General features: G+C 60.4%; 102 protein-coding genes, 6 pseudogenes and 1 riboswitch (1 of these 109 running past the window's edge). Of the genes and pseudogenes, 74 read left to right on the plus strand and 34 right to left on the minus strand.

Features of this window, described 5'->3' with window-relative positions; translation table 11 throughout:
• From ASD36_RS12730 to ASD36_RS12735, 4 genes and pseudogenes are all read left to right on the plus strand, one after another.
• The coding region (locus ASD36_RS12730; RefSeq protein WP_156393849.1) for an ABC transporter permease subunit at nt 1-301 on the plus strand (301 nt) is incomplete at its 5' end.
• Nucleotides 302-403: 102 nt separating this feature from the next.
• On the plus strand, nt 404-757 hold a 354-nt coding region (locus tag ASD36_RS31165), incomplete at its 3' end, for an ABC transporter ATP-binding protein (protein WP_156393852.1).
• A gap of 1 nt (nt 758) precedes the next feature.
• A pseudogene (locus ASD36_RS31410) lies at nt 759-1,004 on the plus strand (ATP-binding cassette domain-containing protein); the annotation flags it as partial.
• A gap of 1 nt (nt 1,005) precedes the next feature.
• Nucleotides 1,006-1,604: pseudogene (locus ASD36_RS12735) on the plus strand (ABC transporter ATP-binding protein); the annotation flags it as partial.
• Nucleotides 1,605-1,818: 214 nt separating this feature from the next.
• On the opposite strand, the gene ASD36_RS12740 reads toward ASD36_RS12735, so the two are convergent.
• Both ASD36_RS12740 and ASD36_RS12745 read right to left on the minus strand, forming a co-directional pair.
• Nucleotides 1,819-3,144 (minus strand): adenylosuccinate lyase family protein, encoded by a 1,326-nt coding sequence (locus tag ASD36_RS12740; RefSeq protein ID WP_060509069.1) that lies wholly within the window; start codon nt 3,142-3,144, stop codon nt 1,819-1,821.
• Between the two features lie 63 nt (nt 3,145-3,207).
• The gene (locus tag ASD36_RS12745) at nt 3,208-4,143 is read right to left on the minus strand and encodes a tripartite tricarboxylate transporter substrate binding protein (protein WP_244489817.1); all 936 of its coding nucleotides are present in this window, start codon (nt 4,141-4,143) and stop codon (nt 3,208-3,210) included.
• Nucleotides 4,144-4,326: 183 nt separating this feature from the next.
• On the opposite strand from ASD36_RS12745, the gene ASD36_RS12750 reads away from it, so the two are divergent.
• The 4 genes from ASD36_RS12750 to ASD36_RS12765 all read left to right on the plus strand — a co-directional run bounded on the left by ASD36_RS12750 (nt 4,327) and on the right by ASD36_RS12765 (nt 8,767).
• Entirely contained in the window at nt 4,327-5,439 is a 1,113-nt protein-coding gene (locus ASD36_RS12750) for a GntR family transcriptional regulator (RefSeq protein WP_112834747.1), read from the plus strand.
• 31 nt (nt 5,440-5,470) lie between these two features.
• Nucleotides 5,471-5,929 carry a tripartite tricarboxylate transporter TctB family protein gene (locus ASD36_RS12755; RefSeq protein WP_060509075.1) on the plus strand — a complete coding sequence of 153 codons (459 nt, stop codon included), beginning with the start codon at nt 5,471-5,473 and terminating at the stop codon, nt 5,927-5,929.
• 11 nt (nt 5,930-5,940) lie between these two features.
• The gene (locus ASD36_RS12760) at nt 5,941-7,443 is read left to right on the plus strand and encodes a tripartite tricarboxylate transporter permease (protein ID WP_060509077.1); all 1,503 of its coding nucleotides are present in this window, start codon (nt 5,941-5,943) and stop codon (nt 7,441-7,443) included.
• Between the two features lie 217 nt (nt 7,444-7,660).
• On the plus strand, nt 7,661-8,767 hold the full coding sequence (locus ASD36_RS12765; RefSeq protein ID WP_060509307.1) for an HPP family protein: 1,107 nt from the start codon (nt 7,661-7,663) through the stop codon (nt 8,765-8,767).
• 56 nt (nt 8,768-8,823) lie between these two features.
• Here the strand turns inward: ASD36_RS12765 and ASD36_RS12770 are convergent, their stop codons facing one another.
• The 4 genes from ASD36_RS12770 to ASD36_RS12785 form a co-directional block, all read right to left on the minus strand.
• Nucleotides 8,824-9,621, minus strand: a complete 798-nt coding sequence (locus ASD36_RS12770) for an inositol monophosphatase family protein (RefSeq protein WP_060509079.1) — start codon at nt 9,619-9,621, stop codon at nt 8,824-8,826.
• Nucleotides 9,622-9,652: 31 nt separating this feature from the next.
• The gene (locus ASD36_RS12775; RefSeq protein WP_060509081.1) at nt 9,653-10,714 is read right to left on the minus strand and encodes an ABC transporter ATP-binding protein; all 1,062 of its coding nucleotides are present in this window, start codon (nt 10,712-10,714) and stop codon (nt 9,653-9,655) included.
• Nucleotides 10,711-12,942: an iron ABC transporter permease gene (locus ASD36_RS12780; RefSeq protein WP_060509083.1), complete on the minus strand. Its 2,232-nt coding sequence runs from the start codon at nt 12,940-12,942 to the stop codon at nt 10,711-10,713. Before ASD36_RS12780 ends, ASD36_RS12775 begins: the two co-directional genes overlap by 4 nt.
• A 150-nt stretch (nt 12,943-13,092) precedes the next feature.
• Nucleotides 13,093-14,124 carry an ABC transporter substrate-binding protein gene (locus ASD36_RS12785; RefSeq protein ID WP_060509085.1) on the minus strand — a complete coding sequence of 344 codons (1,032 nt, stop codon included), beginning with the start codon at nt 14,122-14,124 and terminating at the stop codon, nt 13,093-13,095.
• Nucleotides 14,125-14,308: 184 nt separating this feature from the next.
• Between ASD36_RS12785 and ASD36_RS12790 the strand changes: the two genes are divergently transcribed.
• Nucleotides 14,309-15,313, plus strand: a complete 1,005-nt coding sequence (locus ASD36_RS12790) for a substrate-binding domain-containing protein (RefSeq protein WP_060509087.1) — start codon at nt 14,309-14,311, stop codon at nt 15,311-15,313.
• A gap of 5 nt (nt 15,314-15,318) precedes the next feature.
• On the plus strand, nt 15,319-15,891 hold the full coding sequence (locus ASD36_RS12795; RefSeq protein ID WP_060509089.1) for an NUDIX hydrolase: 573 nt from the start codon (nt 15,319-15,321) through the stop codon (nt 15,889-15,891).
• 34 nt (nt 15,892-15,925) lie between these two features.
• Here ASD36_RS12795 and ASD36_RS12800 read toward each other — a convergent pair whose 3' ends face one another.
• On the minus strand, nt 15,926-16,105 hold the full coding sequence (locus ASD36_RS12800; protein ID WP_060509091.1) for a hypothetical protein: 180 nt from the start codon (nt 16,103-16,105) through the stop codon (nt 15,926-15,928).
• 295 nt (nt 16,106-16,400) lie between these two features.
• Here ASD36_RS12800 and ASD36_RS30010 point away from each other — a divergent pair, with 295 nt between their 5' ends.
• The 10 genes from ASD36_RS30010 (at nt 16,401) to ASD36_RS12845 (ending at nt 28,546) form a co-directional block, all read left to right on the plus strand.
• A complete protein-coding gene (locus ASD36_RS30010; RefSeq protein WP_082512336.1) occupies nt 16,401-16,547 on the plus strand; it encodes a DUF1127 domain-containing protein in 147 nt (48 codons plus the stop codon).
• Nucleotides 16,548-16,745: 198 nt separating this feature from the next.
• Entirely contained in the window at nt 16,746-19,670 is a 2,925-nt protein-coding gene (locus ASD36_RS12805) for an aminotransferase (protein ID WP_060509093.1), read from the plus strand.
• A gap of 85 nt (nt 19,671-19,755) precedes the next feature.
• Nucleotides 19,756-21,429, plus strand: coding sequence for an amidohydrolase (locus ASD36_RS12810; protein WP_060509095.1), 1,674 nt, complete (start codon nt 19,756-19,758; stop codon nt 21,427-21,429).
• Nucleotides 21,430-21,540: 111 nt separating this feature from the next.
• Nucleotides 21,541-22,641, plus strand: coding sequence for an ABC transporter ATP-binding protein (locus ASD36_RS12815; RefSeq protein WP_060509097.1), 1,101 nt, complete (start codon nt 21,541-21,543; stop codon nt 22,639-22,641).
• A 1-nt stretch (nt 22,642) separates the two neighbouring features.
• Complete coding sequence (locus ASD36_RS12820) at nt 22,643-23,563, plus strand: ABC transporter permease (RefSeq protein WP_060506893.1); 921 nt, start codon at nt 22,643-22,645, stop codon at nt 23,561-23,563.
• Nucleotides 23,556-24,356, plus strand: a complete 801-nt coding sequence (locus ASD36_RS12825; RefSeq protein WP_060506892.1) for an ABC transporter permease — start codon at nt 23,556-23,558, stop codon at nt 24,354-24,356. Before ASD36_RS12820 ends, ASD36_RS12825 begins: the two co-directional genes overlap by 8 nt.
• Before the next feature lie 24 nt (nt 24,357-24,380).
• Nucleotides 24,381-25,415, plus strand: coding sequence for an extracellular solute-binding protein (locus ASD36_RS12830; protein WP_060509098.1), 1,035 nt, complete (start codon nt 24,381-24,383; stop codon nt 25,413-25,415).
• A 67-nt stretch (nt 25,416-25,482) separates the two neighbouring features.
• On the plus strand, nt 25,483-26,514 hold the full coding sequence (locus tag ASD36_RS12835; RefSeq protein ID WP_060509100.1) for a histone deacetylase family protein: 1,032 nt from the start codon (nt 25,483-25,485) through the stop codon (nt 26,512-26,514).
• 2 nt (nt 26,515-26,516) lie between these two features.
• A complete protein-coding gene (aguB, locus tag ASD36_RS12840) occupies nt 26,517-27,401 on the plus strand; it encodes an N-carbamoylputrescine amidase (protein WP_060509102.1) in 885 nt (294 codons plus the stop codon).
• Complete coding sequence (locus tag ASD36_RS12845) at nt 27,398-28,546, plus strand: serine hydrolase (RefSeq protein ID WP_060509105.1); 1,149 nt, start codon at nt 27,398-27,400, stop codon at nt 28,544-28,546. Before aguB ends, ASD36_RS12845 begins: the two co-directional genes overlap by 4 nt.
• Here ASD36_RS12845 and ASD36_RS12850 read toward each other — a convergent pair.
• From ASD36_RS12850 to ASD36_RS12870, 5 genes are all read right to left on the minus strand, one after another.
• On the minus strand, nt 28,543-29,229 hold the full coding sequence (locus tag ASD36_RS12850) for a DUF2161 family putative PD-(D/E)XK-type phosphodiesterase (RefSeq protein WP_060509106.1): 687 nt from the start codon (nt 29,227-29,229) through the stop codon (nt 28,543-28,545). The genes ASD36_RS12845 and ASD36_RS12850 overlap by 4 nt on opposite strands.
• 95 nt (nt 29,230-29,324) lie before the next feature.
• Nucleotides 29,325-29,798 (minus strand): GreA/GreB family elongation factor, encoded by a 474-nt coding sequence (locus ASD36_RS12855; protein WP_060509108.1) that lies wholly within the window; start codon nt 29,796-29,798, stop codon nt 29,325-29,327.
• Nucleotides 29,799-29,886: 88 nt separating this feature from the next.
• On the minus strand, nt 29,887-30,321 hold the full coding sequence (locus ASD36_RS12860) for a low affinity iron permease family protein (protein ID WP_060509110.1): 435 nt from the start codon (nt 30,319-30,321) through the stop codon (nt 29,887-29,889).
• Nucleotides 30,322-30,444: 123 nt separating this feature from the next.
• Nucleotides 30,445-31,446, minus strand: coding sequence for a pyridoxamine 5'-phosphate oxidase family protein (locus tag ASD36_RS12865; protein ID WP_060509112.1), 1,002 nt, complete (start codon nt 31,444-31,446; stop codon nt 30,445-30,447).
• Nucleotides 31,447-31,500: 54 nt separating this feature from the next.
• Nucleotides 31,501-32,118, minus strand: a complete 618-nt coding sequence (locus ASD36_RS12870) for a glutathione S-transferase (protein ID WP_060509114.1) — start codon at nt 32,116-32,118, stop codon at nt 31,501-31,503.
• 121 nt (nt 32,119-32,239) lie between these two features.
• On the opposite strand from ASD36_RS12870, the gene ASD36_RS12875 reads away from it, so the two are divergent.
• From ASD36_RS12875 to ASD36_RS12890, 4 genes are all read left to right on the plus strand, one after another.
• Entirely contained in the window at nt 32,240-33,160 is a 921-nt protein-coding gene (locus tag ASD36_RS12875) for a LysR family transcriptional regulator (RefSeq protein WP_060509309.1), read from the plus strand.
• Nucleotides 33,161-33,245: 85 nt separating this feature from the next.
• Nucleotides 33,246-33,848: a TetR family transcriptional regulator gene (locus ASD36_RS12880; RefSeq protein ID WP_060506881.1), complete on the plus strand. Its 603-nt coding sequence runs from the start codon at nt 33,246-33,248 to the stop codon at nt 33,846-33,848.
• Nucleotides 33,849-33,901: 53 nt separating this feature from the next.
• Nucleotides 33,902-35,041 carry an efflux RND transporter periplasmic adaptor subunit gene (locus tag ASD36_RS12885; protein WP_060509310.1) on the plus strand — a complete coding sequence of 380 codons (1,140 nt, stop codon included), beginning with the start codon at nt 33,902-33,904 and terminating at the stop codon, nt 35,039-35,041.
• 30 nt (nt 35,042-35,071) lie between these two features.
• A complete protein-coding gene (locus ASD36_RS12890; protein WP_060509116.1) occupies nt 35,072-38,212 on the plus strand; it encodes an efflux RND transporter permease subunit in 3,141 nt (1,046 codons plus the stop codon).
• Between the two features lie 439 nt (nt 38,213-38,651).
• Here the strand turns inward: ASD36_RS12890 and ASD36_RS12895 are convergent, their stop codons facing one another.
• Together ASD36_RS12895 and ASD36_RS12900 are read right to left on the minus strand one after the other, a co-directional pair.
• A complete protein-coding gene (locus ASD36_RS12895) occupies nt 38,652-39,662 on the minus strand; it encodes an amino acid ABC transporter substrate-binding protein (protein ID WP_060509118.1) in 1,011 nt (336 codons plus the stop codon).
• A 102-nt stretch (nt 39,663-39,764) separates the two neighbouring features.
• The gene (locus ASD36_RS12900; protein WP_060509120.1) at nt 39,765-42,818 is read right to left on the minus strand and encodes an aminotransferase class III-fold pyridoxal phosphate-dependent enzyme; all 3,054 of its coding nucleotides are present in this window, start codon (nt 42,816-42,818) and stop codon (nt 39,765-39,767) included.
• 128 nt (nt 42,819-42,946) lie between these two features.
• Between ASD36_RS12900 and ASD36_RS12905 the strand changes: the two genes are divergently transcribed.
• From ASD36_RS12905 to ASD36_RS12915, 3 genes are all read left to right on the plus strand, one after another.
• Nucleotides 42,947-43,381 (plus strand): Lrp/AsnC family transcriptional regulator, encoded by a 435-nt coding sequence (locus ASD36_RS12905; RefSeq protein WP_060509122.1) that lies wholly within the window; start codon nt 42,947-42,949, stop codon nt 43,379-43,381.
• A gap of 394 nt (nt 43,382-43,775) precedes the next feature.
• The gene (locus ASD36_RS12910; protein ID WP_060509311.1) at nt 43,776-45,068 is read left to right on the plus strand and encodes an NCS2 family permease; all 1,293 of its coding nucleotides are present in this window, start codon (nt 43,776-43,778) and stop codon (nt 45,066-45,068) included.
• 271 nt (nt 45,069-45,339) lie between these two features.
• Nucleotides 45,340-45,759 carry a GNAT family N-acetyltransferase gene (locus ASD36_RS12915; protein WP_060509124.1) on the plus strand — a complete coding sequence of 140 codons (420 nt, stop codon included), beginning with the start codon at nt 45,340-45,342 and terminating at the stop codon, nt 45,757-45,759.
• A 142-nt stretch (nt 45,760-45,901) separates the two neighbouring features.
• Here the strand turns inward: ASD36_RS12915 and ASD36_RS12920 are convergent, their stop codons facing one another.
• The 3 genes from ASD36_RS12920 to puuE all read right to left on the minus strand — a co-directional run bounded on the left by ASD36_RS12920 (nt 45,902) and on the right by puuE (nt 48,329).
• Nucleotides 45,902-46,270 (minus strand): YciI family protein, encoded by a 369-nt coding sequence (locus ASD36_RS12920; protein ID WP_060509126.1) that lies wholly within the window; start codon nt 46,268-46,270, stop codon nt 45,902-45,904.
• A gap of 144 nt (nt 46,271-46,414) precedes the next feature.
• Nucleotides 46,415-46,900 carry an ureidoglycolate lyase gene (locus ASD36_RS12925; RefSeq protein WP_060509312.1) on the minus strand — a complete coding sequence of 162 codons (486 nt, stop codon included), beginning with the start codon at nt 46,898-46,900 and terminating at the stop codon, nt 46,415-46,417.
• A gap of 10 nt (nt 46,901-46,910) precedes the next feature.
• Nucleotides 46,911-48,329 carry an allantoinase PuuE gene (puuE, locus tag ASD36_RS12930; protein WP_060509128.1) on the minus strand — a complete coding sequence of 473 codons (1,419 nt, stop codon included), beginning with the start codon at nt 48,327-48,329 and terminating at the stop codon, nt 46,911-46,913.
• Nucleotides 48,330-48,494: 165 nt separating this feature from the next.
• Here puuE and uraH point away from each other — a divergent pair, with 165 nt between their 5' ends.
• From uraH to xdhC, 4 genes are read left to right on the plus strand one after another with little or no spacing between them, the layout of a single operon-like run.
• A complete protein-coding gene (gene uraH, locus ASD36_RS12935) occupies nt 48,495-48,854 on the plus strand; it encodes a hydroxyisourate hydrolase (protein ID WP_060509130.1) in 360 nt (119 codons plus the stop codon).
• Between the two features lie 3 nt (nt 48,855-48,857).
• Nucleotides 48,858-50,333, plus strand: coding sequence for a xanthine dehydrogenase small subunit (gene xdhA / locus ASD36_RS12940; RefSeq protein WP_060509131.1), 1,476 nt, complete (start codon nt 48,858-48,860; stop codon nt 50,331-50,333).
• A 10-nt stretch (nt 50,334-50,343) separates the two neighbouring features.
• Complete coding sequence (xdhB, locus tag ASD36_RS12945) at nt 50,344-52,680, plus strand: xanthine dehydrogenase molybdopterin binding subunit (protein WP_060509133.1); 2,337 nt, start codon at nt 50,344-50,346, stop codon at nt 52,678-52,680.
• A 6-nt stretch (nt 52,681-52,686) separates the two neighbouring features.
• Complete coding sequence (gene xdhC, locus ASD36_RS12950; protein ID WP_060509313.1) at nt 52,687-53,550, plus strand: xanthine dehydrogenase accessory protein XdhC; 864 nt, start codon at nt 52,687-52,689, stop codon at nt 53,548-53,550.
• A gap of 4 nt (nt 53,551-53,554) precedes the next feature.
• Here the strand turns inward: xdhC and ASD36_RS12955 are convergent, their stop codons facing one another.
• Nucleotides 53,555-54,469 carry a LysR family transcriptional regulator gene (locus tag ASD36_RS12955; protein WP_060506869.1) on the minus strand — a complete coding sequence of 305 codons (915 nt, stop codon included), beginning with the start codon at nt 54,467-54,469 and terminating at the stop codon, nt 53,555-53,557.
• 135 nt (nt 54,470-54,604) lie between these two features.
• Here ASD36_RS12955 and ASD36_RS12960 point away from each other — a divergent pair, with 135 nt between their 5' ends.
• From ASD36_RS12960 to ASD36_RS12980, 5 genes are all read left to right on the plus strand, one after another.
• Nucleotides 54,605-55,840, plus strand: a complete 1,236-nt coding sequence (locus ASD36_RS12960) for a urate hydroxylase PuuD (protein WP_060509136.1) — start codon at nt 54,605-54,607, stop codon at nt 55,838-55,840.
• A complete protein-coding gene (gene guaD, locus ASD36_RS12965; protein WP_060509138.1) occupies nt 55,837-57,171 on the plus strand; it encodes a guanine deaminase in 1,335 nt (444 codons plus the stop codon). Before ASD36_RS12960 ends, guaD begins: the two co-directional genes overlap by 4 nt.
• A 921-nt stretch (nt 57,172-58,092) precedes the next feature.
• Nucleotides 58,093-59,112, plus strand: a complete 1,020-nt coding sequence (locus ASD36_RS12970) for a GH25 family lysozyme (RefSeq protein WP_060509140.1) — start codon at nt 58,093-58,095, stop codon at nt 59,110-59,112.
• A 203-nt stretch (nt 59,113-59,315) separates the two neighbouring features.
• Nucleotides 59,316-60,470 (plus strand): calcium:proton antiporter, encoded by a 1,155-nt coding sequence (locus ASD36_RS12975; RefSeq protein WP_060509141.1) that lies wholly within the window; start codon nt 59,316-59,318, stop codon nt 60,468-60,470.
• Nucleotides 60,471-60,718: 248 nt separating this feature from the next.
• Nucleotides 60,719-61,465 (plus strand): F0F1 ATP synthase subunit A, encoded by a 747-nt coding sequence (locus ASD36_RS12980; protein ID WP_060509143.1) that lies wholly within the window; start codon nt 60,719-60,721, stop codon nt 61,463-61,465.
• A gap of 43 nt (nt 61,466-61,508) precedes the next feature.
• Here ASD36_RS12980 and ASD36_RS12985 read toward each other — a convergent pair whose 3' ends face one another.
• A complete protein-coding gene (locus ASD36_RS12985) occupies nt 61,509-62,360 on the minus strand; it encodes an IclR family transcriptional regulator (protein ID WP_060509146.1) in 852 nt (283 codons plus the stop codon).
• Between the two features lie 382 nt (nt 62,361-62,742).
• Here ASD36_RS12985 and gcl point away from each other — a divergent pair, with 382 nt between their 5' ends.
• The 5 genes from gcl (at nt 62,743) to ASD36_RS13015 (ending at nt 68,194) form a co-directional block, all read left to right on the plus strand.
• Complete coding sequence (gene gcl / locus ASD36_RS12995; protein ID WP_060509314.1) at nt 62,743-64,527, plus strand: glyoxylate carboligase; 1,785 nt, start codon at nt 62,743-62,745, stop codon at nt 64,525-64,527.
• A gap of 22 nt (nt 64,528-64,549) precedes the next feature.
• A complete protein-coding gene (hyi, locus tag ASD36_RS13000; protein ID WP_060509150.1) occupies nt 64,550-65,365 on the plus strand; it encodes a hydroxypyruvate isomerase in 816 nt (271 codons plus the stop codon).
• 5 nt (nt 65,366-65,370) lie between these two features.
• Entirely contained in the window at nt 65,371-66,255 is an 885-nt protein-coding gene (locus ASD36_RS13005; RefSeq protein WP_060509151.1) for a 2-hydroxy-3-oxopropionate reductase, read from the plus strand.
• Nucleotides 66,256-66,318: 63 nt separating this feature from the next.
• Complete coding sequence (locus ASD36_RS13010) at nt 66,319-67,587, plus strand: glycerate kinase (RefSeq protein WP_060509153.1); 1,269 nt, start codon at nt 66,319-66,321, stop codon at nt 67,585-67,587.
• Nucleotides 67,588-67,732: 145 nt separating this feature from the next.
• Complete coding sequence (locus ASD36_RS13015; protein WP_060509155.1) at nt 67,733-68,194, plus strand: DUF4174 domain-containing protein; 462 nt, start codon at nt 67,733-67,735, stop codon at nt 68,192-68,194.
• Here the strand turns inward: ASD36_RS13015 and ASD36_RS13020 are convergent.
• Entirely contained in the window at nt 68,166-69,380 is a 1,215-nt protein-coding gene (locus tag ASD36_RS13020; RefSeq protein ID WP_060509157.1) for a TIGR03862 family flavoprotein, read from the minus strand. The genes ASD36_RS13015 and ASD36_RS13020 overlap by 29 nt on opposite strands.
• 384 nt (nt 69,381-69,764) lie before the next feature.
• Here ASD36_RS13020 and ASD36_RS13025 point away from each other — a divergent pair, with 384 nt between their 5' ends.
• The 17 genes from ASD36_RS13025 to ASD36_RS13105 all read left to right on the plus strand — a co-directional run bounded on the left by ASD36_RS13025 (nt 69,765) and on the right by ASD36_RS13105 (nt 87,599).
• Entirely contained in the window at nt 69,765-70,928 is a 1,164-nt protein-coding gene (locus tag ASD36_RS13025) for an isovaleryl-CoA dehydrogenase (RefSeq protein WP_060509159.1), read from the plus strand.
• Nucleotides 70,929-70,965: 37 nt separating this feature from the next.
• Complete coding sequence (locus tag ASD36_RS13030; RefSeq protein ID WP_060509161.1) at nt 70,966-72,573, plus strand: carboxyl transferase domain-containing protein; 1,608 nt, start codon at nt 70,966-70,968, stop codon at nt 72,571-72,573.
• A gap of 11 nt (nt 72,574-72,584) precedes the next feature.
• Nucleotides 72,585-72,968, plus strand: a complete 384-nt coding sequence (locus tag ASD36_RS13035) for a RidA family protein (protein WP_060509162.1) — start codon at nt 72,585-72,587, stop codon at nt 72,966-72,968.
• 14 nt (nt 72,969-72,982) lie between these two features.
• Complete coding sequence (locus ASD36_RS13040; protein WP_060509164.1) at nt 72,983-74,968, plus strand: acetyl/propionyl/methylcrotonyl-CoA carboxylase subunit alpha; 1,986 nt, start codon at nt 72,983-72,985, stop codon at nt 74,966-74,968.
• Complete coding sequence (locus ASD36_RS13045) at nt 74,968-75,849, plus strand: hydroxymethylglutaryl-CoA lyase (protein ID WP_060509166.1); 882 nt, start codon at nt 74,968-74,970, stop codon at nt 75,847-75,849. Before ASD36_RS13040 ends, ASD36_RS13045 begins: the two co-directional genes overlap by 1 nt.
• Nucleotides 75,846-76,637 (plus strand): crotonase/enoyl-CoA hydratase family protein, encoded by a 792-nt coding sequence (locus ASD36_RS13050; protein ID WP_060509168.1) that lies wholly within the window; start codon nt 75,846-75,848, stop codon nt 76,635-76,637. The genes ASD36_RS13045 and ASD36_RS13050 overlap by 4 nt, the downstream gene beginning before the upstream one ends.
• Nucleotides 76,638-76,724: 87 nt before the next feature.
• On the plus strand, nt 76,725-77,096 hold the full coding sequence (locus ASD36_RS13055; RefSeq protein WP_060506851.1) for an antitoxin Xre/MbcA/ParS toxin-binding domain-containing protein: 372 nt from the start codon (nt 76,725-76,727) through the stop codon (nt 77,094-77,096).
• The gene (locus ASD36_RS13060; protein WP_060509170.1) at nt 77,089-77,604 is read left to right on the plus strand and encodes an RES domain-containing protein; all 516 of its coding nucleotides are present in this window, start codon (nt 77,089-77,091) and stop codon (nt 77,602-77,604) included. Before ASD36_RS13055 ends, ASD36_RS13060 begins: the two co-directional genes overlap by 8 nt.
• Nucleotides 77,605-77,759: 155 nt before the next feature.
• A complete protein-coding gene (locus ASD36_RS13065) occupies nt 77,760-78,683 on the plus strand; it encodes a fatty acid desaturase (RefSeq protein ID WP_060509172.1) in 924 nt (307 codons plus the stop codon).
• 135 nt (nt 78,684-78,818) lie between these two features.
• The gene (locus ASD36_RS13070; protein WP_060509174.1) at nt 78,819-79,628 is read left to right on the plus strand and encodes a PhnD/SsuA/transferrin family substrate-binding protein; all 810 of its coding nucleotides are present in this window, start codon (nt 78,819-78,821) and stop codon (nt 79,626-79,628) included.
• Nucleotides 79,629-79,847: 219 nt separating this feature from the next.
• Nucleotides 79,848-81,062, plus strand: coding sequence for an ROK family transcriptional regulator (locus ASD36_RS13075; protein ID WP_060509176.1), 1,215 nt, complete (start codon nt 79,848-79,850; stop codon nt 81,060-81,062).
• Entirely contained in the window at nt 81,059-82,318 is a 1,260-nt protein-coding gene (locus ASD36_RS13080) for a M20/M25/M40 family metallo-hydrolase (RefSeq protein WP_060509178.1), read from the plus strand. Before ASD36_RS13075 ends, ASD36_RS13080 begins: the two co-directional genes overlap by 4 nt.
• A gap of 41 nt (nt 82,319-82,359) precedes the next feature.
• Complete coding sequence (locus ASD36_RS13085; RefSeq protein ID WP_060509181.1) at nt 82,360-83,415, plus strand: substrate-binding domain-containing protein; 1,056 nt, start codon at nt 82,360-82,362, stop codon at nt 83,413-83,415.
• A 62-nt stretch (nt 83,416-83,477) separates the two neighbouring features.
• Nucleotides 83,478-84,545, plus strand: a complete 1,068-nt coding sequence (locus ASD36_RS13090) for a substrate-binding domain-containing protein (RefSeq protein ID WP_060509183.1) — start codon at nt 83,478-83,480, stop codon at nt 84,543-84,545.
• Between the two features lie 114 nt (nt 84,546-84,659).
• Nucleotides 84,660-85,637, plus strand: coding sequence for an ABC transporter permease (locus tag ASD36_RS13095; RefSeq protein WP_060509184.1), 978 nt, complete (start codon nt 84,660-84,662; stop codon nt 85,635-85,637).
• Between the two features lie 14 nt (nt 85,638-85,651).
• A complete protein-coding gene (locus tag ASD36_RS13100) occupies nt 85,652-86,851 on the plus strand; it encodes an alanine racemase (RefSeq protein WP_060509187.1) in 1,200 nt (399 codons plus the stop codon).
• Between the two features lie 4 nt (nt 86,852-86,855).
• Nucleotides 86,856-87,599 carry an ATP-binding cassette domain-containing protein gene (locus ASD36_RS13105; RefSeq protein ID WP_060509189.1) on the plus strand — a complete coding sequence of 248 codons (744 nt, stop codon included), beginning with the start codon at nt 86,856-86,858 and terminating at the stop codon, nt 87,597-87,599.
• Nucleotides 87,600-87,608: 9 nt separating this feature from the next.
• Here ASD36_RS13105 and ASD36_RS13110 read toward each other — a convergent pair whose 3' ends face one another.
• A complete protein-coding gene (locus ASD36_RS13110; RefSeq protein ID WP_244489818.1) occupies nt 87,609-88,295 on the minus strand; it encodes a TetR/AcrR family transcriptional regulator in 687 nt (228 codons plus the stop codon).
• Between the two features lie 205 nt (nt 88,296-88,500).
• On the opposite strand from ASD36_RS13110, the gene ASD36_RS13115 reads away from it, so the two are divergent.
• The 8 genes and pseudogenes from ASD36_RS13115 to ASD36_RS30615 form a co-directional block, all read left to right on the plus strand.
• Entirely contained in the window at nt 88,501-89,700 is a 1,200-nt protein-coding gene (locus ASD36_RS13115; protein WP_060509192.1) for a multidrug effflux MFS transporter, read from the plus strand.
• A gap of 169 nt (nt 89,701-89,869) precedes the next feature.
• A riboswitch (cobalamin riboswitch) is annotated at nt 89,870-90,094 on the plus strand.
• Nucleotides 90,095-90,357: 263 nt separating this feature from the next.
• A complete protein-coding gene (nrdH, locus tag ASD36_RS13120; protein ID WP_060509194.1) occupies nt 90,358-90,579 on the plus strand; it encodes a glutaredoxin-like protein NrdH in 222 nt (73 codons plus the stop codon).
• A 17-nt stretch (nt 90,580-90,596) separates the two neighbouring features.
• Nucleotides 90,597-91,004, plus strand: coding sequence for a class Ib ribonucleoside-diphosphate reductase assembly flavoprotein NrdI (nrdI, locus tag ASD36_RS13125; protein ID WP_060509196.1), 408 nt, complete (start codon nt 90,597-90,599; stop codon nt 91,002-91,004).
• Entirely contained in the window at nt 90,983-93,190 is a 2,208-nt protein-coding gene (nrdE, locus tag ASD36_RS13130; protein WP_060509198.1) for a class 1b ribonucleoside-diphosphate reductase subunit alpha, read from the plus strand. The genes nrdI and nrdE overlap by 22 nt, the downstream gene beginning before the upstream one ends.
• Before the next feature lie 175 nt (nt 93,191-93,365).
• A complete protein-coding gene (nrdF, locus tag ASD36_RS13135; RefSeq protein WP_060509201.1) occupies nt 93,366-94,340 on the plus strand; it encodes a class 1b ribonucleoside-diphosphate reductase subunit beta in 975 nt (324 codons plus the stop codon).
• Between the two features lie 671 nt (nt 94,341-95,011).
• Complete coding sequence (locus tag ASD36_RS13145) at nt 95,012-96,772, plus strand: hypothetical protein (protein ID WP_060509205.1); 1,761 nt, start codon at nt 95,012-95,014, stop codon at nt 96,770-96,772.
• 190 nt (nt 96,773-96,962) lie between these two features.
• Entirely contained in the window at nt 96,963-99,551 is a 2,589-nt protein-coding gene (locus ASD36_RS13150; RefSeq protein WP_060509207.1) for an SH3 domain-containing protein, read from the plus strand.
• Between the two features lie 223 nt (nt 99,552-99,774).
• Nucleotides 99,775-99,935: pseudogene (locus ASD36_RS30615) on the plus strand (oxidoreductase); the annotation flags it as partial.
• Nucleotides 99,936-99,991: 56 nt separating this feature from the next.
• Here the strand turns inward: ASD36_RS30615 and ASD36_RS13155 are convergent.
• The 4 genes and pseudogenes from ASD36_RS13155 to ASD36_RS31415 form a co-directional block, all read right to left on the minus strand.
• Nucleotides 99,992-100,288 (minus strand): hypothetical protein, encoded by a 297-nt coding sequence (locus tag ASD36_RS13155; RefSeq protein ID WP_060509209.1) that lies wholly within the window; start codon nt 100,286-100,288, stop codon nt 99,992-99,994.
• A pseudogene (locus ASD36_RS13160) lies at nt 100,288-100,425 on the minus strand (transposase domain-containing protein); the annotation flags it as partial. The pseudogene ASD36_RS13160 and the gene ASD36_RS13155, both read right to left, overlap by 1 nt.
• A 66-nt stretch (nt 100,426-100,491) precedes the next feature.
• Nucleotides 100,492-101,205: pseudogene (locus tag ASD36_RS13165) on the minus strand (IS256 family transposase); the annotation flags it as partial.
• Nucleotides 101,206-101,289: 84 nt separating this feature from the next.
• On the minus strand, nt 101,290-101,670 hold the full coding sequence (locus tag ASD36_RS31415; protein ID WP_347360127.1) for a group II intron maturase-specific domain-containing protein: 381 nt from the start codon (nt 101,668-101,670) through the stop codon (nt 101,290-101,292).
• Nucleotides 101,671-101,917: 247 nt separating this feature from the next.
• Between ASD36_RS31415 and ASD36_RS31685 the strand changes: the two genes are divergently transcribed.
• Nucleotides 101,918-102,412, plus strand: coding sequence for an isochorismatase family protein (locus ASD36_RS31685; RefSeq protein ID WP_112834719.1), 495 nt, complete (start codon nt 101,918-101,920; stop codon nt 102,410-102,412).
• A gap of 144 nt (nt 102,413-102,556) precedes the next feature.
• Here ASD36_RS31685 and ASD36_RS13180 read toward each other — a convergent pair whose 3' ends face one another.
• The 4 genes from ASD36_RS13180 to ASD36_RS13195 are packed head-to-tail and all read right to left on the minus strand — an operon-like array spanning nt 102,557 to nt 104,488.
• Nucleotides 102,557-102,994, minus strand: a complete 438-nt coding sequence (locus ASD36_RS13180) for a nucleoside deaminase (RefSeq protein ID WP_244489819.1) — start codon at nt 102,992-102,994, stop codon at nt 102,557-102,559.
• Between the two features lie 46 nt (nt 102,995-103,040).
• Complete coding sequence (locus ASD36_RS13185; RefSeq protein ID WP_060509212.1) at nt 103,041-103,415, minus strand: multidrug efflux SMR transporter; 375 nt, start codon at nt 103,413-103,415, stop codon at nt 103,041-103,043.
• Nucleotides 103,416-103,469: 54 nt separating this feature from the next.
• Nucleotides 103,470-103,790 carry an SMR family transporter gene (locus ASD36_RS13190; RefSeq protein ID WP_060509214.1) on the minus strand — a complete coding sequence of 107 codons (321 nt, stop codon included), beginning with the start codon at nt 103,788-103,790 and terminating at the stop codon, nt 103,470-103,472.
• A gap of 29 nt (nt 103,791-103,819) precedes the next feature.
• Nucleotides 103,820-104,488 carry a DsbA family oxidoreductase gene (locus ASD36_RS13195; RefSeq protein WP_244489820.1) on the minus strand — a complete coding sequence of 223 codons (669 nt, stop codon included), beginning with the start codon at nt 104,486-104,488 and terminating at the stop codon, nt 103,820-103,822.
• Between the two features lie 138 nt (nt 104,489-104,626).
• Here ASD36_RS13195 and ASD36_RS13200 point away from each other — a divergent pair, with 138 nt between their 5' ends.
• The 5 genes from ASD36_RS13200 (at nt 104,627) to ASD36_RS13220 (ending at nt 107,900) form a co-directional block, all read left to right on the plus strand.
• On the plus strand, nt 104,627-105,550 hold the full coding sequence (locus ASD36_RS13200; protein ID WP_060509216.1) for a LysR substrate-binding domain-containing protein: 924 nt from the start codon (nt 104,627-104,629) through the stop codon (nt 105,548-105,550).
• Nucleotides 105,551-105,889: 339 nt separating this feature from the next.
• Complete coding sequence (locus ASD36_RS13205; protein ID WP_060509218.1) at nt 105,890-106,486, plus strand: TetR/AcrR family transcriptional regulator; 597 nt, start codon at nt 105,890-105,892, stop codon at nt 106,484-106,486.
• A complete protein-coding gene (locus ASD36_RS13210; RefSeq protein WP_060509220.1) occupies nt 106,470-106,850 on the plus strand; it encodes a RidA family protein in 381 nt (126 codons plus the stop codon). The genes ASD36_RS13205 and ASD36_RS13210 overlap by 17 nt, the downstream gene beginning before the upstream one ends.
• Nucleotides 106,851-106,978: 128 nt before the next feature.
• A complete protein-coding gene (locus tag ASD36_RS13215) occupies nt 106,979-107,287 on the plus strand; it encodes an EthD family reductase (RefSeq protein ID WP_060509222.1) in 309 nt (102 codons plus the stop codon).
• A 166-nt stretch (nt 107,288-107,453) separates the two neighbouring features.
• Nucleotides 107,454-107,900: a DUF1579 family protein gene (locus ASD36_RS13220; RefSeq protein ID WP_060509224.1), complete on the plus strand. Its 447-nt coding sequence runs from the start codon at nt 107,454-107,456 to the stop codon at nt 107,898-107,900.
• 392 nt (nt 107,901-108,292) lie between these two features.
• Here the strand turns inward: ASD36_RS13220 and ASD36_RS13230 are convergent, their stop codons facing one another.
• Nucleotides 108,293-108,859: a TetR/AcrR family transcriptional regulator gene (locus ASD36_RS13230; protein WP_060509228.1), complete on the minus strand. Its 567-nt coding sequence runs from the start codon at nt 108,857-108,859 to the stop codon at nt 108,293-108,295.
• A gap of 88 nt (nt 108,860-108,947) precedes the next feature.
• Here ASD36_RS13230 and ASD36_RS13235 point away from each other — a divergent pair, with 88 nt between their 5' ends.
• A complete protein-coding gene (locus tag ASD36_RS13235) occupies nt 108,948-109,817 on the plus strand; it encodes an NAD(P)-binding domain-containing protein (RefSeq protein WP_060509230.1) in 870 nt (289 codons plus the stop codon).
• A 120-nt stretch (nt 109,818-109,937) separates the two neighbouring features.
• A pseudogene (locus tag ASD36_RS30020) lies at nt 109,938-110,564 on the plus strand (aminoglycoside 3'-phosphotransferase); the annotation flags it as partial.
• Between the two features lie 166 nt (nt 110,565-110,730).
• Here ASD36_RS30020 and ASD36_RS13240 read toward each other — a convergent pair.
• From ASD36_RS13240 to phnD, 4 genes are all read right to left on the minus strand, one after another.
• Complete coding sequence (locus tag ASD36_RS13240) at nt 110,731-111,873, minus strand: ABC transporter substrate-binding protein (protein ID WP_060509232.1); 1,143 nt, start codon at nt 111,871-111,873, stop codon at nt 110,731-110,733.
• Nucleotides 111,874-111,909: 36 nt separating this feature from the next.
• Nucleotides 111,910-113,010, minus strand: coding sequence for an ABC transporter ATP-binding protein (locus ASD36_RS13245; RefSeq protein ID WP_060509235.1), 1,101 nt, complete (start codon nt 113,008-113,010; stop codon nt 111,910-111,912).
• Entirely contained in the window at nt 113,010-114,776 is a 1,767-nt protein-coding gene (locus ASD36_RS13250) for an iron ABC transporter permease (RefSeq protein WP_244489828.1), read from the minus strand. The genes ASD36_RS13245 and ASD36_RS13250 overlap by 1 nt, the downstream gene beginning before the upstream one ends.
• A gap of 126 nt (nt 114,777-114,902) precedes the next feature.
• Nucleotides 114,903-115,343: the final stretch of a phosphate/phosphite/phosphonate ABC transporter substrate-binding protein gene (gene phnD / locus ASD36_RS13255; protein ID WP_060509239.1), read on the minus strand. It continues 522 nt past the right edge of the window; 441 of the gene's 963 nt are visible here — the last part of the coding sequence; its start codon lies beyond the right edge, outside the window; its stop codon occupies nt 114,903-114,905.

Below are 115,343 nucleotides of genomic sequence, written 5' to 3' on the forward strand. Positions count from 1 at the left end.
CGGGGCGTCGCTGTGGGGCGAGATCTGGTACGTGCTGACGCCGATGGCGGTGCCGGGCATTGCCTCGACCATGCTGCTCAACATCATCCTCGCCTGGAATGAAGCGTTCTGGACGATCCGGTTGACCACCACCAATGCAGCGCCGTTGACCGCCTTCATCGCCTCCTTCTCCTCACCGCAGGGCCTGTTCTGGGCAAAGCTGTCGGCTGCCTCGACGCTGGCGATCGCGCCGATCCTGATCATGGGCTGGTTCAGCCAGAAACAACTTGTCCGCGGCCTGACTTTTGGCGCCGTGAAGTAACGCACAGAAAAGACTTGGGAGGCACGCATGGGCAATATCACTCTGAAAAAGGTCAACAAGAGCTTTGTGAAGTAACGCACAGAAAAGACTTGGGAGGCACGCATGGGCAATATCACTCTGAAAAAGGTCAACAAGAGCTTTGGCGCGACGCAGGTCATTCCAGGTATCGACCTGACGATCAACGAGGGCGAGTTCGTCGTCTTCGTCGGCCCCTCGGGCTGCGGGAAATCGACGCTGCTGCGGCTGATCGCCGGCCTTGAAGATACCACGTCCGGCACGATCGAGATCGATGGCCGTGATGTGACCGGTGCAGCCCCTGCCAAGCGGGGGCTTGCCATGGTGTTCCAGTCCTACGCGCTCTATCCGCACATGACGGTGCGCAACAATATCGCCTTTCCCTTGAAGATGGCGAAGATGGATCAAGGGGCGATCGACAAGAAGGTGACGGAGGCGGCCNCTCTATCCGCACATGACGGTGCGCAACAATATCGCCTTTCCCTTGAAGATGGCGAAGATGGATCAAGGGGCGATCGACAAGAAGGTGACGGAGGCGGCCCGMGTCCTCAAYCTCACCAACTATCTCGACCGGCGCCCCGGCCAGCTGTCCGGCGGCCAGCGCCAGCGCGTCGCCATCGGCCGGGCCATCGTGCGCGAGCCCTCGGCCTTCCTGTTCGACGAACCGCTGTCCAATCTCGATGCCGCCNCCGGCGGCCAGCGCCAGCGCGTCGCCATCGGCCGGGCCATCGTGCGCGAGCCCTCGGCCTTCCTGTTCGACGAACCGCTGTCCAATCTCGATGCCGCCTTGCGTGGCACGATGCGGCTGGAAATCAGCGAATTGCATCATCAGTTGAAGACGACGATGATCTACGTCACCCACGATCAGGTCGAAGCCATGACCATGGCCGACAAGATCGTCGTCCTGAGCGCCGGCAATATCGAGCAGGTCGGTTCGCCGCTTGACCTCTATCACCGGCCCGACAACATCTTCGTTGCCGGCTTCATCGGCTCGCCACGCATGAACTTTGCCACGGGTGAATTTGCCAAGCCGCACGACGCCCATACGATCGGCGTTCGTCCGGAACATCTCAAGCTCTCGACCAAGACCGGCACCTGGCGCGGTACCGTCGGTGTCGCCGAACATCTCGGATCGGATACGTTCCTGCACATCCACGTCGATGGCATCGGCCTCGTCACGGCCCGCGTCGGCGGCGATTTCGCCGTCAAACACGGCGACAAGGTCTTCCTGACGCCCGAAGACGGCCGGGTGCACAAATTCAACGACAAGGGACTGGCAATTCGATGAAACGGCTTCAGGATAAAAGCGCGCTGGCGACGAATGCCCCCTGCGGTTAGCTCAACCGTTGCTGCGGGTTCGTATCCTCAAGGTTAGACACGTTGATTCAAAGTGCCGAAACCGCTGAAATTCCGCAGTGGCCACGCTCGTCCAGTATGTTCTGCGCCAGTTTGCTGATCGCAAACCCACTCAACCGAGACTTTTGTAACAGTTGCCTGCGGTATCAGCCCTGTTTCGCCAGGAGATCAACAAGCGTACCCGACGCTCCCGTGTATCCGCCGACGTCCAACGTCACCATGTCGCGGCCCCGCATCTCGGGGTGATCGGCGATGGCCCGGGTGAACGGTAGGTTCTCCATGACGGATCGCTGGGCGGCCTCATATAACAGATGATGGGCATGATGGCGTCCGATTTGGTCTGAAAGCTGCATCATCGCGGCTTCCGACACGATGAGGCCGTTTGTGATCCCGGCATTCTTGCGCATCACGTCGACGTGGACATCAAGTCCGGTGACCAGCCTGTCAAGGGTGGCTGCGATCGAAGCGCCGAGGATTCCGACTTCGGGGATCGCCACATCGCTGACGTTTGATGCGGAAGAGTCGCCCTCGTCCATCCGCACCATCGAGCCGATCACGAGGGGGAGACGAACCGACATCATTCGGCAGAGGCTGATGAGCATGAGAGCGGTCGAGGGGTTTCGCTTCTGGGCCATGGTCGAGCTACCGACCTTTCCCATGTGAAAAGCCTCCTCGATCTCGCCGATCTCGGTACGCTGCATGAACACGACATCCTGCGCGATCTTTTCCGCTGTTCCAGCGAGGAGGGCGAGGGCGCAGACATAGTCGCTGACACGATCGTAAGACGATCGCATCGGCAAAATCGCGGGCTCCAAGTCGAGAATGGCCGCCATTTCCGCCTCCACGGCCGGCCCTTTTTCACCCATGGCCGCGAATGTGCCAATGGCACCGCCAAGACAGGCGACAAATGATGACCTCAGCCGATCCTGCAGGCGCTGCCGATCGCGGCGGATCTCTTCCAGCCAGCCAGTCACTTTGAAGCCGAATGTCATGGGCAAAGCGTGCTGGCCGTGGGTGCGGCCCGCCTGCAACGTGTCACGGTGTTGCGTCGCCAGAGATGCCAGGTCACTTTCAACACGGGCGAGGCTGGCGTCGATCAGGGCGTGCGTTTTCTTCATCTGCAGGGACGCGCCCGTATCGAAGATGTTCTGTGTGGTCGCGCCCCAATGGATATATCCGGCAGCCGGCTCGCCGCTGAACTCTTCGAGTTGACGCAAAACGGGAACAAACGGATGCTGGGCGTGGGAAATCTCCCGGCTGAGACGCTCCGTGTCGAACCTCTCGTGGCGGCACGCCGCTTTAATGACCGGCGCGACCTCAATGGGAATGACGCCCAAACTCGCTTGTGCTTCGGCCAGGGCTGCTTCGACATCCAGCCAGGCCTGCAGGGTCTGGACGTCACTCCAGATTTCCTTTGCTTCAGTGCTGAACCAATAGCGAGTGATGAAGGAGTCGAACATTCCTACGGTCATGACATATCCGTCTTTTTGGCTGTGATGGGGTGGCGCTCCGAGCATGTCGGAGCGCCAATAGCGTCACTCGATCGAGATCGCCGAATCCTTGACGATCTGTTGGTAGATATCGGCTTCCTTCTCGATGAACCCGGTGAATTCACCCATCGGCAATGGGGCTGCCACGAAACCTCCGTCTGCAAGACGCTTCTTGACGTCTTCATTTTCGAGTGAGGCGGCGATTGCATCACTGATCTCTTTCGCGGCAGTCGCGTCGGTACCGGCCTTGACGAACAGGCCTTGCCAGAGGGGCAGCGCTAAGCCTTCGAAGCCTTCGATTTCCGTCAGGGCTGGGACATCCGGCAGGGCCGCAGAACGTGCGGAACTGGTGACGGCGAGAATCCGGACTTTCCCTTCTTTCACGAATGGAAGCGCGGTGGATGTTGTGAACACAGCTGAATTCAAAAGCCCGGCAAGGATATCGTTGGAAACTTGAGCGCCACCCCGGTAGGGCGCGTGAAGCAACTTCACGCCTGCACGGTGGCTGACCATCTCACCGACGAAGTGTTGCGCCGTGCCAATGCCTGGCGTTCCGTACGTGACGGATTCCGGATTCTCCTTAGCTGCGGCGATGAGATCCGCCAGCGTTTTATACGGTGATTCTGCAGGAACGGCGATCGACATCGACGTCAAGGCCGTACGGCCGACGGGCAATGTGGCTTCTTTCCAATCAATGCCGACCGACTTGTTGAGCATCGGAACCGCGACGGTATCATGTCCGCCGTAATAGAGCGTCGAGCCGTCCGCCTTGCCGTTAACGAGCTTCTGCAGGGCAATCATGCCACTTCCACCGGTGGCGTTTTCGACAATAACGGATCGCCCAAGCTGCTTAGACAGCTCTGACGCGACCACACGGGCCGCGTAGTCGGCGCTGCCGCCTGCGGAATATCCAACCAAAAGGGTCATTGGGCCCGAACTTTGAGCTGATGCGCACATTGGCATGGCGACAAGCGCGGCCACGGTGGCCATGGCTGTGATGAAGCGACGACGGAACATGTACTGCCTCCCTGGCGTTTGACAATACAATTTGTATTGCCTCTAATTCCTCGGTGCGCTATGTACATCATGCGAAAAAGCACCTCAAGCGGTGAGACGGAATTATTTTCTTGCCATATTGTATTATATTGTATTAGGGATCGCGTCATGGGAGAGACCGCCAAGCTTCAGTCATATTTGAGATCCGTCGCCATGTCGGCGGAGGAGGGTGACCGTCTGCCAACGGTCCGGCAGTTGATGCGCGATTTTTCGCTTAGTCAGCAGGTCGTCCAGCGTGCCGTGAACGATCTGAAGGCCGAAGGTCTGATCGATGCCCATGTCGGCCGTGGGACCTTCTTTACAAAAAAAAGCAGGAACGCTGAACTTGCCGCAGCTCAGCCGGCCGCACCCGGCAATCAGCGCAGCAGCACGCAGCGCAGCGTGATCATGCTTCGCCGGTCCTCCGGCAATCTTCGGGGTAGGGTGGTGCTTGAATCCCTCCAGCGTCGCCTCAACGACGCGGGGCACGTGACGCTCGAAGTTGGATATTCTGATCCAGAGCACGCCAAGCAGGTGCTTCACACGCTTCCCCGGTTCGATGCCTGCATTGTTCAGAATTCCTTCGACATCATGCCCGTCGATATGATCACGGCCATCCGTCGCAAGACCGACACGATCATTGTCGACGGGGCCTGGCTGGTTGGCACGGACATTGACGCCGTAGGTTTTGAATGGGGCCAGTCGGTTGAAGCCGCCGTAAATCGTTTGGTGTCGTCGGGTCATGATCGCATCCACTACATCACCACTGCTAGTTTTTTCCTTGCAAACGAGATGGGCTTGCATCGTTGGCGCAACCTCCGCGACAGCGCCGAACTGGCGGCTGTGATGCAGCCGGAGATCAAGATCGCAAAGCTCCCTGCCAGAGACTACGAGGAGGCAGCCATTGCTGCCCTCGTGGCAGCGGTTGCCGAAGGGCCTGAAGTCAAGGCCCCGGCCGTCGTGATCTGGGGTGTGGAGGATGGAGCCCGCTTCAAGAGGCTTCTTGAGCAAGAAGGGCTGTCGATCCCCTCCGATATCTCCGTGATCCTGCTGGGACGCACCGATCTCGATCCGGAGTCCGGAGGGTTCTTCCACATGGTCGGCTACACCGCCGCCGATCAGGTCGAAGGCGTTTACACGCGCCTCACCGAACGATGGCAGGACGCCAAAGAACCCTATGGGTTACGATTGCTGCCGATGAAAGAGCGGCCTGGATTATCCGTGGGCGAGCATCGCCCGTAGCAGTAACTTTCTGGAAATTGAGGAGTTAGGAATGATCCGCGTACGAGGAGAAAAGGATCTCGGGATAGGCGCAATCTATCTTGCGTTGGGACTGGCCGGTTTTATCGTTGCCCGTGACTACAGTTTTGGCACGGCCGGCCGCATGGGGCCGGGCTATTTCCCGACCGTCATCTCCTCACTGCTGATGTGCTTTGGCGTGGTTACGACGGCAAAAGGCATGCTTCGCGACGGGGAGCCAATTGGTAAGATCAACTGGAAGGGGCTGACGCTTGTCACCTTGTCCGTCTGCGCCTTCGGGTTTTCGCTGGAAACGGCCGGTTTGATCGCCGCACTGACGGTCTTGATTTTGATCTCGGCAGCGGCCAGCGAGCGGTTCCGGTTCGAGATTCGCGCGACGATAGGCCTCTTGGCGCTTGTCATTTTCTGCGTGGCTGTTTTCGTTGAGGGGCTGGGGCTTCCCATGCCGATCCTCGGCGATTGGTTCAAATAGGGCCTGAAAGAATGGATATCTTCGCAAACCTCTGGCTCGGACTTTCGATCGCCGGTACCTTCTACAATCTCTTCTATTGCCTCGTCGGCGTGTTCCTGGGAACCGCAATCGGCGTTCTGCCGGGCTTGGGTCCTGTGGCGACCATCGCAATGTTGCTGCCCATCACGTTCGGCCTTCCTCCCGAATCGTCTCTCATCATGCTCGCTGGTATCTACTATGGCGCCCAGTATGGAGGCTCGACCACGGCAATTCTGGTAAACTTGCCCGGCGAACCGTCATCGGTGGTGACGGCTCTGGACGGTTACCAAATGGCCCGTCAGGGCCACGCAGGCCGTGCACTGTCGACGGCCGCCATCGGGTCCTTCATCGCCGGTACGATTTCCACGATCCTGATTGCCGTTTTCGCCCCGGCGCTTGCCGCTGTAGCCTTGCAGTTCGGCCCGGCCGAATATTTCTCGCTGATAGTCCTTGGTCTAATCGCATCGATCGTCATGGCATCGGGCCAGCTTCTGCACGCTCTTGGCATGATCCTCGTTGGCCTGTTGCTCGGCATGGTCGGAACAGATGTCAACTCTGCCGTTCCGCGCTACACGTTCGGCATGACGTCGGTCGCCGATGGCTTGAACTTCGTCGTCATTGCCATGGGCGTGTTCGGTCTGGGCGAAATCATCGCCAATCTGGAAGATGAGGCCGACCGTTCAGTGATGACGAAGAAAGTTACGGGGCTCATGCCGACCAAGGAGGACTGGAAACGCATCGTCGCCCCCATCCTTCGCGGAACAGCCTTGGGATCTCTGCTTGGCATCCTTCCGGGAGGTGGTGCTGCGCTCGCCTCGTTTGGCTCCTATGCACTCGAAAAGAAAATGTCGAAGCATCCGGAGCAATTCGGGAAAGGAGCGATTGAAGGCGTTGCCGGTCCGGAATCTGCCAACAACGCAGGTGCCCAGACGTCCTTTATCCCGATGCTCACCCTTGGCCTGCCGTCGAATGCGGTCATGGCCTTGATGATCGGTGCCATGATCATCCAGGGAATCCAGCCCGGCCCCTCGGTGATGACTGACCAGCCGGAGCTCTTCTGGGGGCTGATTGCCTCGATGTGGATCGGAAATCTCATGCTGCTGGTGCTGAACCTGCCTCTGATCGGACTGTGGGTTCGGATGATCGCCATCCCGTACCATTTCCTTTTTCCGATCATCATCGTCTTTTGCGCGATCGGGGTCTTCAGCGTCAACAACAACGTGTTCGACGTCTACGCCATGGCTGCCTTCGGTGTGGCCGGCTACATCTTCCGGCGGCTCGATGCGGAGCCGGCGCCGATGTTGCTGGCATTCATCCTCGGCCCGATGATGGAGGAGTTTCTCCGCCGGGCCCTGCTTTTTTCCAAGGGCGACCTGACCGTCCTTGTGACCCGGCCAGTCAGTGCGGCGTTGCTATTGGTGGCGACAATTCTGCTGGCGCTCGTCCTCCTGCCGACGATCCGCCGGGGGCGTAAGATCGCGTTCCAGGAAGAGTAAGATAGAGTCAGCGCCTCCACCAGAGGTAGAGGTTTGTAACGCCACGCTTGAACCACGCAGCGAATTGGGACGGCCGGGAGACCGGCCGTCCATCCGGTTCAAAAGGGCTGTTGCCGTTTGGCCGTTGCGCTTTGTGCATGATTTTTCTATAGCCGGGACAGGGGATGACGCGCGCGCCGGCATCCCGATCCCGTCTTTCGGCGTGCCCGGTTTCCCGATGTCCCACCCTCAAAAGCCAAAACCGGACGGCCGTTTTCGAATGTTCGTACCTATCCTGGCCGGTGCCACCTTGCGCGAGCGGCTCATTGCCTGTGTCGGCGCGCTGATCGGTATCGGCTTGACCGGTCTGATCAGCAGTTATCTGCTCGGGCAGGGACCACACCTGCCGTTGATCGTGGCGCCGATGGGCGCTTCGGCCGTCCTGTTGTTTGCCGTGCCGGCCAGTCCGTTGGCGCAGCCATGGTCGATCATCGGCGGCAATACGATTTCGGCACTGGTGGGCATCCTGACTGCCTCGGTGATTCATGATCCCGTGATTGCTTCCGGTGTCGGCGTATCGCTCGCCATCGCCGCGATGTCATTGACACGCTGCCTTCATCCACCTGGTGGGGCAGCAGCGCTGACCGCCGTCCTTGGCGGGCCGGTTGTTGCCGGTTGGGGGCTGTTGTTTCCGTTCGTGCCGGTTGGCCTGAATTCCTGCATTCTGGTGGCGCTGGGCTTGCTGTTTCACAAGCTTGGCCGGCGCAACTACCCGCATGTTGCAGCTATCGCGGCGGTCAATACGCACCAGACCGCAGACTTGCCCGCATCGCTGCGTATCGGTTTCCGCGAGGAAGATCTCGACGCAGCTCTTGCCGCGTTCGACGAAACCTTTGACATCGACCGGGGCGATCTCAGCCGTCTGCTGCAGCAGGTCGAGCTTCAGGCTACCATCCGCGCGCATGGTGATATCAGTTGTGCCGATATCATGTCGCGCGACGTCATTTCGATTGACGCTCAGGCCAACCCCGCCGAAGCACGTGATCTTCTCTTGAAGCACAATATCCGGACGCTGCCGGTGAAGGACGAAAACGGCCGTCTGGCGGGGACGGTTGGTTTGCGGGAACTCTCAAGAGGAGATGATCACGTCGGCAATATCCTGTCGAAAGCTGCGACCGCATCGGAAAATGATCTGGCATTTTCATTGTTGCCGATCCTGACCGACGGGCATGCTCACGCCGTCATCGTGATTGACAGCGAGCATCGCATCGTCGGCCTGATCTCCCAGACCGATCTTTTGAGCGCGGCAGCACGCGCCTTACCGGCCAGCCGCGCCACGATTTGAGGTCTGGCTCTGATCGCAAGGGCGGCGCCGGGTGATGCCAGCCCTTAGGTCCGTTTTCAAAGACCGGCGATTTTCATCAGATCTTCGCGTGCGCCGGGAGCCGTCGCCAGTACGGGCGAGCCCTTGGTCAGCTGTTCTCCTTCAACAGGGAAGGGATGATACCAACCGCCGGCTTCCTTGACGAGGCAATAGCCGGCCAGGCAATCCCAGGCATGCATGTAGGGCTCGTAGTATCCAACCAGCCGCCCAGCCGCGACATAGGCGAGCATCAGCGCACCAGAACCGTTGCGGATGAAGTTGCCGCCGGCCGTCAGAAGATCCTCGACCATTTTGGCGACAAAGGCCGGTGTCACGTAGTTGTTGGCGCCGATGCCGGTGACGGCGTTGCGGATGGTTCGGGACGGGTCAAGGGTCAGCACCCGTCCATTGAGCGTCGCGCCCTTGCCGGCGGCCCCGGCATAGAGTTCATCGTGGCAGGGCGCGTAGATGACGCCGATCACCGGTTCGTTGTTATGCAAAACGGCGATCGAGACGCACCAGTTCGGCATGCCGTTGACGAAAGGGCTGGTGCCGTCGATCGGATCGACCACCCAGGTATAGCCGGAATCGCCACGGGCAAGACCGTATTCCTCACCCAGAAATCCGTCGTTCGAATGGACTTCCGCGACGCGAGCGCGAATGAGGTTCTCCACCTCGCGATCGGCAATGGAAACAACGTCCTGCGGGTCGCGCTTGGTTTCAATCACCAGCGTTTCGCGTCTGTTGTAATAGTCGAGCGCGACGGCGCCTGCTTCCTTGGCGATGGCCTGTGCCAGGGCAAAACGGACGTCGAGCCCGGAGATCTGCGATGTCATGAAGTTGGTCCTTTTGCGATATGCTTGCGGCTCAGCCGTTGATGATGGCGATGCCGCGTCCCTTGAAACCGATGGCGACCTCGGTTGCCGGCGCAAGTGCGCGCTCGACGGCCGGATCGACAACGAAAAGTCTGCCTGTGCTCGTCTCTACCTCGTATTCGACATGGTCGCCAAGATAGGCAGCATGGGTGATCTGGCCCGGATAGGCGGCCTCGGATGCCGGCTCCAGGGTGATTGAATTCGGCCGCACGGCAAGCTTTGCCGGTCCCGGTTTCGCGTTGCGGCTTGGAACCCGATGTTCCAGTCCGGCGATGCGGATCGTCGCGTCAGCGCCATCCACACTGATGACGTCGCAGGCAACCACATTGGCCTCGCCCATGAAGTCGGCAATGAAGGCCGAAGCCGGTGCCTCGTAGAGATCGCGAGGCGAACCTTCCTGTGCAATCACGCCGTCCTTCATGATGACGATGCGGTCGGAGACGGCCAGCGCCTCGTCCTGGTCATGGGTGACGTAAACTGCGGTAAAGCCGAGGCGCTGCTGCAATTCGCGAATTTCGGTGCGCACCTGACGGCGTAGCCGGGCGTCGAGATTGGACAGCGGTTCGTCGAGCAAAAGCACCTGCGGTTCCAGCACAAGCGCGCGGGCAACGGCGACGCGCTGTTGCTGGCCGCCGGACAGTTCGGCCGGAAGCCGCCCTCCCATGCCGGCGAGGCCGACGAGCTTCAGGCCTTCTTCTGCTTTCTCGCGCGCTTCTTTCTTCTTCAGCCCGGAGGACTCCAGGCCATAGGCGACATTGTCGAGCGAACTCATATGCGGAAACAGCGCATAGGACTGGAACACCATCGAGACATCGCGCTCATTGGCCGGCAACATGGTTACATCCTTGCCGCCGATCAGGATCTTGCCGGCGCTCGGATGCTCAAGCCCGGCCAGCATGCGCAGCGTCGTGGTCTTGCCGCAGCCCGACGGGCCAAGCAGCGTCACCAACTGGCCGGGCTCGATGGTCAGGGACAGGTCGTGGATCGCGGTAAAGGCGCCAAACTGCTTCTTGATGTTCTGAAAGACGACCGAGCCGGAGCGGGGAGTGATCATGCGGTTTTCTCCTGACCGAGGGTGAGGGAAGGGGTTGTGGTAACGCCGGCGACGCGATTTTCGCGCCGCAACCGGCGTTCACCGACGAGAAGCTGGAAGCCGGCGATGACGACGATCATCACCACGATCAGCATCGAGGAATAGGCGATCGCTACGCCATACTCGCCGTTTTCGACGAGGCCGACGATATAGGAGGTTGCCATGTTGTATTCGGCGCTGACGAGGAAGATGACGGCGCTGATCGAGGTGATGGCCCGCACGAAGGAATAGACCAATGCCGCGGTGATCGCCGGGCGTAGCAGCGGCAGGATGACCTTGCGGATCGTCCGGAAGCTGGTGGCGCGCAGGGTCAGCGATGCCTCGTCGAGGCTCTTGTCGAGCTGGCTCATTGCCGCCACGCCGCCGCGCACGCCGACTGGCATGTTGCGGAAGACGAAGCAGGCAATCAGGATCAGTGCCGTGCCGGTCATTTCCAGCGGCGGCAGGTTGAAGGCCATGATGTAGCTGATGCCGATGACCGTGCCGGGGATGGCAAAGCTCATCATCAGGGCGAATTCGAAGACGTTGCGGCCGGCGAACCTCTGGCGGACGATAAGGTAGGCCGTCAGCAGGCCGACAGCGGCGGTCAGAGGTGCCGAAATCAGCGCGATCTCGATCGTCGTCCAGAACGAATTCCAGGCCACGCCGGTCCAGGCCAACGCGCCATCGCGCATTTCGACGGAGAAGGCGCGGGCGTAGTGGTCAAGCGTCAACGAGTTGTCCAGACCCCAGGTCTTCACGAAGCCGCCGAACAGGATCATGCCATAGATGACGATGGTGAAGATCATCCACGGGATGACCATGGCGTGCACGGCAATGGAGACCGGGCGCGGCAGGGCGATGTGCGCACCACTGTCGCCCTTGCCGGTGACGGTGGCGAAGTTCTTGCCCGACAGCCAATAGCGCTGCGCAAGAAACGCCGTCAGTGTGAAGCAGAGCAGGATGATCGCAAGGACTGCGGCGCGGGACGGATCGTTCTGCGAACCGACGACGGCAAAGAAGATTTCCGTCGACAGCACGCCATGGCTACCGCCGAGCACCAGCGGATTGCCGAAATCGGCCATGCTCTCGATGAAGCCGATCAGGAAGGCGTTGGCGATGCCCGGTTTCATCAAGGGCAGCGACACGCGCCAGAATGTACGCCAGCGGTCGGCGCGAAGCGTTTGCGATGCTTCTTCCATTGACGGGCTGACGCCTTCGACGACGCCGATGAGCACGAGGAAGGAAATGGGCGTAAACGACAGGACCTGGGCGATCCAGATACCGGTGAGGCCATAGAGCCAGCGGCCGGGCTCGATGCCGAACAGGCTGGACATCCACTCGGTGATGACACCGGCGCGGCCGAACAGCAGCGTCAGCGCAAGACCGATGACGAAGGGCGGGGTGATGATCGGCAGGACCGTCAGGAGCCGCAGGCCCTTCTTGAAGGGAAAGCGCGTGCGGGTGGCGACCAGCGCAAAGGCAAGACCCATGATGGTCGAGCCGCCGGCTGTCATCAGGGCCAGCCACAGAGTACGCCACGCGACGCCGCAGCGTTCGCCACCGACCACGCAGCCGAGGCTCCAGATCGAATTGTCCTGAATGTTGCGGGTAAAGCCGTCCGGATTGAACGATCCATCGAAATCCTGGAAGGCGCCGACCAGCATGCTTCCGACGGGGTAGAACACGAAGATCGCAACGAGGAAAACCAGCATGGCGATGGAGGCGACAACGAAGGCATCGCCCTTCATGACGCCGCGTTCTGCAAGGCCGAAGGAGAAAATGAGCACGAAGGCGACGGCCGAGAGTACGGCGCCGGCTCCCATCGAAGGCTGTCCGTCGGCAAGCGCGCCGAACAACGTTTCGCTGATCGTCCAGGTCCAGCCGGAAAAGCCGATCGCCAGCCCCTGAAGCGTCAGGAAAAGAACGCCGGCGGCACCGGCTGCAGCAAGGACCGCGCCTCGCTGCATCGGATCGCGCAGGAACCGCGCGGCGGCGGCAGTGGCCATGATCAGTGCCGGAATGGTCAGCCACCAGCGGCCGTACTCAAGAATCTGCAGGATGCCGGGTGCGACGGAAGCCTCGGACGGGAAACCGGAGAACCAGCCAAGCCCGAGAAAGCCGCCCTCGATCCTGTACCATGGAACGAGAATGAACGCGGCGATCCCCAATGCGAGGACGATATCCAGTCTGCGGTTGCGATGGTCCATGACGATCCCCGCGCCTTTTCATGATGTCAAATGTGGAGTGATGAGTGGCCGGAGACCGCACCGCAATCTGTGGAGGGTCAGTGCGGTCCCCGGACCTGGAGAAACCTTGGGTCAGGCCGCAGCAACAGCCACGGCCCGGCCGGTTCTCTCTTAGTTGGCGTTGGCGCTGATCTCGCGATCCCAGCGCTCAAGCAGTTCCTTGCGCTTGGCCGGATCGCCATAGGTCTTGAAGTCGTAGTCGATCAGCTTGATGTCCTCGAAGCGTGGCGCTTCCTTCGGGATTTCGGCCGTCTTGTTGGACGGCAATTGGAAGGACTTCGCATCCTTCATGCGCGACTGCACATCCGGCTGGAGCGCCCAATCATACCATGTCTTGGCATTGTCGAGGTTTTTCGCGCCCTTGACGATCGACATCGAGCCGATCTCGTAACCGGTACCTTCGCACGGAGCGACCGACTTGACCGGAAAACCTTCAGCCGTCTGGGCAACGGCGTCATGCATGAAGACGATGCCGATCGCCGTTTCACCGCGCGCTGCAGCCTTCACCGGGGCAGAACCCGATTTGGTGTATTGCGAGATGTTGGCGTTGAGCTTCTTCAGGTAGTCGTAGGCTTGGTCTTCGCCCATGATCTGGACGAGCGAGGCCAGCGCCGTATAGGCAGTGCCGGACGAATTCGGGTTGGCGATCTGGATTTCACCCTTGAAGGCAGGGTCGAGAAGGTCGGCCCAGCACTTCGGTTCCTTGAAGCCCTTGGTCTTGAAAATCTCGGTATTGTAGCCCCAGCCGAGCGCACCGGCATAGACGCCGACCGTCTTGTAGCCTGAGCTTTCCGCCTGCTTCTTGGCCCAATCCTGCAACTGGTCGAGCATCGGCGACTTGTATTCCTGCGTCAGGTTTTCAGATGCTGCCTGCAGGTGCGGATCGCCTGTGCCGGCCCACCAGATATCGGTCTTCGGGTTGCGCGCTTCGGCACGGATCTTGGCGTAGGTTTCGCCGGATGACAGGCGCACCATGTTGACCTTGATGTCGCTGTGCGCCTTCTCGAAGTCACCCTTCATCTGCTCGCAGATGACCACGTCGGCCGAGCAGATCAGGTTGAGGTCGCCGGCCGCCTGGGCCGAAAAAGCGGACAGTGTCGTTCCGGCAGCCAATGCAGCGACGGCAATATATCGTGAACCCATGAAACTTCCTCCTGTTGAAACAGCGCCTCCACGCCGATCGCTTTTGCAAGCGTGTGCAAATGCTGCATGAGATGAAAACAGCTGTCAAACAAAATCTTCATAAAACTGTCACATTTCGATCAATCGAATGCTTGCACGCAATTGCAAAATTGTGCAGATTATCCATCAAGGGTGGAGTGCGCCGGTGTCGCAGAAATTATTCGTCAGTGCTCAGGAAGTGGCGGAAAAAGCAGGCGTTTCGCGCTCTGCGGTTTCCCGCACGTTTACATCCGGCGCCAGCGTTTCGCCGAAAACGCGGCAAAAGGTCCTCGATGCCGCTGACGCGCTCGGCTACCATGTCAACCATCTTGCCCGCGGCCTGATGCGCAACGAAAGCGGTATCGTCTGCCTGATCGTCTCGGAGATCGGCACGCCCTATCGGTCGGCGCTGTTGCGCGCACTGACGCAGCAGTTGCAGAATTCCGGCAAGGTCGCGATGCTGATCAACACCGACCGGTCGGATGGCAGCGCCGATCTGGCGCTCCGCCAGGCTATCCGCTACCGGGCCGACGCATCGATCATCCTGTCCGGCCTGCCGGACAAGTCGATCACCGATCTCTGTCTGAAGAACGGCCAGCGGCTGGTGCTGATCAATCGTGATGACGACAGGGAAGGCCCGCTGAAAATCAATCTCGATGATGCGGATGCGGCGGCGCGTATCGCCACGGCATTCGTGCGGGCCGGTTGCAGCAAACTGGCCTTTGCCAATTCGCAGGCGGGCACCCCGAGCCTGATGGCCCGTGAGCACGGCTTCGTCGCCGCTGCCAAGGCTATGGGTCTCGATGTGATGGTCGAGCGGTTTGGTCATACCGGGTACGAAAGCGGCCGGGCTGTCGCCCAGCAGCTTCTGACCCGCAAGGAGCGCCCGGACGCGGTGTTCTGTGCCACGGACCTGCTCGCCTGCGGCTTCATGGATGCCGCACGGCACCAGTTTTCAATGTCCGTGCCGGATCAGATCTGCGTGGCGGGTTTTGATGATATCGAACAGGCGTCCTGGTCATCCTATGGGCTGACCACATTCGCGCAGCCAGTGGATATGACGGCGCGCGAGGCCGTGTCCTGGCTGGTATCGGAGACGGCGGAATCCGAGAACCATACGGTGCGCCTGCATGCCGATCTGGTGTGGCGAACCTCCATCCGGGGCGGTTGAGTCCCATGGGCAGTGCGCTGAAAAAAACATCGAAAAAATCGGCGACATTTCTATCTGAACTGGCGCCTTTTACCGGCACGCTGTTCAATGAGAGAATGCGCGAGCAGTTTGCCGCCCTTTGCTACCGTATCGGCGGAGACGGCGGCATGTTCGAGGTGCTGTTGGTGACCAGCCGCGAAAGCGGCCGCTGGATTATTCCGAAGGGCTGGCCGATGGCCGGCAAGAAGCCGCACGAGGTTGCTGCGATCGAAGCCTTCGAAGAGGCCGGCGTGCGCGGCAAGGCGAAGAAAAAGCCGTTCGGATATTTCACCTATCTGAAAATGTTCGACAATGGCCAACGCGCGCCCTGCTGTGTTCAGGTCCATCTGCTCGATGTCAGCGAAAGCTGTGATGTGTTTCGCGAGAAGGGTCAGCGGCTCAGCGAATGGGTGTCCTGTGTCGAGGCGGCCCGGCGTGTTCGCGAGCCGGAGTTGAAAGGGCTTTTGCTATCGATGCAACGGGCTGTCACCGTAAAGCCATCCCGAATACGCGCTAAGTCTCAATTAATCCGCGGTATTCACTCTCCCGATCACGCATGACCGCGATGAATTCAGTGAATGCTTGCAACTGCGCCTAGCCAAACCGCTCCATGGCGAAATCCGCGGGGGCAACGTTATAGGCAGGCGTGGCATTAGGGTTCAGGCGGCTGGTTTTCGATAGTGCCACGCTGCTGTTGTTGACCATTGTCAGGGTCAATAACAGAGCGGCGCCCAGAACGAACCCAAATGCAAGATAGGAAAATTTTGCGAGCATGTTAGAGACTCCTGTTTGCTCAGCGATTGCAATGCTGCACGGTGAGAAAAGTTCCTGCCAGGAATGCAAAAAACAATCTTACGCCTTTTCCCGCGTTCTTCGAAGTGGGCATGTGCAATTTCCTGCAAGCGGCCTGCCGTTTAACGCGGATCTGGACCATGCGGCCAGCGCATGGGTGGCCTGAGGATTTGGCGCTGTTCCTCCATAATCGGGAGGCTTATATACAGGTCATCAAAACGACAACGGCGCCAGTGAATGGCTGCCGGGCTCGGAAAGCCCTAGAAAGGGGATCATCATGAACGTAGCACGCTCTTTCAACAATTGGCGCAAGTACCGTCAGACGGTCACCGAACTGGGCCGTATGACCTCCCGCGAACTGCGCGATCTCGGCATTGACCGTGCCGACATCGAAAGCATCGCCCGCGCCTCGGTTGCTCGCTAATACCTGACATACCGCCTCCAGCGAAGTTTACAAAAACGCCCGTTGCCTTGCAGCGGGCGTTTTTACGTTTGACGTTATCGACGAAGGGATGGTGGGCCGCGCTCATCTGAAAGTTGACAAACGGCGCTCCGATTTGTCATTCGCGTTCACACATGGTTGTGCCAATCTGCCTGCAATCTGATTCCGGGGGGCAAGAGATTGGAACATGCTTTCTTGCGGCGGGCGGCATTGTCGCGGCCCGATGTGAATGTCGAGGATGCCGCGAGCCTTTTTGCCGTGCACTATGGTCTGTCGGGACCGATCGCCGAACTCGGCAGCCAGCAGGACCGCAATTATTGCGTTGACGCGGCAAGCGGCCGTTTCGTCCTGAAAATCTGCCGTGCCGACTATGCGACTATCGAGCTTGAAGCGCAGAACGCCGCATTGCGCCATATCGCCGGCAAGGCCGCCGCGCCCCGCGTGCCGAAAGTGTTTGCCGCCGGCAATGGCGCCGACATCGTGTTCGTCACGGTGCGCGGTGAGGATTATCAGATCCGCCTGCTCGACTATATCGAGGGCCAGCCCCTGACGCGGCGCAAACATCTGCCGGGGGTGACGGTTGCGGCGCTCGGCGCGCTGGGCGGCCGGTTGGCGCTGGCACTTGCCGATTTTACGCATCCGGGCCTGTCGCGGGATTTGCAGTGGGATCTGCGAAACGCCGAACCTGCCGTCAACCATCTCCTGTCAGCGGTGAAGGATGTGGAGCGCAGGCAGCGTATCAGCCGGGCGATGGATGCAGCCATGCGCCGGCTTGACGGCCTGAAGTCTGAATTGAGGCAGCAGGCGATCCACCATGACGTCACTGACGATAATGTCGTCTGCCTGCCCAATGATAGTGGCCAGTTAATGCCGGATGGCGTGATCGACTTCGGCGATGTCATCAATGGCTGGATTGCCGCAGATCTCGCGGTCACTTGTGCCTCACTTTTGCATCATGCTGATGGTGACCCCTTCATGATCCTGCCTGCGATCAAGGCGTTCCACGATGTCTTCCCGCTCAACCAAGCGGAACTGCGCGCGCTTTGGCCCTTGATCGTCGCACGCGCCGCCGTTCTGGTGGCAAGCAGCGAGCAGCAACTCGCGCTCGACCCGGACAATGGCTATGTCAGCGGCAATATCGACCATGAACGTCAGATATTCGAGGTCGCTGTTTCTGTGCCTTCAGCCCTCATGGAAATCGCCATCCTGCAAGCTGTCGGCCAAATGGGTGATCGGGGCGCTGCAATCGGCGGCGAGCGGCTATTGCCGGAGCTCGACTTATCTAAAATCGCAGTGATCGCACTGGATACGCAAAGCGATCTGCTCGATGGCGTTGCGTGGCCGCAGCCAGGGCTCGAGAACCAGCTGCTTTCGGCAGCGTCTCGGGACAATGCTTTTGTCTCGACCCGTTACGGCGAATACCGACTGACCCAGACCGTGCTGCGTTCACCGCAGCCTGCGCAAACATACGCTTTGCATGTCGATCTGCTTTTGCCCGCAGGCACCAGCATCTCTGCGCCTTTCGGCGGCATTCTGAAATCCATCGATGATGGACTGATACTGCTGGGGCGGGATGCCGCGTTGCATGTGAGTGGCATCAAAGCCGTGCCAGGCCCGGACGATTTCATCCATCCTGGCCAGCCGCTTGGCCTTGTCGCCGGAACATCCGGTGAAAACGGAGTGCTGCGCGTCCAGCTCTGCTGCGAAAAGGATATCGTGCCACCGCCATTCGTCTCGCCCGTTCAGGCTGCGGCATGGACGGTTCTATGCCCATCACCGGCAAAGCTCCTCGGATTCGACTGTGACGCGCCAGCGCCCCAGAGTGCATCGCTGCTAACCCGCCGCCAGAGCCATTTTGCCAGGCCGCAGAAGAATTATTACGAGACGCCGCCGCAGATCGAACGCGGCTTGCGTGAACATATGGTCGATGTCGAGGGGCGTGCCTATCTCGACATGGTCAACAATGTCAGCATTCTTGGCCACGGCCATCCCCGTCTCGCCGATGCCGTGCACCGGCAGTGGCAGCGGCTGAATACCAATTCCCGGTTCCACTACGCCGCCGTCGCGGAATTTTCCGAACGGCTGGCCGATCTTGCGCCGCAGGGGCTCGATACGGTGTTCCTGGTCAATAGCGGCTCGGAGGCCAACGACCTGGCGCTCCGGCTCGCTTGGGCCGCCAGCGGCGCGCGCAATATGCTGTGCCTGCTGGAAGGCTATCACGGTTGGTCGGTTGCCAGCGATGCGGTCTCCACCTCGATTGCGGACAATCCGCAGGCGCTGACCACCCGGCCGGACTGGGTGCACCCGGTGATGTCGCCCAATACCTATCGCGGCCCGTTTCGCGGGGACGGATCGACCGCCGCCTATATCGACGCCGTCATGCCGGCGCTGGAAAAACTGGACCGGGACAGCAAGGGGCTGGCCGGGTTCATCTGCGAATGCGTCTATGGCAATGCCGGCGGCATTCCCCTCCCTCCAGGTTATCTCACGGAGATCTACGCGATGGTCCGGGCGCGCGGCGGTGTCTGTATCGCCGATGAAGTCCAGGTCGGTTACGGCCGTCTCGGTCATCACTTCTGGGGTTTTGAAGAGCAGGGCGTGATCCCCGATATCATCACCGTCGCCAAGGGCATGGGCAACGGCCACCCGCTCGGCGCCGTCATCACCACCAGAGCGATCGCCGATGCGCTGGAGAAGGAGGGCTACTTCTTCTCGTCGGCCGGCGGCAGTCCGGTCAGCTCCGTCGTCGGCATGACGGTGCTGGATATCATGCGCGATGAGAAGCTGCAGGAGAACGCCCGCGTCGTCGGTGATCACCTGAAACGCCGTCTGCAGGCGCTGGAGCAGCGGTTTCCGATTGTCGGCGCCGTGCACGGCATGGGCCTCTATCTCGGGCTGGAATTCGTGCGTGACCGCGAAACGCTGTCGCCCGCGACCGGCGAAACAGCCGCGATCTGCGACCGGCTGCTGCAACTCGGCGTCATCATGCAGCCGACCGGCGATCATCTCAACGTCTTGAAGATCAAGCCGCCGCTTTGCCTGTCGCGCGAGAGTGCCGATTTCTTCGCCGACATGCTGGAGCGTGTGCTGTCGGACGGATGGTGAGGAAATATTCCTACCCCTGTTGAATTGCGTGGCCGGATCGGCTTAGCTCGCGGCACATTCTTTGTGGCAAGCAGTGAGTAGCATCATGACGCAGACCGCCGATATCATCATCCTCAATGCTCGTGTTCTGACGCTGGATGAGGATAGGCCGCGCGCCGAAGCGGTGGCGTTGGCCGCCGGCCATATCCTGGCCGTTGGCACAGAAGCGCAGATGGAGCCGTTTCGAGGCGCTGCCACACAGGTGATCGATGCCGCAGGCGGCACGGTGCTACCGGGTTTCTCCGAAAATCATATGCACCTGTTTTCAGGCGCTGCCGAGCTCGATCATCTTCAGCTTGCCGGCGTGAGCGGACTGGCGGCGCTGACCGAAGCCGTGCGGGCTTATGCTGCGACGCGCAGTGAAGAAAAGGTATTGTTCGCGCAAGGCACCGACTACACGATCCTTGGCGACGCGGAACGGCTGACGCGCCATCATCTCGATGCGATCCTTGCACACCAGCCGCTGGTTCTGTTTGCGCCCGATCATCACACCGCTTGGGCCAATACAAGGGCGCTCGAACTGGTTGATATGCTGCATGGAGCCGAACTGGGGCCGGGCAATGAAGTGGTCGTAGGCGCAGATGGCCTCGCGACCGGGGAACTGCGCGAGATGGAGGCGTTCAGTCCGTTGCAGGCGGCAGGCGGATTTGATCGCTATCGCCTCGGCCTGTCGACCGGCGGCGAGCCCGATCCCTATCCGAACGAGGCGGAATGGGCGCAGGATATTGCCGTGATGCGGCGCGGTCTCGACTATTGCTCCCGGCACGGTATTACCACTATCCAGAACATGGACGGCAATCTCTACCAGCTGCAGCTGCTGGCGGCGATCGAGAAGCAGGACGGCAGCCTGCCGTGCCGGGTGATCATCCCCTTCCATTTCAAGAATTTCATGTCGCTCGACATGCTCGAAAAGGCCTCTGAGCTGGCCCGGCGCTTCAACAGCGACTGGCTGTCATCCGGCGTGGTCAAGGTGTTCTATGACGGCGTTCTCGATAGCTGGACTGCGGTGATGGTGGAGCCTTACGCCGACAAGCCGGGCGATTGCGGTGAGGGTCTCTTTACGCCTGAAACGTTCCGGGAGGTTGCTGTCGAAGCGGATCGGCGTGGACTGCAGATCGCCGTTCACGCGATCGGCGATGGCGCGGTGCGGGCGGTGCTCGACGGCTACGAGGCCGCGCGCGCGCGGAATGGCACCCGTGACAGCCGCCACCGGATCGAGCATATTGAAGTGGTGCATCCCGACGACATCGCCCGGTTTGCCGAGCTCGGTGTCATCGCCTCGATGCAGCCGCCGCATCCGCCGGGCTGCGCCGGCGTGCCGCTGGAACCCACCGTATCACGGATCGGCCGGGATCGCTGGCCGCTCAGCTATGCCTGGCGCACGCTCAAGGATGCCGGGGCGCATATCTGCTTTGCCTCCGACTGGCCGGTATCGCCGATCGATCCGATCATCGGGATCGAGGCGGCCGTCACGCGGGAACGCTGGGCAGAGAGTGATCCGGATCAATCCTTCTCGCTGATGGAAGCGCTCAATGCCTATTGTGTCGAAGGCGCCTACGCGGAGTTCAAAGAAGATCGCAAGGGCAGGATTAAGGAAGGGTATCTTGCCGATATCGTCGTGTTGAACGGCGATATCGAGGCTGTGGCTCCCAGCGAGTTGCAGATGATTAAGCCCACCACCACAATTTGCGGCGGACGGATCAGTTTCTCGACCCGGTAATATTTTGATCAAAATATTAAGAATCCAGTTGTCAACGCGAAGCCGCTGTGGTCACCTAGCGCAAAGCCGAAAAGGCGGGAACAGCTTCATGCAACGGGTAGTGGGCCGCATATGGCGGAATTGAACGCGGTCGAAATCCGCCAGGTTTCTAAGATATTCGGCTTTGGCGAGTTTGCGTTCGCCGCCGTCGACAACACATCGGTATCGATCCGCCAGAACGAGTTCTTCACGCTTCTGGGACCTTCCGGTTGCGGCAAGACCACGCTGCTGCGGCTGATTGCCGGGTTCGAATATCCGACATCCGGCGAAATCCTGTTAAACGGCGAGAACATCGCCGCCATGCCGCCGTTCAAGCGGCCGATCAATACGGTTTTCCAAAGCTATGCCCTGTTTCCGCATATGACGGTGGCGGAAAATATCGGCTTCGGCCTCACCATGCTCGGTAAACCGAAGCAGGAAATTAAGAGCCGCGTCGATGCCATGCTGAAGCTGGTGCGCATGGAAGCGCTTGCCGGCCGCCGCACGAGCCAGATTTCCGGTGGCCAGCAGCAGCGTGTTGCACTCGCGCGTGCCCTTGCGCCCCAGCCGAAGGTTCTGCTGCTCGACGAGCCGCTGTCGGCGCTCGATTACAAGCTGCGCAAGGACATGCAGATCGAGTTGAAGCGGCTGCAGGCGGAAACCGGCATCACCTTCATTTTCGTCACCCATGACCAGGAAGAAGCGCTGACCATGTCGGATCGCATCGCCGTGATGTCGTCGGGCAAGATCCTGCAGGTCGGCAATCCGAGAGAGATTTATGATGCGCCGGCGGATCGCTTCGTTGCCGACTTCATCGGCGAGACCAATTTTTTGAAAGGCCGGATTGGCTCGGTCGTGAACGGCGTTGCGGATGTCGACACTTCGGTCGCTGGCCGCATTTCGGCAACGGTGCCACAGGATTTCCATGCCGAGGGCGAAGTGACCGTGGTTCTACGGCCGGAGCATGCAACGCTCTGCCCGCCCGATCAGCCGGCCGCGTGCCAGATGAGCGGCACGCTTGAAAATGTCGTCTATTTCGGCACGGATACGCACTACCACGTCCGCCTATCCGACGGCGAGACGGTGTTTACGCTGCGAGAGCAGAACAAGCCCCTGCAGGCCGCCCGGTTTTCCGCAGGTGACAGGGTTGGCATCGCGCTTGAAGCCAACGCTGCCAGGGTCTTGAGGAACTGAGATGACAGACGCAGCGGGGACGATCGAGGCAGAGCAAAGCAAGGACATCCGCAAGCGGTGGCTGCTTTCACTTCCCGCCCTCCTGATCATCCTGCTGGCCGCAACCGGCCCGCTCCTGATCGTTCTCCTTTATTCGTTCCTGGCACCCGGCCCCTATGGCGACGTGCAATGGGCCCCGTCGCTCGAAGGCTGGATCGGCGTCTTCCTCGAGAAGGACATCTTCGACGAGACGTTGTCGCTTGCGAGCGCCCATATCTCGATCTTCATGCGCTCCGTTGGCTTGTCGCTCGTCACCACCATCCTGACCTTGCTGGTCGGTTTTCCGACGGCCTATTTCATTGCCACGCGCCCCGAAAAGACCCGCGAACTGTGGCTCTTCCTGATCACCATCCCGTTCTGGACCAATCTTCTCATTCGTACCTTCGCCATCCTCGAAGTCATCCGCAACGAGGGACTGATCAACGGCCTGCTGATAAAAACCGGCCTGATTGCAAAGCCGATCCAGATGCTGTTCACCGACGGCGCGATCCTGACCGGCATGGTCTATGTCTATTTGCCGCTGATGGTGCTGCCACTCTATGCCAGCATGGAAAAACTGGATTTCCGCCTGGTCGAGGCAGGCTATGATCTCTACGCGACCCCGTTCCGCGTGCTGCGGAAAATCATCATCCCGCTGGTCAAGCCCGGCATCATCGCCGGCTCCATCCTGGTCTTCATCCCCGCCCTCGGTGCCTATGTCACGCCCAGCATTCTGGGCGGCGGCAAGAACATGATGCTCGGAAACCTGATCGAGCTGCAGTTCGGCCAGGGCCGCAACTGGCCGCTCGGATCGGCGCTGTCGATCACGCTGATGCTGATCGTCATGGTGGCGCTGCTGGTCTATGTCCGCAATGCCGGATCGCAAGGGAGCCGTCATGGCTAGGGCATTCTCCATCCGCCGTCAGCGCGGTTTTACCGCAATTGCCGTGGCCTGCTTCTTTGCACTCTATCTTCCGATCGGTGTTCTGGTTTTCTATTCGTTCAACGCGGGCGAATCCCTTGCCTCCTTCGATGGGATTTCGCTGCGCTGGTTCGCCAAGGCGTTCCAGAACCAGCAGGTGATCGACGCGTCCATCCGGTCGCTACAGATCGCCTCGGTTGCGGCGGTCGTTGCAACGATCGCGGCCACCATGGCGGCGCTGGCGACGACGCGCACGGAGCCCTATCGCGGCCTGACCCTGAAATATGCCTTCATCAACCAGCCGCTGATGATCCCTGAAATCGTCACGGCGGTTGCGCTTCTGATCTTCTTTGCCCGCATCAAGATCTGGACCGGATATTCCGGCCTCGGCTACCTGATTGCCGCCCATACGGCGTTCTGCATTCCGTTTGCCTATCTGCCGATCCGGGCGCGGCTGGAGAATATGGATCTGACGCTGGAGAAGGCCGCGGCCGATCTCTATGCAACGCCATGGAACGCCTTCCGCTACGTCACCCTGCCATTGCTTTGGCCGGGCATCCTTGCCGGCTTCATGCTGGCCTTCGTGATTTCGCTGGATGATGTGGTCATTACCGAATTCGTCAAATCGGCCGGCCAGGATACGCTTCCGACCTACATGCTCGGCCAGATCCGCCGCTCGATTACGCCGGAAATGAACGCGATCTCGACGCTGTTCCTGCTCCTGTCGATCGGTGTCGTCACCGTCTTCTTCATCGTCAATAGAAAACGTGTCTAACAAGAGGGAAAAGGGAACAGCATCATGAAACGGATCACCACGATCATGGCCGCAACGGCCGCGCTTTTCGCCACGACAGGCCTTGCCCGGGCAGAAGGTGAACTCAACATCTACAACTGGGGCAACTATACCAGCCCCGAGATGATCAAGAAATTCGAAGACCAGTACAAGGTCAAGGTAACGATCACCGACTATGATTCCAACGACACGGCGCTCGCCAAGGTCCGCCAGGGTGGCTCCGGCTTCGACATGGTCGTGCCGTCGCAGAACTATATTCCGATCTGGATTTCGGAGGGTCTTTTCCTCGAGACCGACCCGGGCAAAATGGAGAATTTCAGCCACGTTGCCAAGGAATGGCAGAATCCCGAGTTCGATCCGGGCCGCAAATATACCGTTCCGTGGGCGATGGGCATCGTCGGTACCGTCGTCAACACCGACGTCTACAAGGGTGACATCAACACCTGGGGCATCATCTTCAACACGCCGGACGAGCTGAAGGGCAAGGTCAACGTCGTTCCGGAAATGACCGACGTCATCGACGCGGCCGTGCTCTATAACGGCGGCAAGAAGTGCACGGGCGATCTCGCCATCCTCAAGAAGGTTCGTGACACGCTTGTCGCCGCCAAGCCGAACTGGGTAGCGATGGAATACGGCACGATCCAGAAGATGGGATCGGGCGATTTTGCCGCCTCCAGCGACTGGAACGGTTCTGCCTTCCGTCAGCGTCTGGCGAACCCTGCGATCAAATTCGGCTATCCGAAGGAAGGCTACGTCAACTGGAGCGACAATCTCGCTGTTCTCAAAGATGCCAAGAACGTCGAAAATGCCAAGCTCTTCCAGAATTTCATGATGGATCCGGCCAATGCCGGCATGAATTCCGGCTTCCATCGTTATGCGAATGGTATCGCCGGCTCGGGCGAATTCATGCCGGCTGACATGAAGGGCGCACCTGAAATCGACATCCCGGCCGAGTTTGCCTCGGTCGGCGTCCCTTCGCAGACCTGCCCGCCGGAAGTTCAGGAGCTCTACACCAAGATCTGGACCGAGCTGCAGAAGTAACCCGTTCCAACCGCACCCCGCTGGTCGCAGTGGGGTGCGTTTTCATTTCCTGACGCTGGATGTTTCCATGAAAACCGTCTTCTCGCCCCGCCATCTCGGCCATGCCAACCAGCTTGAACTGGTGGCTGGTGCCATCGTTCCCGGTTTTGAACTGACTTCGCGCGCCGAGTACGTCTCGGGGCGGATCAAGACAGTCGGGCTGGGGCCGATCCTGCCGCCGCAGGAGCACGACCTGACGACGGCTGCGCGCATCCATCGCAAGGATTATCTCGATTTCCTGCCGACGATCTGGGATCGCTGGACGGCGGAAGGACGCACCGGCACTGCGCTTCCCTTCACCTGGCCGACACGCGGCCTGCGTGGCGACGTGCCGCCGGAATTCATCGACGGGCTGCTGGGCTATTATTCCTTCGATGCCGGCTGCGGCATCGTCGAAGGCTCGTGGGACGCCATCAAATCCTCGCATGACGTGGCGCTGACGGCGGCTGGCCTTGTCCAGGACGGCGAACGCTCTGCCTTCGCGCTCTGCCGCCCGCCCGGCCATCACGCCGGCGCCGGCTTCATGGGCGGTTATTGCTATATCAACAACGCTGCGGTGGCGGCGCAATCGTTTCGCGACAACGGTGCCAAGCGCGTCTCGATCCTCGATGTCGATTATCACCATGGCAACGGCACACAGGAAATCTTCTATTCCCGCTCCGACGTGCAGGTGATCAATCTGCATGCCGATCCGAAGCAGGAATATCCCTATTTCCTAGGCCATGCCGATGAACGTGGAAAAGGCGAGGGCGAGGGCTACAATCTCAACTACCCCATGCGTTTCGGTACGGATTGGGACCGCTGGTGCCAGGCGCTGGAAGATGCCTGCGCCAAGCTGGTTGCCTACAATCCGGACGTCGTGGTGATCTCGCTCGGTGTCGATACATTCGAGAAGGACCCAATCAGCCAGTTCAAGCTGAAGACCGAGGATTTTCCGAAGATCGGCGAGCGGATCGCCCGGCTGAACCTGCCGACATTGTTCGTCATGGAAGGCGGCTATGCCGTCGCCGAAATCGGTGTCAACGCTGTCAGCGTGCTGACCGGCTTCGAGGGCAATTGATCGTGACATCAAATCCGGTTGTGACCCTGGGCGTCGTCCAGTTCGCCTGCACGGATGATCTTGCGGAAAATCTCGCCACCGCCACCCGGCTGATCCGGCAGGCGGAGAGCGTTGGCGCCAATATCGTGCTGGTCCAGGAGCTGTTTGAAGGCCTGTATTTCTGCCAGACGCAGGATCCCGTTCATTTTGCCCGGGCGCATCCGCTGGCCTGCCATCCGGTCATTGCGCCGATGCTGGCTTTGGCGCGCGAACTTGGCATCGTCTTGCCGGTGTCCTTCTTCGAGAAGAAAAACCAGGCCTTCTACAACAGCGTCGCCATGATCGATGCCAGCGGTGACATCCTCGGAATCTACCGGAAATCCCATATCCCCGACGGTCCGGGCTATAGCGAAAAATTCTATTTCCGTCCGGGCGATACCGGTTTCAAGGTCTGGCCGACGCGTTTCGGTGTGATCGGCGTCGGCATCTGCTGGGACCAGTGGTTTCCGGAAGCTGCTCGTGCAATGGCGCTGATGGGCGCCGAACTCATCCTTTATCCGACCGCCATCGGTTCGGAACCGGCGCGGCCCGATCTCGATACGATGGAACACTGGCGCATGGTGATGCGCGGCCACGCGGCTGCCAACATGATGCCGGTCGCCGCCGCCAACCGCATCGGCGCGGAAACGATTAGCGGCCAGTCGCAATCTTATTACGGCTCATCATTCATCGCCGGTCCCGACGGCCAGCTAGCTGCGAGCGCCGGGCGTGATGGTGAAGAGGTGCTGATCGCCCGTTTCGACCGGCAGCAGCTTGCCGATAATCGCGCAGCCTGGGGCATTTTCCGTGATCGCCGCCCGGAACTTTACGGCGTGCTGGCGACCGCCGATGGAGGAGACAGGACATGACGGAGTTCAGACGCTCGGACGTCAGGCTTAGCAACTGGCGGACAGCCCCCTTTTCAAAATGGGCCTTCCAGAATGTCAGCGAGGTCGTTCCTTCGGCCGTCATCAGGGCCAAGGGCCCGGGCGAAAACGGGGCTTGCCTTGATCTCGCCGCTTTCGAAGATCTGCAGGTCGCGGCAGCCGATGGCACGCCGCAATCGCTCAAGGCGTTTTTGACCGCGAGCGAGACCGACGAATTTTTGGTGATGCGCGACGGACGGATCATTGCCGAATGGTCGGCGGATCATTCCAGCCCCTCCCGTCCGCACATCATCTTTTCCGTGTCGAAATCCCTGACGGCGCTGCTTGCCGGGATTCTGGCAGGCAAGGGGTTGCTCTCCTTCGAAAAGCTGGTGATTGACTATGTCCCCGAAGTCGCCGGGTCAGCCTATGCGGATGCGACGGTGCAGCAATTGTTCGACATGGAGATCAGCGTCGATTTTGTCGAGGACTATCTCGATACATCCGGCGGGTTCGACCGTTACCGGCGGGCGACCGGTTGGAACCCCGACCGTCCAGAGAGCCCCGCACCTGATTTGCTGGGTTTCATCTGCAGCATCGGCAAGGGTGGCTGGCAACATGGCGAAAAGCATGCCTATCGCTCCCCCGATACCGACCTTGCCGGCATCGTGCTGGAACGGGCCGCGAATGGCCGGCTGGCGGACCTGCTGAGCGAGCACCTGTGGCAGCCGATGGGTGCCGGTTCGAATGCGATGATCACGGTTGATCGCGCCGGCACGGCGCGTGCCGCGGGCGGCATGTCGGCAACGGCGCGGGATCTTGCCTTGACTGGCGAACTTGTCTGCCAGAAAGGTGCTGGCCTGCTCCCGGCGGCATTCGTTGACGATCTATGGACCGGTGGCAGCCGGGATGCGTGGAAGAATGGCGATCAGGCAAGCCTGTTTCCGGGCGGTAGTTACCGCAACTACTGGTACGAGACCGGACAGGGCGAGCTTGCCGCCATCGGCATTCACGGCCAGTGGATCTGGGTCGATCCGGCAACCGCGACCGTGATTGTTAAATTGTCGTCGCAGACATTGCCTGTCGACGCTGAACTGGACCAGGCCATCGTTTCGATGCTGCGTACGGTTTCCCGCGCAATGCTCTAAATTGCCGCGGTTGCTGCGTCTTCGTTAGTCGCCGCAGCAACCGGCCAGCGGATCAGTGCTTCAGCCCCGGTGGCCGTCAGGCCATAGACGCCGTGGTCGATGCGCTCGAACCAGCCATAGACATTGCCGCGCAGGATCGTTGCTGCCGAGGGGGTGATTGCCTTCAGGTCCCTTGGCCGCAAAGGGCCGGCTTGGAGCGCTGCGGCGCAGGCCAGCGCCTGTTGCCGGTAGGCCGTCATGATCGGCGAGCGGGTGCTGCCGCCAAGGGCCGGGTCGCCCTTGCGCTTCTTGTGTTCGGTGACAAGGCGGGATCGTTTGCGGGGATTCTTGCGCGGCATCAGCGCCTGCGGGCTGACGATAACATCGACCGTGCCGTTGTCGGCAACGCTGAGCATGCCGAATCCAAGCCGCCGGCAGAGATTGCGGTAGCGGCCATCGCTTTCGCGGCCCTTGCCCTTGGCCGAGACACGCGCTGCGATCCACACTTCATCACTGGCCGCAGCCCTGTCTACGGCCTGCAGCATCAGTTCCAGATTGAAGCTCAGCTTGAGTTCGCAGATGACCACCACCGGCGGCTCGTCCGGGCTCAATCCTACTAGGTCACACCCGGCGATCTCGCCTTTGACGCTGTAGCCAGCGGCTTCGAGAAAGCCCTTGATCGGCAGATAGAGCGCGGTCTCCAAATCATGTCCTCACATCATCCTCTGCACGGTCTTGCCGTGATTTGTCGGCGAGATCAATGAAATGATGGTCATGTGCAGGGCTGGCGCTGCCGGGTCTAGTTCATTCCGGCAACGGAAAGAACGACGATCTCCTCTTCGCGGTCCGCCACTGCGAACTCCACCGTGTCGCCCGGTGCGGCATCTTCGAGTGCGCGGGCAAGTGGCGATGTCCATGCGATTGCCCCGGCTGATGGATCCGCCTCGTCCTCTCCGACAATGCGGATATCTTTGACCGCCCCACCGCGCCCGATGGAGACATGCGTTCCAAACTTAACCGTTCCCGGCTCGGAGAGGGGCTCCATGACCTCCATGCTGGCCCGGCGCGCCTCCCAATAGCGCAGATCGCGCTTGAGGGCAGCGCGTAACTCGCTGTCGCTGGTTGCCGCTGTCTGCTGCATAAGCGCCGCAACCATCTGTTCGATCTGCCGGGCACCGTTGGGCGTGACGAGGTTGCGAGCCGTGCTGATGGATCGTTCTGGAACGGGCGGCGGCGGGGCGTCGTCGATTTCCTTGGTGAATGCGCGGCTCATCGGTATCTCCTCCATACCAACATATACCACGCTTTTCGCGCTCATTTATGCCCCAACTGCCGGGTGCGCATTCGAAATGGCAAACCGATCACACTTTCTTCTTCAGCTTCGTATGCCGGTCCCGGATAATATGGTCGACCTTTCCGGCAAGCGCATGGTCCGGATCACTTTCGGCCGCTTGCCTTAAAAGCTCGGTCAAACGCCTGAGTTCTTTCTCGTCGAGATGTTCGATGCCCATGAAACGGTTTTCGGCTTCGCTGGTGAGAATCAGTTCGTCGAGCTTTGCCTGAACGGCCTTGCCGTCGCGGTTCTGCGAATTTTGCAGCACAAAAACCATCAGGAAGGTGATGATCGTCGTGCCCGTGTTGACCACCAGCTGCCAGGTTTCCGAGAAGCCGAACAGCGGGCCGGTGACCGCCCAGATAACGATACCCGCCACGGCAATCACGAAGGTTGCGGGTTTGCCGGTCAGTTGTGCGACCCCGCCGGAAAATCTTGAAAAGAGACTGGGTTTTTCGGACATGGTTTCCTCCATAAGGTCGCGCCACGTCCTAAAGTCCCGGCAGCAACGGAAGTTCCTGCCGGGTTGCACACGCCAGCGAAAATCAGCGGATTCGCCCGGGAAACGGTGTTCCGCGCCGGTGCGTCACACTGCCGAATTGCTCAAACGGCTTTCAGCCTCCTCCCAGCTGCCGGTCATCCGCAAGCTCGGTGATTGGCTTTCGTCATGGGAGGCCCAGCGCAGCGGCAGCGCGTCCGGCCGCCGGCTGATGCGGCGCGGCGTAAAGCGCCATAGGCGCTCGGCACCCTCGAATGCCGCAATTTCGGGCGAATCCACAATGACATGAGCATCGCCGGACAGCTGCAACAAATCGCCGGTCTCGAAATCAGCGAAAACCAGACCAGCCTTTCCATTGGCGAGGATATTGCCGAGTGTGTTGAAGAACAGGTTGCCGGCAAAATCCGGGATGGTCAGTACGCCGTCGCTGCCAACCCGGACAAAGCCGGGCTTTCCGCCACGGTGCGAGACATCCGCCTGCCGCTCACCGTTTTCAAACGCCGCATAGGTCGCGACGAAAAACGTGTCGGCTGCCGCAATCATCTGCCGGGCGCCGGCGTCGAACGCATTCAATACGATGGGCTTGACGGCAGAGCTTTGCGCAGGATCGCGAACGAAGCGGTAGTCACGCAGCTGAATGTATTTCGGACAGTTGCCATAGGACTGGTCGACGTCCACATCGAACCCAAGCGGCCCGGACCGGTGGATGATTCCGTTCAGCCGGTTGCGGCGGCGGGTGTGCAGTTCGATACCGAGCATGCCGATCGCTGCCCCGTCATCCATTCCGGTGTTCGCCGGATCGTCGTGCTCACGGTCCAGGCGGACGTTCAGTGTGTACGGGTCTGGGCTTTGCAGAAAGCCCGGATTGGCCGCCCGTATTGTCGCCCACACATCTCCTTCGCTATCCACCGTGCCGAGCACGATGAACGGCAGTTGCGGATAGAAGGCGCGGTGCTGGTCGATCAGATGATCGCGCAGCACCCGCCGGCCGAGCTCTTCCATACGCTCGCCAACACCTGCCTGATCTTGCAGCACCCGTTCGCCCGCATGCCAGGGTGACGGCTGATCTGTCGTGTGAAGAGCGAACATCTGTTGATCCTTTGATATCTGGCCGGTAAACCGCCGGGAAATCCGGAGGCCTGTTCAGGCAGCCTCCGGAATACCGATTGCGGTCTTCTGGAAGGCAACAAAGCCAGGAAGCGCTTCTATGCGCCTTAGCCAAGCATTGACGTTGGCGTAGGCGCCCCGATCGACATTGCCCTCCGGCGCGCGGTCGATGTAGCTGTAAAGCGCGACATCGGCGATAGTCGGATGACCGCCAGCAATCCATTGGCGGCCCTCAAGAGCGGCCTCGATGCGCTGCAGGATGACGTGGGCGCGTGCAATGACCTCGTCGGCATTGAAGGGGGCACCGAAGACGGTGACAAGCCGTGCGGCACCGGGGCCATAGGCAATTTCGCCAGCGGCTACCGACAGCCAGCGTTGCACGGAGGCAGCCCTTGCCGGATCTTCCGGCAACCAGTTCTTCGCTCCGTTCTTCTTGGCGAGATAGACAAGGATGGCATTGGAATCGGGGATGATAGTACCTTCATCGTCCAGCACCGGCAGTTGTCCGAACGGATTGAGTTTGAGGAAGTCCGGAGCCTTGTGGGCACGGGCAGCAAGATCGACTTCGACCAGCTCCACATCAAGCCCAAGCAGCGAGAGGAACAGCCGGGCGCGATGCGCGTGGCCGGACAAAGGGTGATAGTAAAGTTTCATCGTTGCTCTCCAAGTGGCGTTGATCGCCCCGGAGCAAGATGGTTATTTCCTCACAGCAACAGAAGTACGATAAAAGACAAGATATCATTCCAGTTTGTGGAATAATCAGGCGGAGATGGCAGTGGACAGACTTCAATCCATGCGGGTTCTGGTAAAGGTTGCCGATACGGGCAGCTTCGCGCAGGCTGCGCGTGTGCTCAACATGAGCCCTCCGGCCGTCACCCGGGCCATTGCCTATCTCGAAGACCTGACGGGTGCGCGGCTCTTTCTGCGCTCAACGCGATCGGTGAAGCTGACCGCGCCCGGCAGCCGCTATGTCGAGGATTGCCGCCGTATCCTTGCCGATATCGATGAGGCCGAAGCTTCGGCTGGGGGCTCGCATGCGACGCCCTCCGGCCTGCTGACGGTCACGGCACCTGTCCTCTTCGGCCAAATCTATGTCATGCCAGTCATGACATCGTTTCTGACCCTGCATCCGGCCGTCAACGGACGCGCCCTTCTGCTCGACCGCGTCGTCAATCTGTTGGAAGAGGGCATTGATGTTGCATTACGCATCGGGCAATTGCCGGATTCAGGATACCACGCCATCAAGGTCGGCAGCGTGCGGCGGGTCGTCTGCGGCGCTCCGTCTTATTTTAAGGATCACCCGGTGCCACAGGTTCCCGCCGACCTCGCGGGGCACACCATCATCGCCAATACCGGTTCGTCCGCGCCGCAGGACTGGCGTTTCGTGGACGGGGAAAAGAGCCGCGTGACGCTGCGTCCGCGATTGTTCTGCAACACCGTGGATGCCTCGATCTCTGCCGCGCTCAGCGGTTGGGGCCTGACCAGCGCGCTGTCCTATCAGGTGGCATCGGCGGTGAGTGACAGAAGGCTCAATATAGTGCTGGCCGACTATGAGGAACCGCCTATTCCCATCCATGTGATGCACGCTGAGGGCCGCCACATCTCGGCCAAGACGCGGGCTTTCGTGGACTTTCTGGTCGCACACTTAAGGGATAATCGGAACCTGCAAGCGGCGGCGTCTTTGATGGAGAGTTAAAGCGCTGCAGTTGACAGTGGCCACATTTCGAATTACGACTGACGAAAATCTAAATTCATCATTCGTAATTCGAAAGTGTTTCATTATGGACGGCAACACGGATAGTCCGGATATTGCGCGGCAGGAAAATATAACGCGGATTCTGGAGGCGGCGGAACGGCTGTTTAGGCACTATGGCTACGCCAAGACCAACGTCGCCGATATTGCGCGCGATCTCGGCATGTCGCCGGCCAACATCTATCGCTTCTTTGCCTCGAAAACCGAAATCCATCAGGCGATCTGCGGCCGCATGCTCGCTGGTAGTTATCAGCAAGCCTATGAAATCTCGCAATTGCCGATCAGCGCGGCGGACCGTCTGCGCCGCTACCTGTATGCCGAGTATCAGCTGATCGTCACCGCGATGCTCGATCATGAAAAGGTGCACGAGATGGTCGTCGTCGCCATTGAGCGAGACTGGCACGTGATCGAAAAACACATCGACCGTATGCACGAACTGCTGGAAGAGATCATCCGCCAGGGTATCGCCGCCGGCGAATTTGCCGAACAGGATCCTGCGGTTGCCGCCCGGTCCTTCGGGGCCGCCACGGTGGTCATGTGCCATCCGCAAATGGTGGCGCAATGTCTCTCCAAGCCAAACCGGGCGACGCCCGACGAAATTACCGAATTTGCAATTAATGCCTTGAGATGAACGCGGCCGCCAAGGCCCGCTCCCACGCTTCATTTTTGATCAGGAGTGCGAACATGCTTTCGCCGAGCAATACCTATATTCGCCTGTCTGCCATTTCGATCGTGTCGGCCGCAGTGCTGGCCCTGTCCGGCTGTTCTGAAGAAAAAGCCGAGACCAGGCAGATCGTGCGCCCGGTGAAAGTGGTCGAGATCGCCGCCATCGATACGTCGCGCACGCTCAGCTATTCCGGCACGGTGCGCGCCCGCACCGAAATGAACCTCGGCTTCCGCGTCAACGGCAAGATCACTGAACGCCTCGTCGATATCGGCCAGCGGGTCAAATCGGGCGATCTGCTCGCCCGTATTGACCCGTCCGACTACGAGCTTGCTCTGACCAGTGCGAAAGCAAGCCTTGATGCCACTGAGCGGCAGGTCGAGACGGCGGAACTGGCGCGGGTGCGTGCCGAACAGCTGTTTGCCAAGAATGTTTCGCCGAAATCGCAGCTCGAACAGACAACGCTCAGCTACAATCAGGCCGTCGCCACGCGTGACTCGGCCCGCTCGGCGCTCGACCAAGCGAAAAACCAGGTCAGCTATACCAACCTGAAGTCCGACCAGAACGGCATTGTTACCACTGTCAGTGCCGATATCGGCCAGGTCGTCGGCTCGGGAACACCTGTTGTCAGTGTCGCTGTCGATGGCGAAAAGGAAGTGCTGGTCGCCATACCTGAGACGGATATCGCCCAGTTCAAGCCCGGCAAGACCGTGACAGTCGGCTTCTGGTCGGATGCCTCCTTGATGCTGCAGGGCAAGGTGCGGGAGGTGGCCGGCAGCGCCGAGCCACAGTCACGGACATTTGCCGTGCGTATCAGCCTGCCGAATGATCAAAACGTGCTTCTCGGCATGACCGCCGGCATCATTGCCGCCGCTTCCAACGTCCAGCAGTTCGTCACCATCCCTCTAAGCGCGCTTGCGAGGAAGGGGGGCGAACCGATCGTCTGGACCGTCGATCGCACCGCCGAGACCGTGCATTCCCGCCCGGTCGAGGTTGCCGATTTTACCGGCGACGGTGTGCGGATTGCCGAGGGATTGAAGCCCGGCGATGTCGTGGTCGCCGCAGGCACGCAGTTCATGACCGAAGGCCTGAAAGTGAAGGTCGGCGACGACGTCGCGCAGCAATCGGCCGCCACAGAACACACGCAACTCGTGCGCTGACCCAGATCCATCGAAAGCGGAATAACGCCGATGACCTCCTCCGACCACAAGCAGTCCTTCAACCTGTCGCGCTGGGCAATCGGCCATCCGAGCATCGCCCGCTTCCTTTTCGGCCTCATCCTGATCACAGGCGTTCTTGGCCTGATGCGCATGGGCCAGAAGGAAGATCCAGATTTCACCTTCCGCGTCATGGTCGTGCAGGCCATCTGGCCGGGCGCGTCGATCCAGGACATGGAGGATCAGGTCGTCAACAAGATCGAGCGCAAGCTGCAGGAAACCCCGCATCTCGATTTCGTCCGCTCTTATACCCGCGCCGGCAGTGCCATCATCACCCTGCAGGTTAAGGGGGATACCAATGCAGCTGAGGTGGCCGATGCTTTCTATCAGGTACGAAAAAAGGTTGGCGATATCGCCAATGAATTGCCGCAGGGCCTGCTCGGCCCCTACTTCAACGACGAGTTCGGCGACACCTTCGTCACCCTGCATTCGCTGAGCGGCGAGGGCTACAGCTATCCGGAGCTGAAGAAGTTCGCCATCCAGGCGCGCGACATGCTGCTGACGACCCCGGGTGTCGAAAAGGCCGTGATTATCGGCGATCAGCCGCAGAAGATCTACATCGACATCTCGTCTGCCGTATTGGCATCGCGCGGGCTGACGCTGGCCGATGTGCAGAACGCTATCAAGGGGCAAAACAATGTCGAACCGGCGGGCTCCGTCGATACCGGCACGCGCTCCGTGCGGATCTCGGTCGAGGGTGGGGTAACCCAGCCGTCCGATATCCGCGAACTGCGGCTGCGCTCCGGTAATGAGGTTACGCGGCTCGGCGATATCGCCACGGTCTCCTCAGGTCTGGAAGACCCTTATCAGCGCAAATACCGTTTCAACGGCGAAGACAGCGTCCAGATCGGCGTGGTCATGGCCAAGGGCTACAAGGTGACCGATGTCGGCGCAGCCGTCGAGGAAACCTACAAGCGGTTTGAAACAGCACTTCCCTATGGTGTGAAGGTCGACCAGATTGCCGACCAGCCGGAAGTGGTCACCGAGGCCGTCGGTGAATTCATGAAGGCGCTCGGCGAAGCGCTGGTGATCGTGCTGGTCGTCTCCTTCCTGTCGATCGGCTGGCGCTCGGGCCTGTTGATTGCCATCGCCATTCCGCTCGTTCTCGCCGCCACCTTCGCCATCATGTATGAGCTCGGCATCGACCTGCAGCGTATTTCGCTGGGCGCGCTGATCATTGCGCTCGGGCTTCTGGTTGATGATGCGATGATCGTCGTCGAACTGATGGAGCGCAAACTGGAAGAGGGGCTCGACAAGCTCGATGCCGCCAGCTTTGCCTATTCCTCGACCGCATTTCCGATGCTGACCGGCACACTGATCACCACGGCAGGCTTCATTCCCGTCGGCTTTGCAGCTTCGACGGCCGGTGAATATGTCCGCTCGTTGTTCTACGTCGTCGGCATTGCGCTGGTCGTTTCCTGGTTCGTGGCGGTCTATTTCACGCCCTGGCTTGGCTATATGATCCTCAAGCAGCGCGCCCATGCCGGAGAGCATCACGATGTCTTCGATACGCGCTTCTATCGCCGCCTGCGCGCAACCGTTGGCTGGGCGGTGCGCCACCGCATCATCGTTCTGTCCCTGACGCTCGTCACCTTCATGATAAGCCTCTGGGCGTTCCAGTTCATTCCGAAGAACTTCTTCCCGCAGTCGTCGCGCCCTGAAATTCTTGTCGATCTCTGGCTGCCGGAAGGCACCAGCATCAAGGAAGTCGAAACCCAGGCCAAGGTGCTGGAAGCCAGGATCATGGACGACAGCGACAAGAAATTTATCGCCACCTATATCGGCGAGGGTGCGCCGCGCTTCTTCCTGCCGCTCGATCAGCAGCTGCGCAATCCGAATTTCGCCCAGCTGCTTGTCATGGCCAATGACGAGCCGGCCCGTGAACGGCTGATCGTCAAGCTGCGGACCATTCTGGCCGAGGATTTTCCGGCGATCCGCAGCAAGGTCGACCGCCTGTTCCTTGGGCCCCCGACCGGCTGGCCTGTCCAGATGCGCGTCACCGGGCAGGACCGCGCCGAGGTTCGCCGGATCGCCGATCAGGTGAAGGCGAAGTTTGCCGAAAACCCTGAGCTTGGCGCCATCCACGACGATTGGCTGGAGCCGGTTCCGGCGATGAAGCTGGTGATCGATCAGGACCGCGCCCGTGCGCTCGGCGTCTCCTCGCAGCGCATCCGCCAGATGCTGCAGGCGACGATGAGCGGCGCGCCGCTCGACGATTTCCGTGACGGCGAGGAAACGGTCTCTATCGTTGCCCGCGAGCAGGAAAGCAGCCGCCATCTGCTGACGGCCGTGCACTCGATCTATGTTCCAACCGATTTCGGCAGTTACGTGCCGCTGGCGCAGGTCGCCAAGGTCGTGCCTGTTCTCGAACAGGGTGTCGAGTGGCGTCGCAACCGCCTGCCGACGATTACCGTGCGCGGCACGCTTCCCGATGGCGTGCAGCCAAACGATGTCGCCATGAAGATGTATGCGGACTTGAAGCCGCTGCGCGACAGCCTTGCGCCCGGTTACTCCGTCGAGATCCAGGGCGGTGCAGAGGATGCAGCCGAAAGCCAGCAGTCGATCGCCGACAAGGCGCCGGTCATGCTGGCCGTCATCGTCGTGCTTCTGATGATCCAGCTGCAGCATTTCGGCAAGGCGATGCTGGTTCTGGCAACCGGCCCGCTCGGCATCATCGGTGCGGCCGCTGCATTGCTCATCAGCGGCGCGCCGTTCGGTTTCGTCGCCATCCTCGGCGTCATCGCGCTGCTCGGTATCATCATGCGCAACTCGATCATCCTCGTCGACCAGATCGACCAGGATATTGCGGCTGGCATGGAACGGACGGAAGCGATCGTCGGTTCGGCCGTGCGACGCTTCCGGCCGATCGTGCTGACGGCGATGACGGCGGTGCTGGCGCTGATCCCGATCTCACGCGGCGTTTTCTGGGGGCCGCTCGCCTATGCGATGATGGGCGGCATCCTGGTGGCAACCGTGCTGACCATCCTCGTCCTTCCGGCCGGCTATGCGCTATTCTTCGGCAAGCAGCCGAAGAGCAAGGTTTCTGAGCCGGAGCCGGCAGGCAGTGAAGTGGAGGAGACTGTAGCATATCCGGCCGCGATCGCAGCGGAATAATCTTCCCCAGGGTGAAGAATGCTGGCAGCTGGCGTTGCGTGCGCCACATCCTGCAATGCAGGCCGAGGGCAGGGGAGTCGTATTGAAACGATTTAGAGTGCAGCGAGCCATCTGCTACGCGCATAGCGCATGGCTGCCCTGCAAAACTCTGCCTACAATTTAAGCTGAATCAATGTATATTAAAACCATCGAAGCAATGCACCTCCTCCCGCAGAGCTTCGATATGTAAGCGACCTCACTCCTCCTCCCAGAGGGCGCTTGCGGAATGGCAACACTCCTCCTCCCAGTTGCCATTCGGTTCTATTCGAAAGCCTGCCGCACCTCCTCCCGCGGCAGGCTTTTTCGATTCTGGGCCTGTCTTTCCTCGTCTTCATGCAAACACAAAAAAACCGCCGCGAAGCATGACCTCGCGACGGCTGAGACAATTTAGGCGTTACGATCAGCGCAGCGGCGGAGCGTAGACGAGGCCGCCATTGTTCCAGAGATTGTTCAGGCCGCGCTCGATCTTCAGCGGACTGTCCTTGCCGAGATGCCGCTCGAACACTTCGCCATAGTTGCCAACGGCGGAGATCGCCTGGAAAGCCCATTTCGGATCGAGGCCAAAATTCTTCGAAATCGCGCCGTCTGCACCGAGGAAGCGCTTCTGCGCCACAGTGCCGTCTTCAGCGGTCTTGGCTGCATTTTCCTTGGTGATACCGAGTTCTTCCGCCTCAATCATCGCAAACAGGGTCCAGCGAACGATCTTGAACCACTGCTCGTCGCCTTGGCGAACGGCCGGTCCGAGCGGCTCCTTGGAGATGACCTCGGGCAGCACCATGTAGTTGTCGGGATCGGTCAGCGTCAGACGCTGGGCGTAAAGTGCCGAAGCATCCGTTGAATAGACGTCGCAACGGCCCGTTCCGAAAGCCTGCACAGTCTGATCGGGCTTTTCGAAGGCGATCACATTGTATTGGATGCTGTTGGCGCTGAAATAGTCAGCCATGTTCTGTTCGGTGGTGGTGCCGGTCTCGGTGCAGACCGAAGCGCCCGACAGTTCCTTGGCGCTCTTTACGCCGAGATCCTTGCGGATCATGAAGGCCTGGCCGTCATAATAGTTGGCGCCGACGAAGCTCATGCCAAGATCGGTGTCGCGCGACAGTGTCCAGGTGGTTTGCCGCGACAGAAGATCGACTTCGCCCGATTGCAGGGCAGCGAAACGCTCCTTGGTCGATAGCGGCACATACTGCACCTTGCTGGAATCACCGAGCGTCGCTGCCGCAACCGCGCGGCAGAAATCGACGTCGAAGCCTGCCCATTCACCCTTGTCGTTCGGGCTCGAAAAGCCGAGCACGCCCTGGCTGACGCCACAGCGCAGTGCGCCGCGTTCGCGGGCAATGTCCAGCGTGCCTGCCTGCGCTGCCGTGCCTGCCAGCGTCGCTGCGGCAAACAATGCGAAGATTGCTGATTTCATAATTGTATCCTCCTCCGGTTTTTAGTCACACGTATCCCGTCCGGGCAGCGCCAAACGCTGCCAAGCTCTTTCATGTTCGTTCCCTGGTATTTGCCGGGGCTATCAGCCCCGGGCCGTGACCGCCTCGAAAGTTTCCTCGAGTACGGAAAGCAGATGGTCCGCATCCCGTTTCGAGAAGATCATCGGCGGGCGCATTTTCAGCACGTTGTCATGTGGCCCTTCGGTGCCCATCAGCACGCCGCGTTGCCGCGCGCCGTTCGAGACCGCACGGGCGAAATCCGTCGCTGGCGCCTTGGTCTTGCGATCGGTCACCAGCTCGATGCCAAGGAAAAGCCCCATGCCGCGCACGTCGCCGATCACCTCGTAACGTTGCTGCATCGCCCGGAAACCGGCCATTAGGTAATTGCCGATCTCCAGCGCATTGCCGCGCAAGTCTTGGCCCTCGATCACGTCGAGCACGGCGAGACCAACAGCGCAGGAAACCGGGTTGCCGCCGAACGTGTTGAAATATTCCATGCCGTTGTTGAAGCTATCGGCAATCTCGCGGCTGGTTACGACAGCCGCCAGCGGATGGCCGTCACCGATCGGCTTGCCCATGGTGACGATGTCGGGCACGACACCCTGTTCCTCGAAGGCCCACCAGTGCCTGCCCACCCGGCCGAAGCCGACCTGAACCTCGTCGGCAATGCAGACACCACCGGCGTCGCGCACTATGCGGTAGACGTCCTTGAGGTAACCTTCCGGCAGGAATACTTGGCCGGCAACGCTTGGGATCGACTCGGCGATGAAGAATCCTGGACCTTCACCCTTTGCCTGCATCTCAGCGATCAGTTCGGCAACGCTTTCGGCATAGCGCTTGCCGTGCTCCTCAATCGCCCAATCGGCGGGGGCGCGGTAGCTGTCGGGGACGGCGGCCACATGGACATGCGGCTTCTTTTCCTTGCCGCCCTTGCGGCGGAACTTGTAGGGGCTGATCTCGATCAGTTCCTGCGTCGTGCCGTGATAGGCCCAGTCGAGCACGATGGCGTTTTCGCGGCCGGTATGAGCCCGCATCATCCGGAGCGCCAGACTGTTGGCTTCCGAACCGCTGTTGACGAACCCGGCGACGGTCAGTTCCTTCGGCAGGGTCGCGGTCAGCCGCTCGGCATAGGCAACGATATTGTCATGAAGGTAACGCGTATTGGTGTTCAGCGTCGCCGCCTGCCGCGCCATCGCTTCAACCACCGCCGGATGCGCATGGCCGATATGGCAGACATTGTTGAAGCAATCGAGATAGGCGCGGCCGCTGTCGTCGATCAGCCAGACGCCGTCGCCGCGCACGAACTTGATCGGCTTGTCGTAGGAAATCGATAGGTTGGGGACCAGAAGCTTCTTGCGCAGCTTGACGATCTCCTCATGCGATCGCCCGGTCTTTTCGTAAAATTCAGGGGCAATGCCGGCAAAGGCATTGGCATGCGGGAAAAGCTCGGCCCAGACATCGAGATAACGCTCTTCGCCGACGCCGAGGATTTCCGTGGCGGACAGCCGGGTGTCGATGGACAGTTGCAGATGCAGGTGGGGCGCCCAGCCTCCGTTTTCCGCAGGAGCACCCATCTGTCCAACCAGCGCACCGGCGTCCAGGCGGTCGCCCGCCTTCAAACGCCCGAGCGCTTCATGGGCAAGATGGCCCCAGAGGCTGATGAAGGCCGGGCAGCCCTCGGGTTCATGGCGGAGCGCAATCAGGCAGCCGTAACCGAGCGGATCCGGCTCGATCTCGACACTGACGACCGTGGCAGCGATCGGCGTGTAGAGCCTGGTGCCTGCAGCCATGAACAGGTCGAGGCCAAGGTGGCGTATGCGGCGGGTGTTTTCGATCAGCCGCGATACGAACATGTCGCCGGAATAGACGGTACGCGCCTCGCCCCAGGGGCCGATGCCGAGATCGACGCCATGGACTGCGCAATAGGCTTCCCAGATCGCCTGCGCCTCATCCGGCTGCTCGCCGGCCGACTTGACCGTCATCGGATGCTGCGGATCGCCATAGGGGACGAGCGCGGCGGGATAGGTCGCGGCCGGGCGGGAGAGCAAGGAATGAAACGTCTTCCGGTTCGCGTTGATCCAGGCGGTGACGGCGCGCGTGCCGGGCGTTGCCTCAAAACCGCAGGCCTGCCGCAGGATCGCGGTGGCGAACTGCCGGTTCATCGCATCAAGCTTGCGCAACAGCGTCCAGGCCGGCTTTTCGCTGATGGCGAGGTAGGGATTGCCGCCGGTATGGGCGTGGCGCGAGGCCGAGATCGTCACGGAGGTGACGAGCCGCATGGCGATGAGGTCGAAAAGAAGATCGATTTCCTCTTCGAGCAGCGGATATTCGGCATGGAAACCCCGCGCGATATCCGCGGCAGCGCCGATCGGATCAGCATGGTCGAGCCCGGCATAGGCGGCAGCGATCGCCACTTCGGCAATGATGGGTGCATAGAGCGCGTCGCCAAGATCGATCAGACCGGCGATCCGGTCATGATCGTCATCAGCAACCAGCACGTTCCAGTCATTGGCATCGTTGTGAATGACCGTCGAACGCAGTTTTGGCAGTTTCGGCTCAACCGCTGTTTCGAAACGGGCAAGGAACCGCTCCAGCAGTGCGCGGTCATCGGCGCTGGCAATATGCTGCAGACGCCCGGCGGAGCGTCCAGCATTGCGAATGTTCCAGTCGAGATCGCGCAACGCGCCCGGATGCATGAAGCCCTGCAGGGCGGTATCGAAGCGACCGAGCAGGCGCCCGAGTGACGTCAGCGCCTCTTCGCTGCGGCCGGACTGCGCCAGCGGCGTACCCGGCATCCAGCCGACGAGGCGCAGCAGGTGGCGCACGCCATGGACACTGGTTGTTTCGCCAAGGTTCGCGCCGGAAACCGTCGGGCGGATATGCGGCACGGGCAGATCGGGCGCGTGTTCGCCGACATGGCTCAGAAGCGCTGTCTGGAAGTCGCTTTCGACCGGCGGTTCGGCGGCATTGACGATCTTGAGGATGTAGATCCCACCGGTGCTGGCCGTCACCTTGAAATTCTGGTCGCGCTCGCTGTCGAGCGGCGACAGCGAGCCGTCGAGGCTATAGTGCTCGGCCAGCAGGCGCTGCGCGTCTTCGATGGAAAAATCCGGGGTGGTCTTCAGCATGTCGGTCATGGCGGTTCCTTGTCTGCCCCGCAGATTTGCACGGGTGGTCAAACCATGCACCCGGCAATATGCCGGTTGCACCGGCATTATGTTTATAATAACCGTCATCTTGTCGGCACTTTGAAAGGCGCAAACTCATGCAGGATACAGACGCGATCGACCGCACGATCTTGAGCATCCTGTCGCGCGAAGCCCGTATCCCGATGAAGTCGCTTGCCGGCCGCATCGGCCTGTCCAGAAGCGCCACGACCGAGCGCGTAAACCGGCTGGAAAAGGCCGGGATCATTCGTGGTTATCGGGCCGATATCGGCCAGCTCGACGAGGGGCAGGTGCATGCCTTCCTGCTTTTGACGCTGAAGAAGACGCCCTCCATCGGCGTGCTCGACCGGCTGGCGGGCTTCTCCTCCGTGCGCAAGGTATCGTCGGTCAGCGGCCAGCTCGATCTTGTCGTCGAAGTGGAGGTGGGATCGATCAATGCCTTGAACGAACTCAGGAACGAAGTGGCGACGATGGAGAATGTCGATGACCTGACGACATCGATCGTGCTTCGTCGCGATATCGAACGCAGCTGAGCCGCGCTTGACTTTGCTGCAGATGCTCACACAATGACGTGCATGCCAAACCTGCGAAATCTCGAGCGTTTTGCCCTGTTTGTCGTCTGAATAGCGGTGCTTTTCACCGGGCGCCCCCCCATTCTACTCAAAGCTGTTCCCCGAAAAATTTGAAAGTCTTTCGTTTGCCGCGTCGAAATGGATGGCTAGCGATCCGCAGCGCGAAAACGCACAATCAAGAAACCGTGAATGAGACATCCGGCGTGCCGTAATGGTAGCCGGATACTGATCGGGCAGGGGCCCTGACAAGTCATGATGGCTTGAAGATCGGTACAGTGTGGTTGGTTGCCAGAGGAGAAGGCGGCCAGTCAGTGGCATGCGCCGGGAATGGATTTTTCCGGCCAAGGGAGGAAATATGTTTGAACGGCTCTTCAAGCTGAGTGAGCACAATACGACGATCCGCACCGAACTGGTCGCGGGCGTCACGACATTTCTCACGATGTCGTACATCATCTTCGTCAATCCGGATATTCTGTCGACCACCGGCATGGACCGCGACGCCATCTTCGTCGCCACCTGTCTCGCCGCAGCGCTCGGTTCGATGATCATGGCGCTGGTCGCCAATTGGCCGATCGGCATGGCGCCTGGCATGGGCCTGAATGCCTTCTTCGCCTTCACAGTCGTTGCCGCCCTCGGCTTCACCTGGCAGCAGGCGCTCGGCGCCGTCTTCATCTCGGGCCTGATCTTCCTCTTCCTGACCGTGACGGGGATCCGCAGTTGGCTGATTCAGGGCATTCCGCATTCGCTGCGGAGTGCGATCGCCACCGGTATCGGCCTTTTCCTCGGCATCATCGCCCTTAAGAATGCCGGTATCGTCGTCGATAATCCGGCAACGCTGGTCGGCCTCGGCAGCCTCAAGGCCACCGGTCCGCTGCTGGCGATCTTCGGCTTCTTCGTCATTGCGGTGCTCGATGCCCTGAAAATTCGCGGTGCGATCCTGATCGGTATTCTTGCCGTCACCGTGCTGTCATGGATCACCGGCGTCAGCCAGTTCCAGGGTGTCGTTTCGATGCCGCCCAGCATGGCCCCGACCTTCCTGCAACTCGATATCGTCGGTGCACTGCATGGTGGCCTGGTCCATGTCATCCTCGTCTTCGTTCTGGTTGAAGTGTTCGATGCGACGGGCACGCTGATCGGTGTCGCCAAGCGGGCCAACCTCATCCAGGAAGGCAAACCCAGCCGCCTCGGCCGCGCGCTTCTGGCAGACAGCACCGCCATCGTCGCCGGTTCGCTGATGGGTACCAGCAGCACCACGGCCTATGTCGAAAGCGCATCCGGCGTGCAGGCTGGCGGCCGTACTGGTCTGACTGCTCTGGTCATCGCCGTGTTGTTCCTCGCCTCGCTGTTCATCTCGCCGCTGGCTGCCTCGGTGCCCACGTATGCAACAGCCCCGGCTCTGCTCTATGTCGCCGGCCTGATGATGCGCGAACTGACTGAAGTCGATTGGGAAGACCTGACCGAAGCCGCACCGGCAGCGCTGACAGCCCTTGCCATGCCCTTCACCTACTCGATCGCCAACGGCCTCGCCTTCGGCTTCATCAGCTATGTCGTCCTGAAAGCTTTCACTGGCAAATGGCGCGCCATCCACCCGGCCACTTTCATCGTCGCGGCTCTGTTCGTCATCCGCTTCGCGTTCTTCGCGGAGTGAGTGCCACAACGAGGCGGCGAACAGCCGTCTCGTTTCAAGCGATCTGAATATAGTGCGGGCCGCATCCATCGCGGCCCGTTTTTATATGGCAAGTTTGCTCTACCGCCGGTGGTTCAGGGGCGCTTTCATTGATCGACCCTATTTCGGCCATGAGGTGCAAGAGAGGTTCGTCCGGATTGTGGATAGCGCCCGGCAGGTCCCGGCCAGGAGTGCTTCCTGGTGGACAGGATGATAAACGAAATCGCAAGGGTGATGCGATCGGAGATTTCGGATGGACCAGCGTGCTTATTCAATCGTGGCTCAAACGCCTTCTATAGAAGACTATCTGCATCTTCGTTCCGTGGCGGGGCTGAGCCCGTTCTCGCAAGAGGCAGCTGGCAAGGGGTTGGCGGGCACCGTTTTTTCCGCATTGGTTTTGTTCGAAGGCTCAACGATTGGGATGGGACGACTGATCGGGGATGGCGGTTGTTTCTTCCAGGTCGTGGACATTGCCGTTCATCCCGAACATCAGGGGCGCGGGCTTGGAAAGATGATCATGAAAGCCATTATGGGGTATATCGAAAACGAGCTTCCTGTTTCCGCCTATGTCAGTCTGATCGCGGATGTGCCGGCAAATACGCTCTATGAAAAGTTCGGCTTCAAGGAAACTGCTCCAAGGTCTCTCGGCATGGCGTATCGCGTCGTGCGTTAGGATGAGCAGAAATGGCGCGTGCGTTACAGCGTTCAGTCATCTGCCATGGCCGCCAGAACAATAAATAATGCCAGAGGCCCGGCGCCGGTTCCCGGCCGCCGGGCTTCGCACCCACCGATTTCGTGCCCTGCGCGTCAGTGCCTCATTGCCAGTCAGCCATCTCATACAACGGCCGGATTTCGATCTCGCTCGGCCCCGGCATCGGGTTGGGGCAGCGCTTGACCCAGGCAACGGCCTCCTCCATGTCCTTGACGTCCCAGAGCCAGAAGCCGGCCACCAGTTCGCGGGCTTCGGCGAACGGTCCATCAATGACGGTGCGGCGAGATCCATCGAAGGCAACGCGCTTTCCCGCCGAGGAAGGTTTGAGGCCGTCCGCGTCGCGCAGGATGCCGGCATCGCGCAGTTCGTCGTTGAACTTGCCCATCGCCTCCATCATCGCATTCGTCTCGGCTGTTGGGAAAAAGCCCTTTTCGCTGTCTTCGGTCGCTTTCACGAGCACCATCACACGCATCGTCTATCTCCTTGTTAGAACCGGCCTCAATGGCCGGTCATCCTAACGACGAACGGGCTTTTCGGAAATCGACATCGTCCCGCAGAATTTCTTGCCGGTCGAAAGTAAGCGTGGCTGGCCTTTTCTAACAGTGCTGGGAAGCGCTTAGCAGACCAAAAACGGTGCCTCGTAAAAATGCTCCTCCAGATTGATACCATCGCCGGCGCGGTCGACGACGGCGAAGTCGGAGACCCCATCGAGCGGTGTCAGGATACCGTGCCAGACGTTGCGGCCGATATTGACGCCCTGTCCAGGTGCCGTCTTGAAGGCGATCGGTTCGCCCGGGCCATCCGGGGTCTCTTCGGCGACAACCACAAGAAAAGGATGTTCGCTGAGTGGTATGAATGCCTGGCTGCCGAACGGGTGCCGTTCCACCATGCCGAGTTCAAGCGGCAGCGGATAAGGCTCGCCGCGCAGCAGGCTGATCATCGGGCGGGCCTTTTCGCCGGTCGTCTCAATCTTGGCGAGATCATGATAACGCACACATTTACCTGCGTTGATCGGGAAATTGTGGGCGCCCTCGGTTTCCAGAACCTCACCGAAGGGGGCGAAGGCCTCGCGGGTCAATGGCCGGATATGGATCGTCTTCATCATCTCCCCCTCAGTTCGGCAGCATGTCGGTCAGACGCAGCAGCGCGATCCGCTCGACCTGACGGCAGGCCGTTTGAAATTCTGCCTGCCAGTCATTGCCGATGCGGCGTTGGAAGGCCGCCAGGATGTCGCTCTTGTCGAGGCCGCGCACGGCGATGATGAAGGGAAAGCCGAAGGTTTTGACATAACGGCCATTGAGCGTGTTGAACTGTTCGCGCTCAGCGTCTGTCAGAGCATCGAGGCCAGCGGATGCCTGTTCGCTGGTCGAGCTTTCGGTCAGGCGCTTGGCCTGCGCCAATTTCCCGGCGAGATCCGGGTGGGCGTTGAGCACCGCCAACCGCTCCGTTTCGCTGGCACCACGGAAGACGGCAGCCAATGCGGCATGCAGACCGATGGCGGTATCGTTGGCCGCTCCCAACTCGCCCGCAAAGGCGCGCCGGGCGATCCAGTCCGAATGTTCGAAGACGCCGCCGAAGCGGGCAATGAAGGTCTCTTCCGAAAGACGCGACGGGCGGCTGTCATTCGCCTTGAAGGGAAAGGTCTTAGCCCAATGATCGGCGATATCGATGCGCCGGGCGAGCCAGACCTGGTCATGGCTCTTCACGTAATCGATGAACCGGGCAAGGGCTGCGGCGCGTCCCGGCCGTCCAACAAGGCGGCAATGCAGGCCGATATTCATCATCTTTGGCGCCCCTTCAGCACCCTCTGCATAGAGCACGTCGAATGTGTCCTTCAGATAGCTGAAGAACTGGTCGCCGCTGTTGAACCCTTGGGGGGTGGCAAAGCGCATGTCGTTGGTATCGAGCGTGTAAGGAATGACCAGCTGGGGCTTGCCGCCATGCTCATGCCAGTAGGGCAGGTCGTCGGCATAGCTATCGGAGACATAGGCAAAGCCACCTTCCTCACTGATGAGATCGACCGTGTTTTCCGAACAGCGGCCGGTATACCAGCCGCGTGGCCGCTCACCGGTCACCAGCGTGTGCAAGCGGATTGCCTCGGCGATCTGCTTGCGTTCCTCGGCCGGGTCCATGTCCTTGTGCTCGACCCATTTCAGCCCGTGCGAGGCGATTTCCCAGCCAGCACTCTGCATGGCTGCCACCTGTTCCGGGGAGCGTTTCAGGGCGGTTGCGACACCATAGACGGTGACGGGGACATCACGCTCGGTCAAAAGCCGGTGCAGCCGCCAAAAACCGGCGCGGGCACCGTATTCATAGATCGATTCCATGTTCCAGTGGCGCTGTCCCGTCCATGCGCTAGCACCGACGATTTCCGACAGGAAGGCCTCCGAGGCGATGTCGCCATGCAACACGCAGTTTTCGCCACCCTCTTCGTAGTTGACGACGAACTGCACGGCGATGTGGGCACCGTCCGGCCAGGCAGCGTTTGGTGCGGTGGCGCCATAGCCCTGGAGATCGCGTGGATATCGCATGAAATCATTCCTCCCAAAACGTTCGATTGGCCGATTTCTAACCGCAAATCGCACGCGCCATTCCCCCTCAAAATTTTGAAAGTCTCGAACGATCCGCCCGCTACTACAGGGAAGTGGAATGACGGATAGTGGCCGAATGAATGCAGTCTTCGGGAGGTGAAACGCATGCAATCTGGAACAGCCGGCCGGCTGACGACCCACGTGCTCGACACGGCGCTTGGCAAGCCTGCCGAGAACCTGCGCATCGATCTCTTCCGCATCGACGGCGAGCGCGCCGTAGAGATCGGCTCGACCCGCACCAATGATGACGGCCGCTGCGATGCGCCGCTGCTCAGCGGCGATGCCATGAAGCCCGGGACCTATGAGCTGCGCTTTTACGCCGGCGATTATCTCGGCCAGACGGATGGCGAGATCGCATTTCTTAACATCATCCCCATTCGCTTCGGCATCGCGGATGTGTCGGCGCACTATCATGTGCCGCTGTTGCTGTCGCCCTACAGCTATTCGACCTATCGCGGGAGCTAAGCCATGACCGTCCAGATCCGCAGCTCCATCCGCTTCCTGCTCAATCATCGTCAGGTCGAGCTCTCCGCCGTCTCGGCGGTTCAGACTCTGCTCGATTTCCTGCGGCTTGACCGCAATCTGCGCGGCACCAAGGAAGGCTGCGCCGAAGGCGACTGTGGTGCCTGCACCGTACTGGTTGGCCGCCTGCTGGATGGCCGCCTGAAGTATGAATCGGTCAACGCCTGCATCCGGTTCGTCGGCTCGCTTGACGGCTGCCATATCGTGACGGTGGATTCGCTCGCCGTGCCGGGCGGCCCGCTGCATCCGGTGCAGCAGGCCATGGTCGATACGCACGCTTCGCAATGCGGCTTCTGCACGCCCGGCTTCGTGATGTCGCTCTATGGGCTGTGGATGGAAAACCCGAAGCCGTCGGTCGCGGAGATCGAGAAGGCGCTGCAGGGCAATCTCTGTCGCTGCACGGGCTATGCCGCCATCCTGCGCGCCGCCGAGGCAGTCTCGGTGATCGGCGACCTCGACCGTGATCCGCTGGTTGCGGAACGCGCTAAGATTGTCGAGAAGCTGGAAGCGTTGAAGGACGGCAAGCGCGTCGAGATCGGTGAAGGCTCCGAGCGTTTCCTGCTGCCGGCTTCGGTCGATGATCTCGCCGAAATCTATGAGGCGGAGCCGAAAGCCCGCATCGTCGCCGGTTCCACCGATGTCGGTCTGTGGGTGACGAAGTTCATGCGCGATATCGCGCCGGTCGTGCATCTCAGCCATCTCGACGAGTTGCGCCGCATTGCCGTCGATGAGGCCGGCATCACCTTTGGCGCCGGTGTCAGCTACACCGAATCCTTTCCGCTGATCGCAAAACATTTCCCTCAGCTCATCGAGTTGTGGAACCGAATCGGCGGCCAGCAGGTGCGCAACATGGGTACGATCGGCGGCAACATCGCCAACGGTTCGCCGATCGGCGATACGCCGCCGGCGCTGATCGCGCTCGGTGCGTCCGTCGTGCTGCGCAAGGGCAAGATTAGCCGCTCTGTGCCGCTCGAAAGCTTCTTCATCGAATATGGCAAACAGGACCGCCAACCTGGTGAATTTGTTGAGGCCGTGCGCATTCCATTCCTGAACGAAAACGCCCTTTACGCTGTCTACAAGATCACCAAGCGGCTGGACGAGGACATTTCCGCCGTCTGTGGCGCCTTCCGCCTGACCTTCGATGAGAATGGCGAAATCTCCGATGCCGTGATCGCCTATGGCGGCATGGCCGGAACGCCGAAGCGGGCCGACAATGCCGAAGCGGCGTTAATCGGAGCGGATTGGACGGAAGCCACCGTAGAAGCTGCCATGGCGGCACTCGGCAAGGATTACACGCCGCTCACCGACTGGCGGGCATCTGCCGATTACCGGCTGCTGGTGGCACAGAACCTCTTGCGCCGCTTCTATCTGGAAACGCAGGGCGATGAGCCGGTGCGGCTTGACCGCAAGCAGGCTGTGTGAGGAGAAGATGATGAACGTCATGCAGCCCATCAATCGCATCCGCGGCGGCGTCCACGAAAACGAACGCCACGAATCCGGCCACAAGCATGTGACGGGAACCGCTGAATATATCGACGATATTCCCGAGCCCGCTGGCACCCTGCACGCCTATCTCGGCCTGTCGCAGCGCGCCCATGCGCAGATCCTGTCGATCGATTTTGATGCCGTCAAATCCGCCCCCGGCGTGATCGGTGTGCTGACGGCAGACGATATTCCCGGCGAAAACGATGTCAGCCCGGCGCACAAGCATGATGACCCGGTCTTTGCGACCGGCAAGGTCGAATTCCACGGCCAGCCGATCTTTGCCGTCATCGCCGAAACCCGCGATGCGGCCCGCCGGGCTGCTGCCAAGGTCAAGATCGAGTATCAGGACCTGCCGCATGTCACCGACGTGCTCGAAGCGGCCGCCGCCAATTATCCGCTGGTCATCGATCCCCTGAAGCTGGAGCGCGGCGATATCGCTGCGGGATTTGCCAAGGCAAAAAACATTCTCGAAGGCGAGATGCGCATCGGCGGGCAGGATCATTTCTACCTCGAGGGCCAGATTTCCTTTGCCATTCCAGGCGAAGACGACGAAATCACGCTCTATTCCTCGACCCAGCATCCAAGCGAAACCCAACATATGGTCGGCCAGGTGCTTGGCGTCGCTTCCAATGCCGTCACCATCAATGTGCGGCGCATGGGTGGCGCTTTCGGCGGCAAGGAAACCCAGGCCAATCTGTTTGCCGCCGTCGCAGCGCTCGCCGCGAAGAAATACCGCTGCGCCGTCAAGATCCGTCCGGACCGCGACGACGACATGAGCGCGACCGGCAAGCGCCATGATTTCCATGTCGGCTACAAGGTCGGTTACGACGACGACGGTCGCATCGAAGCGGTCGATGCGACCTTCTCGGCCCGTTGTGGCTTCTCGGCCGATCTCTCCGGCCCGGTCACCGACCGCGCGCTGTTTCATGCCGATAACTGCTATTTCTATCCACATGTCCGGCTGCGGTCGCGGCCGTTGAAGACCAATACCGTCTCGAACACCGCGTTTCGTGGTTTCGGTGGCCCGCAGGGCATGGTCGGCGGCGAGCGGATGATCGAGGACGTCGCCTATGCGCTGGGCAAGGATCCGCTCGAAATCCGCAAACTGAATTTCTACGGTGGCGAGGGGCGTAACCTGACGCCCTATCACCAGACCGTCGAAGACAACATCATCGGCCGCATCATCGAGGAACTCGAAACCTCCTGCGATTACGCGGCGCGGCGCGAGGCGGTTCTGGCTTTCAACCGCAAGAGCAGCATCATCAAGCGCGGCATCGCGCTGACGCCGGTCAAGTTCGGCATTTCTTTCACCAAGACGGAGTATAACCAGGCCGGCGCGCTGGTGCATGTCTATGCCGATGGATCGATCCATCTCAACCACGGCGGCACCGAGATGGGGCAGGGGCTCTATACTAAGGTGGCGCAGGTGGTGGCCGACGAATTCCAGGTCGATCTAGACCGGATCAAGGTGACCGCGACAACGACCGGCAAGGTGCCGAACACCTCGGCGACGGCGGCGTCTTCCGGCTCCGACCTCAACGGCATGGCCGCCGCCAATGCGGCCCAGCAGATCAAGGCGCGGCTGGTGACCTTTGCGGCCGAGCGCTGGAATGTCAGCGAAGCCGACGTCGCGTTCGAGCCGAACACGGTCCGCGTTGGCGCCGAGCGCATTGCCTTTTCGGAGTTCATCAAGATCGCCTATGGATCCCGTATCCAGCTTTCGGCTGCGGGCTTTTACAAGACGCCGAAAATTCACTGGAACCGCGCCGAAGGCCGGGGGCGTCCGTTCTTCTACTACGCTTACGGCGCGTCGTGCTCCGAGGTCAGCGTCGATACGCTGACCGGCGAATACCAGGTCGACCGCGTCGATGTGCTGCACGATGCCGGCAAGTCGCTCAATCCGATCCTCGATATCGGCCAGGTCGAGGGTGCCTTCGTGCAGGGCATGGGCTGGCTGACGACCGAGGAACTGTGGTGGGATGGCAAGGGGCGGCTCAGAACCCATGCACCGTCCACCTACAAGATCCCGCTCGCCTCTGACCGGCCGCGCATCTTCAACGTCAAGCTCGCCGAATGGTCCGTCAACCGCGAAGAGACGATCCGCCGTTCCAAGGCGGTCGGCGAGCCACCGTTCATGCTGCCGATCTCGGTGCTGGAAGCAATCTCGATGGCGGCGGCGAGCGTTGCGGAGTATCGTATTTCACCGCGCATTGATGCGCCGGCGACGCCGGAGCGGGTTTTGCTCGGCATCGAGCGGATGCGCCGCGCGGCAAGAAACGGGTGATTGGACATGGCCACCAAGCGCGAAGACATCAGGGATTTCCTGCGCCGCGAGCCGGGCTGCGTGTTCGTCGAAGTGACGGGTGCCGCCGGTTCGACGCCGCGTGATACCGATGCCTGGATGCTGGTGGCGGCCGAAGGCCTGTTCGGGACCATTGGCGGCGGTCAGTTGGAATATATGGCCATTGACCATGCGCGCCGCAGCCTGCGGCAGGGCGTGCCTGCCGAAGAGATGAACGTTCCGCTCGGCCCGGAAATCGGCCAGTGCTGCGGCGGCCGTGTCGGGCTTTCCTTCACGCAGATGAGCCCCGAACTTTCCACATTCCTCATTGCGCGCAGCGATCGCGAGATGGCCGCCCGGCCTCACGTCTATGTGTTTGGCGCCGGTCATGTCGGCGATGCACTGGCGATGGCCTTGTCGCTGGTGCCCTTGCGTATCGTGCTTGTCGATACCCGCGAGGACGAACTGGCTGCTTCGACGGTTCCCGGTATCGAAACCTGCCTGACGGCGATGCCGGAGGCGGTGGTGCGCGACGCTCCGGCCGGAAGTTCCTTCGTTATCCTCACCCATGACCACGCGCTCGATTTCCTGATCGCCGCGGAAGCCCTGCGCCGCGACGATGCCGCCTATGTCGGCATGATCGGCTCGAAGACGAAGCGCGCGACGTTCAAGAATTGGCTCTCCCGCGAGGTTGGGCGCCCGGAACTGTTCGACCGCCTGATCTGCCCGATCGGCGGCACGGCGGTGAAGGACAAGCGCCCGGCGGTGATTGCTGCGTTGGCGGCGGCGGAAGTGATGGCCGCAGCGCTCAATCATGATTCAGGCGCAACTGATGTGGTCCGGAGCAGCCGCTTCACGGTGAGCGCCCGATAACGCTCTACTCCAGCATCTTGCCGATCATCCGCTGACAGCGTTCAGCCATGAAATCGATCATCAGCCGGACCTTCGGGTCCTGGAAGCGCTTGTGCGGATAGATCGCGGCGAGCTGGACGCTGGCGGGTGGGGTGTCTTTGAGGATTTCCACCAGCGAGCCTTCGTTGAGATAACTCTTTACCTCGAACAGCGGCTTGTTGATGATGCCGCGGCCTTCGAGCGCCCACTGGGTCAGGACGTCGCCATCGTCGGAATCGTAGGGGCCGCCGATTTCCAGTTTGCGGGTGCCGTCCGGCGTCTGCAGCGTCCAGTAATATTCCTTCGAGCCCGGATAGCGTAAAAGCAGACAGTCGTGCTTGTCGTCGATCAGTGCATCCGGCGTTTCCGGCGTGCCGCGTTTTGCAAGATATCCGGGGGCAGCGCAGACCACGCGCTGACAGTTGAGGATGCCGCGCATGCGCAGGTTGGAATCTTCCAGCACGCCGAGCTTGAAGGCGACATCGACGCCTTCGCTCAAGATATCGACATTGTGGTCGGAGAGACGCAAACGCACCTCGATATCCGGATACTTGTCATGGAATTCCGGAATGCCCGACGCGATCAGGCGCCGGCCAATGCCGAGTGGGGCTGTGATCCGGAGCGACCCCTTCGGGTTGTGCGAGAGATCGGCGATAGCGCTTTCGGCTTCGTTGACCGCCTCGATGATCTTGACCGCGCCCTGATAGAACACCCGGCCATGTTCCGTCGGTGAGAGCTTGCGCGTGGTGCGGTTGAACAGGCGCACGCCAAGGTGCCGTTCCAGCTCCTTGATGCGATTGCTGGCGACGGCAGGGGTCACCCGCTGGTCGCGGCCGGCGGAGGAGAGGGTACCGAGTTCAACGACCCGGACAAAGACGCGCACGTTATCGAGATAGGACATGGATTTCTTCTACCACATTGAAAATCGAACGGCATCGGGGGCGATCTTATAGTTTTTTTTGAAAGTGTTGGGGATTAACCGGCATTTCAGCGAAGATCGCGCGATGGCAGAAAGCTCCCAAATAGGGAGGCCCATATGTATGAATACGCCATCGCCTGGGACTGGCTGACCTTCGCCGTCCGCTGGCTCCACGTCATCACCGCCATCGCCTGGATCGGCTCGTCGTTCTATTTCGTCGCGCTCGACCTTGGCCTGCGCAAGCGTCCGGACCTTCCGGCAGGCGCCTATGGCGAGGAGTGGCAGGTGCATGGCGGCGGCTTCTACCATATCCAGAAATATCTCGTGGCGCCTGCCAACATGCCGGAACACCTGATCTGGTTCAAATGGGAGAGCTATGTCACCTGGCTTTCCGGCTTCGGCATGCTGTGTCTGGTCTATTATGCCGGTGCGGATCTCTACCTGATCGATCCGAACGTGCTGGATGTTTCCAAGCCCGTCGCCATCGGCATTTCGCTCGCCTCGCTTGCCTTCGGCTGGATCATCTACGACCTGCTCTGCAAATCGCCTTTTGGCAATGACAACACCCGGCTGATGGTGGCGCTCTACTTCATCCTGGTCGCCGTTGCCTGGGGGTATACGCAGCTGTTTACTGGCCGCGCCGCTTTCCTGCATCTCGGTGCCTTCACGGCGACGATCATGTCGGCCAACGTGTTCTTCATCATCATGCCGAACCAGCGCATCGTCGTCGCCGACCTCATCGCCGGTCGCACGCCGGATGCGAAATACGGCCGGATCGCCAAGCAGCGCTCGACGCACAACAACTATCTGACGCTGCCTGTCCTGTTCCTGATGCTGTCGAACCACTATCCGCTGGCCTTCGGCACGCAGTTCAACTGGATCATCGCCTCGCTGGTGTTCCTGATGGGTGTCACCATCCGGCACTATTTCAATACCCGCCACGCCAACACCGGCAACCCGACTTGGACATGGCTTGCCACCGTGCTGCTCTTCATCGTCATCATGTGGCTTTCGACCGTGCCGAAGATCCTGACCGGCGCACCGGAGCAGGTGTCGTCCGCGCAGCAGCCGTTCGTGACCGCGGAAGCCTTTCCGAAGGTGCGCGATACCATCCTCGGGCGCTGCGCCATGTGTCATGCGCAGGAACCGGGCTGGGAAGGCATGATCAAGCCGCCGAAGGGCGTGGTGCTGGAAACCGATGCCCAGATCGCAAACCATGCGCGGGAAATCTACCTGCAGGCCGGGCGCACGCACGCGATGCCGCCGGCCAATGTGACGGCCGTGACCGACGACGAGCGCAAGCTTCTGGTCGCCTGGTACGAGACAGTTGTGAACGGAGGAAAAACCCAATGAGCGAACTCCTGATCCGTGGACGGGTGCTGACTTTTATCGACGAGCCCCAGGGGATCGATGATACGGCATCCTATCTGACCGTGGACGATGGCGCGGTGCTGGTGCGCAACGGAAAGATCGCCGCCATCGGCGATTATGCCGACATCAGCAAGACTGCCGGTCCCGGCGTCGCGGTGGCCGATCACCGGCCGCACCTGATCCTGCCCGGGCTGATCGACACGCATCTGCATTTCCCCCAGACCCAGGCGATCGCCTCCTATGGCGCCCAGCTGCTGGAATGGTTGAACACCTATATTTTCGTCGAGGAACAGAAATTCGCCGAACTGGAGCACGCGGCCTTTATCGCCGGGCGTTTCATGGACGAACTGCTGTCGAACGGTACGACAACGGCTGCTGCCTACTGCTCGGTGCATCCGCAGAGTGTGGACGCCTATTTCACGGCGGCCGAACAGCGCGGCATGCTGATGGTCGGCGGCAAGGTGATGATGGACCGCAATGCGCCGGATGCATTGCGCGATACGCCGCAAAAAGGCTATGACGAGACCAAGGGGCTGATCGGCAAATGGCATGGCCGTGGACGGGCGCATTATGCGATCAGCCCGCGCTTTGCCATCACCTCGACACCGGAGCAGATGGAAATGAGCCAGGCGCTGGTGGCCGAACACCGCGATTGCTACGTGCAGACGCATCTGTCGGAAAACCGGGACGAGATCGCCTTTGCCACCTCGCTCTATCCGGATGCCAAGGACTATACCGACATCTATGCCCGCTACGATCTTCTGACGGACAAGACGCTGCTGGGGCATTGCATCTATCTCAGCGACCGGGAGATTTCGGTTCTGGCCGAGACCGGCGCGGTTGGCGTGTTCTGCCCCACCTCCAATCTATTCCTCGGTTCCGGCCTGTTCGACCGCGACCGGTTCGACAGGCTCGGCGCCCGCTGGTCGGTGGCGACCGATGTCGGGGCAGGAACCAGCTTCTCGATGCTGGAGACGATGGACGAGGCCTACAAGGTGCTGCACCTGCAGGGCCAGCGGCTGTCGCCGCTCAATTCCTTCTATCGTATGACGCTCGGCAATGCCCGGGCGCTCGGACTTCAGGACCGCATCGGCTCGCTGCACGTGGGCGCCGACGCCGATATCGTCGTCCTGGACTCGAGTGGCAAATCGGCGATGGATCTGCGGATGCGTACGGCGAAATCGCTGACCGACGAACTCTTCATCCTGCAGACGATGGGTGACGACCGCTGTGTCGCCGAAGTCTATGTGGCGGGCAAGGCGATGAAGAAGCGCAAGGTTGGTGCTTCGGTCCGGACGCTGGAGACGGCGTAAGGCGGTTATCCCGCCTTGAGGGGGAGGGGCGTTCTCTCTTCTCCCCAGCGGGGAGAAGTGTCGAGCGGATGCGAGACGATGAGGGGGCGTTTCGGCTAACACGGAGTTCGCGGCCCCCTCATCCGGCCCTGCGGGCCACCTTCTCCCCGATGGGGAGAAGAGGGAGTGCGCCGAACCTTCCACGTCCTCAAGCCACGCCCGGAAAGATCCGCCGTGGTTTTGTCTGGTGCTTATCTGGCCGGGGCGCTGGAAAGTGCCGGAGCAAAATAAGTTTATATGACGCCTTCCGGCGCCCCGTTCGATGTTTTTTGCCGCGCTTCTCAGGTTCTTCTGCGCTTTCCTCTCTGACAGGAAAGCCTCCAATGCCCCAACCCGGCCGCTTATCCGCCAAGCCTTCCAATCCGGCGGGGTCTGGCCCTGGACCGTCCAAGAACGGTGTGACCACCCGGCACGCCCGGTTCATTTGCGAACCGGAGGAGAACCACCTTTCACGCAGCCCCGGGGATTTGCCGTCCAAGAACGGTGTGACCACCCGGCACGCCCGGTTCATTTGCGAACCGGAGGAGAACCACCTTTCACGCAGCCCCGGGGATTTGACGCGCGTTTCGCCAAACCGTCCGGGCACCGGCCCCACCTCGCCGGCAACGCTTTCCGGTGTATCCGTGATGGGACGACGTGAGTATGGCACGGGTTCTCAGGGCGGGGATTGGCGGGGATGATTTTTCTATCAAGCGCCGGGAAAAGGGGGGGCATCGCATCGGGACGTCCCCGTTATCAGTGATAAAATCGCCGCTCCTTTCCAAATTTGCGTCCATCGTACGTAAGAAAGATCGGATTCAATCTTTGTTGGTAATTTTCCGTTAGGAATTGAATTCAGTGGGGCGGGTGCCGCCTGTTTCTTTGTTTTGCGTACGGGGTCTCATGCGTTTTTCGGCTCTTCCAGCGATCCTCCTTGCCGGCCTTCTTGTGGCCGGCTGCACATCGAGTTCCGGGCCGGAAAGCCTGGTGAGCGGACTGCCGTCGAAAGAGACGACCAGCTCCGTCGTTGCGGCGCCCGTGCCGACGGCCGATGTCGGCGCTGTGATTGCGCAGGCTGAAAGCCATCCCGAGCAACTGGCCTGGGCAGGGCAGATTCCGCAGTCGCAGGCATTCGAATCCATGTCGACCCAAGGCATGGCGGTTCCGGCTGAGCGGCCGGTGGCGATGATCATGCCGGATGATCCGGTGACCAGCACCAAGCGGACCCGCCGCGGGCAAATCTACAGCCATCAGTTCCGCGATGCGCATCCGATCAATTTCGGCAAGGCTTCGCCGCGCAAGCTCGCCGTACACGGCGTCGATGTATCGCGCTGGCAAGCAGACATGGACTGGGCGAAACTACGCACGCAAGGCGCCAACTTCGCCTATATCAAGGCCACCGATGGCGGCGATCATCTAGACCCGATGTTCAAGACGAACTGGAAGCGAGCGAAGGATGCCGGGCTGAAGCGCGGCGCGTATCACTTCTTCTACTGGTGCCGGACGGCCGGCGAACAGGCCGACTGGTTCATCCGCAACGTGCCGCGCGATCCCGATGCGCTGCCCCCGGTGATCGACGTTGAATATAACGGTGAATCGAGCTGCAAATTCCGCCTGTCGCGGGCCAAGACGCTTGAGAAGATGCAGGTATTCATGGACAAGCTGGAGCGCCATTATGGCAAGCGTCCGGTGATCTATACCGCGCCCGACTTCTACCGCGACAACCTGGCAGGCGAATTCAAGAACTACCCGTTCTGGCTGCGCTCGGTGGCGGCACATCCGTCGCAGGTCTATCCGGGCCGCAAATGGGTGTTCTGGCAATATTCGGGTTCGGGCCTTTCGCACGGTGTCGAGGGCCGGATCGATCTCAATGTGTTCCGTGGCAGCGAAGCCGATTGGCATGATTGGGTGGCACGGAACTGATACTGGACAGGGTCCGGGGCTGCGGATCGCAACGGGCGATCGGCAGCCCCGGTCAACATCGTGGCATCAAGGCCAGTTCCGGTGGCTGGACTCCAGCGCGTTCGATTGTTAGAAACAACCCATATGCTTCTTAAGAAGCCCGGCACGGACGACCCTGCCGCGATCCTATTGTTGGGGACGGCCCCTTGTGAGGTTCACAAGTCTTGCTGCCGAAATCTTCCCCTAGCCTGATCCACAGCCCTTATCTGAAACTCGTCATCGCCTGGCTGGTGGTCATCCTGTTCCTGTGGAACGGGTCCGCCTGGCTTTCCCAGCCGATGACGGTTTCGACGGCGATTGCCTGTTTCGCCGCCCTGTTCGGAACGATCCTGCTCGGGTCGTTCGGTGTCGTACGCGAGGCCGACCATCTGGCCCACGCACTGGGCGAGCCCTATGGAACGCTGACCCTGACGCTTTCGATCGTGTCGATCGAGGTCATTCTCATCGCCGCCGTGTTGCTGGGCCCGAGCGACGCGCCGACCATCGCGCGGGATTCGATCTTCGCCGTGATGATGATCATCATGAACCTGGTTACCGGCCTCTGCCTGGTTGCCGGCGCATGGCGTCACGGCGAGCAGGAATATAACGCGCAGGGTGCCCTGGCCTTCATTTCGATGACGCTGGTGCTTGCGGGTGTGGCGCTCATTCTGCCCAACACGCTGACGACCGGCAACGGCACGTTCTGGCCTTCGCAGGCCGTCGTGATCGCATTGTTGACCGCAGCGCTCTACGCTGCGTTCCTGGCTCTGCAGATGGGCCGGTACAAGATCCATTTCATGCAGCCGCCTGCGGGCGCAATGTCCATCCGCCGGGAAACGGTGACGGCCACTAGCGCGGTGGCAACCGCGCAGTCCGGTTCGAACCGGCGCAAGCTGCTCACGCATACCGTTGTTCTGATCGCCCTGATGATCCCGATCGTCCTTCTGGCGCACGATCTTGCCGTCGTCATCGACTATGGCGTCGCCACCGCCGGTGCGCCGGTGGCTGTCGGCGGCGTGTTAATTGCGATCATCGTCTTCACGCCCGAATCGATCACCGCCGTGAAGGCGGCGCTCAACAACGAAACGCAGCGGGCAATCAACCTGTGCCTCGGGGCCTTCGTGTCGACGGTCGGGCTCACCGTTCCCGCCGTGCTGGCGGTCGGCCTGGTGACGGGCAAGACGGTGGTCTTCGGGATCTCGCCCACAGAGACGGTGCTGTTCGCCCTAACCGTGGGTTTGACGGCCATGACCTATCTCGGGCGCCGGACGTCGATCACGCAGGGGCTGCTGCATCTGATGGTGTTTGCGGTGTTTACCCTGATGCTGTTCACCAGTTGATATCGGATGGCCTGCGGCGGGTTGCAATCGCCGCAGGATATGTCTATCAGACCCCTGCGCAGGACGACCTGCGCCTCGACCATTCCGGGGACGGCCCCGCATCTCATTCGTGAGAGCAGGAGCCGCCCGTGAAAATCCTTTCCTTCGTTTTCATCATTCAGTCCCGCGATCCCATCGCGCGTGTCCTTGCGCCTGTTCGCCGGCGTGCGGACCTGCGCGTGGCCGCGACCTCTTTTCAAGGATAACCGATGGCCGGTCCTATTGAACAATTCGAAATCAAGCCACTTGTGGAACTGGCTGCGGGTGGTGTCGACCTGAGCTTCACCAATTCCTCCGCCTATATGGTCCTGACGGTCGTGCTTGCCTCCGGCCTGCTTCTGGTCGGCACGGCCAAGCGCAGCCTCGTGCCCGGCCGCTGGCAATCGGTGTCGGAACTGCTGTACGAATTCGCGGGCAAAACCCTGCGCGAGAATGCCGGGAAGGAGGGCATGCGGTTCTTCCCGCTGGTGTTCTCGCTGTTCATGTTCATCCTTTTCGCCAACCTGATCGGCATGTTTCCGTTTGCCTTCACGGTCACCAGCCACATCATCGTCACCTTCGCGCTGGCGATGATCGTGTTTGGCACGGTGACGATCTACGGCTTGGTGAAGCACGGGTTCGGCTTTTTCCGGCTGTTCATGCCGGCCGGGATTCCGATGGTGCTGGCGCCGATCATCATCCCGATCGAGGTGATTTCCTACATGTCCCGCCCGATCAGCCATTCCGTCCGCCTTTTCGCGGTGATGCTGGCCGGACATATTACCCTGAAGGTGTTTGCGGGTTTCGTGGCGTCGATGACCGACCTTGGAACGCTCGGAATTATCGGCGCCGTGCTGCCGTTGATAATGACCGTTGCCCTGACGGCGCTGGAAATGCTGATGTCGGTCATCCAGGCCTATGTCTTTACGATGCTGACCTGCATGTATCTGAACGACGCGTTGCATCCCGGACATTGATGCTGGTGAACTGCAAACCGGAAGGCCGCCGCTCCGGCGTCCTTCATGAGGTGTGGGTGTGACCGCCGTACCGCCGTCCGCCCATCGCCTGTGTCACGCCGTCGGCGGCAGCCATCACCGCCGGGCCAAGTGCGGCCAGCGTCTCGTCCGGTAGCCTGACGGCCGGGCCTGATACCGAGATGCCGGCGATAGCCTCGCCGTATTCGTTGAAGATCGGGGCGGCGAGGCAGCGCATGCCGAGCGTGTGTTCCTCGTCGTCGATCGACCAGCCGCGCGCGCGGATGGTTTCGATATCGGTGAGAAGCTTCGGCAGGGTGTCGCGGGTCTTTCCGGTAAACCTTGTCAGCGGGTGCGGCGAGATCAGTCGCTCGATATCGGCGTTTGGCCAGGTCGAGAGGATGGCCTTGCCGATGCCGGACGCATGAACGGGGCCACGGCGGCCGGGGCGGAAGAAGGCGCGCATCGGCGCGTGGCTTTCGACCTGCGAGATGAAGACCACATCGCCGCCATCCTCGATGCCGATATTGGCGGTTTCCCCCGAAAGCTCCATCAGGTTTTTCAGGAAAGGACGGCTGATCGTGCCGAGCTTGCGGAAACGCAGGAAGGCGTTGCCGATCTCGAAGGCTTTCAGCCCGATCGTCCAGGCGCCGGTCTCGGCATCGTGGGTGACCATGCCGTGATTGGCAAGCGAGGTGAGCAGACGATGAACGGTAGAGGGCGCCATGCCGGACTGATCGGACAGCTCCGTCAGTGCCGCGCCATCGGCGCTGGCGACGAGATCGAGCAGTTTCAAACTGCGATCGAGCACCTGCACGGAGGAGGGAACGGCATTTTCGCTGGCCTTGCGGCCGGGTTTGGCGCGCAGTTGATCCTGTTGTGTCGGCTTGTCGGCCATGTCAGCTCCGTTTTCTCTGATCGTCCATGACATAGTGCATCGCTGCCGAAAGCGGAACGGGTGCTTCCGTATCTTCCCCTTCTCCCCCACGGGGGGAAGTGCCGAGCGCATGCGAGGCGATGAGGGGCGGTTCGGCAAGTTCCTGAATCAATGGCTTCGCCCCCCTCATCCGGCGCTTTGCGCCACCTCTCCCCGCTGGGGAGAAGACGGATTGGCTGCCGTGCATGAATTCCGTAGCCATTTATCATGCTCCAGAACGCCGCCATTCATAGCGGATTCGTTGAAGATGTTTATTTCCATATAGTGGGAATGATTTCCATTTATTGATTGCCCGCCGGAAAAATTGGATTACCCTGATCCTCACACGATGGAGGATAAACTCATGGCGAAAATGCGCGCAGTCGATGCGGCGGTTCTGGTTCTGGAGAAGGAAGGCGTCGATTGCGCCTTCGGGGTTCCGGGTGCTGCGATCAATCCCTTTTACTCGGCGCTGAAGGCCCGCGGTTCGGTGCGCCATATCCTGGCACGCCATGTCGAGGGTGCCTCGCATATGGCGGAGGGCTATACCCGCGCCAAGCATGGCAATATCGGCGTCTGCATCGGCACTTCGGGACCAGCCGGAACCGACATGATCACCGGGCTCTATTCGGCCCAGGCGGATTCGATCCCGATCCTATGCATTACCGGCCAGGCGCCGCGCGCCCGGCTCGACAAGGAGGATTTCCAGGCGGTCGATATCGCCAAGATCGCCGGTCCGCTGACCAAATGGGCGGTGACCGTGATGGAACCGGCGCTGGTGCCGTTCGTTTTCCAAAAGGCGTTTCACCTGATGCGCTCGGGCCGTCCCGGTCCGGTGCTGATCGACCTGCCGGTCGATGTGCAGCTGGCCGAAATCGAGTTCGATATCGATACCTATGCGCCGCTTGAGGCCTACAAGCCATCTGCGACGCGGGCGCAGGCCGAAAAGGCGATCGCGATGCTCAACGAAGCGGAGCGGCCGCTGATCGTTGCCGGTGGCGGCATCATCAATGCAGATGCGTCCGATCTGCTGACCGAATTTGCCGAGATCACCGGCATCCCGGTCATTCCGACGCTGATGGGCTGGGGCACGATCCCGGACGACCATCCGCTGATGGCTGGCATGTGCGGGCTGCAGACATCGCACCGCTACGGCAATGCCAACCTGCTCGCCTCCGATTTCGTGCTCGGTGTCGGCAACCGCTGGGCCAACCGCCACACCGGCAACGTGCCGACCTATACCGAAGGGCGCAAGTTCGTCCATGTCGATATCGAGCCGACTCAGATCGGCCGCGTCTTTGCCCCGGATTTCGGCATCGTTTCGGATGCGGGCGCCGCGCTGAAGTTGTTCCTCGATGTTGCGACGGAATGGAAGACGGCGGGCAAGCTGAAGGACTGGTCGGGCTGGGCCGAAGAATGCCGCGAGCGCAAGCGGACGATGCTGCGCAAGACGCATTTCGACCAGACGCCGCTGAAGCCGCAGCGCGTCTACGAGGAGATGAACAAGGCGTTCGGCCGCGACACTTGCTACGTTTCGACCATTGGCCTCAGCCAAATCGCCGGTGCGCAGTTCCTGCATGTCTATCGCCCACGCAACTGGATCAATTGCGGCCAGGCCGGCCCGCTCGGCTGGACGTTGCCGGCAGCGCTCGGTGTGCGTGCCGCCGATCCGGAGCGGAAGATCGTGGCGCTTTCGGGCGACTATGATTTCCAGTTCATGATCGAGGAGCTGGCCGTCGGCGCCCAGCACAAGCTGCCTTACCTGCACGTGGTGGTGAACAACTCGTATCTCGGCCTCATCCGCCAGGCGCAGCGCGGGCTGAACATGGATTTCGAAGTCAGCCTCGCCTTCGACAATATCAACCATTCCGGCGATGCCGAGAAGGGATATGGCGTCGATCACGTGGCGGTGGCCGAAGGTCTGGGCTGCAAGGCGATCCGGGTCAGGAGCCCGAACGAGTTCCAGGAGGCTTTTGCCAAGGCGCAGGCGTTGATGGAGGAACATCAGGTGCCCGTCGTCATCGAATTCATCCTTGAGCGCGTCACCAACATCTCGATGGGCGCCGACATCAATGCTGTCGTTGAATTCGAGGAACTGGCCGAACGCGGCGAGGACGCCCCGACGGCGATCATGGCGCTGCTCGACTGATCAGAGAACGGAGGATTTTCTCATGCCAAAATTTGCGGCAAACCTGACGATGCTATTCAACGAGGTGCCGTTCCTCGACCGGTTCGCGCTGGCCGCCAAGGCCGGGTTCGACGCTGTGGAATATCTCTTCCCCTATGACTTCGACGCCAAGGCGCTGAAGGCGGCACTCGAGGTCAACGGCCTGACTCAGGTGCTGCATAACCTGCCGGCCGGAAACTGGGCCGGTGGCGAGCGCGGCATCGCCGTCCTGCCCGACCGGGTGGATGAATTCCGCCGCGGCGTGGCTTCGGCCATCGATTACGCAACCGCGCTTGGCTGCACGCAGATCAACTGCCTCTCCGGCATCGCGCCGGTCGGCGTATCGGACGACGTGCTCAGGGCGACCTTCGTTGCCAATCTGCGGCTGGCTGCGGGCGAGTTGAAGAAGCACGGCATCCGGCTGTTGATCGAGCCGATCAACCGGTTCGATATCCCCGGCTTCTACCTCAACACGGTGGAGCAGGCAGCCTCGATCATCAAGGAAGTCGGCAGCGACAACCTGTTCATCCAGTACGATCTCTACCATCAGCAGCGCACCGAGGGCGAGCTGATCGGCACGTTCAAGAAATACCAGGGGCAGATCGCCCATGTGCAACTGGCCGACAATCCCGGCCGCAACGAGCCGGGCACCGGCGAGATCAACTATCCCTTCGTCTTCGAGGCGCTGGAGGCGGCCGGATATGACGGCTTCATCGGCTGCGAATACAAGCCGCGCACCACGACATCCGAAGGGCTCGGCTGGTTTACCGAGACGCACCGCCAGTCGCACGGCGCAGACATCATCAAGATCAGGAGTTAAGCATCATGGCCACAATCGGCTTTATCGGACTGGGTATCATGGGCACGCCGATGGCGCGCCACCTGCAGGATGCCGGCCACACCGTCGTTACCTCGACATTCCATATCCCGCCGAAGCAGGAATTGATCGACAACGGCCTGAAGTTCGTCGAAACACCGAAGGCGCTGGCCGAGAAGGTCGATACTATCATCCTGATGCTGCCGGACACGCCGGAAGTGAAGGATGTCCTGTTCGGCGAAAACGGCGTTTTCTTCGGCCTGTCGGCGGGCAAGCTGGTGATCGACATGAGCTCGATCTCGCCGATCGAGACGAAGGAATTCGCCAGACGAGTTCGCGAGACGGGCGCCGAATATATCGACGCCCCGGTGTCCGGCGGCGAGGTCGGTGCAAAGAACGCATCGCTGTCGATCATGGCGGGCGGTGCGCAGGCAAGTTTTGACCGGGTACTGCCGCTGCTCAAGCTGATGGGCAAGAACATCACGCTGGTCGGCGATTGCGGTGATGGACAGGTGACGAAAGTTGCCAACCAGATCATCGTCGCGCTCACCATCGAGGCTGTCGCGGAAGCGCTGGTCTTCGCCTCCAAGGCCGGCGCCGATCCGGCACGGGTCCGCGAGGCCCTGATGGGCGGCTTTGCCTCGTCGCGCATTCTGGAAGTGCATGGCGACCGCATGGTCAAGCGCACTTTTGATCCGGGTTTCCGCATCTCGCTGCATCAGAAGGACCTGAACCTCGCCCTTCAGGGCGCAAAGACCATCGGTGTTTCGCTGCCGAACACGGCGGCAACGCAGGAACTGTTCAACAGCTGCGCTGCCCACGGCGATGCCGGGCTCGATCACTCGGGTCTCGTCACGGCGCTTGAACGCATGGCCAACCACGCGGTCGCCTGACGACAAAGACCGGGCAGCCAGGAGGAGGGCTGCCCGGTCTTTTCATGAATGAGGATAAAAGACATGCCCGCGATCGCCGACCCGAAAGCATTTTTGGAAACGCTGTTTCATGCGGCGGTCGCTGCCGCTGACCCGGCAAAAGTGCTGGCCGCCAACCTGCCGGAAAAACCCAAGGGCCGCACGGTGGTGATTGGCGCCGGCAAGGGGGCTGCCCAGATGGCGCAGGTGTTCGAGCGGCTGTGGGGTGGACCGCTCACCGGTGCTGTCGTGACGCGATACGGCTATGGTGCGCGCTGCGAGCGGATCGAGGTGTTGGAGGCATCGCATCCGCTGCCCGACGAAAACGGGCTGAAGGCATCGCGCCGGTTGCTGGAGGAGGTCAGTGGTCTCACGGAAGACGACCTCGTCGTGGCACTGATCTGCGGCGGCGGCTCGGCGCTGTTGCCGTTGCCGGCTGGTGATCTGACGCTGGAGGATGAAATCGCCGTCAATCGGGCGCTTCTGACATCGGGCGCGCCGATCAGTGCAATGAACGCCATCCGCAAGCACGTTTCGGGTATCAAGGGCGGGCGGCTGGCTGCTGCGGCGTGGCCCGCGAAGGTCGTGTCGCTGGTGGTCTCGGACATTCCCGGTGATGATCCGGCGCTGGTGGCTTCGGGGCCGACCATCCCGGACAAAAGCACGCGCGACGATGCTTTGAGGGTCATCGAACGCTATCGCCTGGAATTGCCGGAAAAGGTGATGGCGTATATCCGCAGCGATGCGTCTGAAGCTCCCAACCCGGCCGACCAAAGGTTTCGCCGCAACGCGGTCCGGCTTGTCGCCTCGGCTGCGGTTTCGCTGGAGGCTGCGGCCGAAACGGCACGGGCGGCGGGTGTCGAGGCCGTGATCCTGTCTGATGCCATCGAGGGCGAGGCACGGGAGGTCGGGCCCGTGCATGCGGCGATTGCCCGCGAGGTTGCCGCTAGAAACCGGCCTTTTCAAAAGCCAGTGGTCATTCTCTCAGGTGGCGAGACGACGGTGACGATCCGGGGCAAGGGCAAGGGCGGGCGCAACAGCGAGTTCCTCTTGTCACTGGCGCTCGGGATCGATGGTGCTGACGGCATTTCGGCGCTGGCCGCCGATACCGATGGTATCGATGGGTCGGAGGACAATGCCGGGGCATTCGCGGACGACACGAGTGTGTCGCGTCTTGCAAGGGCCGGTGTCGACGGAGCGGCTTTACTCGACCGCAACGACGCCTGGACCGCATTCGATGCGGTCGGTGACATTTTCAAGCCGGGACCGACAGGGACCAACGTCAATGATTTTCGGGCGATTCTGGTGCAGTAGGCCTGCATCGTCTGCTTGCGCAACTGACTTGATGATGGGGGGGGAATGGCTCTGCCGCCACGCATCGACTCCGCGAAGGATTCGGAACCAAATGCCTGGATCGGCAGTTAATTTCCTCATGGTTCAACGCAGGAGGATGACGGCAATGCTGAAATCATTGTCTCCCGCAATCTCCGGTATCGAAATCGATCCGCAGCAGGGCGGAATGAGTCTGGCCGATTTCGAATGGCGCTACCGCGTGGTGATCATTTTCCCTGATGACAGTCATATCGATGCGGCACGGCAGGCAAACCAGCTGCTTGCCCAGGCCGAGGGCCTGCGCGAAAGAGATATCATCGTGCTGGAGGTCGGGCGCAACGACGTCAAGGCGTTGTTCGGACCGGAATACGACCTCAATTGCTACGCCATCCGTTCGGATCTGGACGTAACGGACGGTTTCTTTGCAATGATGCTGGTCAGCAAGGATGGCGCGGTGACGTTTCCGCACCGACGAGGTGGTACCGGCAGCGGTGCTGTTTGCGTTGATCGATCAGTTGCCGGCAACGCAGACCAAACGCTCCAACTGAAATCGGCGATGCTTAAACTTGGCTTTTCAGCCATTGATTGATCCCCGCCGCCGCCGCCCGGCCGGTGGCGAAACAGGCGGTGAGCAGGTAACCGCCTGTTGGGGCTTCCCAATCCAGCATTTCTCCGGCGGCGAAGACGCCAGGTAAGGCTTTCAGCATATAGCGCTCATCGACAGCATCGAAACGGATGCCGCCTGCCGAGGAAATGGCTTCGGCGATGGGACGGGGCCGCGTGACGGGAATGGGCAGGGCCTTGATCAGCAGAGCGAGTTGGGCGGGATCATTGAGTGCGGCTTGGGAGCCGAGTTCGCGAACGAGTGCGGCCTTGACGCCTTCCAGGCCGGCGCCTTTGCGCAGGCGATTGGAAAAGCTGACCTTTCCGTCCTGACGTGAAAGGTCTTTCATCAGGCGTTCGGCGTTGCGGCCGGGCGCGAGATCGACAATCAGGGTTGCCGTGCCCTGCCGCGCCAGGCGGTCCCGCAATGCGGCCGAATGGGCGTAGACGAGGCTGCCTTCGATGCCATGGCGGGAGATGACGAATTCGCCGGGGAAGGTGCCGGCGTCCGATGTGGTCGCGACGGATTTCAGCGGCGCTCCGGCAAAGCGGTCCTTGAAGACATCGCTCCAATCGACATCGAAGCCGCAATTGGCGGGCTGCAGGTCGGCGATGCCGACGCCTTTGTCTCTCAGCAACGGAACCCAGCCGCCATCGGCGCCGAGGCGCGGCCAGCTGGCGCCACCGAGCGCGAGCAGCGTCGCGTCGCTGTGGAGAGTTGTCAGGCCGTTCGGGGTGTCGAAGGTGAGGCCGTCATCGGCAAAGCCGGTCCAGCGGTGGCGTGTCATCAGCTTGACGCCCTGTGCCTCCAGCCGCTTCAGCCAGGCCCGTAACAGCGGCGAGGCCTTCATGACGGTTGGAAAGACGCGGCCGGACGTGCCGGTAAAGGTTTCAGTGCCGAGGCTGGAAGCCCATGCCTGTACGTCGGCGGGGGTGAAAGCATCCAGCGCAGTACGCAGGCGATCCGATGCGGCGCCGAAACGGGTGGCGAAACGCTGATAGTCTTCGGAATGGGTGATATTGAGACCTGATTTTCCGGCAAGCAGGAACTTGCGGCCGAATGTCGGCATGCCATCATAGACCGTTACGGCATGGCCGGACGACGACAACACCTCCGCCGCCATCAGGCCCGCCGGGCCGCCGCCGATGATTGCGATCTGTTTTGCCGTCATTAGATGCGTCCGCTGCCGTTGTTCCAAGCCCGTCTTGGAGACTACGGGCTTCTTGCGCAAGGATAAACGTGATCATTCCGTATTCTGAAGACACGCAGTTATCCGTTCATCGCCGCAACTGCCATCGCAGGCGATCCGGCTCGACCGCATTTTTTTGCAAATCATGCGCGCAAGCTGCTGTCTTGGTTCGGAAATTGTTTTGCGGCTGTGTTAGTCTCAAAAACGGTACCGGTGCTGTGGAGAGGAGTCTGCCGCACCGGCGTCTTGCAGCGGCTGCTGTACCGGGAGGAATGCCGACATCCTTGCCCGCCTTTTGGGCGGCCGGGTTTCATATCGTCGTCTTCTTTCCGTTCAAGCAGCGCGATCCGGCTGGGAGGAGGCCCGATGTATTCTGGCGGCTTGAATTTTGCCTTGGGCGACGAGATCGAGGCGTTGCGCGACACCGTGCAGCGGTTTGCAAGCGAGCGCATTGCGCCGCAGGCGGCGGATATCGACCGGAGCAACAGCTTTCCGATGCTGCTCTGGCGGGAGCTGGGCGATCTCGGCCTGCTCGGGATCACGGCGGGCGAAGATTATGGCGGCATCGGCCTTGGTTATCTCGCCCATTGCGTGGCGATGGAGGAAATCAGCCGGGCCTCGGCCTCGGTGGCCTTGAGTTATGGTGCCCATTCCAATCTCTGCGTCAACCAGATCAACCGCAACGGCTCAGACGTGCAGAAAGCCCGGTACCTGCCGAAGCTGATTTCCGGCGAACATGTTGGCGCGCTGGCAATGTCCGAGCCGGGGGCAGGCTCCGATGTGGTGTCGATGAAGCTGCGCGCCGACAAGCGCGGCGACCGCTACGTGCTCAACGGCAACAAGATGTGGATCACCAATGGTCCTGATGCGGACGTTCTGGTTGTTTACGCCAAGACCGATCCGGATGCCGGGCCGCGCGGCATTACCGCGTTTCTGGTCGAAAAGGGGTTTGCCGGATTTTCGACCGGCCAGAAGCTCGACAAGCTGGGAATGCGCGGCTCCAATACCTGCGAGCTGATCTTCAGCGATTGCGAGGTGCCGGAGGAAAATGTGCTCGGCAGCGTTGGCGGCGGCGTGCGCATTCTGATGTCGGGTCTCGATTATGAGCGCGTGGTCCTGTCGGCAGGACCTCTCGGGATCATGGCGGCTTGCCTCGACGTCGCGGTCCCCTATCTGCATGAGCGAAAGCAGTTCGGCCAGCCGATCGGCGAATTCCAGCTGATGCAGGGCAAGATCGCCGACATGTATGTGACGCTGAATGCAGCACGCGCCTATGTCTATGCTGTGGCGGCCGCCTGCGACAGGGGCGAGACGACACGCAAGGATGCGGCCGGGTGCATTCTCTATGCGGCAGAACGGGCAACGGCCTTGGCACTCGAAACCATCCAGGTGCTGGGCGGCAACGGCTACACCAACGACTATCCGGCCGGGCGCTTGCTCAGAGACGCGAAACTGTACGAGATCGGTGCTGGAACCTCGGAAATACGGCGTATGCTGATCGGCAGGGAGCTTTTCGGCGAGACGGCTTGAACGTGACACTCTGCAGGATGTTTGGTCGGGGGAATGAATGGCCGTTCTGAAATCGCAAATTACCACGTCCTCGGAAACCTTCCGCGCCAACAGCGCTGCGATGGCGGAGGCGATGCGTGTCGTTGAGGAAGCGGCGGCGCTGGCTGCCGGCGGTGGCGGCGAGGTGGCGCGCGAGCGTCATGTCAGCCGTGGCAAGATGCTGCCGCGTGAACGGGTGGCGCAACTGATCGACCCGGCGACGCCCTTTCTGGAAGTGGGCTTGACGGCGGCGCACGGGCTCTACAAGGGCGAGGCGCCGGGGGCGGGGCTGGTCACCGGTATCGGCCGTGTGTCCGGCCGTGACTGCATGATCGTCTGCAACGATGCGACGGTCAAAGGCGGCACCTATTATCCGATGACGGTGAAGAAGCATTTGCGGGCACAGGAGATCGCGGCGGAGAATAACCTGCCCTGCATCTATCTGGTCGATTCCGGCGGCGCCAACCTGCCGAACCAGGATGAAGTGTTTCCGGATCGCGATCATTTCGGCCGCATCTTCTATAATCAGGCCAATATGTCGGCCGCGGGCATTCCGCAGATCGCCGTCGTCATGGGCTCCTGCACGGCGGGTGGCGCCTATGTCCCGGCGATGTCGGACGAGGCAATCATCGTCGAGGGGCAGGGGACGATCTTTCTCGCCGGGCCGCCGCTGGTGCGGGCTGCGACGGGCGAGGTGGTGACGTCGGAGGATCTTGGGGGCGGCGATGTGCATACGCGGCTTTCCGGCGTTGCCGATCATCTGGCCCGCGACGATGCGCATGCGCTGGCGCTGGCGCGCCGGGCGGTTGCCAACCTCAACCGCACCTCCATAACCACCGTCGAGCGGCAGGCGCCGGAAGAACCGGTCTACGATCCCGGAGATATCTCTGGTGTCGTTCCCGCCGACCTGCGCACGCCCTATGACATCCGCGAAGTGATCGCCCGGATCGTCGATGGCTCGCGGCTGGACGAGTTCAAGGCGCGATACGGAACGACGCTGGTCTGCGGTTTTGCCCATATTCACGGAATTCCCGTCGGCATCATCGCCAACAATGGCGTGCTGTTTTCGGAATCGGCACTGAAGGGCACGCATTTCGTCGAGCTGTGCTCGCAGCGGAAGATCCCTTTGATCTTCCTGCAGAACATTACCGGCTTCATGGTCGGGCGCAAATACGAGACGGAGGGCATTGCCAAGCACGGTGCCAAGCTGGTGACGGCGGTGGCGACGACCAAGGTGCCGAAGATCACCATGCTGGTCGGCGGCTCGTTTGGTGCCGGCAATTATGGCATGGGCGGCCGGGCGTTTTCACCGCGCTTCCTGTGGACCTGGCCGAACAGCCGGATTTCCGTCATGGGCGGCGAGCAGGCGGCAGGGGTGCTGGCAACCGTGCGCGGTGATGCGCTGAAGCGGGCCGGCACGCCCTGGAGCGACGAAGACGAGGCAAAATTCAAGCAGCCGGTGCTGAACCTGTTCGAGACCCAGAGCCACCCGCTTTATGCCTCGGCGCGGCTGTGGGACGACGGCATCATCGACCCGCGCAAAAGCCGCGATGTGCTGGCGCTTTCCCTGTCGGCGGCACTCAATGCGCCGATCGACGATACCCGTTTTGGCCTGTTCAGGATGTGAGGAGAAAGACCATGAAACGTGATGCTTTCAATGCCAAGAACGCCCCTCAGCCACGCGGTGGTTATTCACAGGCTGTCCGGCTTGAGGATTTTCAGCGCCTGCTCTTCGTCAGCGGCCAGATCCCGACGGATTCAGACGACAGCGTACCGGCAGGGTTTGAAGCCCAGGCGCGGCAGGTCTGGTTGAATGTCGATGCGCAATTGAAGGCCGCCGGGATGAGCAAGGCGGATATCGTCAAGGTGACGGCCTATCTCGCTGACCGGCATCACACCATGGCCAATCGTGAAATCCGCAGCGAATATCTGGGCAGCCTGACGCCGGCGATGACAGTGGTAATCGCCGGTATTTTTGACGGGGCCTGGCTTCTCGAGGTCGAAGTCATCGCCGCGCAATAGACCGGGATAGAGTAATGTTTTCCAAGATACTCGTTGCCAATCGTGGTGAAATCGCCTGCCGGATCATTCGCACGGCGCGGCGTCTCGGTATTCGGACGGTCGCGGTGTTTTCCGATGCGGATGCCGGTGCGCTGCATGTCGAACTGGCGGACGAAGCCTTTCGCATCGGCGCTGCGGCGGCGAGCGAAAGCTACCTGAATGCCGGACGGATCATTGCGGCTGCCGAGCGCGCGGGCGCGCAGGCGATCCACCCCGGTTACGGGTTTCTGTCGGAGAATGCCGAGTTTGCCGAGGCTGTCGAGGCGGCGGGCATGGCCTTTATCGGACCCTCGGCCGCAGCCATTCGCGCCATGGGCCTGAAGGATGCGGCAAAGGCGCTGATGGAGCAATCCGGCGTGCCGGTGGTTCCGGGCTATCACGGCGACAATCAGGACGCCGCATTTCTTGCCGAACAGGCGATCGATATCGGCTTTCCGGTGCTGATCAAGGCACGGGCGGGCGGTGGCGGCAAGGGCATGCGCCGCGTCGACCGGGCCGAGGATTTCGGTGCTTCGCTTGAAGCAGCGCGGCGGGAGGCGGAGGCGGCCTTCGGCGACGGCGCCGTGCTGATCGAAAAATACCTGATGAAACCACGCCATATCGAGATTCAGGTCTTCGGCGACCGGCATGGCAATGCGGTGCATCTTTTCGAGCGCGATTGCTCGCTGCAGCGGCGCCATCAGAAGGTGATCGAGGAAGCGCCGGCGCCAGGCATGACGGCGGAAATGCGCCGGGCGATGGGCGAGGCGGCCGTACGGGCGGCGCGCGCTATCGATTATTGCGGAGCCGGCACGGTCGAGTTCATCGCCGATGTTTCCGACGGGCTCTGGCCCGACCGGTTCTTCTTCATGGAAATGAACACGCGGCTGCAGGTCGAGCATCCGGTGACGGAGGCAATCACCGGTATCGATCTGGTCGAATGGCAATTGCGGGTGGCCAATGGCGAGCCCTTGCCATTGAAGCAATCGGAACTGTCGATCGACGGCTGGGCCTTCGAGGCGCGGGTCTATGCGGAAGATCCCGCGCGCGGTTTTTTGCCATCGACCGGCACGCTATCGCATGTCGGGTTTCCGGCTGATGGTGTGCGGGTCGATGCCGGGGTGCGCCAAGGTGACCGGATCAGCCCGTTCTACGATCCGATGATTGCCAAGCTGATCGTCCACGGTTCGACGCGAGCTGCAGCATTGGCCAGGCTCACCGCAGTTTTGGCGGCGAGCCATATCGGCGGCGTCGCCAACAATCTTGAATTTCTGACGCGCCTCAGCCAGCAGCCGGATTTCGCCGCCGGGCATCCCGACACCGGCCTGATCGACCGGGAAGTTGCTGCATTGACGGTGACCGAAGCGCCGGATGAAACGGCGCTGGCGCTCGCAGCAGTTTTGTCGCTCGGCACGCTGCAGCTGCCGTCGGCCGATGATCCCTGGCGGTCGCTCGGCCACTGGCAGGTCTGGGGGCAGGCGACGCGCACGGTGACGCTGGATCATGCCGGCGAGCGGCATATGCTGCGCGTGGCGGCGCGTGGTCTCGACTTGTTTGCCGTGCATGGCAACAGCCGGGTCATTCCCGTCCGGATTTCCGGCCGGTTCGACGGCGGTTGCCTTGTCGAGGCGGATGGCCGCCAGAGCCGGTTGCAGCGGCTTGAAATCGCAAAAGGGTTTACGCTTCTCGTCGATGGCCGTGCCTTTGATTTCTACGTTCCCGATCCGCTGGATGGCGAGGCGGAAAGCGCTGAAGGTAGCGACCGTTTGACGGCGCCAATGCCGGGTCTGATCAAGCTGGTGCGGGTGAAGGAAGGCGACGTGGTATCGAAGGGCGATCCGCTTGTTGTCATGGAAGCGATGAAGATGGAGCTGACGCTGTCGGCGAGCCGTGACGGCATCGTCGAAACCCTGTTTGTTGCCGAGGGCGACCAGACTGTCGATGGAGCGGTTCTGCTTACGCTGAAGCCGCAGGAGGCGTGATGTCTTTCTTGGATCCGGATGCCGCCGCAAGCCGCGTGTCCATCGTCGAGATGGCACCGCGTGACGGCCTGCAGAACGAGAAGGTGCTGATCGAAACCAGGGACAAGATCAGGCTCACCGACATGCTGTCGGGTTGTGGTTTCGAGCGGATCGAGGTGACGAGTTTCGTCAGCCCGAAATGGGTGCCGCAACTGGCTGATGCCGCCGAGGTCATGGCCGGGATCGCCCGGCGGCCGGGCGTGCGGTATGCCGTGCTGACGCCCAATATGAAGGGTTTCGAGGCTGCGCTTGCGGCAGGTGCGGACGAGGTGGCGATCTTCACCTCGGCCTCGGAAGGATTTTCGCAGCACAATATCAATTGCTCGATTGCCGAAAGTATCGAGCGGTTTCGTCCGGTGGCGGAGGCGGCCCGCAAAGGGGGAATTGCAGTGCGCGGTTATGTCAGCTGCGTGGTCGAATGCCCCTATGACGGTGCTGTGGCGCCCGAAAGCGCTGCTGGTGTCGCGGCGCAGCTGCTGGGGCTTGGCTGCTATGAAATCAGCCTTGGCGATACGATCGGGCGTGGCACGCCTGAGGCGGTGGACCGCATGCTGGCTGTCGTCCTTGAGGGTATTCCCGCCCAAAAACTCGCCGGACATTTTCACGACACGTCGGGCCGGGCGCTCGACAATATCGGCGTGGCGCTGGATCGTGGTCTCAGGGTGTTCGACGCATCGGTCGGCGGGCTCGGCGGCTGTCCTTATGCGCCGGGCGCCAAGGGCAATGTCGATACGCTGCTGGTGGATCGCTATGTGAAGGGCCGCGGATTTGTCACCGGCCTTGATGAGGCCGCGCTTGAGGCCGCGTCTCTCTTCGCGCGCAGTTTGAGGAGTGCGGCATGACATATGAGACCATCCGCGTCGAGGTTGACGGCCGGGGTGTGGCGCGGTTGGCGCTTGCCCGTCCCGACAAACACAATGCTTTGTCCGGTACGATGATCGGCGAATTGACCACTGTGGCGAAATTGCTGAGCGCGGACGCCTCGGTGCGGGTTGTCGTGCTGGCGGCGGAGGGCGCAAGCTTTTGCGCCGGTGGCGATCTCGGCTGGATGAAGGCGCAGATCGAGGCGGACCGGGCGGCGCGCATCAAGGAGGCCACGCGGCTGGCGCTGATGTTCAAAGCGCTGAACGATCTGGAAAAGCCGGTCATTGCCCGCGTGCAGGGCAATGCGTTTGGCGGCGGCATCGGCTTGTTGTGCATTGCCGATGTGGCCGTTGCGGCAGATACCGCCAAGTTCGGATTGACGGAAACCCGGCTGGGGCTGATCCCGGCAACGATCAGTCCCTATGTGGTGGCGCGGATCGGTGAGGGGCGGGCGCGGCCCTTATTCATGTCCGGCAGGATTTTTGACGCTCAGGAAGCGCAACCCGCAGGCCTTTTGACGCGCGTGGTGCCGCCAAGTGATCTCGATGCGGCGATCGAAGCGGAAGTGGTGCCCTATCTGCAGGTTGCGCCCGGAGCCGTTGGCCAATCCAAGGCTCTGGCGCGGTCGCTGGGCATGCCGATCACCGAAGCCGTCATTGCTGCGACCATTGAGCGTCTGGCCGATGCCTGGGAAACGGACGAGGCGCGGGAAGGGATTTCGGCCTTCCTGGAAAAGCGCGAGCCCTGGTGGCGGAAACCGGTTTAGCCGCGCTGATCGACGGCTGCGCTTGAAATGCGCATGATTTGAGCATATTTTGATAGTGTACTTATCAAAATATGTTAGGAAAGTGTCATGACAGCTTTGAGCTTCGATATGACGGCAAGCCGGTTCGGCGACGGTCAATCACCGTTCCTTTCGGCTGAGCGGGTCTCCAAGCAGCTCGGCGTCACCCTGTCCGAGCTTGCCCGGCTGATTGGTGTTGCCCGCAATACGCTGACGGCGAAATCCGGCGCGCGCAAGGTGGATCATGCCTTGAGCCATGTTGTGCGCATTCTTGCCATGGCGAGCGAAATGGCCGGCGATGAAAACCGCGCCACCATTTGGTTCAAGCATCAGCCAATCCCCGGATGGGCGGGCAAGACCGCCTATGATCTGGTGAGCGAAGGCAAATCGGACAAGGTGCTGGCCTATCTCGAGGCGGTCCGGTCCGGCGTTTATGCCTGAGAAGGCCAGGGAGGCACTGACGCTGTGGCGCGCCTTCGTGCCGCAATGGGCCTTTGCGCCGCTGTCCGGCGAGGGCGCGGCGCGCTTTGGCGGCCGCTGGAACCCGGTGGGAGCGGCGACGATCTATGCGGCACGTGAACTTTCAACCGCCTGGGCGGAATACAATCAGGGTTTTGTCCAGCACCCGGCGTTGATCGTGCAGCTGGATCTCAAGGATGCAGCCCTGGCCGACCTGACAGATTCGGACGTGCTGTCCGGCCTTACCATCCCCGAGGATATTCACCAGTGCGAATGGCGGATGCTGCTGGACGACGGCAAGGTGCCGCAGACGCACCTGTTGCGCCAGCGGCTGCTGGCCGAGGGCTTTGATGGTGTCGTCTATCCGTCCTTCATGTCGCCGGGCGGAACCTGCGTGGCGCTGTGGCGGTGGAATGCCAAGGGCGCGCCGCGGCTCGATGTCGTCGATCCGGATGGCCGCTTGCCGAAGACGCCGGCGTCGTGGGTTTGATTCAGCCGTTCAAAAGCATTTTTAGGATGAAAGCTGCAGGCGACGGCGCTGAAAACGATAGATTTTTCCCAATTAGTCTATAAAATGAATAAAGATAATTATCTAAAGCGATCACAACCCTGTAATTTCCCTCAACCTTTGGGGAATATCAGCGCATGTCCGGCAAACCATCCTATGCCATCAAAATCCCGCCGCGCCGTGTGGAATGGCCGACCGTCATTCTGGCCGTCTTGATCTATGGCGGTTTTCTGGCGCTGACATTCTGGTGGCAATCGTTGCCGGTTGCCGTTGTTGCGTTGGCGGGTGGCTGGCTGATTGCCTGGCAGGGATCGCTGCAGCACGAGGTCATCCACGGGCATCCGACCGGCAGCCAGCGCATCAACGATGCGATCGGCTCGATCCCACTGTCGCTCTGGCTGCCTTATCCGATCTACCGTGAAAGCCATCTGGAGCATCATCGCGACGAACACCTGACCGATCCGATCGAGGATCCGGAATCTTCCTATTTTACCCGCTCTGCCTGGGAGCGGCTGGGGCGGACGGGCAAACTGCTTGCCCGCTGGAACACGACGCTGCTTGGGCGCTTGACCATTGGACCTGCGGTGATGCTGGTCAGTTTCCTGGCGCAAGAGGTGCGGCTTTTGAAGGCCGGCGAACCCGGCCGGGCGCGTGTCTGGGCGGTCCATATGATGGGTGTTGCAGCCGTGCTGTTCTGGGTCACGGTGATCTGCGACATGCCGTTCTGGCTGTATTTCCTAGGCTTCGTCTATTTTGGCGCAGCGCTGACGCGGCTGCGGTCCTATGCCGAGCATCGCTATGCCGAAAGGCACGAGGAGCGTACGGCGATCGTCGAGAACAGCCAGCTGTTGGGGCTGCTGTTCCTCTACAACAACCTGCATGTGCTGCATCACCTGAAGCCCGGCATTTCCTGGTACCGGCTGCCCTCGGTCTACCGCCGCAATAGGGAGGCCCTCATCGATACCAATGGCGGGCTGGTCTATAACAGCTATTGGGAGATCGCCCGGCGGTTTTTCCTCAAGCCGCATGACGACATCACCCATCCGAAGCATTCCGGATGAACGTGCCGTCGCGTCAAAATCTGGCGATACGGCGCGGGCCGATTGTGCAATAAACGCAAGGTACTGCAGTGAGTTTTGCGCGTCATGAATGAAGCGGGTTACTTTAGTGCATTTATCCTTTGTGAAAGTCTCTGAATGCGTCTTGCCAGCCTTGCCATGTATGCCAGTCCGCCGCCGCTTGTGGATGCCACGGCAAAACTGTGGGATTTCCTCAGCGAAACACTGAAGCGGGCAGGGCTAGGGGAGATTCCGGCCAGGCTGGACGATGCGGTCGACTACCATCAAGCCTGGACGCGGCCGGATCTGCTGCTCGCCCAGACTTGCGGCTTTCCTTATGTCAAGCACCTGCGCGGCAAGGTGAAGCTGGTGGCGACGCCGGTCTATGGTCATCCAGGTTGTGACGGCCCATCGATGCGCAGTTTCATTGTTGTGGCGAAAAACAGTGCTGCTCAATCCCTGGATGACCTCCGTGGTACACGGGCGGCGATCAACCAGCCGGACAGCAATTCCGGCTTCAACCTGTTTCGCGCCGCCATTGCGCCGCTGTCACGGAGTGGCCGGTTCTTCGACTCAGTGATCGAAACCTGCAGCCATCGCAACAGTATTGCGGCGATCACCGCGGGCAAGGCGGATGTGGCGGCAATCGACTGCATTACCTATGGCAACGTGCTGCGGTTTGACCCCGAAAGTCTGGGCGGAGTCAGGATTCTCACGCAAACCGTCAGTGGTCCGGGACTGCCGTTGATCACGCGCGGCGATGCCTCGGATGCGGATGTGGATGCGATGAGGCAAGCCTTGCGGCTGGCCATCGCCGAGCCGTCGCTGGAGCCCGTGCGGAATGTGCTTTGCCTCAAGGATTTTGCCGTTCTTTCCGACGCCGACTATGAGCCGCTGGCCGAGCTCGAGCGGCAGGCGCAACGGGTGGGATATCCGGTAATCGCTTGAGTTTAGACGCTTCTGGTCATCGCGTTACAGAGCGCGCAGGTGCTCTCTCCATATTTCCAAGGGGCTGTTCGTGACGGTTGTGGCTGTGAAGCCATGACGGCATGAGGTTGTAAAACAAGAGGAAAATCCATCGGCTCGGGTTGTTTATGTATTTTCCTGTTGACTCATCTGGCGTCTGAATCAATAGTTCGGTGATAGAACGAATTAATTGAGGCGATTGTGAGCGAAACCCTGCGCATCTCCCGGAAGTTTTCCCAAAGGGCCGTGATGGAGGCGATCATCCAGAACGGACCGATCTCCCGCGCCTCGATTGCCAAGCAGACGGGGCTGTCAAAGCAGACCATTTCGGAAATAGTTCGCCAGCTGGAGCTAGATGACTGGGTGCGCGAGACAGGGCGCACCAGCGGTCATGTCGGACGCACCGCCGTCACTTATGAGCTTGTGCCGGATGCGGCCTATATCGCGGCCGTCGATCTCGGCGGCACCAAGATCAGGCTGGCGATCGCGGATCTTGCCTGCCAGGTCTTTGCCGAGGAAGTTGCCGCGACCGACCGGCGCGGCGGCCAGTTCGTGGTCAATCAGATCGCCGAGCTTTGTGCGCAGGCGGCAAAACATCTGAGCATTCCCCGTGAGCGCATCCGCATGGCCGTGATCGGTGCGCCCGGTGCGCCGGATGCCAAGACCGGCCGCATCTTGCTTGCCCCAAACATCTCGGACTTCGATACGATGAACGTGGCGGCTGCCTTCGAAAAGGCACTCGGCGTCGATGTCATCCTGGAGAACGACGTCAATCTGGCGGTGTTGGGCGAAAACTGGCTGGGGCAAGGGCAGGGCATCGACAATCTCGCCTTCATCGCGGTCGGTACCGGCATCGGTGGTGGCCTGATGGTCGGCGGCCAGCTGGTGCGCGGCGCGATGAACGCTGCCGGTGAGTTGGGCTTCCTGCCGTTTGGCGCCGATCCCTTCGATCCAGAATCGCTGCGCACCGGCGCTTTCGAGCGCGTCACCGCCTCGATCGGCATCATGGAGCATTATGCTGCGGCGTCCGGCGAAACAGCGACGGTGCCCGCTATCTTCGAGCGGGCAGCGAGTGGTGATGTGTATGCCGCGGCGACCTTGGACGAGACGGCAAAATATCTGGCGCGCGGCATCAGCGCGATTGCGGCGATCGCCAATCCCGAAAAGGTCATTATGGGCGGCTCGATCGGTCTGCGCCTGGAACTGATCGAACGCATCCGCAAATTCCTGCCAACCTGCTTCCCCTATCCCGTTGATATCGAGGCGAGCCAGCTCGGTCCGCGCGCGGCGATTGTCGGTGCGGCGGCGATCGGGCTCAGCCACCTGCACAATGCGTTGTTCGGCGCCGATGCTCCCGACAGCCGCCTGTCGTTGCCGCCGGCGGAGACGGTCACCTTCAAGGAGGCGCTGCGATGAGCATGTCCGACACTCTGACGGAAAAATTGCACGCTGCCCTCGACCGCGACGACGCGATTGCCCTGCTGCGCGGCGCGATCGGCGCCGAGAGCATTACCGGCAATGAAGCGAATTTTGTGGGTTTCCTCGAACGCCAGATGCGGGCTCGCAAGATCGATGGCATCGCAGTTTCGGACTTCCTGCCGGGACGGCCGAACATTCGTGGTGAGCGCAGGGGCGATGGCACCGGCAAGCGGCTGCTGTTCATTGGCCACACGGACACAGTCCATGTCGATGGTTGGCGCGAGCATTGGGCGGGCACCGAGCGGGAGGATCCGTTTGGCGCGCCGATCATCGACGGGCAGATCTGGGGCCGAGGTGCCGGAGACCTGAAGGCGGGTATCTGCAGTTCGCTTGCGGCGCTCAGCCTGCTCGACAAGGCCGGGATCAGGCTCAAGGGCGATGTCGCCTTTGCCTTTGTCGGCGACGAGGAAAGTGGCCAGCCGGGAACCGGCGTGTCCGCGGGGATGAAGGATTACACCGCCCGCATTGAGGCGGGCGCGGTGGAAAAGCCGGATTTCACCGTCTATGTCGAGCCGACCCAGCTTGCGGTCTATCCGGCGCAGATCGGCTTCTTCATCACTGATATCAAGATCACCGGCAAATCCGCCTATTTCGGTGTGCCGGAACTGGGCCGCGACGCGCTGAAGGCAAGCCATGCGGTCATGTCGGCTCTGTGGAAACATTCCGACGATATCTCCGCGCGGGCCGAGCATCCACTGATCGGGCGTGGGTTCCTGCTGATCACCGGCCTTTCCGGCGGTGGCTTCATTGCCGTGCCGGAAGAATGCACGCTGTCGTTGATCTGCAAGCTTTTGCCCGGTGAATCACTGGATAGCGCGGCGGCAGAGCTGGAAAGCGTCATCCGTGGCGCGGTCTCCGATCCGCAGATCAAAATCGAGATTTCCTATCCGGCCGGCCGGGACCATGCGCTCGGCGGTTCGGCGGCGGAGATCGATCAGGACCTGCCAGAGGTCTCGATGCTTTGCACCGCTGTCAGCGAGGCGATGCCCGGGCGCGGCACGATACAGGGCGCGCCGTTCTGGTCGGAATCGCCGTTCTTCGTCAACCGGCTCGGCGTGCCCGCCGTCTATTGCGCGCCGGGCGATATCCGCAACTGCCACACATTCGAGGAACATGTCGATGTCGAGGAATATCTCGCCGGGATCGTGGCGTTCGCCACCTTCATGGCGCGCTATTGCGGCATCGCGGAATGAGCAACTGAACCATCGATAATCTGAAAAAAGGGAACAGAAAGATGCTTATCAGGAATTTGTTGAATGCCGCGCTTCTGAGCGGTGCGATGATCACCGCAGCCCATGCCCAGACCGTCGGTCCGGCGGGCGAAACCGCGACGCCGAGCGCCGAAATCAAGCTGTCGGATAGCGATATCGCCAGCCTGAAGGGCAAGGGCTACAAGGCGGCGCTGCTCTGGCACACGTCGTCGGACTTCATCAACGCCGTTTCGGCCGGCGCCAAGGATGAGTTTGCCAAGGCGGGTGTCGACGTTGTCGTGACGACGGATGCAGGTTTCGACGCCGCCCGCCAGCGCAGCGATATCGAGACGGCGCTGGCCGCCAAGCCGAATGTCATTCTGGCTCTGCCGCTTGACCCGACGACCTCCGCCGAAGCCTTCAAGCAGGCCGTCACCGATGGCACCAAGCTGGTGTTCCTCTCCAATCTTCCCGCCGGTTACAAGCAGGGCACGGATTATGCCGCGATCGTCACGGACGATCTGTTCCAAATGGGCAAGCAGGCAGCCGATGCGCTGGCGAAATCGATCGGCGGCAAGGGCAAGGTCGGCTACATCTTCCATGATGCCAGCTATTACGTGACCAACCAGCGCGACCAGGCGTTCAAGACGACCATCGAGAAGGACTATCCGGATATCAAGATCGTTGCCGAACAGGGCATTTCCGATCCGGCCCGCGCCGAGGAGCTGGCCAATGCCATGCTTTTGCAGAACCCGGATCTCGACGGCATCTACGTGACCTGGGCTGAGCCTGCCGAAGGCGTGCTTTCTGCCCTGCGTGGCGCAGGCAATACCAAGACGAAAATTGTGACGCTCGACCTGTCAGAACCGGCAGCGCTCGACATGGTCAAGGGTGGCAACGTCGTCGCGCTGGTTGCCGACAAGGCCTATGAGCTTGGCCAGACCATGGCCGCCACTGGCCTGAAGGCGCTGCTGGGTCAGGAGACCCCGGCCTTCATCGTCGCTCCGGCGCTGACCGTGACCAAGGCTGACGTTTCCGAAGGCTGGAAGCAGTCGCTCAACCGCGATGCGCCGCAGTCGGTTCTCGACGCCGCGAAGTGATGTGCTGTGCCGGGTGGTACGAACCACCGCCCGGCGCATCAAACCGAGATTCTGGAGGAATAATGATGAACAAGCTGTCGATGATCCCGGCGGGGCTGGTTGCCGCGCTTCTGTCTGCCCACGCTTTTGCCGCCGATGGCGCGACCACCGGTCCGCACGGCGAAAAGCCGACACCGGCCTCCAGCTTCACGTTGACGCCGGATGAAGAGACGAAGATCAAGGACGGCAAGTTCACCGCCGCCCTCGTCTGGCACGAGATGAGCGAATATACCAACGCGGTCAACAGCGGCGCGCAGGATGAATTCAAGCGTCTCGGCGTCGAGGTTGTCGCCCAAACGGATGCGGGCTTCGATGCCGCGCGCCAGAAGGGCGATGTCGAGACGGTGCTTGCCAAGAATCCATCGATCATCCTGTCGCTGCCGGTCGATCCAGCAACGGCCGGGCCGATCTACGATCCGGCGCTGAAGGCTGGCGTCAAGCTTGCCTTCGTCGACAACTCGCCGCAGGGCTATGTGCAGGGCAAGGACTACGTCACGATCGTCTCCGACGACCTGTTCCAGATGGGTCACAAGGCAGGCGTCGCCATGGCCGAGGCGCTCGGGAAAAAGGGCAAGGTCGGCTATATCTTCCACGATGCTGATTTCTACGTGACCAACCAGCGCGACCAGGCCTTCAAGTCGACGATCGAGCAGGATTATCCCGACATGACGATCACGGCAGAGGCTGGAATGGCCGATCCGGCACGCGCAGAAGAGATTGCCCAGGCGATGCTGACGCAGTACCCTGATCTCGACGGTATTTACGTGACCTGGGCAGAACCGGCATTGAGCGTGCTTTCCACTTTGCGCGCCGCCGGAAACACCCATACCAAGATCGTCACGCTCGATCTCAACGAACCGGCGGCGCTTGACATGGTCAAGGGCGGCGCAGTTGCAGCGCTCGTTGCCGACGAGGCCTACAATATCGGCGTCACAGCTGCACGTGCTGCGGCCGGATCGCTTGTTGGCAAGCAGGCCGAACCGTTCCTGGTGGTGGATTCGCTTGCGGTCACCAAGGACACGGTCAAGGACGGCTGGAAGAAGTCGCTCAACAAGGATGTTCCGGCCACCATCGCCGAAGCCATCAAGTAAGACCAGCGCCCAGGCGCCGATTGAAGTCGTCGCACCGGCCGCCGAGAATGCATGCCAGTGCCCGGCGGGAGCCACAGGTTCCCGCCCATACCCCAGCTCTTCGGAGGAGCCGCTATGTCCAGCGCCCCAAGCAATGCCGCCAACCCGGCGATGAGCATGATCAGCCGCATCAATATCCAGCAATATGTCGTCTATGTCGGTTTTCTGGCGATCTTCCTGTTTTTCGCCGTCGTGCTGAAAGACAGCGGGTTCCTGACTGTGCGCAACCTATCCAACATCGTGCTGCAGACGGCGCCGATCACGATCATGGCGATCGGCATGGTCTTCGTGCTTTCGGCCGGTGAGATCGACCTGTCGATCGGTTCGACCGTGGCGGTCGCCGCTCTCTCTGCCGCCGTGACGATGAATGCCTATGGGATGATCGCCGGTATTGCGGCCGGGATCGGGGCAGGGGTCGCCATCGGGCTGGTGAACGGTCTTTTGGTCGCCTATGTCCGGCTGCCGTCGTTTCTGGTGACGCTGGCAACGCTGGGGCTGTTTGCCGGTGTCGCTCGCTCTCTCACCAACCTGCGCTCCATTCCTGTCACCGACAGCACGTTTACCGGCTTCTTCGGTTCCGGCTCGCTGCTCGGCATCCCTTCGCTGATCTGGTGGACCGTGATCGCCATCATCGCCGGGCACCTGATCTTCCGCGAAACCAAGTTCGGCGCGCATGTTCTGGCAACCGGCGATAATGCCCGCGCCGCCAGCGTCTCCGGCATTCCCGTGCCGCGCATCCGGCTTGCGGTGCTGGTCATCAGCGGCGCGCTCGCCGGCCTTGCCGGTCTGCTTTATGCCGGCCGTCTGCAGGCGGCAAAATATACACTGGGCGAAACGGACCTGATGACCGTGATCGCCGCCGTCATCGTCGGTGGCACGTTGCTCAACGGCGGCAAGGGTTCAATCATCGGCGCGCTGGTGGGTTCGCTGATGATGGGCATGCTCAACAACGGTCTGATCCTGATGGGGCTTTCCGTCTCCGACCAGATGATTGTCCGCGGTCTCATCATTCTTGCTGCCGTCGCCGTGTCGCTGCGCGAAAAGCTGCGCTGAAGAAAGGATATCTCATGTTTCTCGACGTTCTGCGCCGCCGTAACCCAAAATTCCTCGAAGCGGCCATCGCGCTCCACCGTCAGGGCAAGATCCCGGCCAATGCCTATGTGCTCGATCTCGATGCCGTCGAGGCCAATGCCCGGGTCTTGAAGACGGAGGCCGACCGGCTCGGTTTGAAGATCTTCGCCATGACCAAGCAGGTCGGCCGCGCCAGCTCCTTCTGCGCCGCCGTGGAGCGAGGCGGCATCGACCGGTCCGTTGCCGTCGACATGGCGTGCGCCCGCGCCACGCACCGGGCGGGCCTGCGCGTCGGCCATCTCGGCCATCTGCAGCAGGTGGCTCGCCATGAGGCCAAGGCCGCGGCCGCGACTTTCCTCCCGGATTACTGGACCGTGTTCAATGACGACAAGGCGCGCGAGGCCGCTGAAGGCGCCAAGGCAGCGGGCTATGTGCAGAACCTGCTTGCCCGCATTAAGGCCGAGGGTGATACGTTCTATCGTGGCCATGAGGGCGGTTTCGATGCTGCCGATGTCGCTGCCGTGGCCGACGCTTTCGATACGCTGGATGGCGGCCATTTTGCCGGGATCACCACGTTTCCGGCCCTGCTGTTCGATCACAAGAGCCACAAGGTCTTGCCGACGCACAATCTGGCAACGCTGACCAAGGCCGCCGAGGCGCTGGGGAAGGCCGGACGCACCGGCATTGAGGTCAATGCGCCGGGCACGACGTCTTCGGTTCTGCTGCAGGCGCTCGCCGATGCCGGCGCGACACAATGCGAGCCCGGCAACGGTCTGCATGGCACGACGGCGCTGCATGTGGTCGAAGATTTGCCGGAGCTTCCGGCCGTCTGCTATCTCACCGAGGTTTCGCACCTTTCCGGTGGCAAAGCCTATTGCTTCGGCGGCGGTTTCTACATCGACCCGATCTTCCCGGACTATGACGTCAAGGCGATCGTCTCCGACGAGCCAACTGTCGCGGCCTCGTCTCTGCGCAGCGTCGAGGTGCCGCCGCCTTCGGCGATCGACTATTACGCGATGATCGATGCGGCGGGGCCAAACGCGCCGAAGCCCGGCGATACCGCGGTCTTCGGTTTTCGCGGTCAGGCCTTTGTCACCCGCGCCTATGTCGTTGGCGTCTCGGGCATTTCCACAGGCATGCCGAAAGTCGAGAGCATCGAAAACGGCTTCGGCGACCCCCAATCCTGGCCGGTATAGGAGAATGACCATGAACACTCAGGCCCCTGTGCTGCAGCTCAAGGACATCCGCAAGAATTTCGACGCGGTTGTCGCCATCGAGAATTTTTCGCTCGATATCTATCCCGGCGAGATCGTCGCGCTGGTCGGCGATAACGGCGCTGGCAAATCGACGCTGATCAAGATCGTTTCCGGCGTCTACGGCCCGTCATCCGGTACGATCACCATCGAGGGTGAGACCGTCGCCATGTCCAGCGCCACCATGGCCCGGTCGCACGGGATCGAGGTGGTCTATCAGGATCTGGCGCTGGCCGATCAGCAGACGGTCTACATGAACATGTTTCTCGGCCGCGAACTGACCAACGGCATCGGTCTGCTCGACCGCAAGACGATGATTTCTGAGACGGAAAAGCTGGTGAAGGAACTGGATGTGCGCATTCCGTCGGCGCATGCGACGATCCGCGATCTCTCCGGCGGCCAGCGCCAGGGCGTGGCAATCGCTCGCGCCACCCGCTGGGCCAAAAAACTGATCCTGCTTGATGAGCCGACGGCAGCGCTCGGCGTTGCTGAAACCGCCAAGGTTGAGGAGATCGTGCAGTCGCTGAAATCTCGGAATATCGGCGTCTTGATCATCAGCCATAGCCTCGATCAGGTCTTCAAGCTTTCGGACCGTATTTGCGTGCTCCGCCGCGGCAAGCAGATCGGCATCCGCAGGACGTCGGAGACCAACAAGAACGAAATTGTCTCGATGATCACCGGCGTCAACTGACGCCGGAATTCATGCCGTCTTGACCGCCGGGGTGTTTGCCTGCGCTGGCGCGTAGGCCCGCAGGAATGTGCGCACGGCATTGCGGGCCGCACTGTCCAGTTCCTCGTCGGTTGGCGTGACCCCGAACAAGGTGCCCATCTGCAGGTCTGCGTTGACCAGCGCCAGGAACTGACGAGCCGCGACGTCGAAATCGTCGATCTCCAGCAGCCCCTTGTGCGACAGTCTGGCGAAAAGCGCCGCCAGCGCCGTGCCGATCTTGCCAGGGCCGTGCTGGCGCCAACTTTCAAACAGATGCGGATAACGCTCGCCCTCCGACTGGACGAGCTTGCGCAGGAATTTTCCGTCTTGATTGCAGATGCAGCTGCGGCTCAGCCGCACGGCAAAGCCGACGAGGTCATCTTCAAGATTGTCCGGCTTTTCGGGGAAGGTCGACAGGATGGTGAACAGCATGGCGTTTGCCCGGTCCATCACGTCCTCGACCACCGCGGTGAACAGATTATCCTTCTCCCGATAGTGATTGTAGACCGTCTGGCGCGACACGCAGGCTGCTGATGCAATCTCATCGATGCTCGCACCGGCAAATCCCTGGCGGCAAAACACCTCGGCGGCAGCTTCCAGTATGGACAGGCGCTTGGCGCATTGCCCGCGCTGGCTGTGGACGGACATCTTGGGAACGGGGTCATTCGGAGCTTTCATCAGTCCAAGATAATGCCTCTTGACGTTTTAGACAATGGTGTCTAATTTTACATGCGTGTCCAATTATATTGACATGAATTTCCAAGCGCGCGGATGTCCTCCCAAGCATTGCGTGCGGGCTTGAAACGTTTCCATTGAACCCCGTGAGGCAACGCGGCGCGAAACCGGTCAGGTTCCGTACCGCTGTTTTCTGAAAGACGATCCCATGACGTCCTCCTTCTTCCGGACTGCCCTCATCCTCGGCCTGCTATCAGCCATCGGTCCTTTCGCCATCGACATGTACCTGCCGGCGCTGCCGTCGATCGGACAGGATTTTGGCGCGGAAAACCACGTCGTGCAGCTCAGCCTGCTCGCCTTCTTCATTTCCTTTGCGCTGTCGCAGCTGGTCTATGGTCCCCTGTCCGACATGTGGGGCCGCAAGGCGCCGCTCTACATCGGCATCGGCATTTTTGCGCTCGCCAGCATCGGCTGCGCGCTGGCGAGCGATATCGAAACGCTGATCGCCTTCCGTTTCCTGCAGGGCATCGGCGGGGCCGCCGGCATGGTCATCCCGCGCGCCATTGTGCGCGACATGCATACCGGCGTGCAGGCCGCCCGGCTGATGTCGCTGTTGATGCTGGTTTTCAGCATCTCGCCAATCCTGGCGCCGCTGACCGGCAGTGCCGTCATCGAATTCTACGGCTGGCGTGGCGTGTTCTGGGCCGTGATGATCGCCGCCTTCATCGGCCTCATTCTCCTTGCGACGCAATTGCAGGAAACCCGCCTTAGGGAACATCGTGCCGAAAGCGGTTTGCGCAGCGCCATGGCGGCTTACGGCTTGCTGCTCAGGGACAAGAATTTCCTGACGCTGACCTTCATCGGCGGGCTCGGTATTTCCAGCTTCCTCGTCTATCTCGCCAACTCGCCCTTCGTGCTGATCGATTATTATGGGCTGACGCCGACGCAATACAGCTTCGCCTTCTCCATCAATGCCGTGTCGTTCTTCGCGGTATCGCAGGCGACCGGCTGGTTCGGCGAGCGTTTTGGGCTTGTCCGCGTCATGCGGATTGCCGTAACGGCCTTTGCACTGACCATGGCTGCGATGGCCATCGTCATGAGCCTTGGTTTCAACCAGCTTCCGGTCATGGCCGCGTTCCTGTTCGTCGGCTACGGCTTCCTCGGCCTGGTCATTCCGACCAGCGCGGTGCTGGCGCTGGAGGATCACGGCGAGATTGCCGGCACGGCATCGTCGCTGATGGGCACGCTGCATTTCGTCACGGCCGCCGTCGCCATGGTGATCGCATCGGTGTTCTTCGACGGTACCGCCGTCCCAATGGCCATGGGCATCGCGCTTTGCGCCGTTGGCGCGCTGCTGCTCACCCAGGCCACCATCGGCCGCCGCCGCGCGGTTGCCGCTGCCGAGTAAATCGGCATTCGCAATATCCTGGAATATCGAAGGCCCGGGGCGATGCTCCGGGCCTTTTGCAATTCCTGTGACCCGGTATTAACGCCCCATTATCCACAATGCCGGAAAAATTATGTGCCAGGAGGCATGTTTCCGAAGCCTACACATTGACGTTGTTCTCACGCCGTATACTATATCTAGTGTTCAAGGTTCCTCTGACTCGCAAGATTCGGAGGCTAAGAGGGAATGCGGTGCGTTCAGCCATTTTGGCCGGGCAAAACCGGAGCTGCCCCCGCAACTGTAAGCGGCAAGTACCTGTTTCATTTCAAGTCACTGAAGGCATCGATCTTCGGGAAGACGGAACAGGCGCCACGACCCGCAAGCCAGGAGACCTGCCTTAAACAAAACGTCCACGGGCGGGGTGTCCGGAAGGTTGCGTGATGTGCAGCGGAATGACTCCGCTTTGTGTTGCGTTCTTCCGATGTCCGCCAAAAAAGGCTTCGGGGTGAAGGCATGTCAGTCAATCGAATTCGCAGACCACGAGATGCGGGATCGCGATCGGCGGTACACGCCTAGCCTGATCGCCAGCTCGCAATGAAAACCACACGATCGGATCCGCGTGCAGCGGCTCGGAGCCCTTTCGTGCGCCTAGCAACACGACAGATCACGAGGAAAATCATGAACATTACCGTTTACAGCAAGCCTTCCTGCGTCCAGTGCACCGCGACCTACCGTGCGCTCGATCGCGAAGGCATCGACTATCAGATCATCGACATCTCCAAGGACGAGGACGCCTTCGCAAAGGTGATCGGTCTCGGATACCAGCAGGTTCCGGTCGTGATTGCCGGCCAAGACCATTGGGCCGGATTCCGGCCGGACAAGATCAGCGCGCTTTCTTGAGTACGGTCTGACGAACGATGGGGCTGATCGTCTATTATTCCAGCCTGTCGGAAAACACCCATCGTTTCGTCGCCAAGCTCGGTTTGAAATCAGCCCGTATTCCCGTCAGCAGTGGCGCGGAAACGCCCGATGTGCGCGAGCCTTTCGTCCTCATCCTGCCGACCTATTGCGGCGATGACGGCCGGGGCGCCGTTCCCAAACAGGTGATCCGCTTCCTCAACGATGCGGTCAACCGATCCTTCATCCGGGGCGTGATCGCTGCCGGTAACAGCAATTTCGGCGAGACGTTCGGTCTCGCGGGTGACGTGATCTCACGCAGATGCGAAGTGCCGTATCTCTACAGATTCGAGCTTCTGGGCACCGATGAGGACGTCGCCAACGTTAGAAACGGATTGGAACGATTTTGGACGTCTCAGAGACTTTGACGCGGAATGCGGGCGCAAAACCGCTCAACAGTTTTCCTCCTTCCGCCGGTGAACGCCCTTTGAAGGCGACGGAAACGGCAGTCGACTATCACGCGCTGAACGCGATGCTGAACCTCTATGACGACGAGGGGAAGATCCAGCTCGACAAGGACCGGCTGGCCGCGAAGCAGTATTTCCTCCAGCACGTCAACCAGAACACCGTGTTCTTCCATAATCTCCGCGAGAAGCTCGATTATCTGGTAACGGAAGGCTACTACGAGCGCGAAGTCCTCGATCAGTATTCGTTCAATTTCGTGCGGGACCTCTACGATCACGCCTACGCGAAGAAATTCCGCTTCCCGACCTTTCTCGGCGCGTTCAAGTATTACACCAGCTACACGCTCAAAACCTTTGACGGAAAACGCTATCTCGAGCGTTACGAGGACCGCATCTGCATGGTGGCGCTGACGCTGGCGCAGGGCAATGAGGCGACTGCCCGCGACATGGTCGACGAGATCATTTCCGGCCGGTTCCAGCCGGCGACACCGACCTTCCTCAATGCCGGCAAGAAGCAGCGCGGCGAGCTCGTCTCGTGCTTCCTGCTGCGCGTCGAAGACAATATGGAGAGCATCGCGCGCGGCATCAACTCGGCGCTGCAGCTGTCGAAGCGTGGCGGCGGCGTTGCCCTGTCGCTCACCAATATCCGCGAGGCCGGCGCCCCGATCAAGCAGATCGAGAACCAGTCCTCCGGCATCATTCCCGTGATGAAGCTTCTGGAAGACAGTTTCTCCTATGCCAACCAGCTGGGCGCACGCCAGGGGGCAGGGGCTGTCTATCTGAATGCGCATCACCCCGACATCATGCGCTTCCTCGATACCAAGCGCGAAAACGCCGACGAGAAAATCCGTATCAAGACGCTGTCGCTCGGCGTTGTCGTGCCGGATATCACCTTCGAACTGGCGAAGAACAACGAGGATATGTACCTGTTTTCACCCTATGACGTCGAGCGCGTCTATGGTGTACCGTTCACCGAAATCTCGGTAACGGAAAAATACCGCGAAATGGCGGATGACGCCCGCATCTCCAAGAAGAAGATCAAGGCGCGTGAGTTCTTCCAGGTGCTGGCCGAAATCCAGTTCGAGAGCGGCTACCCCTACATCATGTTCGAAGACACGGTGAACAAGGCGAACCCGATCGCCGGCCGCATCACCATGAGCAATCTCTGCTCGGAGATCCTGCAGGTGAGCGAAGCCAGCGAATACAATGACGACCTCTCCTACAAGGCCATGGGTAAGGACATTTCCTGCAATCTCGGCTCGCTGAACATTGCAGCTGCGATGGATAGCTCCGATTTCGGCAAGACCATCGAGACCTCGATCCGGGCGCTGACCGCCGTCTCCGACATGAGCCACATCTCCTCGGTTCCATCGATCGAGAAGGGCAATGACGATAGCCACGCCATCGGTCTTGGCCAGATGAACCTGCACGGCTATCTCGCCCGCGAGCGCGTCCACTACGGTTCGGACGAAGGCGTCGATTTTACCAATATGTATTTTTACACGGTGACGTACCATGCCATCCGGGCATCGAACCGGATTGCCGTCGAGCGTGGATCGAGCTTTAAGGGCTTTGAGAACTCGAAATATGCCTCCGGTGACTATTTCGACAAGTACACCGAACAGGAATGGGCACCGGCGACCGAGCGTGTGGCCGAACTGTTCGAGACCGCCGGCATCCACATCCCGACGCAGGAGGACTGGCTTGCGCTAAAAGCGGCCGTTATGTCGACAGGGCTCTACAACCAGAACCTCCAGGCCGTGCCGCCGACGGGATCGATCTCCTATATCAACCACTCGACGTCCTCGATCCATCCGATCGTCTCGAAGATCGAGATCCGCAAGGAAGGCAAGATCGGCCGCGTCTATTATCCGGCGCCGTACCTCACCAACGACAATCTCGACTATTACCAGGACGCCTATGAGATCGGGCCTGAGAAGATCATCGACACCTATGCGGCGGCAACCCAACATGTCGATCAGGGCCTGTCTCTGACCCTGTTCTTCCGCGATACCGCGACGACACGCGATATCAACAAAGCGCAGATCTATGCCTGGAAGAAGGGCATCAAGACGATCTACTACATCCGCCTTCGCCAGATGGCGCTTTCCGGCACCGAGGTGCAGGGCTGCGTGTCGTGTACGCTTTGATTTGAGGCGTCTCAGCCACGCTTGAGTCCGGAGCCCCCTCATCCGCCTGCCGGCACCTTCTCCCCGATGGGGAGAAGGGACAAGCGGCTGGCGCGAGGTTCTCCTCTCCCCACGGGGAGAGGGCTGGGTGAGGGGGCCGGGCGCTCAGTAAGATTTTATCGAGGAAAGACATCCCATGAACATCGCCATCAAGCCCGTCTCGCGCGTGCGCGCCATCAACTGGAACCGCATCGAGGACGATAAGGATCTTGAAGTCTGGAACAGGCTGACCGGAAATTTCTGGCTGCCGGAAAAGGTGCCGCTTTCCAACGACATCCCGTCCTGGGCAACTCTGCGGCCGGAAGAGCAGCAGCTGACGATCCGCGTCTTCACCGGGCTGACGCTGCTCGATACCATCCAGACCAGCATCGGTGCGCCGAAACTGATGGAGGATGCGATCACGCAGCATGAGGAGGCCGTCTATTCCAACATCTCCTTTATGGAAGCGGTGCATGCGCGCTCTTATTCCTCGATCTTTTCGACGCTCTGCCTGACCCCGGATGTCGATGATGCCTATCGCTGGTCGGAGGAAAACGAGCATCTGCAGCGCAAATCGGCGCTTATCCTCGAGCAATACCGCAATCCCGATCCGCTGAAGCGCAAGGTCGCCAGCGTCTTTCTCGAAAGCTTCCTGTTCTATTCCGGCTTTTACCTACCGATGTTCTGGTCGAGCCGGGCAAAGCTCACCAACACCGCCGACATGATCCGCCTGATCATCCGCGACGAAGCTGTGCACGGCTATTATATCGGCTACAAGTTTCAGAAGGGGCTGGAGCGGCTGAGTGCTGAAAGGCAGCAGGAGATCAAGGATTTTGCCTACGAACTTCTGTTCGAGCTTTATGATAATGAGGCCAAATATACCGAAACGCTCTATGACGGGGTCGGGCTGACTGAGGACGTCAAGAAGTTCCTGCATTACAACGCCAACAAGGCGCTGATGAATCTTGGCTACGAGGCGCTGTTTCCGGCCGAAGCCTGCAAGGTCAATCCCGCGATCCTCTCGGCGCTCTCGCCGAATGCCGACGAGAACCATGACTTCTTCTCCGGCTCCGGTTCGTCCTATGTCATCGGCAAGGCCGTTGCGACGGAGGATGACGACTGGGATTTCTAGACGGTTTCCCTTCGGCAGTTGGCTCACCGGGCACAAGCGGCGCACTTTCACGTGCGTGATGTCGTCTGCAAGGCAATTGTAACCGTAACGTACTCCCGCCCGACCGGAAAAAGCGCATAGGTATCTGGGTAACCGTTAGAGGCCTGCCTTAAACGGAGCGGTAAACTGACAGGCATGCATCCTCGGCCAAACCAGGTACCAGATTGATGTCGACAGACACGGCGCAGAAGGGTTTGTGGAAGCTGATGCTGAGGTTACCCGCCCTGCGCGGGCAGCTTCAGATTCTCAGTGTGCGGAATACGAGTTTGCTCAGTCTTTGCGACGCTTTCCAGGATGCAAGCTCCACTCTCGATTCCTTGAGAAAGGGTCCGGACGCGGATAGTGCGATCATTCGCGAGTATGAGATACTGTGTAGCGAAATCGAGAGCGAAGTGATCGAGATCTGTCTGAGCGAACAGACAAAACCACGCTGAGATACTGGCACATTCTTTTGTTTAGCCTGTATTTTGCGCCTGCTCCAAAGCAGGACGCCAGTGTGCCAAATTATCACTTTTGAAACAGTCAACGGAATTTTTAGCGTTTTAGGTCGCGGTACTTCAGCAAAGGGCGGTTGACTGGCATGCGGATTTTGTGCGGTACTGTGACCTCAGGTTGAAAACTTGGGGGCAGGCATGAGCGGCGAGCGTAAAATCGATCGATCATTCTGCGAACATATCGACTTGGCAGAGGCGCAGGCCGAAATTGACCGTCTGCTCGCGGATTCCCGCTTTCAATCTCCGGAACGCAACCGGAATTTTCTGCGTTTCATTGCATCGGAGTATTTCGAAGGCAGGGCCGAGGCGATCAAGGCCTACACGATCGCCGTCGATGTGTTCGGTCGTCCAGCCGATTTCGATGCGTCGGTTGATCCGATCGTGCGCATCGAAGCGACCAGGCTGCGCGCCGCGCTGACGCAATATTATGAGGTTCACGGAAGCGACACCGGCATCCGCGTTGATCTTCCGCGGGGCCGGTACGTTCCTGTCTTCTCCCGCATGGCGCCAAACGACATGACCAGCCCCGTGGCAGAAACCGCTGCGCCGGATTTATCTCATCATACACCAAGCTTGGAAGAGAGGTCGAACCGGCGGTTTTGGAGCGCCCATACCGGGCTCGCTCTGACCTGGCTGCTGGTCGGTATTGGCATTGCCGCCTATGCTCTGACGATAGGACTTGATGCCTGGAACAAAAATTCCTTGAGGCAGAAGCCGTTGATTTCCATAGTGTTGGACGGCGACGAAGATATGCCACAGCGGGAAGTTGGCAAGTTCCGGGATTATCTCACGGTGGCAATCTCGCAGTTCCAGACTGTCCGGCTTGCATCTCCCGGCGCTGCGGTGGTTGCTGCTTCACTGGGCGAATGGTCTCCCCCAAAACTGGTCTCGGCCATGCGGGGCCAGCGGGTGGCTGATGATTACCATATTACGCTCAAGTACCAGGGGAAGGGCAGCCAAAGCTCCATCTGGTGGCAAGTTGCGGCTGCGTCCAGCGGAGAGATTTTGTTGTCGGGTATCGAGAAGCCGCTCCGGCCGGGGTCGCCCGTCTTTTCTTCAAGTGAGAACTTGGCGAACCGGCTGGCGCGGACGCTTGTGGGAACCCGTGGCGTCATCAACACCATTGAAACACAGCATGAATTCGATGCACCCTCGCTTGGTAACGGCTGCACCTTGAGAGCGATCGCGGCAGGCGACCGTGGAAACGAGGCAGGAATTGCGGATGCCCGCAGCTGCCTTGAACGGACATTGGCTATTGTGCCCAACGATGCTGCAGCCAAGGCGGAACTGGCAATTGTCCTGCTTGCACAGGACCCGGTAGAGGCGCCGACCGATCTCTCCGCCCGGGCCTCTAAGCTGTCCGGCGATGCGGTGAAGCTCTCGCCCTTTTCCGGCCGCAGCAAATACGCGCTGATGATGAGCCAGTTCCGGGCCGGCCAGACGGAGGCCGCAATTGAGACGGGATATGCAGCGCTTGCCCTCAATCCCAACAATAGCGATATCACCGCACGGCTGGGGCTCTATCTCTTTACCGCGGGGCGTTGGGAAGACGGCGCCGGCCTTGCCGTGCAATCCGCCCAGATGGACCAGAATGCCGCACCGGACAGCCTGCTCACCCGCGCACTGAATGCTTACCGCCTGGGGCGCTTCGATGATGCGCTGACCCTCTCACGGCAGTTGAATGTAGCGGATGACTATGTCGTTTACGCAGTCCAGGCTGCTACAGCCGGCCAATTGGGCAGGGCCGAAGACGCGCGATTGGCGTTAGCCAGCCTCGGCGCCGGCCGCGCCGATTTCGGCGGCGCATTTCGTAAGAGTATGAATGCCCGGCATTTCACGGCCGGACTGACCGATCTTCTCGAGATCGGCGTGCTGAAGGCGCAGGCACTGAATTCCTGAAACCAGCCGCCGTGCCGGGTCTGCTTTCGCCCATGCCCGGACCGCACCGGTTCGGTGTTTTCCCGATATCGTAAAAGTAACTGTAACGTACTTGTATCAGCGCGCCATCGTGCAAGGCTTCCAAGCATGTTTCGCCGCGAGCCTAGCGGGAACGTGACGGCACATCATGCCCATGACAAGGATGAGAACGATGGTCAGATTTGGTTTTGTGCTCATGACCGCCGCATTGACGGCTAGCTCCGCTTTGGCGGGACCTGCAGTCACGACGGCGAATGTGAATTTCCGTTCAGGCCCTGGCACGGGGTTCGATAGCCTCGGCCAGCTTGTCGAGGGCACCACCGTTGATCTGGGCGAGTGCGACGACAGCGGCGCGTGGTGTGCGGTTTCGCTCAAGGGCGAACAGGGCTTCGTCAGCGGCAAATATCTCAACCAGGCCGACGCGACGACGGACCGCCCGGGCTGGCCGCGGATCTACACCACGGACGGCGGCGCCGAGATCACGCTCTATCAACCGCAGATCACCGATTGGAGGGATTTCACCACGCTCTCGGCGCTGATCGCCACCGAATACAAGCCAACCAAGGATGCAAAGCCGATCTTCGGCGTCATCGGCGTCAGCGCAGACACGGTATCCGATGCGGAGGCCGGCACCGTCATCCTCAGTAATATCAAGGCCACGGAGATCAATTTTTCAGCACTCGACCGGAGCCAGATTTCCGATCTGTCGCTGGAAGTCGGCAAGCTGATGCCGACAGGCAATCTGACCTATCCCGAGGAGCGCCTGACAGCCAGTCTTGCCGATTACAAGCGTATGGACGACGTTCAAGGCTTGAAATCGGACCCGCCGCCGATCTTCATCAGCGAGACACCGGCTATTTTGCTGCAGATGGACGGCAAGCCCGTGCTTGCTCCAGTCAAGGGCTCGGCGGGGCTCTCTTTCGCGGTTAATACCAATTGGGATCTGTTTCAGGCCGATGCGGACAAGAGCTATTATCTGCGTGATGACAAGACCTGGCTGACCTCCAAGGATCTGGCCGCTGGATGGCAGGTCGCGGCAACCCTTCCGAACGCATTGACGAACCTGCCCGATGACGACAACTGGAAAGCTGCCCGCACGGCCATTCCGCTGACGGCGGTGGAAGGTTACAAACTGCCCAAGGTCGTCTATTCGGAAACACCGGCCGAACTGATCCAGTTCGAAGGCGAGCCGAAGCTGGAACCCGTCAAAGGCACTGCGCTGAAATGGGCGTCGAATTCCGCCAGCGACGTGTTTTATGACGAAAAGGGCAAGCAATGGTATGTGCTTCTGTCCGGCCGCTGGTTCTCTGCGGCTTCGCTCGACGGCCCCTGGACGTTTGCAACGCCGAACCTGCCGGCGGATTTCCAGAACATTCCGGATGATGCGCCCTATTATGCGGTGCGGGCATCGGTACCGGGCACTTCGGAAAATGCCGAGGCGCGGCTGAAGGCCAGCATCCCACAAACCGCCCGTGTCTCCACCGACGGATCGGTGAAGGTCGATGTTTCCTACAGCGGGGAGCCGAAATTCGAACCGATCGACGGTACCTCGCTCTCCTATGCGGTGAATACCAATGAGCAGGTCATCAAGGTTGGCGACACGTATTTCGTCCTGAAGGATGGTGTCTGGTTCGAAGGCCCAACCCCCACTGGCCCGTTTGCCGTCGCCAAGGCTGTACCGGACGAAATCTACAAAATCCCACCTTCCTCGCCGGTCTACAACGCCACCTATGTGCGCGTTTACCAGTCGGAACCGGATGCGGTCTGGTACGGATATACCATGGGCTATCTCGGCGCCTATCTGGCCTGGGATACGTTTGTTTATGGCACCGGTTGGGCCTATGACGACTATTGGGATTACGGCTGGGCCGGCGGCGGCTATATGCCCTATTATCCGCGCCCGGTGAGCTATGGCGTCGGCGCCTTCTACAACCCAGCTTTTGGAACCTTCGGCCGCTACGGCTATGCCTATGGTCCCTATCGCGGCATTGCAGGCGGAGCGGCCTATAATCCCCGTACCGGCACCTACATTCGCGGCGGGGCCATTTCAGGCCCGGCGGGAGAGCGTGGCTTTATCGCGGCTTATAATCCGCGCACCGGAAACGGCGTGATGGCGCGCGGCGGCCACAATGTCTATGGCTCTTGGGGATCTGCCAATGTCAAGCATGGCTCCGATTTTGCTCATATCGCCGGTGGGACCAACGCCGGAGGCGGTAACGTTCACTGGCGCAACTCCGACGGTAATCATGGCTTTGTCGCCGGCGGCAAGGGCGGCGATATCTATGCCGGACGCGATGGCAACGTTTACCGCCGCGACAATGGCCAATGGCAGAAGCACACGCCAGATGGCTGGAACCCGGTGCAGAAGCCATCGACCGACAATCTGAAGCAGCATGGCGAGAATTTCGCCGCCAAGCATCCGGATGCCGCCCAGAAAATCGGCCAGAACCGCGATGCGGTGAAGCCGGTCCAGCGGCACACCAACCGCGTCCGGCCGGCGGCGCCGGACAATCTCGGCCTTGACCGTGCCGGCCGTCAGATCGGCAACCAGCGTGCCTTCCAGCAAGACATGATCCGCCGCCCATCACGGGGTGGTTTCGATGGCGGCGATTTCCAGCGCGGCGGCGGTTTTGGCGGCGGTGGCTTCGGCGGTGGCGGCTTCCATGGCGGTGGTGATTTTGGTGGTGGCGGTTTCCACGGGGGCGGGGGCTTTCATGGGGGTGGCGGCTTCCATGGAGGTGGCGGCTTCCGCCGCCGCTGACCGTCTGGTTCATCCACCGTCCGGAGCATCCGCCTTCGGACGGTGCTTGCCTTCAACCCGGCGCGGTCGCCGAACGAGACTGGCCAATCCTGTTCCGAACGCTGTTGCCCATGTCGCAGAAGCATGACGATCGAGGATGCGAGATGGCAGGCAGCCTTGGACCTTATGTCCGATGTTGAAAGCGCGGGCGGAAAAAGCGATTGTGGTTCAGGGCGATGTCCCCGCCAGCGGCATTCCTGGCCGTGTCGCAACCTCCGAGATGAGCGACGCGCATGACGAGCGTGTCATGGACTTCAATGCCCGTTCCGTGTTGGCCGCGACCCGCTCGGCCCCTCCCGGCTGAAGAAAAAGGGCGGTTTCATCATCAGCACGACCTCGAAAGCCGAATGCCTCGTCTTAAATACAGGGCCTTGGCCTCGATAATGGTAACCGCCCGATTGCTACCGCGGAGATTTTGCTTTGATGCGAGCAACGAGTTGTTCGTCGTCCACGAAACTGTCGAGGAAGTCGTTCCATTCGTCGGGTGACCGGCGCGCGTGGGAGAGCATCTGCTCGAGTTCTTCCATGCCATCGTCTGTGAGCGCGGTGACGGATCCGTCGTCCCCAGTGTAGACGGTAATGATGTTGCCGTAGCTCAGATTATCGTCGTTGGAGACGATTGCCTGCAGAAGCTCTGGATCCTCTTCGAGAACCTGCGCGACAAATTTGATTGTGCGGACGTAGGTAATTGTTGCCATCAGGCTGCCTCGGCGGTGATTGTGGCGATCGGCGACCAGTTCCAGGGAAGCAATTCGTCTAACCGATTGATCTTGTGATCGTGAATGCGGTCGAACACGTCGGCCAAGTAAGCCTGCGGATCGAGACCATTCATCTGATCGTGTCCCAGGGGGTGGTGTAGCTTCGGCGTTCGCCGTGCTCTCCGGTCGAGGCCGGGAGTGGATCAACTCGCCGCAGCGGGCAGGCTGATGAGCGGATCATCGCTCATTGCGGCCACAGTCTCAAGTGTCATGTAGCGGGACCTCTGGACGGCCCACTCATCGTTGTGTTCTAGCAGGAGCGCGCCCACGAGCCGGACGATGGCATCGTCGTTGGGAAAGATGCCGACGACGTCGGTTCGTTTCTTGATCTCGCCGTTGAGGCGTTCGATTGGGTTTGTCGAGTGGAGCTTGGTCCAGTGCTGCTTGGGAAAGGTCATGTAAGCCAGCACGTCCTGTTCGGCGCTGTCCATGAGGGTGGCGAGCTTCGGCACCTTCGGCCTGAGCTGGTCGGCGACGCTGCGCCACTGGGTGCTTGCGGCCTCTGGCGTGTCCTGCGCGAAGGCGGTGGCGATAAAGGCCGACACGACGCGTCGCCCGCTCTTTCCGGCATGAGCCAATGCATTGCGCATGAAGTGGACCCGGCAACGCTGCCATGTGGCCGACAAGACCTTGGAGACGGCCGCCTTGATGCCTTCATGAGCATCGGAGACGACGAGCTTGACGCCGCTGAGGCCTCGACGGGTCAGCTTGCGCAGGAACTCCGTCCATATCGGCTCGGCCTCTGATGTGCCGATCTCCATGCCCAGCACCTCGCGCCGGCCGTCGGTGTTGACGCCGACGGCGATGATGATGGCAACGGAAACGATGCGGCCGCCACGCCGGACCTTCAGATAGGTGGGATGAGTAGGCGATGCGCGCCTTACCGCATTACGGCGGCAGGTCTCGCATCGCCTCTCGCCGAACCGGACTTGCGCCTTTCGTTACGCATCCGGCTCTCCAGAAGACATGGCAAAGTCAGGCATACCCATCCACGCAAGACGGTATCGCTCGACAGGTGTCCAGCAGAGCACATGTTGCTCAATAGACCCTTCTCGCCAAACCCGTCTCGTCGCCCGGCGCCTGCTTGGCTGTTTTGAGCCCCACAGTTCGCTGGGTGTTGCCTTTGGACGTTTCTTACGTAGCCAGCAGTAAAGACGCACGCCAATATACCAGTCGAGATAGACAAATACGCGGCCAGCGCCGACACAGTAGCGATAATAATTCGCCCATCCGCTAGTGATGGAATTCACCTTCCGGAGCTTTTCGCCAAGACTGACGGATATGCTGTCACGCTGCGTCAGTTGCTTGACCTTGTGACGCAGGTTCGCGGCCTTTGCCTTGGTATTTCAACGCGCGGGCCATAGCCGTAGCGTTTATCCCAATGCGCGCTGAAGCGGAATCCGAGAAACTCGAAGCCCTCTGTCATGGCCGTTACCTTTGTCTTTTCCGGCGACAACGTTAGCCCGGTCGTCTCGATCAGTGTCCGACATCAGCGCCCATGAGACAGAATTGGTTTAATTGAGAAGAGAGGATTTTCGGCTCATCGTAGCTCACGCAAAGGAAGCGAAGATGAGACAAAAATCCGGGCCGCAGAAACCGGCGGCCGAACAGGTTATCAAAGACATCCGCTGCGCCACCCGCAAGCACCATTCGGCTGAGGACAAAATCCGCATCGTGCTGGACGGTCTGCGTGGCGAGGACAGCATTGCTGCGATCTGCCGCCGTGAAGGGATTGGCGAGAGCCTGTATTATAGCTGGTCGAAGGAATTCCTCGAAGCAGGCAAGAAAGGGCTTGCGATCGTACCGGGTGACCTTTTCTACACGTGTCCGCGAGCCAGTGTCTTTCATGGCACATCGATTGACGCCGACCTTCGGACGCGCGGCGTAAGCTCGCTTGTAATGACAGGGATAAGCACCACCGGCGTTGTTCTTTCAAGCGTCGCCTGGGCCAGTGACGCAGACTACGATGTGCGCCTGGTCCAGGATTGTTGTTATGATCCGGATCAGGATGCACATGAAGCTCTGTTTCGTTCCAGGTTCGGCGGACGCGTACAGGTCGTTTGACGCGGAATGGCGGGTAAGTCTTGCGGCTGTTACCGCTCTTGTCGCCTGGTAAACGGTGACGTGAGGCCGTTGCTTCTTGAAGTTCCACGGCACCAGATCGTGCCTCTCACGAATGATGCCTGCAGGCACCACAGAATGAGACTGCTAGCTCGCGCGCAGTTTTGAACTGAATGCCTGGAATGGCTGCAAGCGTTTTGAGACAGGGAGCTTTTCAACGGCCGGTGCATTCCAGTTCAGCGGATCGTCAGCAAAAAGGCGATAAGTGCTGCGGTAATCGAAACCAAGTTCGGCCACTTCGTTTCGATCCGCGGCGAAGAACACTTGCGCAATTCCTGCAAAACGCGCGCTCATGTAGCACATTGCGCAGGGTTCTCCTGACGCCAGAAGTGTCGCGCCCGACAGGTTGGATGTGCTGTGCGTGCGACAGGCATTGCGTATGGCCTCGACCTCGGCATGTGCGGTCGGGTCGTGATGTTCCCGAACGCGGTTGACACCACGTCCGAGAACTAGACCGTTGCAATCGACCACGAGGGCAGTGAATGGAATGCCGCCTTCGTGAACATGATCCATGGAAAAGGCCACAGTCTCTTCCATGAGTTTTGGTAGGGGGACGCAGTTCCCGCGAACATCAGATTTTCCCCTGAAGCTTGGCGCTGTCGGCAAGCTTCAGCCAGATGACTCCGCCGATGATGACTGCAAGCCAGAATGCCTGGGTGATAGTGAGCGACTGGCCGAGAAGAACGCTGCCGAATACAGCCGCGCCGACCGAGCCGATGCCCGCCCATACTGCATAACCTATGCCCACATCGATAGTACGCAAGGCGACGCTGAGGAAGTAAAGCGTCAGGAGGAAAAAGACGAGGGCCGCAACCGACCAGCCCAGGACAGTGAAAGCCTCACTGCCGGCAACACTCAGCGCGTATCCGATCTCGAAGGCTCCAGCGAGGAGCAGGCTCATCCATGCGCGAGTGCTGGCTGCATTGTTTTGAACTGTGTTAGTCATATCGACAATCCTTGAAATTCATGGGAGTTGAGGAGGTGCTGAACGGCGGTTTTTTTACGCCGCACCACTGAGGCGCAGGCCGACGACACCACCGACAACGAGAAGAATGCCGAGGGTCTTCTTCCAGTTGAGCGTTTGACCGAAGAACAGCACGCCCAGAACGACGATCCCGACGCCGGCGGCTGAGGTCCAGATGGCGTAACCCACGCCGACGTCGAAGGTGAGAAGCGCAAGGCTCAGGAAGAACGTCGCGACAGCCCCGCTGACGAGTGTCACGGCAGTCCATCCCGGATGGGTGAACCCATTTGCCTTGCCTGCGCTGATTGCAACCGCGATCTCAAGGATCACGGCAATTCCAAGATAGAGCCAGCTCATCGTATTTTCCTTTCGTGACTATCATGTAGTCAAGCGTTTGCCCGAGGTTTTGATTGGTTAGCTTCAAGTTCTTCGAGCGCCTGCCGCAATGCATCCAGCGGCGGTGTTCCGCGGAAAATCCGCTCTCCGACCACGATTGTGGGGACAGAGGTAATGGCCATGTCTTCGCGAGCATGGCGCAGGGCTTCGCGATGGCGCGCCGCGTATCTGCCGCTCTCCAGCGCCGCCCGGGCCTCCTGCGAGTCGAGACCCGCTTCATCTGCAAGCCCGATCAGAATTTCAGTGTCGCCGATGTCACGGCCCTCTCGAAAGAAAGCGCGCAGCACCCGCATGGAGTAGGGGTGATCGAGTCCCTTGTCCTGCGCCATGGCCAAAAGCTCGAAGGCCTTTGCCGTGCGGGGTTGGGGCGAGATCGGCGGCAGGTGGATCGGCACACCAAGCTCTTCGGCGAGTGGATAAACAGATTCTTTCCAGACCTTCGGGAGGTATCCGTCCTCCACACGCAACGTGGGAACGGGTTCGGGGCGCAATTCAAAAGCGCGCCACGTTATGGAAAGCTTCCTGCCGCCGATCGCCTCGGACAAAACACGCTCTGCCAACAGGCAGAAAGGGCAGACATAGTCAGAGTAGACGGTTATTTGAGGTTTTCGCGCGCACTCCGGTTGAGGGCTATTGTCCATTTGCAGCAACGTCTTCATGTCTTCTTCCTCGCCGTGTAATTGACTGTTGCTGTTGGAAATATCAGGCGTAGAAAAACTTGGCCAAAGCGTATATCTCATTGCGACGATGAATCAGATTCATCATGGTAGCGCCGTTGATTCCAGGAGGTCGTCACCTTGCGCAAGCTTCCGCCACTTCACAGTCTGCGGGCCTTTGAAGCTGCCGCTCGCCATCTGCATTTCACGCATGCGGCTGAGGAACTGCACCTCACTCCCACCGCAATCAGCCATCAGGTACGGCAACTCGAAGAAATCCTCGGCGTGGAGCTGTTTCGGCGCTATCCGCGTCCGGTGAGGCTTTCGCCAGCCGGTGAAAAGCTGTTCCCGGTGCTGCGAGATTCCCTTGATCGCATTGCTGCCGCGATTGGGCAGCTGTCCGATGATCAGAACCGTCCGCTGCGTCTGTCTGTGACTATGGCCTTTGCCAGCAGATGGCTGATGCCCCGCCTTCTGCAACTGCGCGAGCAGACAGGGGTCCTCATAGAAATCGAGGCGGATGACCATGTCGCGGATCTGCATGCCTCAGGCATCGACATGGCGATCCGTTATGCAGAGCGAGCCGGTATGGACGCTGAATGGCATCGGTTGTTTCCCGACCGCATCATACCGGTATGTGCACCCGGCCTATTGCTGGACCGCGCCCAGCTTACGCCAGATCAAGTCCTCGCATTGCCGTTGCTGCACTATCGATGGAGATCCGGGGCGGCCAATGCGCCGAATTGGGAGCGATGGCAGGCTCAGGCACAAGCGGATCGTGGCCGACCGCACATCACCCAGACATTCTCCGAAGAAGTCCACGCACTTGACGCGGTTGTGGCGGGTCAGGGTGCCGTACTGGCCTCTGAGCTACTCGTCAGCGATCAATTGAACGCAGGCACGCTCGTTCCGCTTTCAGATATCTCGCTGCCAGGTCCGACCTATTGGGCGGTGTTCTTGACGAGCCATCCCGCGAAGGAGCGGCTGCAGATACTGCTCGAATGGTTCCGAAGCCAACGCTCGCCTAGTTGCACCTCAAAAGCGGCACCGCCGCCGTTGGCCTAACGCGGTGACGCTGCTAGTGGATTGGCGAAGCTGTATGGTCCGGGTATTGTTGGAGAAGCTGGCCATTGAGCGCTCCTCTCGTTGAAGGGCAGGTAACATCAACCTGCCTGCCTAGAACTCAGATAATCACACTAACCTCACCGCGCACGCCCTCCCGCGAAGCGCGGTTCGTACATGGGGTCGTTTGCTGCCGAAATGCCATCACCTACGCAGAATGGCTAAATCGGGGTGGCAAGCTGAACGACAGCTTCGTGCCCGACGAGGCACGGTACCCGGTCATAGCGGTCACCTCTAGTTTTAGTATGGACATTCTAGAATGGATGTATCAATATCATCCGAATGGGACGCAAACGTGAATTCGATGAAGAAGCGGTACTGGCCGGCGCGATGATGGCCTTTCGCAGGCACGGCTATGCTGGCCTATCGGTCATAGAGTTAGAGGCGGCCACCCAGATCAGCGCAGGCAGTCTCTATAACGCCTACGGTGACAAGGAGGGGCTCTATAGGGCGGTATTCGATTTCTACTTCAGGAAAGTCATCGATCCTCGGATAGGCGCCGCACAGACGCTCGACGACCTTGAGAAAGTTGCAATTGATCTCTTCAACCCACCGTTTTCAGATGGGTTGGGCTGCTTGGTGACTAATGCCGCTGTCGAATTTCGAAACTCGGCAGGAACCGGCGGCCATTTTGCTGGACGTGGCCTCGACATCATCGAGGCGGCAGCCCTTCGAGCCGTCAGGGCGGATATGGGGGACGGAAATGAACCTGCAGCGCTACGCATTGTGCTGCTCTATCAGGGCATGCTGGTGCTGACCCGCGCCGGGCGGTTGTCTAACGCCTACAAGGACGCCGTGAGGGCCGAATTCGATCGCTTGCGCAGACAAGCCAAGTCAACCTTCCCAGCCATAAGAGAGCAGAATGCAAAAGGCGATTAATCCAACGGGCGTGTCCACGCCACCCTACTATAGCCAGGCGATCGAGGTCTCCGGTTTTGCAAGGACTCTTTATGTGTCAGGGCAGGTCGGGGTAGCAGCCGATGGCAGCTTTCCGCCAAATGTCGGCGAGCAAGCGAAGTTAGCGATCGCCAACCTTAAAGCAGTTCTTGCCGAGGCGGGCATGGACAGGGATAACATCGTCAAGAACACGATCTATCTAACAGATCAGTCCCACTTGGAGGAATTCATGGCGGCGGGCGGCGAACTTCTATCTTCTCCACCGGCCGCCTCGACGCTTCTCATTGTCAAGGCACTCGCAAATCCGGAACTACTAATAGAAATAGAGGCGGTTGCGGTAGCCTAAAAGCACAGCGAAAACTACCTTACTGTCGTCAAACTCGCTTCAGCCAATATCTGGATGCGCTTTAACAAATCGGTGAACTAAAAAGGTCCCTAGAACGCTCGGAGAGACGTTCAGGAAGGAGCCCGACCATGATCAAGATGAGCGTCTACTATCCCGCCAATGGCGGTTCGAAGTTCGATCACGACTACTACCTCACCCGTCATATGCCACTAATCCAGGAACGGCTCGGCGACGCCTGCTTACGCTACGAGATCGATAAGGGCCTTGCGGGGCGCGAACTTGGAAGCGAGCCGGAATTCGTCGCGGCGTGCCACGTCTACTCGCCGAGTCTAGCGACATTCCAGGAGGCGTTGGGTCCCCATCGCGGGGAGATCGCCGCGGACGTCGCCAACTATACGGACATCGCCCCCATCGTGCAGATCAGCGAAGTCGTTTAGAGATAATGGCTTCGGCCCGCATCCGCGGCACCAGCCGAATAATGGCGTCAGCGCGTTGAACCCGATCCGCATAGGTCCGGCTATTTCCACCCTCGATGATCCACCTGTCTTGGGCCGTTAGGCGGCGCACACGTGCATCCATAGTGCAGCACAAAGAGGAACATCTATGACTCTGAGCAACTTTCCCTCCGAACATCACCGCCGCCTGAACATCCTTGCCGGTGCCTGGCACACGTCGATCACCATGATAGAGGCCGACGGTACCGAAGGCGGCACCTCGGAGGCCCGCGACATTTATGCATGGATGCCGAACGGCCACTTCCTCGTGCATGACGTCGACGCGATGATGGGAGACCAGCATGTGCAATCGACTGAGATCTTTGGAGTTGATCGAGCCTCGGGCGAGTTCTTTAGCCGGAGCTACGATCCCGACGGCAGCACAAACGATTTTGTCTCAAAGATCGAGGGCCTCGACTACACAATTACAGGCAAGGTCCAGCGCTTCACTGGGCATTTCGGTGACGATGGCAGGATGCTGCAGGGCGAATGGAGCCAACTCCAGGGGGATGATTGGAGGCCTTTTGTTCGGATCGTGCTTAAGAAGCGTTCATAGAAGCTCGCCGAAGAGGGCCGTTGTCGGCTGGGGCGGACAACGGCAGCTTTCGGGCCCTCACCGCTTTGCTGCGAATGGCGGTAGTGGGGTCGGAAAGTGCCGAATAGCTTGTCAGAACATATGGTCATGGGGTGAAGACTATTGCTCCAACAACATGGAGGCGACTTCCAGTCGACGGTTCCCCGAGAAGGATCGCAGCCGTAGGCTCAAGTCGAGGCATTGGTAGCCAGCCTTAAAGCGCCGAGCACCCATGGGCGAGGTGCTGTTTAGTCGCCACTCAATTGACGCCGGCCAGGAATGAGCTTGGTCGCCGGCTGCAACTGTTGACCCTGCTTGCCTCTTGGGCTCCTTGACAAAGTTCATCGTTCTTTCTCCGCTTTGCGAGCGCCACGTCACCGAGCTTTGCAGGGCCTATCAGCCACAGCTTTTATGATGAGTGACGTTAATACGGACGTAGCGATCGGCTGGGAGATCGCCCCGGCCTGTGTCTCGGAGGCAAGGGCCTCCGCTGCGCCTAAAAGAGCGACACACACGGGACGAAAGTGCTCATCCTCCAGGTCGGAGCACGGCCGGAGGGCATCATACATCAACTGTACGTATACGTTGATCATGAGCCGTTGCTGCGCGGCCATCTCCTCTGTCCCTTTTAGTGCAGCGGAGATTGCGAGAGCTTCTGGACCAAACAGGGCAAGGCAACTGAAATACGCTTCGCTGATGATATCAGCTACGGCGGCGAGCTCATTTGGCGTTTCATGGAGAGCAGAGCGGAGCCAGTGGACATAGTTTTCCTCCAGCCGCTTGAACAGCGCAACCAAAAGGCCGGCCCGGGTCGAAAAGTGTTCGTATGCGATCGGACGACTGACCCCTGCTTTTGCGGCCAAGGTCCCGAGCGTCAGTTCATCCGCGCCCTGATTGCGGACGATTTCCATCGCGACATCGAGCATCTGTTCGCGACGCATATCTCTCTTCAGCTTCACATCTCCCCCTTGCGCAGAAACTTACAATCTGTAAGTTACATTATGTAACATCTAAGTCAAGGATGACATGATGAGTGACGTAGCGATGATCGGGCTGGGACGTATGGGCGGTGCGCTCGCCAAGACGCTTGTGACTTCCGGCAAAAGCGTCACGGTCTGGAATCGAAGCCAAGGCAAAACGGACGCCCTGGAGCGCATCGGCGCCTTGAAGGCGGAAACGCCGGCCGCTGCTATTGCCAGCAGCAGCACGCTCATCGTCTGCTTGTCGGACTACGCTGCAACGTCGATCGTCCTCGATGGCTCGCACGGAACTGATTTTCTTGAAGGAAAGACAGTCGTCCAACTCACGTCAGGCACGCCGAAGCAAGCTCGCCATCTCGAACGATGGGTGGAGGCCCGTGGAGGAACCTATCTTGACGGCGCAATTTCGGCTTGGCCTGATCAGATCGGTGGACCTGAAGCTTCGATAGTTATTGCCGGACGGGAAAGCGTTCTAACCTCGGCTGAACCGATCCTGAAACTGCTGGCTCCAAACCTCTCTCACGTCGGAACTGACATCGGCCGCGCAAAAATTCTCTTCAATGCGGCGCTTTCCTATTTCGCCGGGCACTGGATTGGTTTCAGCCATGGTGCGGCAATGTACGCAGCGGAGGGAATGGATGTCGCTGAGTTTGGCGAAGCTATCGCTGCCCTGTCACCCATGTTTGCAGATGATGTGCGCCACATGGGGCAAGCTATTACAGGTAACAGATTTGCTGATCCCCAAAGCACCATCAAGTCGGTTGGTGTGGACATATCCCGACTTGTAGAAATAGCGGACGATTTGAATATCAGTGCCGCGTTTCCGGAATTTGCGGCCAGCCTATTTAGGAACGCTGCAGAGGCAGGGTACGGCGCAGAGGAGCACTGCGCAATCTTCAAAGTCATTCGCTCGCAATGAGCCACATCAGTATGTCACTTCCAAATGCTGATCTTGGCGAGATCTGTATTTGCAAGAGTCGTTGATGGTGATTTCCCTGACGGGGAGGCAATTTAGCAATTTACAAGAGAGGATGATCGGGTGGATTTGAAATTTGCACCTCTCGACGGATTGCACTCTAACTGGTTGCCAGTCAGGGGTGGAGAATCCGGAAATACTGTTTTTCGACGTGCCGATGCGCAGGCATACGCAAAAATCGCGCCTGCCGCCCGGCGGATAGAACTTGCCGAGGAGCGCGACCGGCTCACTTGGCTGGAGGGGCGAGGCGTGGCGTGTCCCGAAGTGATCAGTTGGCGGGAAGAGAAGGAAGGCGCGTGTCTGGTGATTACAGCCATTCCCGGAGTGCCGGCAGCAGATCTTTCAGGATGCGACTTGCTCAAGGCATGGCCGTCGATGGTGGATCAACTCAATGCTGTTCACTGCCTGTCGGCAGAGGAATGCCCGTTTGAGCGCAGGTTGTCAGGAATGTTCGCACGCGCTGTTGATGTCGTTTCCCGCAATGCCGTTAACCCCGACTTCTTGCCAGACGAGGACAAGCTTACGCCGCAGCCTGAGCTTCTAGCCCGGATCGAACGCGAGTTAGCGGTGCGACTCGAGCAGGAAAGTCGCGAATTGACGGTTTGCCACCGTGATCCCTGCATGCCGAACTTCATGGTAAGCATCAAAAATCTGCAATGCACTGGTCTGATTGACGTTGGTCGACTTGGAAACCGGAGGTGCATGCGCAAATTCCCGAACCGTGGCTGTGCCACCGCTATGATTGGTTCATCGACATGCTCTTTGCCGAAATGTAGCGCCCATTCCGGCCGTGAACGTGTTTGCGAGAGAGCCACATGAAAAGCCCCACGCCTGAACAGGCGTAGGGCAAGGGTGCTTAGCGGGAGTGCTGCAGCCAGAAATCTTGCCAGTCCTGAAGCTTGGCGAAATCATCCGGTGTGGTTTCGGAGTGGTTCACGTAGAGAAGATCGGCGTATTTGGCGATGCCGGATACTTCTTTCTCCGGCATCTTGGCCTCGATGTTGGTCGAGATCTTGCCATCGCCGAGCTGCGGCGCCATGCCTTCTTCGGTCATCATGAAGCGGGCGAAGAGCTTGGCCGCATTGGGGCTCTTGGTGCCGGCTGCGATCACCGCGACGCGTGGCGTGAGCTGACCGACCCAAGGTTTCATTTCCTTGCAGATGCCCATCCCGTAACCATCCTTCTTGGCGTCACGGAAAATGGCAACGCTGAGGAAGCCGATCGGCGGCTTTTCCTGGCCAGGAGCGCCAATGACCGGACCGACGTCGGTATCGCTGCGGGTGACCATCGGCTTGTTCTGGGCCAAACGCTTGACCCATTCGGCCGTGGCACTTGCTTCCTCGGTCTTCAGCTCTTCACCGAACTGGGCCTTGTAGGCCTCACGCATCGCGGCGTCGTCGTTTGTGGCGATCTGGTTGAACCAGAACATGGTTTCGTTGCGCAAAAGCGGATCGGGGATCGCGACACGTCCCTTCCACTCCGCGGTCGTCAATGCCCAGAGATTGCTCACCGGGCAGGCCTCACCGTGAACGTCGGTGTTATAGGCGAAAACCCACGGATTGTTGCTGGTGATCGCCGGGCTCTGATAGGCGGCCGGGATCTTGTCCTTGAGGTCAGGGGCAAGCCAGGAAATGCCAAGGCCCTGCGGGAGGATCTGGCTGGTCACCGACGGCAGATTGCTCATGTTGAACACGTCGGTGCGCACGTTGCCGGCGGTCGCTTCACGGGCGATGATCTGCTCCTGATCCTGGCCGCTCATCTTCACGCCGGTCGCCTTTAGGCCGTATTTCGCCGAGAAGTTCTCGGCCATCGTGACGATCTTGCCGGTTGCGTCGATAACGGTAATCGGCGGTTCTTTCTTGGCCGCCTCGATAAGTGCTTCCAGCGAATATTCGCTATCCGGAATACCGATTTCCTTGGTCTCCTGGGACATTGCGTTTGTCAGGCCGATCGCCAGAACGGAAACGCCCGTCATGAGGCCGATGAGTGTTTTAGGCATGTTTTTCCTCCGTTGCCTTTGGTTTTCGCGTGCCGGTCAAAGGGCGACGCGCTTCTTCTCCTGGTCGAAAAGATGCAAATGCTGCCTCTCGACCCAGAAATGGATAATTTCACCCGCCGCCCGGTGTGGGTTTTCAGTGGCGATCGCAAAAAAGCGACTTCCGTCCACGTCAAGCTCGACAATCCAGCTACCGCCCGTCGGAACGACGTCGACGATGGCTGCGCGTCCTGCGGCGCATTGTGCGGCTTGGTCATCGGCAAGCGAACCGAGGCGCACGGCCTCCGGGCGGATGCCGGCGGAGGCGACCGGGGCGCCGCTTAATCCGAAATGTGCGAGAAGCGTGTTGAGCCAGCCGAGCAGCGGGCTGGATTGCTCCGCATTCATCTCGATGATGTTGATCGGTAGACTGCCGACGAACTCGGCGACGAAACGGTTGGCGGGACGCTCGTAGATGTCGTCAGGTGTGCCGACCTGCTGCAGTTCGCCCTCGCTCATCACGGCGATGGTCGTCGCAAGCGTCATCGCTTCCCACTGATCGTGGGTGACGAAGACGATGGTCGATCCGGCTTCCGCGTGGATACGCTTCAATTCCGCGCGCATTTCCAGCCTGAGTTTGGCGTCGAGGTTGGAGAGGGGTTCGTCGAGCAGGATGATGGATGGGTTGAGCGCCAGCATGCGGGCCAGTGCCACGCGCTGTTGCTGTCCGCCGGAGAGCTGCGCCGGGTAGCGGTTCGCATATTTTGCGATGCCAAGCTTCGTCATGACCCGGTCGACGGTCGCATCGCATTCGGCGGTGGCAATCTTGCGCAGCTTCAGTCCGAACTCGACATTCTGGCGGATCGTCATGTGCGGCCAAAGGGCGTAGTTCTGGAAAACCAGGCCCATGTTGCGCTTTTCCGGCACGGTGAAAATGCCTTCCGGCACTGAAACGATCGGCTTGCCGTCGATGAGAATGCGGCCGTCGGTCGGGTGCTCGAGACCTGCGATCATGCGCAACGTCGTCGTCTTGCCGCAGCCGGATGGGCCGAGCAGGCAGAGAAACTCCGACTTGCCGATTTCCATGCTGAGATTGCCGATTGCGGCGGGGATGCCGCGGCCGTAGCTTTTGCCGATATTTTCCAATGTGATGCTGGACATTACTTGGCTCCGATCCCGTCTGAGAGGTTGCTCTTGCCGATTTTCTGGACGACCATCGTGCCGGTGAAGGCGACGACGCAGAGCATCAGGACCACTGCGTTTGCAGCCTGGCTGTAGCCATAATCGACAAGACGGATTGCGTAGGTGGTGAGGAGGTCTGTGCCGGGAACGGCAAGGACGACGACGAGGCTGAGACCCTTGATGCCGGAGATGAAGGGCAACAGGATTGCCGAGACCAGAGCGCCGCGCTGGATTGGCAGGACGATGGAGCGCATGCGGCGGAACCAGCCGGCGCCGACGATCTGCCCAGCCTCCTCGGGGTCCCGGCCAAGCTGCATCATCGAAGAAATGCCCGCACGGGAAGCGAACGGCATCTGGTCGGCCAGGATGGCAAGGACCAGGATGAATGGTGTCCCATAGAGCGCCGGCAGCGGCGGACGCGCGACGGCGAACATTGAAAGATAGGCGGCCGCAAAAGCAATGCCGGGTACCAGATAGGGCAGGAAGGTGATCTGACGCAGCCCCACGGAGACAAAGCGCACGGGCGACCGCACGACGCTATAGCCGACGAGCAATCCGAGCACCCCGGCGCCGGTGGCGGCAAGCCCGACCATCCAGACCGTGTTCCAAAGCGCCAGCCAGAACTCGCCGGTCAGGAGAATGCCCTGACGCAGGGCAGTCGTACCAAGATCGGTGCCGATCCAATAATCGAGGGTGAAGTTGTCCAGGTTGAAAGAACCCGGTACCCGCATCACCGTCGTCAGCGCCAGAGCGATAAGCGGTATGCCCGCACTAACGGCAAACATAGCGAACGCCCAAACAACAGTCGGAACTTGCCATTTTCCCAGCGGGGTCTGGCGGACCATGGCTCCCTTTGAACCGATGGTGACAAAGCGCTTGGCCTCTTTCAACAGGCGCATGTCGATGATAACGGAAATCGTGCCGATGACGACGATGACGCCGGCAAGCACTGCGGAGGCGCCTGCCTGGCTGGTGGAGATGGCGCGAAACAGCGATGTCGCGAGCACATCGAAGCCCACCGGGACACCGAGCACATAGGCAACGCCGAAATCCCCAAGGCACTTGGCGAAGATTAGCGTTGCGGCTGAAACGAGCGCGGGCAGCATCAGCGGCAGAATGATCTTGCCTGCCACGACGGTGGGACGTGCGCCAAGACTGCGCGCTGCGTCCTCAAGCTGCGTGTCGAATTGCTTGAGTGCGTTGCCGAACAACAGGATGACGAAAGGTGCATAGTGCAGCGCAAGGATCAGCGCGATCGGCAGGGCGCCATAGGCAAACCAGTCTGGCGGCGTGAAGCCGAAAGTCTCCATCCAGCTGGGGAGCCCGCCCGTCGTGCGGTTCTTGAAGAGCGTCAGCCAGGCGAGGGCGAACGTCCAGGACGGCAACATGTAGGGCACGAGCAGGGCCGTCGAGAACCATTTCTTGCCAATCAGATCCGTGCGGCTGAGCAGCCAGCCGATCGGCGCGCCGACGAGGAAGGCAATGATGATCGCTGCGGCGGAAATGATTGCGGTATTGGCCAGCGGGCACCAGAACAGATCCCGTGAGATCGGCGAGAACAGCGCACGGCGCAAATAGTAGACCGTAAACTCGCCGAGCGGCTGCTTGCTGCGTGCCACATCGGCAAAATGCACCGTGATCGCGTCGGCGAGCAGCAGAACGACCGGGGCAAGAATGAGATAGCAGAAAACGGCCAGCAGAAGCAGACTGAGCAGCAGTGTCGGGTCAGCGCTGTTGACGCGCATCAGGTAGGAGAGCCTTCTCCAGGGTGTGGCCGGTCGAGGACGCAGACGGTCCTCCGGCAAAGTGTTTTGCAGGGTCATGGGCTCACTTGTTTCGTGCGGAAGGGAAGGGGGTGTCTTTTAGATTTGTCAGTCCGGCAAGGCGCCGACCGCAGCGACGACCTCGCGAACAGTCTGCCATGCCGCATCGTAGCGGACCGGCAGGAACTCCTCGTCGCCGTTGAAGGCGGCTGTCATCTCGGGCGGAAAGTGGAAAGCAAAGAAACAGGTTTTCAGTTTCTTCGTCAGATCGGGATGAAGATCATGGGCGTGAGCAAAAGCCGATGTTGGAAATAACGGGCTTTCATACAACACTCGTATGGCTTTCGGGTCGACCGCGCCGCGCTCCACCAGGCGCTGGAGCACATCCGATGCGACGGCCGCCATGTCGTAGTCGCCGGACACCACACCCATAACGGACTTGTCGTGCGCACCAGACATGATCGGTTTGTAGTCGATGTCGGGCGTCAGACCATTGACAGGAAACAAGGCCCGCGGCGCAAGATTGCCGGAATTCGACCCCGCAGAGAC

The organism is Rhizobium sp. Root1334 (assembly GCF_001426665.1).
GTDB lineage: Bacteria > Pseudomonadota > Alphaproteobacteria > Rhizobiales > Rhizobiaceae > Pararhizobium.

Excerpts from the sequence above, each read along its gene's own strand:
- ASD36_RS12740 (WP_060509069.1), bottom strand. The coding sequence starts at position 3,144 with ATGACCGTAGGAATGTTCGACTCCTTCATCACTCGCTATTGGTTCAGC.
- ASD36_RS12750 (WP_112834747.1), top strand. The coding sequence starts at position 4,327 with ATGGGAGAGACCGCCAAGCTTCAGTCATATTTGAGATCCGTCGCCATG.
- ASD36_RS12755 (WP_060509075.1), top strand. The coding sequence starts at position 5,471 with ATGATCCGCGTACGAGGAGAAAAGGATCTCGGGATAGGCGCAATCTAT.
- ASD36_RS12760 (WP_060509077.1), top strand. The coding sequence starts at position 5,941 with ATGGATATCTTCGCAAACCTCTGGCTCGGACTTTCGATCGCCGGTACC.
- ASD36_RS12765 (WP_060509307.1), top strand. The coding sequence starts at position 7,661 with ATGTCCCACCCTCAAAAGCCAAAACCGGACGGCCGTTTTCGAATGTTC.
- ASD36_RS12770 (WP_060509079.1), bottom strand. The coding sequence starts at position 9,621 with ATGACATCGCAGATCTCCGGGCTCGACGTCCGTTTTGCCCTGGCACAG.
- ASD36_RS12775 (WP_060509081.1), bottom strand. The coding sequence starts at position 10,714 with ATGATCACTCCCCGCTCCGGCTCGGTCGTCTTTCAGAACATCAAGAAG.
- ASD36_RS12780 (WP_060509083.1), bottom strand. The coding sequence starts at position 12,942 with ATGGACCATCGCAACCGCAGACTGGATATCGTCCTCGCATTGGGGATC.
- ASD36_RS12785 (WP_060509085.1), bottom strand. The coding sequence starts at position 14,124 with ATGGGTTCACGATATATTGCCGTCGCTGCATTGGCTGCCGGAACGACA.
- ASD36_RS12795 (WP_060509089.1), top strand. The coding sequence starts at position 15,319 with ATGGGCAGTGCGCTGAAAAAAACATCGAAAAAATCGGCGACATTTCTA.
- ASD36_RS12800 (WP_060509091.1), bottom strand. The coding sequence starts at position 16,105 with ATGCTCGCAAAATTTTCCTATCTTGCATTTGGGTTCGTTCTGGGCGCC.
- ASD36_RS30010 (WP_082512336.1), top strand. The coding sequence starts at position 16,401 with ATGAACGTAGCACGCTCTTTCAACAATTGGCGCAAGTACCGTCAGACG.
- ASD36_RS12810 (WP_060509095.1), top strand. The coding sequence starts at position 19,756 with ATGACGCAGACCGCCGATATCATCATCCTCAATGCTCGTGTTCTGACG.
- ASD36_RS12815 (WP_060509097.1), top strand. The coding sequence starts at position 21,541 with ATGGCGGAATTGAACGCGGTCGAAATCCGCCAGGTTTCTAAGATATTC.
- ASD36_RS12820 (WP_060506893.1), top strand. The coding sequence starts at position 22,643 with ATGACAGACGCAGCGGGGACGATCGAGGCAGAGCAAAGCAAGGACATC.
- ASD36_RS12825 (WP_060506892.1), top strand. The coding sequence starts at position 23,556 with ATGGCTAGGGCATTCTCCATCCGCCGTCAGCGCGGTTTTACCGCAATT.
- ASD36_RS12830 (WP_060509098.1), top strand. The coding sequence starts at position 24,381 with ATGAAACGGATCACCACGATCATGGCCGCAACGGCCGCGCTTTTCGCC.
- ASD36_RS12835 (WP_060509100.1), top strand. The coding sequence starts at position 25,483 with ATGAAAACCGTCTTCTCGCCCCGCCATCTCGGCCATGCCAACCAGCTT.
- ASD36_RS12845 (WP_060509105.1), top strand. The coding sequence starts at position 27,398 with ATGACGGAGTTCAGACGCTCGGACGTCAGGCTTAGCAACTGGCGGACA.
- ASD36_RS12855 (WP_060509108.1), bottom strand. The coding sequence starts at position 29,798 with ATGAGCCGCGCATTCACCAAGGAAATCGACGACGCCCCGCCGCCGCCC.
- ASD36_RS12860 (WP_060509110.1), bottom strand. The coding sequence starts at position 30,321 with ATGTCCGAAAAACCCAGTCTCTTTTCAAGATTTTCCGGCGGGGTCGCA.
- ASD36_RS12865 (WP_060509112.1), bottom strand. The coding sequence starts at position 31,446 with ATGTTCGCTCTTCACACGACAGATCAGCCGTCACCCTGGCATGCGGGC.
- ASD36_RS12870 (WP_060509114.1), bottom strand. The coding sequence starts at position 32,118 with ATGAAACTTTACTATCACCCTTTGTCCGGCCACGCGCATCGCGCCCGG.
- ASD36_RS12880 (WP_060506881.1), top strand. The coding sequence starts at position 33,246 with ATGGACGGCAACACGGATAGTCCGGATATTGCGCGGCAGGAAAATATA.
- ASD36_RS12885 (WP_060509310.1), top strand. The coding sequence starts at position 33,902 with ATGCTTTCGCCGAGCAATACCTATATTCGCCTGTCTGCCATTTCGATC.
- ASD36_RS12890 (WP_060509116.1), top strand. The coding sequence starts at position 35,072 with ATGACCTCCTCCGACCACAAGCAGTCCTTCAACCTGTCGCGCTGGGCA.
- ASD36_RS12895 (WP_060509118.1), bottom strand. The coding sequence starts at position 39,662 with ATGAAATCAGCAATCTTCGCATTGTTTGCCGCAGCGACGCTGGCAGGC.
- ASD36_RS12900 (WP_060509120.1), bottom strand. The coding sequence starts at position 42,818 with ATGACCGACATGCTGAAGACCACCCCGGATTTTTCCATCGAAGACGCG.
- ASD36_RS12905 (WP_060509122.1), top strand. The coding sequence starts at position 42,947 with ATGCAGGATACAGACGCGATCGACCGCACGATCTTGAGCATCCTGTCG.
- ASD36_RS12910 (WP_060509311.1), top strand. The coding sequence starts at position 43,776 with ATGTTTGAACGGCTCTTCAAGCTGAGTGAGCACAATACGACGATCCGC.
- ASD36_RS12915 (WP_060509124.1), top strand. The coding sequence starts at position 45,340 with ATGGACCAGCGTGCTTATTCAATCGTGGCTCAAACGCCTTCTATAGAA.
- ASD36_RS12920 (WP_060509126.1), bottom strand. The coding sequence starts at position 46,270 with ATGCGTGTGATGGTGCTCGTGAAAGCGACCGAAGACAGCGAAAAGGGC.
- ASD36_RS12925 (WP_060509312.1), bottom strand. The coding sequence starts at position 46,900 with ATGAAGACGATCCATATCCGGCCATTGACCCGCGAGGCCTTCGCCCCC.
- puuE (WP_060509128.1), bottom strand. The coding sequence starts at position 48,329 with ATGCGATATCCACGCGATCTCCAGGGCTATGGCGCCACCGCACCAAAC.
- uraH (WP_060509130.1), top strand. The coding sequence starts at position 48,495 with ATGCAATCTGGAACAGCCGGCCGGCTGACGACCCACGTGCTCGACACG.
- xdhA (WP_060509131.1), top strand. The coding sequence starts at position 48,858 with ATGACCGTCCAGATCCGCAGCTCCATCCGCTTCCTGCTCAATCATCGT.
- xdhB (WP_060509133.1), top strand. The coding sequence starts at position 50,344 with ATGAACGTCATGCAGCCCATCAATCGCATCCGCGGCGGCGTCCACGAA.
- xdhC (WP_060509313.1), top strand. The coding sequence starts at position 52,687 with ATGGCCACCAAGCGCGAAGACATCAGGGATTTCCTGCGCCGCGAGCCG.
- ASD36_RS12955 (WP_060506869.1), bottom strand. The coding sequence starts at position 54,469 with ATGTCCTATCTCGATAACGTGCGCGTCTTTGTCCGGGTCGTTGAACTC.
- ASD36_RS12960 (WP_060509136.1), top strand. The coding sequence starts at position 54,605 with ATGTATGAATACGCCATCGCCTGGGACTGGCTGACCTTCGCCGTCCGC.
- guaD (WP_060509138.1), top strand. The coding sequence starts at position 55,837 with ATGAGCGAACTCCTGATCCGTGGACGGGTGCTGACTTTTATCGACGAG.
- ASD36_RS12970 (WP_060509140.1), top strand. The coding sequence starts at position 58,093 with ATGCGTTTTTCGGCTCTTCCAGCGATCCTCCTTGCCGGCCTTCTTGTG.
- ASD36_RS12980 (WP_060509143.1), top strand. The coding sequence starts at position 60,719 with ATGGCCGGTCCTATTGAACAATTCGAAATCAAGCCACTTGTGGAACTG.
- ASD36_RS12985 (WP_060509146.1), bottom strand. The coding sequence starts at position 62,360 with ATGGCCGACAAGCCGACACAACAGGATCAACTGCGCGCCAAACCCGGC.
- gcl (WP_060509314.1), top strand. The coding sequence starts at position 62,743 with ATGGCGAAAATGCGCGCAGTCGATGCGGCGGTTCTGGTTCTGGAGAAG.
- hyi (WP_060509150.1), top strand. The coding sequence starts at position 64,550 with ATGCCAAAATTTGCGGCAAACCTGACGATGCTATTCAACGAGGTGCCG.
- ASD36_RS13005 (WP_060509151.1), top strand. The coding sequence starts at position 65,371 with ATGGCCACAATCGGCTTTATCGGACTGGGTATCATGGGCACGCCGATG.
- ASD36_RS13010 (WP_060509153.1), top strand. The coding sequence starts at position 66,319 with ATGCCCGCGATCGCCGACCCGAAAGCATTTTTGGAAACGCTGTTTCAT.
- ASD36_RS13015 (WP_060509155.1), top strand. The coding sequence starts at position 67,733 with ATGCTGAAATCATTGTCTCCCGCAATCTCCGGTATCGAAATCGATCCG.
- ASD36_RS13020 (WP_060509157.1), bottom strand. The coding sequence starts at position 69,380 with ATGACGGCAAAACAGATCGCAATCATCGGCGGCGGCCCGGCGGGCCTG.
- ASD36_RS13025 (WP_060509159.1), top strand. The coding sequence starts at position 69,765 with ATGTATTCTGGCGGCTTGAATTTTGCCTTGGGCGACGAGATCGAGGCG.
- ASD36_RS13030 (WP_060509161.1), top strand. The coding sequence starts at position 70,966 with ATGGCCGTTCTGAAATCGCAAATTACCACGTCCTCGGAAACCTTCCGC.
- ASD36_RS13035 (WP_060509162.1), top strand. The coding sequence starts at position 72,585 with ATGAAACGTGATGCTTTCAATGCCAAGAACGCCCCTCAGCCACGCGGT.
- ASD36_RS13040 (WP_060509164.1), top strand. The coding sequence starts at position 72,983 with ATGTTTTCCAAGATACTCGTTGCCAATCGTGGTGAAATCGCCTGCCGG.
- ASD36_RS13045 (WP_060509166.1), top strand. The coding sequence starts at position 74,968 with ATGTCTTTCTTGGATCCGGATGCCGCCGCAAGCCGCGTGTCCATCGTC.
- ASD36_RS13050 (WP_060509168.1), top strand. The coding sequence starts at position 75,846 with ATGACATATGAGACCATCCGCGTCGAGGTTGACGGCCGGGGTGTGGCG.
- ASD36_RS13055 (WP_060506851.1), top strand. The coding sequence starts at position 76,725 with ATGACAGCTTTGAGCTTCGATATGACGGCAAGCCGGTTCGGCGACGGT.
- ASD36_RS13060 (WP_060509170.1), top strand. The coding sequence starts at position 77,089 with ATGCCTGAGAAGGCCAGGGAGGCACTGACGCTGTGGCGCGCCTTCGTG.
- ASD36_RS13065 (WP_060509172.1), top strand. The coding sequence starts at position 77,760 with ATGTCCGGCAAACCATCCTATGCCATCAAAATCCCGCCGCGCCGTGTG.
- ASD36_RS13070 (WP_060509174.1), top strand. The coding sequence starts at position 78,819 with ATGCGTCTTGCCAGCCTTGCCATGTATGCCAGTCCGCCGCCGCTTGTG.
- ASD36_RS13080 (WP_060509178.1), top strand. The coding sequence starts at position 81,059 with ATGAGCATGTCCGACACTCTGACGGAAAAATTGCACGCTGCCCTCGAC.
- ASD36_RS13085 (WP_060509181.1), top strand. The coding sequence starts at position 82,360 with ATGCTTATCAGGAATTTGTTGAATGCCGCGCTTCTGAGCGGTGCGATG.
- ASD36_RS13090 (WP_060509183.1), top strand. The coding sequence starts at position 83,478 with ATGATGAACAAGCTGTCGATGATCCCGGCGGGGCTGGTTGCCGCGCTT.
- ASD36_RS13095 (WP_060509184.1), top strand. The coding sequence starts at position 84,660 with ATGTCCAGCGCCCCAAGCAATGCCGCCAACCCGGCGATGAGCATGATC.
- ASD36_RS13100 (WP_060509187.1), top strand. The coding sequence starts at position 85,652 with ATGTTTCTCGACGTTCTGCGCCGCCGTAACCCAAAATTCCTCGAAGCG.
- ASD36_RS13105 (WP_060509189.1), top strand. The coding sequence starts at position 86,856 with ATGACCATGAACACTCAGGCCCCTGTGCTGCAGCTCAAGGACATCCGC.
- ASD36_RS13110 (WP_244489818.1), bottom strand. The coding sequence starts at position 88,295 with ATGAAAGCTCCGAATGACCCCGTTCCCAAGATGTCCGTCCACAGCCAG.
- ASD36_RS13115 (WP_060509192.1), top strand. The coding sequence starts at position 88,501 with ATGACGTCCTCCTTCTTCCGGACTGCCCTCATCCTCGGCCTGCTATCA.
- nrdH (WP_060509194.1), top strand. The coding sequence starts at position 90,358 with ATGAACATTACCGTTTACAGCAAGCCTTCCTGCGTCCAGTGCACCGCG.
- nrdI (WP_060509196.1), top strand. The coding sequence starts at position 90,597 with ATGGGGCTGATCGTCTATTATTCCAGCCTGTCGGAAAACACCCATCGT.
- nrdF (WP_060509201.1), top strand. The coding sequence starts at position 93,366 with ATGAACATCGCCATCAAGCCCGTCTCGCGCGTGCGCGCCATCAACTGG.
- ASD36_RS13145 (WP_060509205.1), top strand. The coding sequence starts at position 95,012 with ATGAGCGGCGAGCGTAAAATCGATCGATCATTCTGCGAACATATCGAC.
- ASD36_RS13150 (WP_060509207.1), top strand. The coding sequence starts at position 96,963 with ATGGTCAGATTTGGTTTTGTGCTCATGACCGCCGCATTGACGGCTAGC.
- ASD36_RS13155 (WP_060509209.1), bottom strand. The coding sequence starts at position 100,288 with ATGGCAACAATTACCTACGTCCGCACAATCAAATTTGTCGCGCAGGTT.
- ASD36_RS31685 (WP_112834719.1), top strand. The coding sequence starts at position 101,918 with ATGAGACAAAAATCCGGGCCGCAGAAACCGGCGGCCGAACAGGTTATC.
- ASD36_RS13185 (WP_060509212.1), bottom strand. The coding sequence starts at position 103,415 with ATGACTAACACAGTTCAAAACAATGCAGCCAGCACTCGCGCATGGATG.
- ASD36_RS13190 (WP_060509214.1), bottom strand. The coding sequence starts at position 103,790 with ATGAGCTGGCTCTATCTTGGAATTGCCGTGATCCTTGAGATCGCGGTT.
- ASD36_RS13195 (WP_244489820.1), bottom strand. The coding sequence starts at position 104,488 with ATGAAGACGTTGCTGCAAATGGACAATAGCCCTCAACCGGAGTGCGCG.
- ASD36_RS13205 (WP_060509218.1), top strand. The coding sequence starts at position 105,890 with ATGGGACGCAAACGTGAATTCGATGAAGAAGCGGTACTGGCCGGCGCG.
- ASD36_RS13210 (WP_060509220.1), top strand. The coding sequence starts at position 106,470 with ATGCAAAAGGCGATTAATCCAACGGGCGTGTCCACGCCACCCTACTAT.
- ASD36_RS13215 (WP_060509222.1), top strand. The coding sequence starts at position 106,979 with ATGATCAAGATGAGCGTCTACTATCCCGCCAATGGCGGTTCGAAGTTC.
- ASD36_RS13220 (WP_060509224.1), top strand. The coding sequence starts at position 107,454 with ATGACTCTGAGCAACTTTCCCTCCGAACATCACCGCCGCCTGAACATC.
- ASD36_RS13230 (WP_060509228.1), bottom strand. The coding sequence starts at position 108,859 with ATGCGTCGCGAACAGATGCTCGATGTCGCGATGGAAATCGTCCGCAAT.
- ASD36_RS13235 (WP_060509230.1), top strand. The coding sequence starts at position 108,948 with ATGAGTGACGTAGCGATGATCGGGCTGGGACGTATGGGCGGTGCGCTC.
- ASD36_RS13240 (WP_060509232.1), bottom strand. The coding sequence starts at position 111,873 with ATGCCTAAAACACTCATCGGCCTCATGACGGGCGTTTCCGTTCTGGCG.
- ASD36_RS13245 (WP_060509235.1), bottom strand. The coding sequence starts at position 113,010 with ATGTCCAGCATCACATTGGAAAATATCGGCAAAAGCTACGGCCGCGGC.
- ASD36_RS13250 (WP_244489828.1), bottom strand. The coding sequence starts at position 114,776 with ATGCGCGTCAACAGCGCTGACCCGACACTGCTGCTCAGTCTGCTTCTG.